The following is a 113,245-nucleotide window of genomic DNA, read 5'->3' as shown; positions in this document are numbered from 1 at the left end:
AGCAGTCGATTCATCAAATCGCTTTCGCAGAATTTTCGCCGCAAAGGCGCGCACAACCTTTGCCCCGTTTTCGTAAAAGACCTCGCCGAGTTCCGGAAGCCGCTCGGCCTCCGCAACGATGGCGCGGTAAAGCCGCAGATAATCCGGCTCGATAAGGATTTGTGCCAACGCCCATCCCAAGTCGCGCAACTCGACGTCGGGCGAGCCAGCGGATTGCTCGTGCTGAGCGCTGACAAGTGATCCACCCACCTGAGCGCACATCGAGCCCACCAGACCGACGAAGAGCGCCTCCTTCGACTTGAAGTGGCGATAGACCGTTTGTTTGCCGACACCCGCAACCGCGGCGACGTCGTCCATTGTTGCCAGGCCGAAACCCTGGCGCAGAAACACGCTTCTCGCGCCGTCGAGGATGGCGGCCCGCTTACGGCGTTGCAGCGAGTTCAATTCTGGGAGAGTGGACGAGTTCATCCCCGAAAAATAACAGGTCGCTGAGCAGTTGACAAGACTGACCAGTCTCGTTTAGATTCACCGGAACGAGACTAATGAGTCTCGTACGTATGACTTAGCTTCCCAGACACTCTTCGAGGAAAACGCTATGGAACTGTTCATGACAGGTGGCACGGGCTACATCGGGCAAGCGGTCGCGCGCAAGGCAATCAGCCTCGGCCATGAGGTGACGGCGCTGGTGCGCGACGACAGGTCGGCGGGCGCGAGCGCGCTGGCACGTCTCGGCGTGAAACTGCATGGTGGCGACTTGCGTGAGCCACAGTCTTTCGCTGCGACTGCCGGTGCCGCTGATGGGGTAATACACGCCGCGTCGACTAACGACGGCGTCGCCAGTGCGGTCGACGAGGCCGGAGTAGAGGCCGTGCTTTCACATATGCGTCCGGGCGCGGCGTTTGTGTACACATCGGGCACGTGGGTTTACGGTGATACCAATGGCGAGACCGCGACCGAAGCATCGGCGCTGAATCCGACACCCCTCGTAGCCCGGCGGCCTGCAGTGGAAAAGCGCGTGCTGACGCTCGCAATACGCCGCTCAATTGCCGCGGTGATCCTCAGGCCGGCGATGGTGCATGGCTACGGCGGCGGCGGCGTCTTCGGGATGCTTGCCGGAATGGCCCGTCAAAACGGCAGCGTGAGATGGTCGGCGATGGTCGCAACCACTGGCCTGCCGTGCACGTCGATGATCTCGCCGTTGCATATCTAAGCGCAGCGGAGCGACTAGCGAGTGGGGATGATGAAGTCGCAGGACAGATCCTCGACGTGGTCGCGGAAGATGCCGTTGCCGTTGCTGAAATGGGCGAAGCGATTCGGGCCTCAATCAGGGCCGATCGCGTTGAGTTCTGGCCGCTCGACGAGGCTCGTCAATCACTTGGTTCATTTGCTGACGCGCTCGCGCTCGACCAGACGGTAAGCGGCCGGCATGCCCGGCGAGTTCTTGCGTGGGAGCCCCACGGTCCCGACCTGATTGCGGATCTCTCAGCGCCGAAGCACTTTCAGCAAAGCAACAGAGAATGACGATGGACTTCAACACCGCATTTTTCGAATCGGTTTTTGTGACGATCGTGGCAGTTCTGTTCGCGGTTGCTGGGGTGGTCAACCTCGCGGGACGCGGCGCGGTGAAGCGCGACTTCGTCCGCTGGGGTTACCCGGCATGGTTTCATTTGCTCTGTGGCGCCCTCGAACTATTGAGTGCGGCACTTCTTGCTGGACAACAAACCCGAGTCCTAGGTCTGACGCTGGCCGGTGCGATTATGATCGGCGCGCTCTTCACGCTGCTACGAAATCGAGAGCCGTTCGGGCATCTCGCCCCGGCGCTGATCTTCTCGGCTCTCGTTGTGGTTACTGTGGCGCTGCGGGGTTGAGGCCTGCTCGCCACTAGGCGAGTGAGCCCGGGACGCCAACAGGCCGCGCGGGCAGTCCGTGCTGCAGGTGCTTGAATGCACACACGGATATCGACGTGCGAACGCCCGGATCAATCGTGCATGGAGGCCTCCTCATTGCGCTGGGAATTGGGGAGGCATTGCGTTAGCAAAGCGCCCGGTGGAGGCCACCCGAACGGCCGCTTTGCGTAGGAGCGACTGTCTCTAGTGGGTCCGTTCACGGGGCCCTTCGCCGTCCCCGGTAACGGTTGTCGGTGTTTGCTGAACACGAAGGAATAACAGTGCCCGGCTCCGTGCCGAACTTCCTCGTCAATGAGACGGAGCGCTCGGTGAGAGCGACGACGTACATTGTGTGTCGATCGAGCACAAACTTGGCATCATGGCGAGTCCGACGGCGTCGCTGCAGTTCGGCGACCACGGCGCGCCATCGTCCTCGACGAGCGGAAACGCGGCGGGCTCAGAGCGGTCTCGATGAATCTTCGTGCCCTTGATTAACGCTCGCGGACTCTTCAAAGCGTATCGCTGAGCGTTTCCGGTATTCTCACAAGATCGCACTTTGTCACGTGAGGATTGTTCAATCCTTTGACGCGCGTTTTCATGCGGTCGGCGTTGTGCCGAAGCGCCCGCTGTTGAAGTCCCGCACGGCTTGATGAATTTCGTCGTCCGAATTCATCACGAACGGCCCATAGGCGACGACCGGCTCGTCGATAGGCTTGCCGCTCAACAGGAGGACCGTAGCGTCTCCGATCGCATCGATATGAATCTCGGATCCCGCTTGTCCCAGCATGACCACCTGAGCAGTGCCGACCGATTCGTCACCGTTGACCCGCACCTGGCCGTTCAGCACCACGAGTGCTACCGTTCTGCCGACCGGCATCCTGAGCTGCGCCGAGCGACCACCAACCAGACGCAGATCCCATACGTCGAGCGACGTGAAGGTATGCGCGGGGCCCATGGCCGTCAAAATCGCCGGCAATCACCCAAACGTGCCCTGCGCCGTCCGGCAATTCGACCGAGGGAATGACGTCGTGGCTCAGCGTCTGATAGCGTGGCGGGGCCATCTTGTCACGAGCGGGCAAATTGACCCACAGTTGCACCATCTCCAGCGTGCCCCCGCGCTTCCCGAAAGCAGGCGAATGAAACTCTTCGTGCAAAATACCCGAGCCGGCAGTCATCCACTGCACGTCTCCCGGACCGATCAGGCCGCCGCCCCCTGACGAGTCACGATGTTCAAGCTCGCCCTGGTAGACGATCGTCACCGTCTCGAACCCACGATGAGGATGCGAGCCGACGCCCCTGCGACCCGAGGTGGGGGAAAAATGCTCAGGCCCGGCATAATCGAGCATCAGAAAGGGGCTCAAATGGTTGCCTACAGTGGCGTCGGAGATCAAGGTGCGAACCGGGAAGCCGTCACCGACCCAGTGAGACCGCTGATTTGCGTAAGTGCCGAGAATCTTCTTCATGATGATGTCCTTGAATGCGATCCAGGATCGCGTTTGTCTCCTTCCAAGGTAGGGCATAGGCATCATTTTCTGTAGAGGGGGCGGATGATCCTCTGTGTCTCACTTATGGAACGAGCGGATATCGGCATGCAAGATCTCAACGACCTTTATTTCTTCGCGCAGGTGGTCGACCATCAGGGTTTCGCCCCGGCTGGACGGGCGCTCGGCGTGCCCAAGTCGACGATCAGCCGTCGCATCGGGCTCCTCGAGGAGCGCCTCGGCGTGCGGCTCGTGCAACGATCGACGCGGCGATTCGGCATCACCGAAGTCGGGCAGATCTTTTACGCCCACTGCAAGGCCATGCTGATCGAAGCCGAGGCTGCGCAGCAGTCCATCGACTCCAGCCGCTCCGAGCCGCAGGGCGTGGTGCGCCTGACGTGTCCGGTGGCGCTGCTTCACGCGCGCATTGGCGTCGTGCTCGCCGAGTTCATGGCTGAAACGCCTCGCGTGACCGTCCATCTGGAAGCGACCAATCGCGTCGTCGATGTCATTGCCGAAGGGATCGATGTCGCCATCCGCGTGCGGCCGCCGCCGTTGAAGGACAGCGATCTCGTGATGCGCGTGCTGGGAGAGCGCACCTGGTGTCTCGTCGCGGCCCCGGCACTCCTGCAACAGCACCGGGAACCGGCGGCTCCGGCGGATCTGGCCGAATGGCCGACGATGGATTTCGGGCCGCCTTCCGCGGAGCACGTCTGGCGCCTCGAAAGCCCCGATGGTCTGTCGGCGGCCGTTCGTCATGCGCCACGGTTCATTACAGACGACATGATCGCGCTGCGGCAGGCTGCCATCGTTGGCGCGGGCATTGCGCAGTTGCCGGTCATGATGGTGGCTGACGAGCTTGCGAGCGGTGCCCTAATCAAACTGCTTCCCGAATGGCGGCCAAAGAGCGGCATCATGCACGCCGTTTTCCCCTCTCGCCGCGGTCTGCTGCCTTCAGTGCGGAAATTGATCGACTTTCTCGCGCAGCGGTTAGGACGGGTCGACGAGGCGTAGACGAAGAGGCGAAGCCTTGGTCTGTGCATGACTCGCTGTCCAGCGATAGTCGCTCCACGACCCTCACCGGTACTGCGATCTCTTTTGCCCTTGGTGCACCTTCGTTTCTCGCCGTTTCAAATGCAAACCATGCGTGACGCAACGGGGCAAGACGAGATTCATTGAGCGTTCCAGGTCGGCCGCCTGGATAACGAATAGGGTATTTACGAATGTTCGAACATTCGTTAAAAGCCGTATCGTCTATTCATGGATAGGCGGGGCGCTGTCGACACGGAGCAAGCCCAACAACCGATACACGGAGAAATCGATGAGAAACATGACTGAAGCGGACCTTACCGAGGTCGTGCTGGAACGCTATGCGAGCACGCCCGATCCTCGCCTGCGAACTTTGCTGCACACGCTGATCCGCCATCTCCACGCATTCGTGCGGGAGGTGCGACTCACGGAAGATGAGTGGATGACCGGCATCCAATTTCTGACCCGCACAGGGCAGATGTGCGACGACAAGCGCCAGGAGATGATCCTGCTTTCCGACAACTTGGGGATTTCCGCGCTGGTGAACATGGTCAGTGCTGGCGTGCCTGAGGGCACAACTGAATCCACGGTGATCGGTCCGTTTTATGTTCCGGATTCGCCGCAACGTGAATGGGGCGAGTCGGTTCTGCTTCGCGAGGGCGCAGACCGCGAACTCATCATCCACGGGCGGGTGCTCGGGCCGCAAGGCGAGGCAGTGCCCGGCGCGAGCATCGAAATCTGGCAAACCGACGCAAACGGCATGTACGACATACAGGATAGATCGCAGCCCGAGCACAATCTGCGTGGCTGGTATCGCGCGCGCAAGGACGGCACCTTCCTGCTCAAGACGATCCGTCCGACGTCTTATCCAATCCCGACTGACGGTCCTGTCGGCGAGTTGTTGCAGCTGAGCGCGCGGCATCCGTTTCGTCCTGCTCACATCCACGCAATGGTCTCCGCTCCGGGCTACCGCCAGCTGACGACGCATCTGTTCGATTCCGAAGACGAGTATCTGGATTCCGACGTCGTGTTTGCCGTGAAGTCATCGCTTATCCGCACGTTCGAGCGGAACGAATCCGCGGAAGCCGCCGCGCAATGGGGCGTGAAAGCACCTTTCTGGGAGCTGCGCAACGACTTCGTGCTGAGCCGCGATGAGTGAGGCCATGTACTTCCTCGTGTATGCGGCCGACCGTCCCGCTGCTGGTGCGCTTCGAGCGCAGACCAAGTCACGGCACAGCGCGCATCTCGACGCAGGTTCGGCCGACGTGAGCGTCATTCAAAGCGGCCCATGGCTCGATTCGAACGGCGCAGAGCTCGGCTCGCTGCTGATTGTCGAAGCCGCTGACTCACGTGCTGTCGACGCCTTCGTCGAGGCGGATCCCTACGTTCAGGCCGGGCTGTTCGAGCGGATCGAGATTCATCCCTGGCTCTGGCGTCGCGGCAATCCGTTTCTCGGGAGTCACGGACAGACGGGGCCGGATCACCTCACACGAGCTTGAAGGAGCGGAATGCCATGAACATCATGTGGATCGGCTATGGAAAGATGGGCGAGCCAATGGCTCAGCGCGTATCGAGCGCCGGCCACACAGTGCAGGTGGTTGACGCGAGCGGGGCGCGACGCGGCGCGGCGCGCGAGCACGGATTTGCCGTTGCGGAACCTGAGCGAGCCGATTCGGCCGCCGCAGACGTGATCATCACGTCCTTGCCGAACGATGCGGCGGCACTGCTCGGACTGACGGGTGACGCAGGCGCACTGTGCGGCGCGCGTCCGGGCACGGTGCTCATCGAGACGAGCACGATCTCGGTAGGCGCGTCATCGGCGATCGAAAACGCGTGCGTCGAACGCCAGGTCGGCTACGTGCGTGCACCCGTGTCGGGATCGATCGCAGCCGCCGCCGAAGGAACGCTCACATCGTTTCTCTCTGGGCCGGCTCAGGCAAGAACTCAGGCGCGGACGCTGGTCGAGTGCTACGCATCGACGGTGATGGAAGTCGGCGATGCTGAGCAGGCCCGAGTGATGAAGCTCGCGATCAACCTGATGGTAACCACGATCGTGGCGAGCCTCGGCGAAGCCTACGTACTGTGCGTCAACGGCGGCATTGCACCCAGGACAGCGCTCGACGCGATCGGCGCAAGTGCCGTCGGTTCGCCGCATCTGCGTTTCAAGGCAGCCGCCCTTGCGCGGCGCGACTTCTCGCCCGCATTCACGGTGGCTCAAACGCGCAAGGATCTTCAGTTGATTCTGGACGGCGCGCGAGCGTACGGATCGCCTGTGTTCCTCGGCGCTCTCGTCGAGCAGATCATGGCCGCCGCCGATGCTTCCGGCCATGGCGAGGAGGACTACCTGGCTTGCGTCAAGGTCATCGAGGACATGGCGGGCATGCCCGCTCGACGCAAGACATCGCCCGATGGCGATTTAACCTGACACGAGGAATGAAGCGATGAACGACGAACGTCACGATCGAGAAGTCATCCGACAGCTCGAAGATGAGCGTTACACGGCCATGCTGAGAAAGGATATCGCGACACTCACGCGTCTTCTCAACGAGCGGCTGATCTATATGCACTCGAGCGGCGTCACCGATACCAAGGAGAGCTACGTGGACGGGCTTCGTTCAGGCCTCTGGAACTACCGGCGAATCGAGCGCAGTGACGTGCGCATCGAGGTGCAGGGCGATATCGCGCTGGTGTTCGCGAAACTGGCCATCGAGTTGATGTCGAATGACAAGCTCAAGTCGTTCGAGGCACGCGTTTTGGCCGTCTGGTATCGCAAGCGGGACGGCTGGCAGTTGACCGCGGTGCACTCCGGGGCGCTTCCCCCTTCGCCGTAACCTGTTCCCGCCAGCGAGTCGGGCAATTCACACATCGCTATACCTTTTCGTATGTTGAGCGACCTTGGGGGCGTTTCCATGTCACATCGAACCTTGATTCGAAATTCAAGCATCATCAGTGTGGACCCGGCGATCGGCAATCTGGATCGGGGCGACGTCCTGATCGAAGGCAGCCGGATTCGGGCAGTCGGACCGAACCTCGACGCGGCCGACGCGCAGATCATCGATGGAACCGGCACGATCGTCATGCCGGGCATGATCGACACGCATCGCCATATGTGGCAGACCACGCTGCGCAATATCGCCGCAGACTGGACGCTGGACCAGTATTTCGCTGGAGTGCGTGGCCAGCTTGGAGAGCATTTCCGCGCAGAGGACATCTATCTCGCCAATCTGGCGGGTGCCTACGAGGCGCTGAACGGCGGTGTGACCACGGTGCTCGACTGGTCGCACAACATGAACACCCCGGCGCACACCGATGCGGCCGTCGAGGCCTTGAAGGCGTCGCACGGTCGCTTTGTGATGTGCTATGGCAACTCGAATGAAGAGTGGCTGCCGGTCAGCGGTCTGCCGACGTCTCGAGACGTACGTCGCGTGAAGCTGCAGCACTTCTCGTCGTCCGACGATCTCGTGCAACTTGGCATGGCGCTGCGTGGTCCGCAATACGCGACGAAGGAGGTGACGCGCGACGACTGGGCGCTCGCGCGCGATCTCGGCGCACGCATCTCCGTGCACGTCGGCGATGGTGCATGGGGCAAGAAACGGCCGGTCGAGTGGCTGATGCAGAACGGCCTGCTGGGCGATGACGTCATCTGCTCGCATTGCAATTCACTCGCCGACGACGAATTCGACATGATGGCGGATTCAGGCTGCTCGGCGTCGATGACGCCGGAGATCGAACTACAGATGGGGCACGGCTGGCCGGTCACAGGGCGTCTGCTGAAGGTCGGCATGAAACCCTCGATCGGCATCGATATCGCGACATGCAATAGCGGCCATCTCTTCCAGACCATGCGCACAGTGTTGCTCGTCGAGCGCGCGTGGGCGCACGACCGTGCGGACCGCTCGGACACAACGGTGGAACGCCTGCCCGTCGATACGCAGGATGCAATCGAGTTCGCGACCATCAATGGGGCAAAGGCACTCGGTCTCGACCACAAGATCGGCTCAATCACCCCGGGAAAAGACGCGGATATCGTGATGATCCGCGCGGACAACCTGGAGATGATGCCGCTCAACAACCCGGTGGGCGCGGTCGTGCTTGCCGGTCATCCGGGGTTGGTCGATTCGGTCTGGGTAGCCGGCCGCGCGGTAAAGCGCCATGGAAAGCTCATTGACGTGGATGAGCAACGCGTGCTTCGCGAACTCAGCCTCTCGCGCGACCATGTGCTTTCCAGGGCCGGCGTGGCGCCGGGTGAACGTTTCATCCCGGCGCCTTACCAGGCACGTTGAAGTCGAAAGGGCCGACAGGGGACACGCAACCGTGAGAGGGCAAGTGCAGACCGATTATTTGATCGTAGGCGGGGGCACCGCGGGCGCGGCGCTGGCTGCAAGGCTCTCGGAGCGGAGCGACCGGCGCGTGATGCTGCTCGAAGCGGGCCCTGACACGCCGCCGGATTCAATACCTTCCGATATCGACGATACCTTCCCGAGTTCCAGTCTCAACCCGCAATACTTCTGGCCAGCGCTGGAGGCTACGATGGCGGCGGGACAGTCGCCTCGCCCCTGGCCGCAGGCGCGTGTCGTGGGTGGCGGTTCGAGCATCATGGGGATGTTCGCATTGCGCGCGCTCCCGTCGGACTATGCGCGCTGGAGCGCGGCCGGTGCACATGGGTTTGAAGACGATGTAGTCGCGGCAAGCTACGCGCGAGCAGTCGATGACATCGATGGCGGCGCCGAAAATGGCTCACGCGATGGCCCGCGCGGCGCGAGCCCGATTTCGCGCTTGCCGCGCACACAATGGCCACGGTTCATGCACCGCATCGAAAGCGCCGCCGGGACGCTAGGCTTTCCCCTGCTCGACGATGTCAACTCGACATCCGCTGACGGTTACTTTGCAATGCCGGCCACCAGCGACGGCAACACGCGCTCTTCAGGCGCGCGCTGCTATCTGACGAGGGAAGTGCGGGCGCGGCCGAACCTGTTGATTCTCGCCGATACCTGCGTCACGACCTTGCGTTCGAGCGGACACCGCGTGACGGGCGTCGAAGCCATACGTTCGGGTGAGAAGATCACCATCGATGCGCACGAAGTGATTCTGAGCGCCGGCGCGATTCAATCGCCTGCGATCCTCATGCGCTCCGGCATCGGACCCGCGCACGCGTTGCGGCGGCTTGGCATCGAGGTGATTGCGGACCGGGAAGGCGTGGGAGGCAATCTGCAAAACCACGCCTATCAGTTCTTCGCGGCGACGTTGCCGCGCATGGAACGGCTCGCCACGGATGTACGGCGCTTCGCCATAGCAGGGCTTCGCGCATCATCGCGAGTGCCGGACTGTCCGAACGGTGACCTCATGTTGTTTCTGCTCGGGCGTGCGAGTCCGCGTCGGTACGGCGTGGACATTGCGATGTTCGGCTCGGCGTTATACGCACCGTTCTCGCGTGGCGCGGTCACGCTCGCAAGCGCCGATCCGAATGTGCATCCGAAAATTGAATTCCGCATGTTCGACGATCCGCGCGATGCACCCCGCATGGTCATGGCAGCGCGGCTTGCGGAACGGCTGTTGCGCGACCCCATCGTGATGGCAGGTTATCGCGATGCCTATCTGCTGCCCGCGGGTCTCGCCGTGAGTCAGTTCAACCGTGCGGGCCTGATGGGGGCCGTTCTCGCGGCCGGCGCCAAGGCCGTTCTCAACGGACCTGCTTCGCTGCGTCGGGGGCTTTTCGCACACGCGTTGCCGGGCGTGGTACCACTGTCTGGCCAGAACGGCAACGCCGCCCTCACCGACGAACAGTTACTCGGCTCGATCGCGCCGATGGGTCACCCGGCAGGCACCTGCGCGATGGGCGGTGAGCGCGATCGGTTTGCGGTGGTGGACGACGCTTACCGCGTGCACGGCGTCGACGGACTGCGGGTCGTTGATGCGTCGGTGATGCCTGTCATCCCAAGCGCAAATACGCATCTGCCAACGTTGATGCTGGCGGAACACGCGGCAGCGTGCATTGGCGGTGTTTCGCTCCGTTCGCGATAAAGCCAGACTGCGGACGCGTGCCCTCGCGAAACGTCATTCGCTTCAACCGGCGCTCTGGGTCAGCTGAAAAGACATCGAGTAACTGAACCGGCTCGCCGGATGAACACCCGTCGTCACCTCGATGACCTTCTCGCGCACGAAGTAGCTTCGAATGATGCCCAGTCCAGCAGAGCCGTGCGGCACCTGGAGCAACTCGGCCTGACTTCCTTCGATCAACAGCCCCTGAATCTGCTGCTCGACGCGCGTGACCTTGATCCCATGCTGCTCCTCGATCATCGTGTACACGGGCTTGTCGAGCGTCTTCGACAAGCCGGTCAGGCGGCTGTAGGCAGATTCGACATAGATGTTCACCAGCGCAATGGGTTCGTTGGCGCCTTCGCCACCGTATCGTACGCCTTCCAGATGAAGCCATTTAGTGCCCGGCACGCAGTGCAAGAGCCTCGTCATGGACGCGTCCGCTTCCAGCGTTCGGCGCCCATTTACCCGAAACTGCGTGCCTTTCGCGTAAAGCGCAAGGTCCGACAGGGAATCCATCGACTGGACATAACGTGTCTGCGGACGATCCGCCATCACCGTCGTACCCACTCCGGCCTGCCGAGTGATGAGACCAAGGGCACACAGTTTCTGAATCGCCTGACGTACGGCATAGCGGCTCAAGCCCCATTGGGCGCACAGTTCCGCTTCGGTAGGCAGCATGTCTCCGACGGCGAAGCGTCCCTCACGAATGTCCTGCATGAGTGCGCGGGCGAGGTCGAGGTGACGCGGCTGCGGCGCCTCGAGCATGAGCGATTCGTGGTCGTCCTGGACGGTCGGCATAGCGTGAGTTCCGACAAAGAACGGCCTTGCCGGCCGTGACCGAACCAGTATAGCAGCAGCCAACCGCCTAAATCCGAATGTTCGAATATTGAGTTGAACTCAGTCGGGATGTCGTGCGACGGGAGCGCTGGTGTCAGCGACCGCGGCCGGTTTTTTGGGAGAGGATCGGCGCCGACCGCGCACTAGGGCAAGCGGCCCAAATAGATAGTTCAGGCACGCTCCGAGTCCAGCTGCTCTTGGTTCCGGACAACGTCTTGTGCCTTGGTATAGCTTTCGATGAGCAAGCGATACGGAGGAAAGATTAGCCCATAGACTTCAGCCCATTGTTGCGCGTCTGGCCGATGCCACGTCTGTTGCAGCTCTGAGGCAACTGCGGCCGTGTCCATCGGAACGACGCCTGCCTGAACCACTCGCGCCAGGGTAATCTCTTGCGCCATTTTCGAATACGTTCCCGAGGCGTCGATCACGGCGAAGACCTTGAATCCTTCCTGAACGGCGGATATCGCAGGGAATGCCATGCAGACGCTGGTGATCGTGCCCGCGATGATCAACGTCTTGCGACCTGTCGCCTTGACGGCCGCAACGAATTCCGGATTGTCCCATGCGTTGATCTGGCCGTTTCGGGCGACGTACTTCGCATGGGGCGCGCTCTCTTGAATCTCCGAAATCAGCGGCCCGTTTGGACCCTGTGGCACGGATGCCGTGGTGATCACCGGGATCTTGCATAGCGTCGCGATCTTCGCGAGCGCGACCGCATGATTGCGGAGGACCGTGGGCTCCATATCCTTGACGGTCTGAAACAGGCCACTCTGATGGTCGATTAGTAGCAACGCGGCATCGTGGGGATCGATGATCGGGCGCTGTCCATTGAAGTTTGCGGGTGCGGTCATCGCAGGCTTCTCCTGAAAGAACGGTTTGAAGGCCGGGCTTCATCGGCGCGTGCGCCCTGTACGTAGCAAGGTCCGCCGCCATGACCTCGCGACGGCGTGATGCGGTCGACAACCCCGGGGAAACGATGAAAGATTAAGGAACACCAGGTGCAACAGGAAGGCATCGAAACCTGTCCTCACAGTCTCATTTTTTGAAACGAAGATACGCCGACGCAGAGGTCATGATGGCGTCGGGCCGCACTCAATCGCAGGCCCCAAGGAGTCCGTCAACAGCCGCTTTCCGACACATCCCGTAAGCGAAAGAGGTACCGGGACGCCCGGTTTGGCGAGCGGGGTTACGTGGTAGGGAAACTCCGAATGTTCGAACATTCGAATGAAATATAAATTTCGATGCAACGGACGACTTCGGCGTCCAATCCCTGACTCTGGAGAACCCCGCATGTATCCGATCGATTTCCTCTGGCGCGCTGTACAGCGCCATCCACATCGAACGGCCGTCGTGAGCCCCGCCGGCTCGCTGACGTTCACCGCGCTCGCCGCGGAAGTCCTGCGGCGCGCAGCAGCGCTCGTCACGCTCGACCCGCAGCCGCGCAGCCGCGTCTGTATCGGTGCGGCAAACTCGGTTGATCATTTGTTGACGCTGCTAGCCGTTCTGGGCGCGGACAAGATATGGGTGCCCTTGAATCCTCGCAATGGCGATCCTGAATTGCATCGCATCGTCGAGTTTGTCGAGCCGTCGCTCGTGCTCGCGGACGACGAAATGTTCGACCGTCTCGCCGGCGTGACGAGGCCCGTACGCAAGCTGGACGAGGTGACGCGCTCGGTGGGCGATGTGGCGTCGGTAGCGTTCGGGCCGTATGTTCGGGGAGGCGTCAGTCTGGAGGATGCGCAGGCGATCAAGTTCACCGGTGGATCCACGGGAATCCCGAAAGGGGTGATTCAACCCTTGCGTGCGTGGAATACGAACATTGCTACGCAAATCCACGAACTCGGATTGACGCCGGCGGACCGTTACCTGGTCGCGGCACCCATTACGCACGGCACGTCGACCTATATGCTTCCCTTGCTGGGCGCGGGCGGGGCACTCGTCTTTCCAGAATCGTCAAAGCCCGCTGGCCTGCTGGACGCTGCCTGCGAACATGGCGCGACGATATTCTTCGCGCCACCGACCTTGATTCTTGCCCTTGTCGAGGAACAACGCCGCTCGCCGCGCGAATTGCCTGCGCTTCGCTACCTGGTGTACGGCGGCGCCCCGATGCGGCCGGAGCAGATTCGGGACGCCCAGTCCGTGTTTGGCACGGTTGTCTGTACGTCGTTCGGACAGACGGAGGCGCCGCAGATCATCACCTTCCTACCGCCAGCGGAAATGACGGGCGAGTATCTGACGTCGGTCGGCAGGCCCACGCTGCTCACGCGAGTGGCGATCGTCGACAAGGAAGGTTATCCGCTACAGCCGGGCGAGGAAGGCGAGATCGCCGTTCGCGGCAGCCTCGTGATGAGCGGCTATCTAAATGCGGACGAGGAAACGAACAAGACACTGGTCGGCGGCTGGTTACGCACGGGTGACGCGGGCGTCTTCGATGAGCGCGGCTACCTCTTCTTGCGCGATCGAATCCGTGACGTGATCATCACCGGCGGTTTCAACGTCTACCCTGGAGATGTCGAAGTCGTGCTTTCGGGCCATCCCGCGGTGGCGGAGTGTTCAGTCGTCGGTGTACCCGACGCGAAGTGGGGAGAGGCCGTGCACGCCGCCGTGCAGCTGCGCCCGGGCATGAACGTACGGACCGACGAACTGGTTGCACTGGTCAAACACGAGCTCGGCTCAGTGAAGACGCCGAAGCACATTCACCTGTTTGAGGCGCTCCCGCGCAACGCGGTCGGGAAAATCACGAAGCCGGCGGTGCGAGAGGCAATCCTCAGTCAGTGGAGCCGGTCATGAATAGACGAAACGAAGGCGTCACTCCGCACACGTTGTTGTGCCGCTATACCACCGATGCTGTCTTCTATCGTGAAGACGATCTAGTGCGCGACCTCCTTGGCAAGGCGACGTTCGTCGACGTCTTCATGAAGCAGACGTTCGGCTATGCCCCGAACGCCGCGCAGCGCCGCATTGTCGACGCGGTGCTGGTGACGCTCATGGAACACGGCCTGACGCCGAGCGCGATTGCGACGCGCATGATCTATTCGAGTTCGCCTGAAAACCTGCAGTCAGCAGTCGCGGCTGGCCTGCTGGCCGTGGCGAGTCGCTTTGTCGGCACGATGGAGCCTGCTGCTCAGCTTCTCGATCGCATCGTCGCGGCGGGGGATGGCGCAGCGGATGAAGCCTCGCGAATCGCACAGGATTACCGGTCGCGCCGCGCTGCGGTTCCGGGATTCGGCCATCACATGCATCGTCCGGATGATCCGCGTGCGGTGGCATTGTTGAAGCTGGCGCGCGAAGTGGGCACGTTTGGCGAGCGTTGCGCGGCGCTCGAGCACCTAGGCGCCAGCGTCGACGCCGCAGCTGGACGGCACATCACCATCAACGCGACGGGAGCGATCGCCGCCTTGCTCGGCGACATCGGCATTCCCGTTGCACTCATGCGCGGCTTCGCCGTACTCAGCCGGGCAGCGGGGCTCATTGCGCACATCGCGGAGGAGCAGCACGACCCGTCGGGCCGCTTCATCTGGGACCTGGTGGACGGTGCGATGACGGCATAGGCTACCGAGCTTTCACAGTCTATTGGCCCGACGGGCAGACGTGCGCCCCTCTCGCACGCAATTACTCAAGGAGACAACCATGACCCATATCAATCAGTCGATCATGCGCCATCACCACATCACGCTGTGCGTGGGAACGGCGCAGCAGGATTACGATTTCCACACGAAAGTGCTTTCGTTGAAGAGCGTGAAAAAGACGCTGATCTACGATGGCATGTCGCCGTTCTATCACCTGTATTACGGTAACGATCTTGGTGAGGAAAGCACGCTCATCACCTGCTTTCCAGTGGCCCATTTCGGTCGCAAAGGTCATCGTGGCGCTGGCCAGATTGGCAGCCTTGCGCTGTCGGTGCCCGTCTCGGCCATTCCCTTCTGGGAAAAACGACTCGCAGCGCACGGTTTCGATGTACGGCGAACGGAGCGCTTCGGTGAACACGTTCTGTCATTTTCACATCCGTGCGGCATCCCGTATGAACTCATCGGCATCGAGGACGATGCTCGCAAACCCTATTCGAATGGCGAAGTGCCTGCCGAACTGGCGATCCGTGGACTGCATACGATCACGGTCAATGCGCGCGACATGGAGTCGTCTCAAGAGTTCATGCAACAAGGGTGGTCCGCGCACGATATCGCGCACGACGGAAAGTATGCGCGTTATGCCTTCGGTGACGGCGCTTCGGGCAAGTACGTCGACTACGCGCTGGAGCCGGACCTACCGCAGGCGAGTTGGACCTACGGCGAAGGCATCGTCCATCACTGCGCGTTCCAGGTGGCCGACCGCTCGGTGCAGGACAAGGTGAAAGCCAATCTTGAAGGTCTGGGCTTTACGGACACGTCCGAGCGCAAGGACCGCGGCTACTTCGAATCGATCTATGTCCGTACCCCGAGTGGGGCGATGTTCGAGGCTACCGTTTCCAAGCCCGACGCATTCCTGATCGACGAGCCGTATGAAGAGATGGGGCAGACGGTTCAAATCGCGCCTCAATTCGAAAGCCAGCGCACGGTGATTCTGGAGTCCCTTGAAGCGCTGAACTATTGAACCAGCGAAGCTGGCGAACATCACCGTCGGCCGTCGCTAGCCGTTTCTACAAACAGTCCACCAAAATGAACAATCCTCATCTCGCTCTCCCGGCGGTTGAGTATGGTGTCCCCGTCGAGGACGCAACGCTCGCCGTCATTCTCGTGCATGGGCGTGGTCAATCTCCCGACTGGATGTACGAAAACGTCGTGCGTCGGCTTGACTGGGCGAGCGTCGCGTGGCGAGCGCCCGTGGCCGCAGATGCATCGTGGTATCCGGAGCGGTTCATTGCACCCGCGGAGTTGAACGAGCCGCGGCTTTCATACGCACTCGCGTGCGTGGAAGCCGCGTCCGAGAAACTCAGAAGGCAGGGGATTCCGTACGATTCGCAGATCTTGATGGGATTCTCACAGGGCGCCTGTCTATGCAGTGAATTCGTGTGGCGAGCGAAGCGCAAGTATCGTGCGCTCGTGTCTTTTACGGGCGGACTGATCGGTCCGCCTGGCATGACGCGCGAAACGCGTGCTTTCTGCTACGACGGCATGCCCGCGCTGTTCTCGACCTGGGACGAGGATCCTTACGTGCCCGTGGACGAGGTATGCAAATCCGCTGAGCTTTTCAAAAAGGCGGGGGCCGCGGTGATTCTTCACGCGGATTCGGGCACCGAACATGGAATACGCGACGCTGAGATCAGATACGCGCATCGCCTCATCGATGCCGGTCGTTCCGACTAACTCCTTTGTGGATTCACTACCATGCGGTCGTTCGTACACGAAACCCGCCCGGCCCGTGTCGTGTTTGGCAACGGAAGCCGTCAATTCCTTCCGCGCGAACTTGACTTGCTTGGCATTCGACGCGCTGTCGTGATCACCACGCCCGAGCAAGTCGGGCTCGGCCAGCAGATTGCAGAGATTCTCCAGGGCCGGTGCGTGGGCGTGCTGAACAGGGCGGTGATGCATGTGCCGATCGATGTCGCGCGCGCGGCGATCGAGACTGCGCGTCAGCTCGGCGCGGACGGTTGCGTCGCGGCCGGCGGTGGATCAACGATTGGACTCGCGAAAGCGATCGCACTCGAATCCAGCCTTCCGATTCTCGCATTGCCGACAACGTACGCCGGTTCGGAGATGACGCCGCTGTATGGCATCACCGACAACGGCGAGAAGAAAACGGGACGTGACTGGCGCGTCATGCCGCGCAGTGTGATTTACGACCCGGAGCTGACACGCTCCCTGCCGGTGCAATTGAGCATGACGAGCGGCATGAACGCGATCGCACATGCGGCCGAGGCGCTGTACGGGACCGACGCCAACCCGATCTACGACTTGATGGCAGAAGAGGGCATCCGTGCGCTAGGGGCGGCCCTGCCGCGTCTGCATGAGCGCCCAGGCGATCATGACGCGCGCAGTGATGCACTGTATGGCGCGTGGCTGTGCGGCACGGTTCTGGGCAACGTCCAGATGGGGCTGCATCACAAACTGTGTCACACGCTCGGCGGCAGTTTCAACTTGCCGCATGCAGAGGTCCACACCGTGATCCTGCCGTATGCGCTGGCCTACAACGCCTCATCTGCGCCGCATGCGATGACGCGAATCGCCCGCGCCCTGCATGGCGAGGACGCCGTTCGCGCGTTGCGAGCCCTCGGGCGCTCACTGGGTGTACCACGTTCTCTGCGGGAGCTCGGAATGCCGCATGACGGTCTGGATCGTGTGGCGGATCTGATCGTCGAAAAGCCCTATCCCAATCCGCGTCCGATCGAGCGCGTCGCGATCCGCGCGTTGCTCGAACGCGCCTTTGCCGGCGCTGAGCCTGACTGACGCCATGTCGGCATATATAACTTCCGGAAGGGGTGAGTCATGCTAATCGAGCATCGTGCCTACACGCTGCGGCTGGGCACGACGGAAGCGTTCTGGGATGCGCAGAATAAGCGCGGTGCCGATGGACTCCGTCCGATCACTGAACGTCTCATCGGTGCCTTCGCGGCGCGCAGCGGTGCCTCCGATCAGATCGTGAGCCTGTACCGATATGACAGCTTTGATGACTGTCAGAATCGCCTGTTCGGTCTGTACGGACAGGCGGCTCTGCGGCCTTACTTCGATGCGGTCAGAGCGCTCATCGCGGTCCAGGAAACGAAGTTCCTCGTGCCAGCGCCCCTGCCTGATCTGCCGATTCAATGGGGCAGCGGACGGGACTGGTTGCCGGAGTCAGGACCGGTCTTCGCGGCACCGCGAGCACGGAGCGTCGTGGAGGAGGTCACGCTTAGCCTAAATGCCGGCGGCGTTCCGCACTGTTGGGAAGCATTTCGCGAACAAAGGTTACACGAAGATCCCATCGCGTCGTCCGGACTGTTCGGCGTGTTCAGCAGTATCGCAGGCCCGCTGAATCAGGTCCTCTTGTATCGTAGTTTTCCGGACTTCGAAGCATGGTGCGCCTACCGAAATCGTATCGATGAATCGTCGTGCTGGAACGGCATTTTGCATTCACTCGCCCCGCTGACGGTCGACGCTAAGAGAAAACTCCTCGAGCCCTCCAGAGTGGCAGATATGTCGCCGCTGTTTCAGACGGAGTGAGCGCGGGCGACCGCACTAGAGAATCGACCCGCTAACGCTCGATTCTCGATGGTGGCGCTTCGAGCCTCATGGATGACGTTTTTCACCTGGCTGGTTAATCGGCGTAAGACGTCATACTAATCAGTAATACTATGCATATAAACTGAGCGCTGTAATTATGCTATCGAGCATGTCTCGTGTTTCATATGCCGGCGAAGCGTATGGACCGTCGACAATTTATCTCCCTTTTTTATCGAGACTGACGATGGAAATTAGAACGATGACGGATGAGCAGCGCAGAACTATTGCCTTTGAATACTTCAGCCGCATGGACAGGGGCGAGAGCATTTTCGATTTGTTTGACGATGATGCCGAAGTCTATTTCCCGAAATGGGGAGTCGCTCGTGGCAGGCGTGAAATAGAGCGGCTGTTTGGCGATCTGATGGGCATTCTCGCCGGCGTATCGCATGACCTGGCCTATGCGAATGTCGTTCAGCAAGGCGACACGATAGTGATAGAGGGCTTGTCTAGCGGAAAGCTTAAGAACGGCACTGAATGGCGCGCCGGTAGTACGCACGCCGGCAGGTGGTGCGATGTTTTCGAGATTCGCGACTTCAAGATACAGCGATGCTACGTCTACCTGGATCCCGATTATGGGGGAGCCGACACGGCCCGTTATCCATGGCTCAGCGTCGAGCGTGCGACGCGCTATTAGAGCGGCTTGCGTGCAATCGCTTTGATCCGTGGACGGGTGTGGCGAATCGCCGCCGCCGCCTCACAACAGCGTCCATGATTCGGAAAAAAGGGCGCGCTAAGCCTCTGGTTTAAGGAGACGAGCATGTTATGGAAAGGGAGCAGGGCGCCACGGCTGGCGGTCTGCACGCTTGGACTATTGATTGGGAATGGTGCACAGGCGCAAAGCAGCGTAACGTTATTTGGCGTGCTTGATGCGGGACTACTCTATACGAGCAAAACGCTTGATCCGGCAAGCGGACACAATGCGGGAAAGCAGTTTTCGATGATCGACGGAGGGGAGTACTATTCCCAGTTTGGCATGGTTGGAACCGAGGACCTCGGTGGTGGGTATAAAGCGAAGTTTCGTCTGGTCAGCGGATTCAGTATCGCGAACGGAAGTCTCGCTCATTGTAATGGCAATCTCTTTGGCTGTGAGGCGTGGGTCGGAATTGCGGGGCCGCCCGGAGAGATCAAGCTGGGCCTGCAGTTTTCTCCTTTCTTTCTTGCCGTCTATGATTCGGACCCTCGCAGCCTCTCGCTATTCGGAAGCGGTGCGGTTCCACTCGTGGACACGGTGCTTGGAACAGGCATTTTCAACGCCAATTCCGTGTCCTATACCGGTCCTGTCCTGAGTGGCCTTCAGGCAAGCGTGCTTTACGCCTTTGGCGGACAGGCTGGCAACTTTCAGGCGGGGCGCCAGTACTCGGCACGGCTCAAATACCAGCTCGGTGGCTTGACTGTCAATGCGGCTTTCTTCGACGGAAATAGCGGTGGCACCGCACAGACGCCAATTCCGACCACGCTGCAGTATGAAGGTCGCATGCTGGCCGTCGGTTACCAATTCGGCTCGCTCACCGCAAAGGCCTCTTTCGTCAATTACAAGGTCGCGGGGTCATTCAACAACAACGTCTACGGTGGCGGCGTCACTTGGTACGTCATGCCCACTCTCGACGTCAACGGTGGCGTCTGGGTGACGAGCGATCGCAACCATACGGCCAATCACTCGGTACTTGCAGCGCTCGGCACGGACTATTTTCTGTCGAAGGCGACGACGCTCTACGCGCAGGTTGGAATGGTCAACAATCACGGTGCGATGAACACCGGTCTGTCGTTGACCGGTGCGATGTACGAAGTGGCGGGCACCTCCATCGGCGCGGTGCTGGGCGTCCGACATACTTTTTGACCGTAGGTGCGGATGTCGCCGCGAGCGACCGGTCGAGCATGAAAATGGCCTGACATTTGATCGATCTTTTTTTAGAGGCGGAAATCGACGTGGGATACGTTAAAGCAATCAAAACAATGCAAGGCGCTACAGGCGTTTTCCTCCTGATATGGTTGTCCGGAGGATACGCCCAGACCAGTGCAATCGTCGCAGAGCCACCCGCGGCTTCACGCTACGCATCCTCGAACGAAAAGTCGTTGAAGGCAGAAAATCGTAGGCTGCAGAAGGCAGTGGTGCGAAGACTCTCCCTGACCAGGGGACTCAGTGCGAGCAACATCCTTGTGGTCGCAAGAAACGGCGTGATCACCCTGGGTGGGTCCGTTCCTGCCGGTGATCAGTTCGATCTGGCGGTCGCCACCGCTAAGAGCGTTGAAGGTGTAAATGAAGTCAGGAACGATCTAACGGTAAGGCCTGAAGGATTCTAATGTTCAGCGCGCTCCACGTTGTGAATGTCGCACGGTTCAGAGACTGCGCATAAAAAAAGTGTACCGGTAGGCCTGCATCAAACGTTGTGCCTGCCGGCTGCGCAGGACCTTCAACTTAACAGAATTATCAATTAGTGTGCGCAGTTAGGAATACACATGACACGGTTTGAATTACCGTGAGCCAAGTTTGCGATAGACGGAACGCATCTGAACTCTTGCCCCACGCTTGGGGATGCGTGCTGTCGGCCATCAGCAGTCGTTCGTCCCAACTGGTATGCGGACGTTGGAACGTCGGCTCGGTGATGTGGCAGCGGTCATTCGCTTGGACGTTTAGTCGAGGCAGTAAATGGCGACTGACTCGCAGTCGATACGGCACCGCCGTCCCTCGTTCCAACGGGGGCGTTGCATCCCAAGGTGATCCCGTAGCGGAATCCGTGCGGCTCTCATGACTTCGCCGTCGAAGGACGTTGGGCCCGGCTTGCGAGATAGTCAACCATGCGCTGCGCGGCTGGCTGCAACGCATCGAAATTTTTAAAGCACACGATGAACCGGCGCTGCGCCCAGGCATCCGTGAGAGGGACGACCTTGATGCCGAGCACCGGCCGATACGTCGCAGCCACCTCCACCGGCACGACGCTGATTCCGAGCCCGGCCGCGACCACACGAATCGCCGCATCGAAGCTTGAAACGATCACCCGGTAGGACACGGTTTTGCCAGCGCTTGCAGCCGCGCGCCGCAGCATTGTATGGACGGCCGTTGACGGCAGCAAGCCAACATGCTCATGCTCGAGCGTCTGATCGAAGCGCAGCGACACCTCGCCCGCGAGCGGATGATCGCGGTGGACGGCGAGCGCGAGCCGGTCCTGTCGGTAAGGCCGGTGCTGAAGTCCTTGTAGGTCGACGTTATCCCAGCACACGCCGACCGTCGCCGCGCCTTCGCGCAACTGCCGCACGAGATCGAACGACAGTGTTTCCTCGACATCCACTCTGATGTTTTGATACTCAGGCTCGCGCATGAATGCAGCGATGTCGTCGAGCAGCGCCTCCATATTCCGTTCGCGGGCGTCTCGGATTACGTCGCCAGCAAGGCGGCCGTCGCCGCGTACACGCGCGGCTGGTCGCGCGATCTCGGTCCGCGCAACATCACCCTCAACGTCATTCAGCCCGGCGCCATCAACACGGAGATGAATCCCGACGACGGCCCGTTCGCGGAGACGCTCAAGGGCATGGCATCGCTTGGACGCTATGGCCAGCCGGACGATATCGCCGCCGCCGTCGCGTTTCTGGTCAGCCCGGACGCGTCCTACATCACCGGCGCGACACTGAACGTCGATGGCGGTCAATCCGCCTGAGGAGACGGCCTAGCACAGGTCATCCGCATGCATGACATCGGCGCGCCGGACGTGTTGCGCGTCGAACATGAAGACATCGGGCTGCCCGGTCCGGGTCAGGTTCGATTGGCGCAGGACGCGATCGGCGTGAACTTCGTCGATACGATGGTGCGTACCGGTCGATTTCCGGTCACGCTGCCCGCTATTCCCGGCTTTGAGGGCGCGGGCACGGTGACGCATATCGGCGCGGAGGTGAACGGTTTCGCGCCCGGCGACCGCGTCGCCTATTTCTTCGCGGCGGGCGGCTACGCGAGCGAGCGTCTCATTTCCGCCGATGCGCTCGTCAAGCTGCCGCCCGACATCTGCACCTTCCACGCGGCGACGTTTCTCGCCAAAGGACTGACGGCGTGGATGGCCTTGCGTGCGCTGCATCGGCTGCGCGCGGGCGAGATGGCGCTGGTGGTCGGCGCGTCGGGCGGCGTGGGCAGCATCTTGTCGCGATGGGCGAAGTCGCTCGGCTCGACGGTGCTGGGCGTGTCCGGTTCGCGCGACAAGATGGCCAAGGTGCGCGCCGGCGCGCATCACGCGTTCCATGCGGGCGATCCGGCCATCGCGCAGAAGATTGACGCCCTTGCTCCCGATGGCGTCGACGTGGTTTTCGATCTCGTGGGCGCAGCCACGCCGACGCTCGCCTTGGAACTCGTGCGCAATGGTGGCGACATCGTTGCGATTGGCGCGGCCTCGGGCAATGCGCTCGATGAGTCCGCCGACGCTGCGCGGCGCAATGTCCGCATCATGCGCGGCGGCACGCCTCAGTTCGTCAACGCGCGGACAATCGATGCCGCCTCGGCGGAACTGTTCTCACTGATGCGCGCCGGCACGTTCAGCGATCTCGATGTCGTGCATTTCGAACTGGCGGATGCGGTCTCGGCGCATCGTGCCGTCGAAGCACGATCGCTGTCCGGCGTTGCGCTTCTCGTGCCTGGTGTCGTCTCTTGCTGACGCGAACCGGTGCAACTCCACACTTCTTTCCAATCAAGAATGTCTCGATCATGTCATCTGATCCAATTCGCATTGCGCTCGAGTTCTTCGATCACTGGAGCGCCAACCGCATCGATGAGGCACTCGCCCATGGTTGCCGGGAAGGTCCTCGGCGAGGACGTGCCGTATCCCGACAACGTTGGACGCGAGCAAGTCAAAGCGTTCCGCGCCGACTTCGGGATCGGCCGTATTTTCACGGTCGATTGGCAGGTCATGCAGATCGCGGCATCGGGCGATGTAATTCGGAACGAGCGCGGGGATATCTTCCGTCACGAAGACGGCGGCGAGATATCGCTGCCGGTGATAGATCGGTCACCGTCAAGGATGGAATAATCACCATGTGGCTCGATCACTTCGATCGGGGCGACTTCAGTCGAAGTCGCTGGGCGCTTTGACCTTGAAAGGTCCTGCAGCGCCTCCACGCGACGACCGTCTTATGTCGGAGGCCGGCGCTCGCGGGCAACGAGAACCGTCACATCGTCGTCTCCACGCGCGTGATCGCGATAAAGGACCGCGGCGATCAGGGACGGATGGCGCATGGACAGACCGGGATAACGGCTAAGCTCCCAGCGCGTGTTCAAGCCGTCCGAATGCATTACGAGTAGCGCATCGCGATTCCATGCGGCGTGGAATTCCTGTGTCTTGCGGATGGAGCGCCCAACGACGCCTGCATGCGAGACGAGGTGATGATGGCGCCTTGGCTCCCACACGCTTGCTGCGACATTGCCAATGCCGCAGAACCGGGCGATCCTGTCGTGTGAGGAAGCGGCTCCGCGAGGGTCGAAGCCGCCGAGGCGACCCGGCGCAGACAAACCGTCAGGCGGCGGCAGACGGGCGACCCCCAGCGCCGCTCCAACGGTGGGCCGCAACGCATTATGTGCATCGCTGACAAGGTGGGGTAGGGCCGCACCATTGTTTGGGGCAAGTGATCCGGTAGCGGCGACGCAGCGGAATGCGCCAGCAGGCCGTGGCCCAGTCCATCGGCGAGCATCACCGTGAAGCCGTCGATGCCCTGCACGCATGTCCATGCGTCGCCGCAGACGGGCTGGTCGCGCAGAGCGACACTGATCGCGCCGTACTCCACCACACCGACATTCGGTCCGGACGACGCCTTGGCAAGGTCGTGGTCCGAATTACCGCTCCACATAACGACGCGCAGCACCGTATCAGCTGCCGATAGGCCCCAGCTGTCGAACTCGTCCGCATACTGCCGGGTTGCGGTCATGCCGCTTTCGGAAGTGAAAGCCAATCGGCCCCCGAACAGCAAATGGGGTGTCTGTCCAGACGGGTGAAAGCGATTTCCGATCGACAGGATTTCGATGCCGGCGCCGCCCCCGTTCCCCGGGTGCGAACCGGCGCTGTCCGTCAACGGGCAGACCAGTAGCTCGCCACCGTTCGCATTCCGGAGCAGATCCGCGCCGCATTCGGCGACGACGATAGAAAGGTGGCTGATCCGCGCGGGGCTAAAACCCTGGACCACTGCGATCGCCCGGATAGACCTGCTCGCATGCGTGATGCCGCCCGCGTCGCGGACCTCGAAACGCTGGTGGGCAGGCATCGCCCGGATCGGTACGTCTTGCATCGCGAGTCCAGATAGGTGGGCCGCATGGATTATGCCGGAAGCCGGCCGTCAGCCGCCGCTGTGACCAACAGATACTGGCTCGCCACGAATTTCTTACTGGTGTGCGCGCCCGCGGACCGCAGCTTGGCATCGCCCGACATCGGTTGCGCGTTACTGTCTGATCTTCTCGAGCAGGCGCAAAAGCGGATCCGGCGCGCCGCCTTTCTGACAGTACGCATCAAACCCCGACGCGACGCCAGCCGGCCGGGCGACGGATTCATCAAGGGCGGTGAACGCAATGAGGACGGTGTGTCCGGTCGCAGTGTTCTGGCGAAGATGTCGGGCGAGCGTGTAGCCGTCCATTTGCGGCATGTTGATGTCCAGAACGGCGATATCGGGCACCCATGTCGCTATCATGTTTAATGCTGAAGCTCCGTCCAGCATGTACACCGCCTCGTATCCTGCGATCATCAGCGATGCAGTGATAGCTTCCCCACCGGGACGGTAATCATCGACGACAAGAAGTCGACGGCCTTGCGGCCCCCCGGGCGACAGCCTGCGCGTCGTCCATCGGCTGGTGTGTGGAGAATTTGCCATATAGAAAACGAGATATGGTTCGATAGGTTACGGCGACCGCCTGCCAGGCTGGTTGCGCCCGACAGAGAGCGTTCGTATATGAGCAACGCCCGTACCGGAGGAATGCATGAACCTCGCCGACTTCATTGAAGCTGACTTACCCGGTCTGATTGACGACTGGACCCGCTATGCGCTTGTGCTCAGCCAGGAGGAGAGCCAGCTGACCGAAATGCAGTTGCGTGATTCGGCGGCTGACATCCTGGGTGCGATCGCGACGGACATGCGCGAGACGCAGAGCGCCGGGCAGCAGGAAAGCAAATCGCGCGGCGACAAGGAGGAGCCGAATTCCGCCTTCAACCGGGTCGCGCGACTGCATGCGGAGGATCGCCTGTCGCACGGCTTCAGCATCGACGATGTGGTTGCTGAGTTCCGGTCCCTGCGCGCCACCGTGCTGCGGCGCTGGCAGAAAACGTCGCCGTCCGGTGCCGCGGCGTTCGAAGAGATGATCCGGTTCAACGAGGCGATCGACCAGGTGCTTGCCGAATCGGTGCGGCACTACGCACACCGCACTGAGCGTATCCGCGACCTCTTCGCTGGCGTCCTCGCCCATGACCTGCGCTCGCCACTGGGCGCAATACTGAATGCCGGCGAAGTACTCTTACATGACGAGGGTCTTTCTGCTGGCGGCGCCAGGGCGGTGGCCTTTGTTCAGCGTGGCGCGATGCGGATGAAACAGATGATCGACGATCTGCTCATCTTCACGCGCACCCGGCTGGGCGACGCGCTTCCGGTCAGTTTCACACCGCAGGATATGGGGCGGATCTGTCGCGATGCGGCGGACGAAGTGCGCGCGTCCTATCCCAATGCCCATATCGAGCTGCGTCTGGCCGGTGAACTCCGGGGCAGGTGGGACGGTAGCCGACTCAGTCAACTGCTGGTCAACCTGCTGACGAACGCTGTGCGCTACGGAACAGGTCCCATCGTTGTCGAAGCCGCCGGTCATGATGGCCAGGTGACACTGGTCGTATCCAACGAGGGCAACCCGATCCCGGAACACGCGCTGCCCACGCTGTTCGATCCGCTGACCCGGGCGGGCCCGGCCGACCGGCGAGGTACGGCGGCAGGCATGGGACTGGGCCTGTATATCTGCCGCTGCATTGCTAGCGCGCATCAGGGAACAATAGGGGTCGCCTCTTCAGAAAACGGCACGTTCTTTACTGTCTGCCTGCCGTGCTCGCCAGCATAATGCGACCGGCAACAGATTCAATCGGCGCGCTGGTTCGTCCAATGGCGCAGCCGCCTTGTACCTGGGTCCGTTACACCCCGCCTGGGTTATGTCGTGGTATCCGATATCGCTAATCTCCATGGGGCCCTGTCTGCTGCGGCCGCTTTCGAGCGCCGGGGCGACATCTGACCAAACTGACGGAAGGGCGGAAACGGGTCGTGAGTATGAGTTCGCTGATGCAGGCAGTTGCAGTCCTATCGCGCGACGCCGGCAACGTCCGCGATCCGCTTGGCTGCCGACGTTGAATGCGATCAGCGTCAAAGTCCGAAGGCCGAAGCGCGCACGTCGCCCTTCCGGCAGAGCCCGGCCAATTTCGGTCATTCGCTGGCCGTCTAGAAAAGCGCCAGCCAAGATGTTGACGCGCGGGAGCAAATGCGCACCGCAGTCGGACAGCGCGTTTGCTAGCCGCGTAGCGGCGCAGCCCCCGGTTTGGCATCGCGATTCTCATCGCCTTGCCGCTCGTCATCATTGCCATCGTGGTTGTCGACGAATGGCGAACCGGTGTCGCTGCCGCCCGCGCGCAGCGCGGTCCGCGCTTCTTCCGCCAATTTTTCATAGTGTTTTCGGAAACGACTCAGATCTTTTTCCCCGAGTTCTTCTAGATCGAGCAGCGCGTTATGCGCACCTTCCATTGCGCGGATCAGCTCGTCGAGTTTGATCTGCATCGCGGCCGTGTCACGGTTCTGCGTGTTCTGGATCAGGAAGACCATCAGGAACGTGACGATCGTGGTCGACGTGTTGATCACGAGCTGCCATGTGTCGCTGTAGTGAAAGAACGGGCCGGTGATCGCCCACACGAGCACAAGGGCAACGGCCATCACAAAGGTGGCGGGCCTACCGGTCATCGTGGAAAGGTAGCTCGCGAATTTCGAAAACCACTTGCTGCTCATCATGATCTCCGGTAGTCGGGTCACTGTACCGGATGATGGCATAGACGGTGGATTCGCTTCTTTCTACGATGTGACTTGCAGGCACTAAATGACCATTTCAAAGTGGGACGACCGTCTCTTGTAGGTCGTTCACGGTCCTACGCTGCCACTAGGCGGCCAGATGGACACAATGAGCAACGCGAAGCGTTTGACCATGCAGGGCGGAACAACCTTAGACGGCTTTGCCTTACTTGTTCTTTTTCAGGTATGCCTCAAAGTCGACAGCCATTGCGCCCACTTTCTGCGCTTTTTCTCTCGTCGGCGCTTGGGAACTGGTTTTCATTTGCACAAGTAAGAGGAGTGCATAATGCAGAAGAAAGCCATCCCGAAAAACTGAGCACCGCCCATGATCGTTCGCATCGCACAATACCCACTTAAGAAGCGCCTGCTGTACGGCATTGCATCGACAGCTGGCGTCCTTCTAGCGCAGCAGGTGCTGGCATCGATTGCCCATGGTCGGCTGACGTTCCTGCTCATCAGTGCTTCCCTTCCACTAATCACGGTGTTGTTTGGTGCGTGGTCGGGAGCCTTGCTTCTGACGACCGGCGTGGCTTACGGCGCACTATGGCTGCAGCCGATTGGCAGTTTCGCTGTTGATGAACAGCCTGACCGGATCGTGCTACTGGCCTTTACAGTCGTCGGTGGATTGCTGATAGCTGCAGGACAGCAACTGGCCAAGGTGGCCCGCCGGGCTGGACGAGCTGAAGCGGCTACACGGGACGCAGCAGATCGCCTTCTGCAAGTTGAGCGCGACGCCCGTCACCGGTTTGACGTAGCGTTGGACAGTGCCGGCGTGCCGTTTTTCATCGTCACCCCGGTCGTGCGCGAGCGCCACATCGCCGAGCTCCGATGGGACTTTCTGAACGAGGCAGCCATGCAGTTATTCAATCCAGCCGCAGGGGTCGTGATCGGCAGCTCGACCGCGTATGTACGTCCCACAGGATGGGACACCGATCTGCTGCTTGACCGCTTGGCGCCACTTGCCGAACGCGACGGGCGTGACGCATTCGATGTGCGCGTTCAAGGAGATGACGGCGAGCAGTGGTTTCACGTCGTCGCCGCATCGCTGGAGGGGTCGGTCGTAGCGTGGTTCGGTAATATAACGCCCCGTGTGCGAGCGGAACAGGCGCTCTCGGAAGCCGACCGTCGCAAGGACGAGTTCCTGGCCACGCTCGCGCACGAGCTGCGCAACCCCCTTGCGCCGATCAGGCAGGTCGCGGAAATCTTGGAGCAACCCGGACTGACGGATCAGCGCACGAAGTGGTGCATCACGGTACTGCGCCGGCAGTCGGCCGCCATGGCGCTCTTACTGGACGACCTGCTCGACGTGTCGCGCATCACGCGTGGGGCGCTCACTCTGCGGAAAGAAACCGTGGCCCTTAGAGAGGTACTCGACGACGCGGTGGAGATTGCGAGACCTTTGCTCGAAGCAAAGGCTCACGAAATCGTCGTCGAGCTTCCTCCGCGGCCCCTTCATATCCAGGCCGACCGCCTGCGGGTCGCGCAGGTACTCGGCAACCTGCTGACGAACGCCGCGAAGTACACGCCGCCGGGCGGGTACATCGAACTGACGGCGACCGCGGACGATGCCGAGATCGTCCTGTCAGTCGCCGACAATGGAATCGGAATCGAATCTGACAAGCTGTCGGCGATTTTCTTAATGTTTTCGCAGGTGAACCCGGACCATCACCGCGAGGGCGGACTCGGTATCGGACTCGCGCTGTCGAAATCGCTGATGGAATTGCACGGCGGCCGACTGACGGCGTCAAGCGCTGGAAAAGATCGCGGAAGCTGCTTTTCCATTCATCTCCCGGCGCAATGCAGGGTGGTGCCCGCGCCGGTGCCGACGCGTGATGCGCCGGCCATTGCAGCATCGGTTGGAAAGCGTCGCATCCTGGTCGTTGACGACAATGTTGATGCGGCAGATGCACTGACCGCGCTCCTAGAACTGGAGGGTCATGAGGTACGCACAGTCTATTCGGGCGAGGAGGCGATCGGCATCCTTACTCACTTCAGCCCCGAAGTCATCCTGCTCGATCTCGGTTTGCCCGGCATGAGCGGAATTGACGTCGCACAGTGCATTCGAGCGACGCCGGCAACGAAGGATGTCACGATGATTGCCATCACCGGGTGGGGGCAACCTCAGGACCGGGAGAGGACCGCAAAGGCCGGATTTGACTTCCACTTCACGAAGCCCGTTGATGTGGCCCAACTCAGTCAGGCAATCGAGAGCGCGGTCGCGGCGACATAGCGGAAGGCCACGTGTCCGCAAGCATTCGGTGCGGGATGCGGAGATGCACTTGCGCCGAAGCGAATGGGCCGAGGCCGTCGCGGTTAGCGGGATCGAGTGCGTGGGCGTCGTCAAATCGTGCCCGGGAGGCGAGTTCCCGGTCGGGGCGAAGGTGGTGGCCTTAATGGGCGGTTTTGGCCGGTCGCCGGAGCGAAGCATCGCGGGAAGAGAAGGAACCTGAATCGGCTGCAACGAAGTGCTCCTGCGACTGATTAATGGCAAGGACCGCTTCTTTCTGCGCGTACAGTGGGCGGCAAAACGCGCCGTGAAGGGCGTCGTGGCAGCGGACAACCTACATCGGCACTGTCGAGATCCGCTCGCCGCATCGCTTCGTCCTCGCGGATCGCGTATCAGCGCCACAAGTAGGCATGGGAATGGAATACTAACGAAAATGCGTTAATCTTCATGATCGATCATTGATTCGGATATCTAAATAACTGGTCTTAGCGAATCCGCCATCTGGTGGTGCCCTTGATCCCTAGCTCGTTCTGCAGAAGAGTGAGAGGCTGGAGAAGAATCACTTCAGAGTCTACCGCTGCCAGCTTGACTGATCCTTCGGAAGTTGCGCGCCAGGATCGTTCACCTCGATCGCATTGCCGTCGCCAAGCCGGTCGTTGAAAACCATCACGTTGGTGCCGCCGGCATGCGCCTGGCTCGGAAAAACAATCCCGGTGTAGCCGAGATCTCGGACCAAGTCGCTCAACACCCAGGTCGGCGGTTCGATGTGTTGCTCGAACTTCCAATACCGCCAGTCCTCGCGCCAGTCATGCCAAAGCTCATCCCAATTCCCTTGGTCGAGTTGCCGCAGATCCACCAAGTCCCGGAGTTCAGCAGCGTAAGAGCAAATGGTGCAGGGCGGAAGAAAAGGGGAGGTTTGCTGATATTCGCGCAGCGCCGTCAGTTCCTCCAGAGACAGGTATAGCGCCTCGATCCCTTCGCGGTTGAAACGTCCTCCCTTCAGCGCGGCGCCCGCGCCGCTCATGGGGCGGTCGGCCCAGCGCGGTGTGTGAGCGCGATACAGCGTGGTTCCCGTCGGCAAATCGGTGAGGATCATCCAACGAAACCTGCACTGATAGACTCCAGGTAGTCGATCGCATCCTCGGTCCGGCCCTCCTGGACCAACTGGAGGATCGTCTTATGCCGAAAGGCCGGGATCGGATGGTTTTTGATGAGAAACAGCGCTCGTTCGAGGTCCGGTTGAACCGCGACGGCTGCCGACACCACGCGCATCAGGTCACGCAAGGCGGCCTGCAGTCTTGGCGACTCGGGGTGCGTGCGGAGCGTGTTTCGATGCACGCCAGCGATCGTGGCCAAATCCTGCTGCTGCAGGCCGAGCACGTTGGCGAGATTGGCCGCCGAAAGCCGGGAGGTTCCCGCTTCTCGGGCAGACTCCAAGACGTCGGTTAAGGGGTCAGCGTTCATCTCGTGGGCTCCAGCGACGATCGATGATAATGCACATTATACGCACAGTCTGAACATAGTGCACACCGTCGCGACGGAAGCAATCGAAGTGTCCCGTTGTCGTTAGTTAGCTGATTCACGAAAAAACGATAATACTATATATGTAAAGTCGACAACAGACAGTTGGATGTAGATGGAGACATTTAGCATACGTAAGATGATGTTAGCTGCTAATTGTTATTAGCAGTGAATGGTTTAATCGGTAAAATGACGGGTCGTCTGCTTTACGCCTCGTTCCGGACGCGAAGCGGCGTGCAAAAGGGCGCGGAAATACGTAAAATACGTATTGATACGAACCTAGGACGAAACATGCAGATCATTACCGCCACCGATCTGGCGCGGCAAACCCGCCAGATCCTCGACGCTGTCGCGCGTAACGGCGAGACGGTGATCATCGAGCGCAACAATTTGCCGGTCGCGCGCCTCATGCCGCCCGCACCGGTGATGACGGCGGCCCAGGCGCTCGCGGGACTGCCGGCGGTTCTGACGCCGCAGCAAGGGCAGGCTTGGCTCGAAGAGAGCCGCGTCGATTTCGATGAGGGGGTGCGGGATCCATGGGCGTCGCCCCGGCCATGACCGCAGCCGTGAACGAGGGCGCGAACGAGGGCGTGATCCTCGACAGTTGCATCTGGGTGGCGCTCGCCGCCAAAACCCTGGCGCGTCAGACGGTAATCGATCTGGCCGGGGAGGCGCCCGTCTTTATCTCGGTGATCTCGCTCGGCGAACTCGGCTTCGGTGTGCAGGCGTGTGCGGATCCAATAGAGCGGGCCGGGCGCGCGGCATTCCTCCAACAGCTCGAGCGGCGGCCGATTCTCGAGGTATCCCGGCACACGGCCGCAGCGTTCGGTGTCCTCGCCGCGGCGGTCAAACAGTCGGGTCGTTCGCCACGGCCCCGTTACAACGACTTGTGGATTGCTGCGCAAGCCATCGAACACGGCTACGCGCTGATGACCCTGAATGGTGGCGACTTTGCTGATTTGCCGGGGCTGCGCCTGGTTATTCCCGAGTAACGCCATGGAGCCGAGCAGGCCCAACCTCACCCCGTCGCGGAAAGTCGAATGGTCACCGCAACCGGCGAAGCGCAATGCGCGGCACGGGCGGCGGTGCGTTCGGCGTCGCCGCGGTGGAGGGTCGTCGTGCGTCGCGCGGAATGCCATGCCGTGGTCAATCCGGCGCATCCGGATGCGGCGCCTCTGGCGGTCTCGGCGCCGCAGCTAGTCGTGTGGGACCAAGTTGTTCACCGCGGGCGGGACGCGCCTCCATAGCCTTACCGTCCTTCCCTGAGAAGCCGCACCGGTTCGGACACGTGTTGGAAGCCATTTGCTTCCTTCGAATTGCAGACAAGAGCGCCTCGCGATGGCCAATCAACCGCAACAGCTGACCCTGCCGCCGCCGCGCACCTATACCCGCACCGACTTCACAGCGCTGCGCGCGTTCGTGCAGCGCCTGCCGGCGGCGACCATCGCGCGCCTCTACTACGATCCGGAGCGCTCGCCCCACGCGGCCAGTGCCGACGCGATGGAACGGTTTTTGGGCACGATGCGCGATGACCTGGTTCTTCTCGCGGTGCTGCATGGCTCGTCGGTCCTAGCCGATCATCTGCGAGCATCGATCAAGCAGCACGGCAGCGCGAAGCTCACGGCCATGACCTTGCGCATGGTCGAGCAGGCCTCGACCTTGGCGGCGGCCGTCCCGCTCGTGACACACCCGGTACACCTGTGGTTCCGGCCGCTGATCGCGCGGCGTCTGAACGGGGAGGGCATCGGCACGCTCGGCGCACTGATCGAGTACTGCAATGCCCGCGGCGGCAGCTGGTGGCGCTCGGTGCCGCGCATCGGTGCCTCGCGCGCGCGGACGCTCGTCGCGTGGCTGCGGCGGCACGAAACGACGCTTGGTATGAAGGTCGCCGCCGACGTCGACACCACGTCGTTGGTGCCGGCCAGTGCGAGCGAAGGGAAGGGGGACGAGCGTGTCATTGTCATCGGCGGCGATCCGAGCGAACCGCGGCTCGCGCCCTTCGAGCACCTGGTCGTGCCTGCAGCGTTGTCCGGCGCGACGTGCGTCAATCGAGCGGCCAACTTCGCTTTCGTCCGCGCCGAACACGACCTGGCAGCGGTGCACGCATATCTACACCGCTATCGCGATCGGCCGACGACCTTGCGGGCCTACACGCGTGAGCTCGAGCGACTGATTCTCTGGAGCGTGGTGGTTCGCCGAAAAGCGCTGTCGTCGCTCACGGTCGAGGACTGCGAGGCGTACAAAGACTTCTTGAAGGCGCCGTTGCCATCTTTCGTGGGGCCCAAGCGACCGCGCACCAGCGGCCGCTGGCGCCCGTTCGTCCCCGAAGGTTTATCGGCCGACAGTCAGGCGTACGCGGTGCGCGTGCTGCGCGCGGCCTTTGCGTGGCTGGTCGAGGTCCGGTATCTCGCAGGCAACCCGTGGAGTGCAGTGCATGAACCGGCGACCGTGACGCGGGAGCTGTCGGTGCAAGTGCACCGGGCGCTGCCGGCCAGACTATGGGCTCAGGTGCGCAAGGCGCTCGATGGGCGTTGCGACGCTTTCGGTGGGGTGGATCCGCAAGACGATGACGAGCTCAGGCAGTGGCGCGCCGCGCGCGCGGCGATTTTGCTGATGGGCGATTCCGGGTTGCGGCGTGCGGAAGTTGCGCTCGCGCGTCGAGAAGACCTGCGGATCGCTGAGGTGCCCGAGGAGGGGCGAACGTCGCGCCGCACCGCGTCGGGTTCGCCCACGCACACGACGCCGGGAGGGACAACGCAGGCCAAGCCCATGGGCTTGGCGGAACCCGGCCGTGGAGCTTCATCAGTGTGGACGCTCAGCATCATTGGCAAGCGTCGCAAGCAGCGCACGGTGCCGGTCAGCGGGGCGACGATCGGCGCCCTGCGGGCACACTGGAACGACCGGGGGCACGACTTCGACGCCCCACGCGCTGACGGACCACTGATCGCGCCGCAGTGGATTCCGGGCACGCGCGCCGCGCTTGATCGGCACGACGTGAACGCGCAAGACGTGCCGTACACCGTCGATGCCCTGGGACGGCTCGTGCGCATGGCGGTGCAACGCTTGAGCGCGCAGACCGCTGCGCTGGCCGACTTCGGCGCGGACGACCTGGTGCAACTGGCGAACACCTCGGCGCATGCTTTTCGGCATACATTTGGGACACGGGCCGTTGCACGCGAGATGCCGACCGATGTGGTGCAGGCGATCCTCGGACACGCGTCGTTGCAGACCACGTCGATTTATGTGCGGGCGGAGCGACGGCGCATGCTCGAGGCCGCCGCGCGCTACTATGACGAGGACGAGCAATAGAGGCTGCGTCGTTCGGCGGGCAACGAAACAGGGAGCCGTTGGCGAGATAAACGACTGGGATTGCCATCATGCCCACCGATGCGAACGACATCCAAGCTGATTTCCTGAATGCCCTCGTGCGCGAACGGAAAGTCGTTTGGGTATTTCTGGTGAACGGGATCAAACTGACCGGCCAGCTGATGTCCTTCGACAAATACGTTCTTGCATTGCAGTCGCCGACAGGCATACAGCTGGTCTTCAAAAGCGCCGTGTCGACCGTCTGCGAATCACACTTTGTAGAGAAGCCACGAACGAGAGATCGTCCGGCGACGCCGCATGAGCGTCAACCCGCCAGGGGACACGAGCGGTAGTCGAGGTTCCTCGCAGTGGATCTCAACATACAGGGGCGGCGTGCAGGAAATAGGGGGAACCCCTGCACGCCGAACCGGCAATTCGGCTCGTTCAAGCAGCCGACGACGGTTGTCAGTATCGCGGGGCGGCTCGCAATGACAGGAGCGGCACCGCACACTACCGATCCACCTGTCGAACATCACAGGCGCGGGCTTTAAGACTATCCGCCCGCGGAGCCCGTGCACGATTTTCCGCAGTGGATTCGTACGAGACGCGCGAGTGTCCTTCTGACGACAGTGCCCAGGCGCTCGTTCAGATGTAGGTGAATCAGACCGTACCGGCGATGAAGAGTTCTTCGGGGCGTAGGCGCGATGGCGACGCTTCCTCTTGGATTAGGCTGCGGTAGCCTCGAGAGAACCGCGAGGGGTTCTTCCTGCCTGCCGCACCGCTCGCTCGCTCGTCGGGCGGGCGCTACGGCCAGCCCCGCGGATTTTTCTGCCTGACAGGCGCTCATGGCGCGTTAAAATCTGGCGGTAGGCCGCCATCGAAGTCCGACGGCTTCATGAAGCTATGAGGCACGTACTTCAACCCTGTCTGGGCACATACCGGTTTCGCGAATCGCCTGCTCCACCTCCGTAGGCGAGGCACACCCCGAAAGCCAACCAAGATCCTCGTTGCCGATCATTAGTCGCCCCGCCCATTGTCCGTTCGGCGTTTGATAGATTCGAAGGATAAGGGGTTCAAACGAATCTTTCATGGGCCTCTCTCCATGCGCCGTAGCGGCTCTGGCTTATGTATGAAGAAAGTAGCTGAACCTGAATCATATGTCCAGGGTCCTGTCGAGCCTCACGAATTCGTGGAAGGCCGTCAACGATCCGGTGATGATCAAGCGGGAGCGCCGATCAAGATCGAGCGCCTTACCGGCTGAGCTGCGGCGCAAGCTGCGTGGTGAACTCGATGCGCGGCCGGCCGAAGCAGGGGCGCGCCGGGCTGCGAATCAGCGTCTGGCGTGCAGTGGCCCGATGGCCAGAAAGTCAAAAACTCCGACCGACGCCGTCGTCGGACGGTGATGGATTGGTGGGCAATCGCGCGGGCGAACCAACTTAACTACCACCCGAACTTCGATGATGTCGCGCAGACATTCGTGAAGCGCCAACCGAGCGATCGGGGCAGTTGAGCTGGACCAGGGAAATCGCTACGCGCGAGCCAGCCGCAAGAGAACCGGATCTTGTAAGCGATCGCCGAGCGGGGCTATAAGCCCAAATGTCTTCCCCCAAAACCGTCCGGGCAGAAATCAGGGCATGCCTGGTTGGATGCCTCACAAGCAACGCCGTTGGAAAGGCACGGGGTCAATTGCGCAACGGCAAACAGATTGCGTATGAGATCGACGAGCCCCCAAAATAGCTGACGACGGTTAGCACATCGAAGGCATTCCGCGGGGCAAGCCGTCGCTCAACGGCCGGCGCGGGCTCGAACTTCCGGGAGGCCCGCTGCTCAACATATTTAGAACCGAAATATGGTCAGGTATTGCCAGGGCGCCGCGTTTCTGCCATCTATCACACGCGAAGACACGGCGCTGCTGTCCGGATCCTCGTTCTCAATGAGGATGGTCGATTCCTCTCGTTAGGTGCCTGCGCGTTTTTGCCAACGAAGACGGCGCAGTGGATTTGCGGGTCGCGTCGCGACCGCGTTCATTGACGGCGACGAACTGCTGGCGCTTCTCGCGATAACGATAAGCACCCAAACCGCGACGTCGTGGGAGTAGGAACGGCGTTTCCGAAAAGAGCTGGGCAAAGGGTCCGCTGTAACCCAGATCAGCGTCTTGCCCTGCGCGAGGAAGTAGCGGCGGCGCCCGTTTCACGGCTGTGATCTGATGGTTTCTGCCCGACACTTCCGCTCAATCGGCTGAAGGAAGGCGCTTGGCTCCGAGGCACGTTGGATGCTTGCATAAAGCTACGAAGCGCAATTTACGAGGCAGCCATGAATTCCATCCGAACTCTGTTAAGCGTCGTGCTTTTTGCCACGAGCGCGGGCGCAATTGCACAAAACACGTCCAACGCTCCGTCACCAGCGACTCAGCACGGCACGCCGACAGGCCAAGCAACTCAGGCTGCCTCAACCAGCGGCAGCAGCGCCCCCACGCTGATGCAGCAACGGGAGAAGGGCATGTCGCCGGACGGCGCGTCGGGGCCGGACGCGAACGCGAAGGCGAAGGCGACAGGCAAGATAAAGCAATAAACCGCTCCACCGTGCGCGCTAGGATGAACCGCTAGGCAGACAGCCGCAGCGAGGCGGCGCCTAAGAACTGCCGCAGCGCAATCCGCGCAAAGCGGCGAAGGGGTAGGGATGGCTTCCGTGTTGCTCGTCGATGACGACATGGATGGCTGGGTTCGCTTGGCGTCGAGATCGCGGCGGAAGGTTATGTCGTCCGAACCGCGAGTGACGGCGAGCACGCGCTAGCGCTTGCGAAAGCTGCACCGCCGGACGTTGTCGTGACCGACTGTGCGATGCCCGGCCTTAATGGCGTCGGATTAATCCGGGTGATGCTCGCTGAGCCGAAACTTGCACACATCCCGGTAATTCTCATCTCCGATTCTCGAAGACGCCCGAGCGTCCGGTGTGCCTGCTTCATGAGCAAGCCGTTCCCCGTGCTTGCGCTGCTTCGTCAGTTGAAAGTGGTCGAGAGACGGCAACGTGGGAGCCAGCATTCAATGCTGAGGGCCGCTGTCAGCCGTTTCACACGCATACGATAGGACAGGACGTCTACTCCGTCAGGCCCGCGACCGGCCATGGCTAGGACACCGCCGCGGCACCTTGCGCGTGCGCGCTACGGGCGTTGATCGCGCCGCAGTGGATCCCGTGCACGCGCGTCGTTCTTCGGCGGCACGACGTCCACCCATAGCCGTTCATTGCTCCTAGGGGTGCGCAAGCGATCGAGGTACGCCTTTTGCATCGCTCGTCTGCTTGCAACCGGACGACCAACATGAAGGCCACCATAATCGCCCACGAATCTCCTCCTGCGGACGCATCAGTGGAGATTCACCGATTCAAATTTCTGCTGGACGACGGTACAGCGTCTCCACTCGCCGAGACCATCTCTCTGCGCACAGCACGGGTGATTGTGGAGAACCTGGAGGACGGCAACGCTTTCATCAAGATGCTTCAAGCGATTGTGATGGCACAGCCGGCCGAGTACGACGACTTGGTCGGTCGGATCTTTCCCGATCATTACAAACATTCTTCCGATGGCGGACATCCGACGCGGGGATGTGACGGCACGTCCCCGATCTCATAGCTTCGTAGACCGGTAATGCGTGAGGGTCGACGTCTTTTTGTTTTCACCGTGGTGCCCTCGGTTTCCTAGTCGGGATCACCATCTCGCTAGTAGAGCGACCGAGGCGTCTCGCGTCTATCGGACGCAGACTTAATGGAGGCCCATGATGAATGAAAAAGCCCCGTTTCCGGACGCCGCGCCCATGGACACCGTCCCTTCGACGTCCAGTCCCAGCTATGCGAAAGCGCATCCTGTCACGCGAGCGTTCGATGCCTTCGCGAGCGCTGTCACGCGCTGGGCGGGGTCGCCCGTCGCATTCGGGCTGGCCGTAATTGTCATCGTGGTATGGCTCGCGTCCGGTCCCGTCTTCAAGTTTTCCGATGGGTGGCAACTGGTCATCAACACGGGCACGACGATCGTCACCTTTCTGATGGTGTTTCTCATCCAGCAGAGCGCGAACAAGGACAGCGTGGCGCTTCACTTGAAGCTAAACGAACTGCTCGCCTCGAACAAGCGGGCAAGCAATCAGCTGATCGGCATCGAGGACGCAACTGAAGACGAGTTGCGCAAGCTCGCCGCCGCCTATTTGCACCTGGCGGAGGAGCGAAATGGCGATGGCACCCAGGCGTTGCGCGTCGACGGCGGTGCGGCCGCGGAAATTGCGCGCCGTCTAGCGAATGCTCAGGCGAGGACCACGGACAAGCACGTAGGGGGCGAATGCGTCGACGCGAAATAGGGCGGAAATTGGCCGGACTCACCCCGTCGACTTCGCTTCTTGATGTTTGCGACAGTTGAAACTTGAAGCGGGTTGCCATGCGTCGGGGGGCACTGTCCGACGCACGAGAAACCGCCAGATTCGCGAGAGCAATTCATCGCGGTCCTCGTGCGTGCTTTCTGAGCAGCCTGCTCAGGGTGATATTGTGTCAAATATGCCGGACCGATCTCCGCCACGTAAGTCGTCGCGCGCCCGCCACCTTCTGCCTTCCTCACAAAATGAACGTCATCAAGCGCAATAACGTGCACGTCGTCGGTGATGGCCAGATGACAATGGTTTTCTCTCACGGCTTCGGTTGCGACCAGTCGATGTGGCGGTATGTTGCGCCGACATTCGAGAGTCGATACCGGACCGTGTTGTTCGATCTCGTTGGAAGCGGCGGGTCGGATCTTGCAAGCTATGATTTCGCGAAGTACAGCTCGCTGAATGGCTATGTGGACGACATACTTGAGATCCTCGCTGACGTCGAGGCACCGCCGGTCGTCTTCGTAGGCCACTCGGTCAGCGCGATGATCGGCATGCTTGCGGCGATCAAAGCACCCGAGCGTTTTGCGGCGAACGTGATGGTCGGGCCGTCACCATCGTTTATCAATGATGGCGCGTACCCAGGCGGTTTTGCGCGCGCGGACATCGAGGAACTGCTCGAAACGCTAGAGAACAATTTTCTCGGCTGGTCCAGCACGATGGCACCCGCCATCATGGGCGCGCCCGAACAGCCGCAACTCAGTGAAGAACTCGTCAACAGCTTCTGCCGGACCGATCCCGATATTGCGCGACATTTTGCGCGCGTGACCTTCCTGGCGGATCATCGCGCGGAGATGTCACGTGTCACGACGCCGACGCTGATTGTGCAGTCCAATGACGATTTCCTGGCGCCGGTTTCCGTCGGAGAGTACATGCACCAACATATCCCTGGCAGCCGCCTCGCCATCGTCAAGAATATTGGACATTGCCCGCACTTGAGCGCCCCGAGCGCCAGCGTCGACGCCATCGAGTCTTTCCTGCATGAGACAGGACTCTGATCATGCATGAGCTGCAGCGAAGCGTATCCGACTTCAGAGCAGCGTATGACCGCGCGCCCTGCGGGCTTTTTACGGCGACGGCAGGCGGGAAAATCCTCCAAGCGAACCGAACGTTTTGTGAATGGCTCGGATTCTCAGCAACAGAGCTGGTTGGGCACCGCACCTTTCTCGACCTGCTGACGATGGGCGGAAAGATTTTTCTCCAAACCCATCTCTCGCCGCTGCTGCAGGTGCAACGCTCCGTGGCGGAAGTCAAACTCGATATGCGTCGCCAGGATGGGGCGGTCGTCCCGATGATGGTGAACGTGTGCCGGGTGAACGAAGGTGGTGTTGAACTCGACGAGTTCGCCGTCATGGTCATGGGCGACCGGCATAAATACGAGCGCGAGCTGGTCGCCGCACGGAGCCGCTCAGACGAAGCCCTGAAAGCCAAGGAGACGGCGGAACTTGCGCTGAGACTCGCCGACCGTCGTAAGGACGAATTTCTCGCGACGCTCGCTCACGAGCTTCGCACGCCCTTGAGTGCGATGCGTTCAGCCATCGACCTGCTTTCGCGTCAGCAGGGCTTATCGGCTGACACGGTTTGGCCGTTGGAGATGCTCGATCGGCAACTCGATCAAGCCACGCGCCTCGCTGATGATCTGTTCGACGTGTCTCGCATCGCAGAAGGGAAGATCGAGATCAAGAAAACGCGCGTCGAGATTGGCGCGATCATTCACGAGGTCATTGAAAGCACCCGCGCTCGCCAGGCTGGGTCTGAGTCCTCGCACGAGTTCGACGTACGCCTCCCAGATGATCCCCTTTTCCTGTCAGCGGATCCGGTTCGGCTCGCCCAGATCGTTCAAAACCTGCTCAACAACGCCTTCCGTTATACGCCATCGGGCGGAAAGATCGGGCTCTTGGTGACCCGGCAGGGCGACGCCGTCGTGATCACCGTAGGCGACAGCGGCATCGGCATCTCGCATGAGGACCTGACGACGATTTTTACTATGTTTGCGCAGGTCCCGTCGGGCCACGGACGTTCGAAGGGCGGTCTTGGCATCGGCCTGGCGCTCGTACGGGCGCTCGTCCAACTTCACGACGGGCAGTTGACAGCAGCAAGCGAAGGACCGGGAAAAGGAAGCACATTTGAAGTTCGGCTTCCGGCCCTCCGTGCTGACCACGCTTCGTCGGTGGAAGAGACCCGTCTCTCCGCGGCCAATCAATCGCTTTCAGCGCCATCGAAACAGCGCCGGGTGCTGGTAGTGGACGACAGCGAAGATGCCGCAGCCAGTCTCGCGCTCTTGCTTCAAGCGGAAGGCCATACAGTGGAAACAGCGAGTTGTGGCCTGGATTCTCTACGCGTGGAGGATGCGTTCCATCCCGATGCGGTTATTCTGGACCTTGGCTTACCCGATATCGATGGGACGGAGGTGGCGCGAAGGATCCGCTCCAGGCGCGGATCGGACGTGATGCTTATCGCGCTCACAGGGTGGCAGGCAGAGGTCGAGCCGAACCCGGACGAAAATCCATTCGACGCCTACTTCGTCAAGCCGGCGAACATCAGCGAGCTTCTCGACAAGCTAGCGAACAAAACACAGTAACCCTCGCGTCCTCCGGTGGTGCACGACTTGCTGATTCCGCGCGCGCAATCCGGATTGCTTGAGCAAAAGCGGCTCAGCGCAGTCGCCGCCGGTGTTCTTGCACCGTCAACCGTAAGCCTTCTCCGAGCCGCTGGTCTGGAAACGGCCGCGCTACCGTAAGCACACCACATGACGGTCTGGGGCCAGACGCCTTTGGGGGACATGAGCTCCAACGTAGCTATAGCGCCGCTGGAGATAGCGAATACACATGGCTATCGTTCGTAATACAGATCAAATTCCATGAGGTCTAGTCGTCGTGTCTCGTCGTCATGTCGCCACTACGCAAATACGTTCAAGAGGAGGTCATCGCACGACGCAGGAAGAAGACAGGAACAAAGGGGACCGTGCCGACGTTGTGCGCGCGTCTCCAACTGCCCCGGTTTCAAAGAGGCGGCTTATTAACGGGCGGGGCAGCCGGGCCGTCATTGGGGACCGCCGTCCTTTCGACATTCACCTCGGTGCCTCGTACCGTATCGGCGATGGTCTCCGTTCTGGTGGATGCTTCCTTGCCGACCGCTACCTCTTCAACGACCCGCGACGTTTGGGAACCGCGGGCTCCTCAGCCGTCTCGCGGATCTCTACAGAGCCTTCCGTCGGCAAGCGCGAAGTGCAGACGGGCGGCGTTCGCGTCTATTCACGCGTAACGGAAACGCCGGTCAGCGAATCAGTCAGTCTGCGTGAAGAACACGCGACCATTGAGCGCAAAACCGTGGACCGCCCGGCGACCGCGGCCGACCTGAAGGGGGTGCGTTTCTTCATGAACGACCTTGCGCACCCGCACGGCGCCCGTTTCCGTCGTCGTGGCGCCGACCGCGATCTCTTCCTTGACCGCCGACACCCACTGTGTCCGACGGTCCAGGCGTTGGCATCGCACCGGACGTCTCTTCCTCACGCATGGGTTCCTCCTCATCCGCACTTCGGCCGGATCTGCACCGGCTGTCGGAAAGCGGCGGCTCGCTCAGAGACGACCGCCTCCTAGCACTGCACGGCTGCGCACCGTCGGCGTATCGGCGCCGGAAGCTGCACCACCGCTTTCTTCAAAGGGCGGCTGATGGCGAAAGCCGGCGCCGCCGGAGACGATGGCGATGATGGCTCCCACGATGAGCGCGGCAAAGGAGAACCAGCTCGCCCGCGCGACGCCCCGTGCCGCGGCATCTGCCGTTTCACGCGCCGTCTGTTCGGCCTGCGGACCTGAAGCTGCCGATGCCGCCGAGGCGGCGGCCGCCTGTATTTGCTGTTTGGCGTTATCGACTATCGACGGGGTCGTACCGGATTGATTGGCGGCGGTCGCCGCTACCTGCGCGGTCGTCGCGGCGACGCTACCCGCGGTACTGACCGCGTCGGTGATCAGCGAGGTCATGCCGTACACGATAAGCAGCGTCATCGCCGCCCAAGACAATAGACCGTGAAGCCATCCGAGCACGGGGGCGCAGCGGCCTGCAAAGTACGAGCCGATGAAGACCGCCAGCACCGTGGTAACGATGACCCAGACCCCGGACCCGAAGCCAAACCCATGCAACGGATCCGGCTTGGACATGGGCGCCAGCAGCGATGCGCCGATGGCCGTGCCGAGCACGCTCATAATCAGGTAAACGATCATCGAAAGAATGACGCCGGCGATTATCGAACCCCATGACAGCCGGGGCAGACCATCCCGAGTGGTTAGAAGCCTCATGGCTCATCCCTGTAGATAAGTGAACGTGTAAGGCAGGCGCCTGCAGCGGCTCTTAAGTAGCGCAAGCGTTGTGCCTATTGCGGATGCTCGCTCGCCCGATGGAGGGGCGTTGCCGGAGGGCAAGAAATTCCACGCGATGCGCAGCGGACGCGGCATGTGGTGCCGACGTCATGGTGCGGCGTGCGTGCTGGAGCACAGCGCGGCGCGTCTCTCTGTCTCGTGCGGGGTCGCGCGCAAGATACCGACCGCTTCGTACGGTTTTCAGGCATGCCTCGATGCAGAGCACTCCGATCCATGTGCGGGCGCGGCGGCGAGGATGCTTGAGGCAGTAGCGCCGTGCTAGGCCGACGAAGACGAATTGACATTGCACCTAAGGCGGGCAATCAAACCCACGAAAGTGCGCTCGGTCCTTCGAGCTGTACTCCCGCCGTCCGGGGTCGGGATAGTGGTCAGCGTCTGTTCGTCGTGATTGCCCGCATAGTTTTTTCTAGAGAATGCGATTCCGGGAAGAGCGCCTGCTCAAGACGCTGCGGTTAGCGGCAAGTACTACGCGATGAACTCCGCAATTCGTGTCTCTTCTCGGAATGAGTGGACTCGTTATTGCTTGAGTCGACGAACGCTACTCGAGGTAGGACTTATGACGCCCACGGAAATGTTTGTCGTCGCGCGAAGAGAGGACCCGTGCTCGCCAGACGCTGCGGCTCTTCTAGACGAGTTGGATGCGACCATGGCGCTCTTTTATGGAGCGAGGGGCCGCGGTCGACTATTTCACGAAGACATCCATTCTGCGAGGAGTACGTTTCTCATCGTCAGAACAATGAACGGATTCCCTTTAGCGTGTGGTGCGTTGCGCCGATCAGACTATCGCGTGGCGGAGGTCGCACACCTCTATAGCCGTGCCGCGAAATCGGGCATTGGCGCTGTGCTCCTTTCGCGGCTCGAGGCGGACGCAGCCGCGATGGGATACAACCAATTGCTGCTGCGAACTCACAAAGCGAACCGTCGCCGAGTTCTGCGCGCGCAATGGTTTCCGTCCGGACAGTCACCTATCCAGCGTCTCTTGTAAGGTTGACCGAAGCTCATTCAAAAAGGCACTCACGACTCCGATCGCGCAGTTCACGTAGTGGGCAGCGGTGCATCCGGAGGGACCCGTTCGCGACAGAGGCTCCGATCACGCGGCTCGCCGACTGTGCCTGCGATTCGGATCGGCAGATCAGTGTGCAAGTGCCGCGGGTCGTGTGGCGGCGGCGGGCGTACTAACGACCGCCCAAGCGACCGTAAATCACTTCATGCAGCTTGAACATCGCGATCTTCAGCTCGCCTGCTTCGATGAGCGAACGAGCGGTACGGATAAGATCGGCGTCGAAGGGATCAGGAGCGACGACCTGTTCGGCTTCGCTCGCGAGCCGGAGTACGTCCGCCTCGAGCAAGTCGGGGTAACAGCCCGTGCCGTACCGATTGGGCTCCTTGATCAGCACGGTCCAGCGATCAACCAGGTGATTCACCGTTTGCTGGGAAAGGCGTTCCATCAATGCTCCCCGTTGGGCGACAGCTGGTTTAGCGACCGCAACGGGCGGTCCAAGCCGGAAACGATGCCGTTAGGGGGCGCACTGGTTGCCTTGCATTTGGCTGCGCTGCTTAGTCAAGTGCAGTATAGGCGTTCTGGCAAAGCCGCTCGCGAGGTGTCTCGTGGACGGCCACGCGAATATGCTTTGGCTAAGGAGGCGGCCGCTCACTGCGGTGAAGCGCTCAAGCCGGTCCGCGGCGGCAGACGGATCGCGCAGGCTGACGAGGCGAGCTACCGAGCGTGCAGTTGAACAGTCCGTTCGCGCAGCGAGGCCCTCTGCGCGCTGATGTGCCAGCGACTCTCAGGCTTCCGATGCCTCGTGACGCCAGCCAAAAATCGTCCCTGACCGGCAATCGTCGCCCGGCGAGCCGCGCGATGTTGCAGGGCGACAAAGCTCACTTATTTCAAGTGCTTAGGGAGTTACGGCCCGGGTTGTTCACAGGCTTTTCAACCGAATCTGTGGATAAGTTCAGTCGTGAGTCCCGGCCTCAGATGCTTTTGGCCAGCGTTAAAGCGGTTACCGCGGGTCCCGCTCGCAGATCGTTCCCCTTGAAGCTTTTCCGCTCGAAAAGAAAGACATCGCTGTCAACGACATGCAACGCGTGCGGTAAGACTATCGTGGACGCTCCTGACCTCATTGACACATAATGTTAGTTATCCAAATAATTGCGACTATTGCGAGGGAGTTTCGGCTACGACCCCGCCGCGTCTACACTTCAGGCGTCACGACGGTGCTCGCATAGAACGGCTTCAACGTCGGCGCCCATTGCCTTCCTTTGCCGTCTCCCGCGCATCATGCCGACATGACCAGCGTAGACCGATTTCTTTAGGTGCCGAAATGATCGTGATGACAGTGGTCCCGTTGCTCCTCGGTGGAGCGCTCGTCGTTTATCTCAATGAACGGAGCGGCGAGGACAGTGGTCGACGGGGAAAAGGGGCGCGCGCTGAGGAAGCAGACAGACTCCTGAAAAGACGCGTGAACGACACGTGAGCTTCCAGGACTGGCCTAAAGCGCCCTGCCTCGCCCCGGCACCGTCGATGGCGCGACGTGCTCGATCAGGGCGAGGAGCGACCGGACCGAATGGCCTTTCCGGCAAAACGCGTCGATCTGCGCTTCTCTGCCCCGCTCGATTACCTCCGCCTCGTTCAGGGAGGTGTACGCGATGATCGGTACGTTTGCGAAGCGGTTTGAGCTGCGCATCGCCGAGGCCACAGCAAAACCGTCGCGGTCTGGCATTTCGATGTCGAGAGTGACGACGTGCGGCGTCCACGCAGGTTCCGTTCGAAAGGCGGCATTTCCCCCCACCGCGACAATCGTGCGGAAGCCTTCAGTCGCGAGGGCAGCGGCCAAGGCTTCGGCCCCCGCGCTGTCATCATCGACGATGAGCACGGCAATCGGCGGCGTAACACCCTCAAACGGACGAGCGTTCCATAACCCTGGAGGCGGCGCGACGGAGGGCGACATGACGGTGGGCGACACGCGTTTGAATGGGGAATTCATGCTTTCCCTGTCAGCAACGGGTATGCCCTCGCGAGGTTTGATCGCCGGTGTGAGCCGCAGGCCAAGTTAGCGGTAGGCGCCTGGGTCGAAGGAAACGTTTCAGCTCCCGCGAATCAGCTGCCGTCAACGCAGGGTGCGATGCCGGATGCGCCACCAAAAAGAAGTGGACTACTGAGTTGGTGGCAGGTGCTGGACCGGCTGTTGGACGTTGGCGTTTCTCGGTAAAACGACTTCAAACACCGTCCTTCGATTGTCTGACTCGACCGTGATGGCTCCGTTGTGAGAGGCGATGATCTGTTTGACGATAAAAAAAGGCCAAGCCGCAAGCCTGCGCACGTGTTGGAACCTGCTGCCCTCTGCTTGAAGGGCCGGGGCCGGAAATCGTGGCAGCCGCTACGCTGGATGGCAACTAGGTTCGCTCATCGGACGGCGAACATCGGCAAAATTTCGGACATCATGCTCGACGTGCGGGGCGGAGGGATCGCCTACCCTGTGCTGTCCGAAGGCGGTTTTCTCGGTATGGGCACCAAGCTCCACGCCATTCAATGGAGCGCCTTGACGCTCGATACCGCAGAAAAGTGTTTCCGCGTCCGTCTCGCGATGCTTTGACGGTGCTGCAGTCCGTAGTCTCGCGTTAATATCGGTCATCGCCCCGGTACCATTTTGGGTAAGAACGTGGGGGCGCTGAATTCGCGGTTGCCCAAATCGCACCCAGCAGGAAACCTAATCCAGCGGCCACTGCAAGCGCGGTCAGCGGACTATCAACGGTCTTGTCTCGTACGATTTCCGTCGTATCGGCGTAAAGCTGCTGCGCCTTGCCGCCGAGTTCGCGCGCCTTGCCGACCGCCTGCGTGCCCGTCTTCGCCAGCAACTCACCGGCCGCGTCCTGCACCTTACCGGCAGCGTCCTGCACCGTGCCGGCAATTTCCTTGACGTTTCCTTCTGTTGTATTTGAGTCCATTTTCGCTCCCTGATGACGTTAGAGATGGGAGGACGTTCTGCTGCGCGCTAATGGCCGGTCGCCGGTCCGCCGCCCGTTAATCCTGCAAATCGTGTTCCTGGTCAGAGCTGAGGCTTCCTGAAGGCACGAGCTGGCCTCGACACGGGGTCGGCATCCGTGCAACCTCAACGATGTAGCTGCGATCTCCGGGGGCTGCGCGTGCGCTCGAGCATTCCCTCCAAGCGTTCAATCGAGTTGGCCAGAAAGTTTGCGCATGCTTGGCCTGCTGAGACATGGGCTCGGCTCAGGCAAGCTGATTGCTAGGTCGAGTTCGATGAGGCGGGTAAGCCGGCCGGACTCATTCGGTGCGCGTTCGCGATCGGTCGAACTTGCGCCCGCGGCCCTGCAGCAGCTGTTAATAAATAACGAAAAGGAAGACTATGCTCGGCGTCGTGATCCCTGCGCACAATGAAGCTGCCCTTATCGCACGATGCCTTAATTCCATTCGAATCGCCGCTTCGCATCCGCGCCTCGGTGGCGAGCGCGTGCTGATGGTGGTGGTCGCCGACGGCTGCAGCGATTTCACCGAAGCGATCGCGGTATCAAGCGGGGCGCTCGTCCTTAGCACGTCCGAGCGCAACGTTGGCAGTGCACGCGACCTCGGGGCGCGCACCGTCATCGCCCACGAAGCGCGATGGCTTGCTTTCACGGACGCCGACACGACCGTACACGCGGACTGGCTCGTGCAGCAACTCGAGTGTGCGACGGACGCGGTGTGTGGGGTGATCACGGTCTCCGATTGGACGGGCCACCAAGCCGAGACAAGAGCCGACTTTCTCGCGACGTACCGCGATGTGGAGGGACATCGCCATGTGCATGGTGCCAATCTCGGACTGTCCGCGGCCGCTTACGAAGCCACTGGCGGATTTCAGCCACTCGCCTTCAACGAGGACGTTGCACTTGTCCATGCGCTCAGGGAGAACGGCTTCGCCATCGCCCGGACCAACAAGGTGCGTGTCGACACCAGCGCGCGAACGCTATCCCGCACACCGCAGGGCTTCGGTGCCACCTTGCGCGCGGTATCGGAAAGGCTCAAGGTGAGCCGGCGGGAATCGTCAAGCGACGCGCGCGGGAGCGAGCCGATGCTCGGCGCGCCACGAAGCACCGCCACACCGCTTAAAGGTAACTGAATAGGAGCGTCACATGTCCAAATCCGCGATCTTTGACGTTGATGGAACCTTGATCGATTCCGTCGATCTGCATGCGCTCGCTTGGCACGAGGCATTCGTCCAATTTGGCCACAACGTGACTTTCGAGCAGGCTCGCAGCCAGATCGGCAAAGGCGGTGACAATCTCCTTCCAGAGTTCCTCACTCCGCGGCAGATCGATGAATGTGGCCCCGCGCTCGAAGAGTGGCGCGGCAAGCACTTCAAAAGCGTCTATCTGCCACTCGTTCGTCCCTTCTCCGCGGTGCCGGCCTTGCTGCAGCGAATGCGAGCCAATGGCATCAAGCTCGCGGTCGCTTCCTCAGCAAAAAAGGACGAGCTCGATGCCTATCTGCAGATTGCAGAGGTCGCAGACATTTTTGACGCGATCGTTTCTTCAGAGGATGTTCAGAGTTCCAAGCCGGCACCCGATGTCTTTGAGATGGCAATACACAAGCTTGGCGTCTCGCCGTCCGATGCGATCGCTATCGGCGACTCGCCGTACGACGCGCAAGCTGCAACATGCGCTGGCTTACGGGCGTTGGGCTTGTTGTCTGGCGGATTCGCCGAAGAGGCGCTGCGGGAGGCGGGTTGCACGGCGATTTATACTGGGCCTGGCGGTCTTTTGGCGTGCCTTGACACTTCGGTGTTTGGACTGTCACGAAGCTGTTGAGCACGTATCACCGCCGCGAAAGTGGTTGACAGCGGCCGCTCAGACGAGCTTTGGAGCCTGGCGCAGCCCCAACTTGCGAGCGTGCCCGAAGTAGGCATCGATGAAACGAGCATCGTCGATGGTGACGCCACCATTCCGAGGTGACGACGAAAAGTCAGTTGCGCAGCGCATCGAGCACCCCGTCGACCACCCGATGGGTCGACGCGCTCAATCCCGCTCCGACTGCCGTCTGCACCGTGCGACGCAGCCCGAGGATGGCGACGCCGACGAGCGCAAGCGCGACCAATTCCGCGTTGGGTGTGCGCAGGAACCACGGTGCGGCACGCGTGGTGGCCGGCAATGTGCGCGGCACGCGCGAGACGCTGACGGGTTCGCTTGCGATACGTGCGGCGATGAGCTCCGCGCGTGATTCCGCCATGCGCGCGAGCACGGCTTCCTGGGCTCGCGCGTGCTTCATTGCGCCGCCTCCCTGATGGCGTCGACGTCTCGACGCAACTCTTCGCGCAGCAAACGGAACGGTTCAGCGGGCTTGCGCGACAGCATGACGATCAAAGCGATCACCGCAATCGCAAACCACGCACCCGCCACGCACCACGCCGTCAGCACGAGATGCGGCGTGCCGGTCGCTGTTACGATCACCGCGATCGACACGAAAGACAGTGTGAACAGCAAGCCAATCGTGAGCCCGATGAGCGCGACCACTTCATGCAGCACGCGTTTCTTCGTCTCAGCGAGTTCGATTGGAATCAGTTCGCCGTAATCAACGAGCCGTCCCGTGCAGAAATGGCTGATCTTGCGCCATTTGGCGATTTTTCTCTGGATTGTCATCCTTGCCCTCCAGCGCGTTGCCGTCCAGACGTGGGTCTGGCCGGTCACTAAAGAGCAGCGAGCGTGCCAGCACTTAAGGAGGGCTCTGCAGAACGCGGTTTCAAATGCCTGCGCACTCTGCGGGCGTTCGGCGGAGCTTTCTCGCTCAGCATGGTCTGCCAATGACAGAGGTGATGGGCCCACACTTTGTGACCTCTCATTGAGAGGGCGGGAGCGAGTTCAACCTGCGGCGCGGCTTACGCTTTGCGCAGCGCCTTGAATTTCGCCATGCAAATAATGTGGTGATCTGAGCGCTATTCTTCGCTAGCGCCCGTTATCGCGTCCATCCGTTTCGAATTCTCAAGCGACAGTTTGTTTCTTGAAGCTGTAAGGCCGAAGCTAATCGTTCCCAGTTTCGCCGGCCTTCGAGACAAGCTCGGTACCGGCCTGGGCGCCGCTTCGCGAGTCTTCGGTCAACGCCTTGCTTTCTTTCGCGGCGTTAGCAAGTCGTGTCCGCCCCGCCGTTCTCCGTTCACATTCAACAGTTCATCGATCGCAGGATGCCAAAGACGCTTATGGGACGCTCCCCCACTTATTCCGCCGCTATTACTCCCGCCGCCCCAATCGTCCCGTACAAATTTTTGCACACAGGAGGTCGGGGAATGCAACGTGCTTTTAATACCGGCCATCCATCACGAGCCGAGGTCCGCGATGCACGACGACGAGTTCATGTTCGCGCGTCTGCTGATCCTGCCGATCGGCGCCGCGCTGGTGCTCTCGGATAAAGTATCTAAACTCGATGCCAAGCAGGCCATCAAGACGGCGATGAGGCGCGCCCCCAATCTCCGCTTCGCGATCGGGGAACACGTCGCCCATCCGCGCGACGGAGAAGAAATTCGCTACGTGCGCATCGAACGCCTGACCGACGCAGACGGCACGGACGAGTGTGAGGGCGGTCCGCATCCCCAAACGTGACGAATGCGGACTGAAATCACTGACTCGGAGACGCCTGAGGAGTCGGATTACCGGCTTGTTAAGATTCGTACCGAATGCGAGACCTGGTGCGGCATCTGCGAAGTGTTTTATCGGAACGGCGAGCCATATGCTCGCACCGAAGACTTCGTACCGCTCGCATGGGAGATTGACGACGATAGGCAAGGCGCGAAGCTACTTGAGCTTATGCGTACAGCGTTAGAGAAGCCGGTGTTAGACGGCAACATCCTACCGTCCAGCGAAACTCGACCGAAAAAATGATTCAAGGCTGATCAAAGTTCGAGCCACTTCTCAGCAACGTCGGCAAGCCAGAGTTCTTCATTTTGCGTGCAATCCTCCGCGGACCGGCCCCGCGGCGATAATTCCGTGGGCATTAGCTCGGCGACTCAGCGATTCGATCAACAGCGAGCGGAAGGCAAAGCTTCCAGCAACTCGTGAGCACTGACATCCCTGGCTCCATCGAAGCCCATGCTGCGGAGCTTTCGCACCGAATCGACGTTGACCCCAACGCAAGCGGCAACGTCGCACTCATAGTCGAGGTCTATTAAAGTTCAAGTCTGATAGTGTCTATTATCGGGATAGCGTTTCAGGGGTAGAATTCCCGACTTCCAATTTACAACATAGGGGAGAGGGCCGTGGCGCAAGCCTTGCCGCCGGATCACGAAAAAAACGACGAGCCGAACGATTTTGAGCGGTGGCCGGCCGAGGCGCCGACCGCCGCGATCGCGCGCGTCGTGCTTGAACTTGATGAAGCGATCACCCTGAAACGCCGGGCGGCCGCCGCGTGGCTGACCGCGCACGGCGATGCGGTGCCGCTGCTGCCGGTGAGGCCGTCCCGGCTCGAGCTCGCGGTGGTGATTGGGCTCGCCGAAACCTATGGCGCCGCGCTCCGTTCGGCGCGGCGCTTCCTACCGGTGCTCGACTTCACCGCCGACCATGGTGCGGTGAAGCTGGTGCAGCGGGTCATGTATGGCGCGCGCCCGACCACTCACTTCGATGTCACCGCGTACGCCGCGGAAAGCGCGCGGCTGGCCGAACTGCTGCGCGAGGCCCGCCCGGCGTTCGAGTTTCTCTGTGCGACGTGGCCCGAGGCATTCATGGGGCAAGCGAGCGAGGCGCTCGCCCAGCTCGGGCTGCCCACACTGCGCGCACCGACGCCGCCGCCCACGAACGGTGAAAGACGCGGCCGCGACAAGCCGATCGATGAGTCGCACGACGAACCTGGCCACGCCCCCGGCGACGCGGGTAGTGATCAGTCAGATGAGGAGGGGGGCGATGCCTGAGCGCGCGCGTGTGGCGACAGCGTCGTCCCCGGAAAAGCTCACCGCTAAGACGGAACGGCCCCCGGAGAAGCTCACCGAGGATTCACGAACAAGGTTGTGCTGGTTAACCCCTCAGAAACACTATTGAGACAAGGCTATTGCGATATAATAGGAGTCACCGAACGCAAGAGGCGGAGGGTGCGATGGCGGAAGCGTTGAAAACGGTGACAGCTCAATTGCCCGTGAATCTCGTGGACAGGATGGACGACATGGCAGCGCGCCTGGACCGTTCGAAGCAGTGGATTGTGCGCAAGGCGGTAGTGGCGTATATGGCTCGCGCCGAGCGCGAACGCCAGATGATCCAGGAAGGCTTGGACGACGTTGACTCAGGACGTCTCGTGTCGATGGAAGCCATCGAACGCTGGGCGGATTCGCTGGGCACGGACGACGAACTGCCTTTGCCGAAGGTTGGCGACTAATGGCGATCCCCGTCCTGTTCACGAGCAAATCGGCGTCTGACCTGCTAAGTATTTTCGAGTTTGAGAAGAAGATAAACGGCGCAAAGAAGGCGCGCGAGATCGTGAAAGCGCTGAACGCCGAAGCCCGATCACTGGGCGCGAATCTGCGGCATCGGATAGGTGAAGAACTGGACGGCTGGGAAGGTCCGCCGGCGCGGGAGGTCCACAAGGACATTTGTTTGCAGGGAGATTACGAGATTCACTACGAAATCATGCCTGCATACGAACCGGTCCCAACCAGCATCGTCATCCTCAGAGTATGGGACACCCGGCAGGAGCGATGAACCAAGGGCCGCAAGGGCCCTTTCCTTTTCTGGAGCAGGCGTGGCGTCCCGCGAAAACGTGGCGGAGCAGCAGCGCACGTCGTTCGAAAAGGCGAAAAAGTGGAGGCAACTTTCCAAGCTTTGCTGCTGCGCGCTGGCTGACAACCAGTTACCATGAATAAGACGATTCCTATGCAACGGCATATACGGGCCCGTGAGTCCGGAGGCGGTTGACTCACTTCATGTTTCTTCTCTGGTTTCGAGGCTCGCGTCTCGTGGCCGCAGGGTGTTGACATAACGCCGTCGTAAAATCTGTTTCATGTAGATAGCAATCCTAACACAAAGACAAACCCGAGCGCGGACGCATCTTCCTATGGCTTTTGGGGCTCGTCACCGTACATGGGCTTTCGCAGTGCAGGGAACTACACGTCGCATTGCTAGTTGTGCGCCGCGTCCTCGCGATGCGGGCAGTTCTCTAGCTCCGCGCCAAGACTGTCGTTTCGTCATGCCTTCGCCCGTCGTCCGTCGTTCCGATAACAACCAAGAGGTTCGATATTCTCTCTTCGGCCGCGCGACGTTTAGATCTTATTCGGGCGCACTCAGTGCTAAGCGGACCACGCGTGAAAGCTCGTCGAGTTGGAATGGCTTGCGCAGCGCCGTGAAGCGCTTATCAGTGATTTTCGAAACATCGACATCTGCGTAGCCTGTGGCAAGAATTACTGGCAAATTCCCGCGCAATTCGTGGGCCTTTTCTATGACCTGCAAACCGTTCATTCCGGGCATGGCATAGTCGACCATCAGCAGGTCAGGGTCGTCGAGGCGAAGGCGCTCAAGACCGCTGACGCCATCGCGGGCGTGCGAAACGGTGTAACCGAGAACCTGCAGGCATTCGACCAGCATGCTTCGGACGTCCTCGTCGTCCTCGATTACGAGGACGCGGCGCCCCTCCACGGCGCGGTTATCCGGGTGTGAACCAGCGACGATTTCGTGCGTTTCCTTTGCTACGAGCGGCAACCACATCTCTACGGTGGTGCCTTTTCCCATCTCGCTCTCAATGCGCGCAATACCGCCTGCCTGCCGTGCGATTCCGTACACTTGACTCAGCCCCAACCCGGTGCCCTTTCCGACCGGCTTCGTCGTAAAGAACGGGTCGAACACGCGAGCGAGGATGCCTGGCTCGATGCCCGTGCCAGCATCGCTCACGCTGACGACAACATAGCGTCCGGCGGCAAGGGTTTCATCCGGCGCAGGCCGTTCGCTCGCGTGGATGGAAAGGCGTCCGCCGCCCGGCATTGCGTCGCGCGCGTTAATGGCGAGGTTGAGCACGGCGAGTTCTAGCTGGTTGGCGTCCGCCCGGGTCCAGAGATCTTTCGCATCCGCATGGGTCGAGAACGCGACCGCCGGTCCCAGCGAGATCGAGATGATGTCACGCATGCCTTGCAGCAGCGAAGTGACGTTCACGGCCTTCAGGTCGAGATTGCTCGTGCGTGAGAACGTGAGCAGTTGGGCGGTGAGCTTGCCACCACGCTCGGTGGCGCGTTTGATCGTTGCAGCCATCTTGCGCACCCGCTCATCATCACTTACGCGCGCAAGCAGCTCGGCGTTGGCCATGATGACATTCAGCAGATTGTTGAAATCGTGCGCAATGCCGCCGGTCAGTTGGCCCAGCGCTTCCATCTTTTGCGACTGGACGAGCACGGCCTGCACTTTGGCGCGCTCGTGGATTTCTTTCATGAGCCGGTCGTTGGCCGATGCAAGCTCACGCGTGCGTTCGCTGATACGGCTTTCGAGCGATTCATTGAGGTGCTCGAGCGCTTCTTGCGCTTTCACGCGCTCGACCAGATGCTGCTCAGACTCCGCCAGATGCTTGCGCGACTCATACTGTCGGGCACGGGCGCGCAGGGACGATGTCACCGCACGACGCAATGTCTCGGAGTTCAACGGCCGCTCGAGAACCAGTACGTTCCCCAGCCGTTCGAGCAGGTGGAGGCTCGCGGCGGAACGGCGCTCAGCCATACGCCCCGAGAGCAGAATGATGGGGAGATCGGACCAGGCTGCTTGCTGGTCGAGCCACTCCCCGAGCGCCCGGGCGCTATCACTCTGAATGGATTCTTCCGTGATGATCGCAACGCCCGCTCCGCGCTCCAGTTCCCTCAATAGACATTCCGAATCAGAACACGCGAAGCAGCTTCGGCGGTCGGTCGCGAGGACGTCGGCAATAACATCGGCGTCGCGACCGAAGGGCGCCATGATAAGAACGCGAAATTCCATTGCGCTAGTCGGAGAAGGGTTTCTTCGTGCCGCTCGAAGGAGGCAGCATCGCCGTCTCCCCCTGGTATCTGGGTAGACCACCCAGAATGCCTTCAAAGTCGCGCAACGCTTCGCCGACGATTAGACCGCCGCTGCCAAGCTGGAACTGGCGGATCGAGCGCTCGTGTCCACTCGTGCGACTCTTGACCGCGGTGACCGCGGTGAGCACCTCGCCGCGACGCTCGAAGTAACGAAACAATACGACCACGTCGCTGAGATAACTGATATCAATGTCGCTCTGAATCTCGCCAATGACACCGTGCTGTCCCAGAACAAGCATGGTAACCACGCCGCGCTGATTCAGGTAGGTGAGCAACTCATGCATCTGCAACAGCAGATAGCGTTCCCCGGGCATCGCTTGCAAGAACGCGTTGAGACTATCGATCGCGACATAGCGCGCGTTGTCCTGCTCTACGCTTTTCCTAACATCGCTAGCGAATTCGCCCGGTGACATTTCGGCCGGATCGACCTGGCGCAACGTCAGCAGCCCACTATCAAGGTGTCGCCCCAGATCGATGCCAAGGCTGGTTGAACGCCTCAGCAGCGTGGATCGCGTCTCGTCAAAAAGATAGTAGACGCACGTTTGTCCACGCTCTAGTGCAGCCAACAGACACGACGCGACCGTGGTCGTCTTACCGACTCCCGATGGGCCGACGAATACCGTGTTCGTCCCGGGGAAAAGGCCACCGCCTAGAAGTGCATCCAGTGCTTTGGTGCCCGTGGTTAATGCATTCGCTGAATAGTCAATGTGATGCTCTGCCGCGACGAGGCGGGGGTAGACCTTGATGCCGCCGGTTTCGAGGGTCATGTCGTGGTAACCCTCGCGAAACTTAATGCCGCGCATCTTGGCAATGCGCAGCCGCCTGCGTTCGCCGCCATAGTCGTGTACCAGATTGTCGAGGCTGATCACGCCATGCGCGATGCTATGCAGCTGGAGATCACCGGGTTCCGAGGTGTTGTCATCAAGCAGCATCACCGTACAGGCGCGGGTCGCGAAGTAGCGCTTCAAGGCGAGGATCTGACGCCGGTATCGCAGCGGGTTCTGCGACAACATGCGGAGTTCGGACAGGCTGTCGAAGACGAGGCGGACTGGCTTCAGTTCGTCGACCTGCGCGATGACGTCACGCACGGTTTCTCCCAGTTCCACTTCGGCGGGATGCAAGACCGTTTGTTCGTAACGGGGATCCAGGCCCTCATCCGTGAGCAGTTCGATGATCGTGATGCGGGCTGTGTCCCAGCCATGGCTTTTCGCGACGGCGACGAGTTCAGCCTTCGTCTCCGACAAGGTCACGTACAAGCCTGGCTCCGCGATCTCGGCACCCTTGAGTAAAAACTGCATGGCCAAGGTCGTTTTGCCTGCGCCCGGTGCGCCTTCGATAAGATACATGCGGTGCGGTGTCAACCCGCCGCCCAGGATATCGTCGAGGCCCTCAACGCCCGATGCAATACGGCCGGAATCTGGCTGATGGATGATCGCTGACATAGTTCTCAGTTTGGGGTCTGTACCGTCGGGCGCTAGGGCATGCAAAAAGTGGGCCATATTCGCGTCAGCGTTCGCGTCCCAGAGATTGCGCCACTGGCAGGGGCACGGGTAGGGGCAGGGGCACAGGCGCGGGCAGCACAAGTAATGGCATTGGCACCGGCACGGCCGGTCGATGATGTCCTTGATACCGTCGGGCAAGTAAAGTGGAGTTTCTACTTTGGACGTCATGGCCCTGGACCCGGCGGCGCCCATGCAACTAGCCTTCCAGCGTCGTCATACGAGCGAAAATTTTAGCCCTGCGCGCCGACGTGCCGCCGCCGCGCGCCTTTATAGTTGTACCCGATCTCGAAAATGGGATGCGGCGCAAAGCACAGACGCTCGCACTGCGCGCGACTGCACGCCGTGTTGCTGCGCCGCGGACAAGCGATGTTCGATGGCAAGCGGACAAGCGCGAGACGAGGCGTGCTCCAGGTGCTCGATCGCTACAGCTGTGGCAAGCAAGTTGGCTAGACGCGAGGTCACCGCCGGTCTCGCCCTTGTGCTGCGGCTAACCTAGCCTGACATCACTGTATCGGTGGCACGGCACCGACCTTTTCCGCGAGCATGCGCTCATACACCCCGAAGTGCAGGTCGACCTCTTCCTGGGCCACGATCCGGACAAGGATATTGACTTGGTCCGGCAGAAGGCCCATCACCGTTGCGATCGCGGCCTCCAGTTGCGGCGCGCAGATCCGATCCTCCACTAGAGTGGAGCCGACTGTTATATCGTAGGTCTTCTCTTGTTGGAAGACGATGTCGACGATGCGCGCCCGCGCACTCATGTTGTTATCGACCGCGGTTCGCGTCACTTCTGCGAGCTGGTACATGACTTCGGTCGGGAAGCCCTTGGCCGAGCGCAGCCGGATGCGGTGCTTGCCAAGCGTACGCCAATCAGTATCGAATTCCATGGTGTCCTCCAGATCGATCTATTTGCGCCGGACGATATGGGCAAAGCGACGATTTTCAAGCCGTACGTTGGACCGGAAGAGCTAGCACGAGCGGTCAGGCGATGTCATGCACGACGACATCGATTCCCGCAACGGGACCATCGCGCTGTGAGCCTGTCACGACGGTGTCGACGCCTGTCGCCGGGGAGCGTAGCAGCCGTGGGTTCACACCTCCATTGGCGGTGCCTGAAACGCAGTGGGATGAGGGCCGCAGAAGCAATGCGTTTGTGGCGGCGTACCGTGCTCGACCCCAGCTCGCCGTCTCTCGTCTTCGCGGCCTTGCGACGGAAGTCGCGCTGTCACTCGCGGCGGCGCTCGTCAGTTCACCGCGGCGACTTGAAATTTTTGGCGAGATTTAGTACGTTATTTTTAGCTCAGGCAGTGTGTCCGCCGCCCGACCGGTCGCACGCTGCGTGTTTCTATTTGTTTGCTGGCAGCATCGCAGGCGAACCGGAGCGCGCAAGCCCGTTCTCTTCCTTGCTGCGTCGAAGGAGAAGACGATGAGCAAGCTTTTTTGCGCTCGGCTTCGTTTGGTCTGGTCGAGCGCGTCCTCTGCTCGTGCAGCGCGTCGGTCGCATGCGCTACTGGCGGTGCCACGCGTCGAGACTCCGCCAGTTTTCCCCCCCCGTAGAAACGTAGTCGCGCAGCGCCGTTGTGCGTGCAAGCAATTGTGCGATGCGCGTCCCACCGCGTTGTTTGTACGCATGCGTGACTTTCAGGTGCCGCGATAACGCCAGCCACCAACACGCTTTGAATTGAAGAGAGCGATGGACAAGGGATTTGCCCCAATGGGCCTGCAAGAGTATGAGGCGTGGGCTATGAACGCACGAAAGGTATTACTCGCGGCTGCGGCTGCGATAACCATATTCTGGACCGGCGACGCATCTTCAACAAGCTCGCCGCTGCGGACCTTGCCCCTGGAGGGCGATATTTGGATTACGGGGACGATCCAGCGAGGCAGCGACCAGTACGCCCCGGGCGACTATACAACGATCCTCCTGGATCGCCCGGCGACCTCACCCTGCAGCGACAAGGTGGTCAACGATATTCTGCTAGGCGTAAGCGGCACCCAAGGTCCGACGCTATTGCTTCCTTACCTCGACCAGCGGGTGGTCGTCAGGGGGCGCGTGACGTGTCCTAGCTCAGGCATTCGGTTTTCACCACAGCCGGACGTTGTGTTTCCGGTGTGGTAAAAATCGTCCGGTGCTGAATAGGGCAGTCCGTTACTCGGTCTACTCGGTCCGCTTCCAGCACAAAGCGATGTGGTGGAAGGCTACGCGTTACTGGATTGGATTGGCGGTAACGCCGAGCTTGTCTGCCGGCATCCTCTCGTCGCCACGAAGTGCAGATCGACACCTCTTCTGTGTGGCAAAAAATTATCCGCGCGGACGCCACGCTCAGGACGCTCGAAACTGCTGCGTCCCGGGTGTTCAGATTGCTGCCGACCGGCAAACGGATGACTTCGACCGCCGTGCGCATCGCCTCGGGCGGGAAACCTTATTGGAGCGCAAGAGAATTCGGTGCCCCCTCGGCTCATCCATTCCTATTTGAATCGATGGTGTCGTCGCATGTCAGTCAGGAGCGCCGTAAAGATTGGGGAGGCGGCCGTCGATGCGGCCGGCCCTTTCCATCAACAAAACATCGCAGCTCGCCCTTGAAATTCCTGTCTCGCAACCTATCTTAGATTGCGCTCAGGCAGTCGCGCCGCAGTCCGGCGCGCTGCGTGTTTCGATTTGTTTGCCCGCGGCACGGCAGACGGACTGGAACGCGTAAGCCGGTTCGTCTTCCTGCTCGTTCGAAGGAGGAAATGACCATGAGCGAACTCAACTTCGGGACCGACCTCTTTAGCGAGTTCGACCGTCTGCAACGGCAGATGGCAGGCCTTTTCGGCGGTTTCCCGTCCAGTATCCGTTCCGGGCCCTTCGGCGCCTTCCCGCAGATCAACATCGGCTCGACCGACGACTCGATCGAGATCGTCGCGTTCGCGCCCGGTGTCGACCCGCAGAAACTCGATGTGTCCATCGACAAGGGGCTGCTGACCATCAGCGGCGCGCGCGAGCCTTCGCCGCCAGAAGCGACTGGCGACGACATGCGCACCTACGCGCAGGAGCGGTTCATCGGGACTTTCCGGCGCGTCATTGAGTTGCCGCAGCACGCGGACCCCAACAAGGTGACGGCGCAGTACATCAATGGTTGCCTGAGCGTGAGCATCGGCAAGCGGGAAACGTCTAAGCCGCGGGCCATCACGGTTCAATGAGACCCTTCGCGGATTGAGGAGAACATCATGAACGACACGACAGAGCTTTCCAGGAAAGATGAAACTGAAGTGGCCCGGCGCGAAGGTGACCAGTCGCAACGCCGGATCACGCTAACGCCGCCCGTGGACATCTTCGAGGATAGTCAGGGCGTAATCCTGTGGGCGGATTTGCCCGGCGTGACAAAAGACCGCCTCGAGGTAAAGGTACACGATGGCAGCCTGTACATCGAGGCCGAGGCGGTGGTACCTACGCCGGCAGGGCTGCGCCTGCAGCACGCGGAGATTCGTCGGCCCCACTTCGCCCGGGCGTTCTCGCTTGGGGCTGACCTGGACGCATCGAAAATCGATGCGAACCTGAAAGATGGCGTGTTGAAGTTGACAATACCGCGCCGCGACGAAGCCCGGCCGCGCCGGATCGAAGTAAGGACGGACTGAGCCAGCGGGCCGGCAGCAACGGTAGGAAGAGAACAGGGTGGTGGCCGTCTGGCTGCCACCTGTCGACTGCTTGGTCCCCGACTCAGCCTGCGAACAGGCGGAACCGTGCGCAAGCAGTCTCCTCCTAGCGACGTTGTTGCGCTGGTCGGAATGGTGGTCTGCCACGCCAAAGAGGAGAGTACGAATGAACACCGATCCGAAGAAATGGAATCCCTTCAAGTTCCTTCGCGGGTCAGCCCGCAAGTCCGATGCAGACGAGAACTCGGAACCTCCGTCGGCAAACGAACAGTGGCGGGCGTCGTGGCCTGACATTCAGCGACTGTTTTCACGCGAACCGTGGCGTGCAATGGAGGAGTTCCTTCATGACCCATTTGCGGGTCGCGGTGCGCTCGAACGATGGTTCGGCGACTTCAGTTCATCGCGCTTCCAGCCGCGCATCGACGTGGTCGATGAGGGGAAGGTGCTGCGGGTCACCGCCGAACTACCCGGCATGGCGCGCGAAGATCTGAATGTCAGCGTGGAGGACGGGGCGATCGTGCTGCGTGGCGATAAAAAGGCGGATGTGCGCAGCGAAGAGAACGGCTGCTACCGGCTGGAGCGCGCCCATGGAACCTTCGTGCGCACGATCCCGATGCCGGATTACGCTGACCCCGAGCGCGCCCTCGCGAAGTTCGACAATGGCGTGCTCACATTGACGGTGCCGAAATTAGAGCCGACGCGCGCGGCGAGCCGCACAATCGATATCGGCTAGCGCATCGAGGGAACCGGGTCGTTAGCTCAGCTGGTAGAGCAGCGGACTTTTAATCCGTTGGTCACTGGTTCGAATCCAGTACGGCCCATCGAACAATAACGCCAACTCCAAAGGAGGTCTGGCCATCGCCCTGATGCCCGAATCGCTGCGTGTGGCACGCTGGGATCTCTACATAGACAGAGCAAGTGCTCCCTGTCGGAAGGCTGCACTTGCTCTGAGGCGGAGATGCCTGAGCCGACGATCCGAGGTGCGACGAGACGATAGCGACTCATTCAAGTCGAAACCAGCTGGACCAAAAACAAAATATCAGATCAGTTCGGCCCGGACAGGACAAGCTTCCAGGTGTTGGAGTCATCCGATGCTTGACGTACTTCAGGAAACATGGGGCGACTATACAGTCGGCATTCTGACGTTCCCGGTTCTCGAGCTTCAAACGCGGACGTCCTCGCCCGGCGGTTACGTCGCAATCGAGCGCATGGACAGGGGCGGCGAGGTACTCGCCGACGGGCACCTGCCGCGTTCCTCCCGACCGTCCGAGAGTGCGCCCGAAGCTCAACGCAATGCCTTGGAATACGCGATCATCCTTATCGGCCATCGCGTTTTCGACGAAACGTCGTGAAAGGCATGACGCCCTCTCGCTGCGCGACGACGTTGCGCTGTGCACCGCTCGCTCACGCATTCGCCCGCCTCCTGTCGCAGGGGCGCGCAACTGCGCGGGCATGTAATTGGCACGACTTACAACGCGTGCGTCTGCGCATCCCGTCGGCTAACACTAACGAAGCCAGTTTGCATTGCTGCAATGACATGCCGCCCGAGCCCGTTGACACCCGTTTGACTCGACTGCGCAAGTAAGGGGGCGCCGAGAACCCGTCCCCGCCGAGACGCCTCGGACTGAGAGAAGGTCCGCGAAGAACACGTTCGCGAACTCCGCCGAGCTGGATAGACCCGACAGAATGTAGGACCGCAGGCACTTGTTCCGCTCACTGCCGGCCATTTGCGGTCACTGATTTCGAAACTTCTCATGGCAGGCGGGCGCTCACTGTCTCGCCAGCAAACTCGGGGCAGCGCGGGTCTAAGGGCACTAGGATCCAGAGCCCGGTTTCTTGTCTGAGTCGCGGAACCTGTTGTGATCGCCTCTGCCTGCTTTCCGCTTTGCCTGCCGGTTACTAGCCGACTGCAGCGTATCCTGCAACTGCGCAAGCGAATACGGTTTGCGCAGCGCCGACCATTCGAATTGCCGGGTTTCTTGCTCCGGCAGCGTGTTTCCGGAAGCGAAAATAACCTCAAGGCTCGGTTGCATGGCCGTGGCACGGCGCGCCAGCTCCAGCCCCGATATGTCGGACATGACGACGTCTGTCAGAAGAACGTCAATGTCGCCCACTGCAAGCATGTCGAGCGCGCCCGCGGCGCTTTCCGCGCGCCGTGCGTCGATTCCTAGCAGCAGGAGCAGTTCACAGAGCGCGTCGAGCGACGCGGGGTCATCGTCGACCGCGAGGACCCGCAATTCTTCGGGGCGTCGGACCGGAACATCAGGGTCATCGCCGGATTCGGCCATCGGTTGTTCGACGACCTTGCTATCGCTGTCGCCGAGCACCTGCCGTATCTTCATCGCGAGCTGCTGACGGCTGTACGGTTTGCTGAGCAGTTCCACGCCGGGGTCCAGCCGGCCGCCGTGTACGATAGCATTCTGCGTGTACCCTGAAGTGAAGAGCACTTTGAGCCCAGGGAGCATCTGGGTGGCTTGCTTTGCCATGTCGGGGCTACGCAACGACCCGGGCATGACCACGTCCGTAAATAACAGATCGATGTGCACGCCGCTCGCGACGACAGCCAGTGCCTGCTCGGCGTCATTGGCTTTTAACACAGCGTAGCCCAAACCGGTAAGAAGCTCGACAACCGTCGATTGGACCTGCGGATCATCCTCCACCACGAGAATGGTCTCTTCGCCATGCTTCACGCTGCCCCCCGTGCGCGGCGGGAATTCGACTGCCGTACCGGTTGAGCGAGGTAAATAGATCCTGACAGTTGTTCCTTCGCCGATCTCGCTGTAGAGCTTGATATGTCCGCCGCTCTGCCTGACAAACCCATACGCCATGCTGAGTCCAAGGCCAGTACCTTCGCCTTCCGGTTTGGTGCTGAAGAACGGATCAAAAGCGCGCTCCATCACTTCTCGGCTCATGCCGGTCCCGGTGTCCGTGACAGCCAGCATGACATACTGTCCGGCCCTGACGTCAGGGACCGTCGATACGTATTCGTCGTCCAACGTTGCGTTGGCGAGTTCGAGTGTAAGCTTCCCGCCATCCGGCATTGCGTCGCGTGCATTGATGGCCAGATTTAGAATCACGTTTTCCAACTGATGCGGATCGACGAGGATGTTCCAGAGACCGCCCACGACAACAGACTCAATTTCGATCGTCTCGCCCAGCGCCCGGCGCAACAGGTCGTCTAGCACGCGAAGCTGGCGCGCGGGATTAATGACCAGGGGCGCAAGCGGTTGCTGACGTCCGAAGGCGAGCAGCTGAGAGGCCAGTTTCGCGCCGCGATCCACGGCGTCGATCGCCTTGCCCAAGCGCTCGGCGCTCCAGTTGTCCCGTCCGTACCTGCTTTCGAGCAGTTCCAAGTTTCCCCGTAGCACCTGCAGGACATTGTTGAAATCGTGTGCCACCCCGCCGGTCAGTTTTCCCAACGCCTCCATTTTCTGCGCCTGGAACAAAGCGCGCTGCGTTTGCTCAAGTAGTTCCGAAGCACGGCGACGCTCGGTTATGTCCCGGGTGACCTTCGCAAAACCGACGAGCTCACCGTTCTCGCGGATCGCGTCAATGATGACGTGTGCGAAGAAGCGGCTGCCATCCCGCCGCACGCGCCAACCTTCTGCCTCGAAACGGCCTTCGCGTCTTGCCGTTTCCAGCCCGCGAAACGGTACCCCGGCGGCGACGTCCTCGGGCGTGTAAAACCTTGAAAAATGCGAGCCCACAATCTCGCTTTCGCTGTATCCCTTGATCCGCCGGGCGCCGGAGTTCCAGCTTGTGACCCGGCCGTCGGGCGACAGCATGAAGATGGCATAGTCGATGACACCCTGAACCAGCAGGCGAAAGCTCCGCTCGCTTTGCAGCACCGCGTCGTAAGCCGCCTTTTTGTCACTGACATCCTGAACGACCTTTCCAAAGCCCAAAAGCTGACCGGCGCTGTCACGAAGTGCTGTCATGACGACATGGGCCCAAAAACTCGTGCCGTCCTTTCTCAGACGCCACCCTTCGCTAACGTAGCGCCCTGAACTGGCCGCAGCTTTAAGTGCGGCCTCGGGCGCGCCCGAGGCCTGTTCGGTCTCCATGTAAAAGACGGAGAAGGGCTGCCCTATGATTTCGTCAGCCCTGTACCCTTGAATACGTTCGCCCCCCGGGTTCCACGTCATCACGACGCCGTTAGGCGAAAGGGCGAAAATGGAATAGTCGTCAGTAGACCCGGCCCACAGCTGAAGCCACGCAGTGCTGAAGCTGGCGGCGGGTGAGGTGTCGTGGTTCATGGCGAACGGTGTGCGAATACCTGCTGGACAAAAGTTTGTCCTTGCCGCATTTTTCATGCCAGATAGGGTGCAGACGTTTCAATTAGCCGCGTTCTTGAGTTTTCATGGCGCGCTCGCCGCTACAGCGCCAAAGGTCGAGCCTGTTCGGCGGGTCACGCGTCGTTGCAGACGACGTCGATTTATGTGCGGGCGGAGCGTCGGCACATGCTCGAGGCCGCGGCGCGCTACTCACCGGGGACGAGCATAGAGGCTGCGTCGTTCGGCGGCGCAACGAACCACGGCGCCGTTGGCGAGATAAACGACTGGGGTGTGCCATCATGCTCACCGATGCGAACGACATCCAAGCTGATTTTCTAAATGCCGTCATGCGCGAACGGGAAGTCGTTTGGGTTTTCTGGTGAACGGGATCAAACTGACCGGCCAGTTGATGTCGTTTGAGAAATACGTTCTTGCATTGCAGTCGCCGACGAGTATCCAGACGATCTTCAAAAGCGCCGTGTCGACAGTCTGCGAATCACACTTTATAGAGAAGCCACGAACGAGAGATCGTCCGGCGATGCCGCGTGAGCGTCAACCTGCCAGGGGACATGAGCGGTAGTTGAGGTTCCTCGAAGTTAATCTCAAAATGCGAGCCGACAGTCATGCTGTGAGCGGCTTTTTCGTCGATTCAGCGAAGCGTAGGGAAGCCGCATCGGCGCTGCTATGTGCAACGACTGCTCCCTTGAGTATGACCGGCGCCCGACCTATGGGCCGGATACATTCCGAGAACAATGCTGACAAAAGAAGGTTCAAATGCGATGGTCGTCATCGTGCATCCGCTTCGGATGCAGAGTGGGAAATCGAGCTTCGGCAACCCGGAGCTACCTTCAGTATGGTGGCCATTGACTAGGTAGGCGCAGGCGCCTTGACTAGCAAACAGTAGCGGCTCTGTTTATGTATGAAGAAAGTGGCTGAGCCTGATTTGTTGGGTGGGCGTGGCACACCGTCGCAATTGTGTTCGCCGCAACATGAGCGGAGCAGCGAACCACTGAGCATCGCTGCTTTAGGCAGCCAGGACTTGTCCTTTGATCTTTGCTGTCTTTCGCAGTTCGAGCGCGCCGTGCAGGATCGCAAAGTCGACGTTCCTCCAAAGGTGCGAGGCTTGCTCTCTATTCGATGCAGAGTGCGGCGCCGCACCGCGCCTTGAGCGTTGTCCGACCCGAACCCGTGGGTACGCGGGATGTCGACCATCGACGCGGCCGCGCCAGCCGATGGCGCGTGAGGAACGCGCAATGCTTTAGCGCATTATTGCCTCTCCGACAGCGAGTCCACCATGCGAATCAGGCTCAAACCTCTCGACGAACAGGTCATCGTCATCACGGGCGCGACGAGCCGAATAGGGCTCGTCACTGGACGCACCGCGGCCAGACGCGGCGCCAGGCTGATGCTTGTGTATTGCACGCCGTGGCTCATCCGCCGCGCGACGTCTATGCGGGTAGCGCGTCGCGCGGCATGGCCTGGTCCGGGCGCTCGGCGCCGCGAGCGTACGACGCCATGATGAGCCGGCGCGGCGTGAAGTCGCAGCTTACGAGCGAGCCCCGGCGCGACGGCGATGCGCTCTATGAGAGCGTGACAGGCCTGAGCGAACGGTCTGGACGACACGGTCGGGTCCGCGAACGCCGCTTCTACGCCGATGCGCATACCCATCCTGCTAGTGCGCGCGCGGCGCTCATAGGGGTCGCGGGCGTGCCGCTGGTCGCTGCGGCGCGGCGCTATGTGCGCGAGACACAGGGACATCGGCTGACCCGCTTCCTGCGCAGAAGCGTGCATAGTTCATACAGGGAGGGAACAAACTCTTGGAGAGAGCTAATCATGAGCGATTGCTTCCATATCCGCGACGGCTGCCCAGTCCGCACGAATGCGCAGCTACCGCATGAAAGTGCGTACGAGCCCGGGTCATGACAGGCCGCGTGCGAATCGGCATCTCGGGCTGGCGGTACGCGGGCTGGCGCGGTGTCTTCTATCCGCAGAAACTCCCGCAGGCGCGCGAACTCGAATTTGCGTCGCGCCGGGTGCAGAGCATTGAAATCAACGGCTCGCATTACTCCCTGCAACGCGCATCGAGTTGGCGTGCATGGCATGACGCGACGCCCGACGATTTCGTTTTCAGCGTAAAGGGTCCTCGCTATCTCACCCACATGCTGCGCTTTCGCGACGAAACGGCCATCCCTGCGATGGCAAATTTCTTCGCCTCTGGCGTACTGGGCCTTGGCGAAAAGCTCGGCCCGTTTCTCTGGCAGTTTCCGCCGAGCTTCGCATTTCATGTGGCCGACTTCGAGCGCTTCCTAGCACTCTTGCCGAAGGATGCGGCCAGCGCTGCGGCCTTCGCTCAGCAGCACGACACGCGAGTAAAGGAACCGTGGTTCGATGCGCCGAGGAAAAAGCGAGTGTTGAGGCACGCCGTAGAAATTCGACATCCGAGCTTTCTTGACGAGACCTTCGTACGATTACTGCGCAAACACGGCGCGGCGCTGGTCGTATCAGACTCCACGGCTGGCTGGCCGTACGCGGAAGATTTGACCGTCGATTTCGTTTATATGCGCTTGCACGGTACGGAAACCCTTTACAGCGGCGCATACACTGACGAGGCGCTTAACGCATGGACGCACCGCATCATGTGCTGGGCAAAGGGAACGCAGGCCGAGGATGCCCGCCTTATCGCGGCGCACAAGCCGCGCAGTCGTGCATCGCGCGATGTATTCTGTTATTTCGACAACGATCAAAAAGTACAGGCGCCGTTCGATGCTGAACGGCTACGAGAACGTCTCGAAAAAGAGTCCTTTGGCGGTCCATCGCGCTAATGCAATCGTCGATGACCATCAATGCGCCAACGCCTCGCGTTCGAGTTTGTCCAGCGGAAGGTGACGCACGTCCCGGCCGTTGACGAGACACCCAAGGAATCTAGCGGTGTTTTGGCGTGATCTCCGATCCCCCGAGCGAGCCCGTGGATGGTGCCGCGAAACGGACGAGATCGAAGACGCGATGCGCAGGATTCTATAGTGGACCAAGGAAGGCAGCGCCTGAGTGTGCTCGCGATACGCGGCATCGCGACGTGGTCGGATGGCGAGGCGGCCTCAGTCCTCCGCGCGATATCGACGCCCTCCGTGCCGAGCCGATGAAGCGTCGCGCGTCAATCGGTCGGTCAACGCAAAGACAAGCAGAATTGTGAACGATCTGGCACCACGATTGCTGAGATCGCGCATTGTCACCATCGGAGCCGATCATGGCGCCAATCTCCACACCGCTGGGCCGAATCCTCTTGCTCACGCTGAGCCTCGCCGCCTTCGCTCAAGCAGGCATTGCCCAGGAGAGCCCGGACAAGCACGACAATCATGCCCGAGGTGGCGGTCCGCAGCTTCAGCTCGTCGCCACGTTTGAACATCAGGTCACTGGCGTGACGGTCACGCCGGACGGCCGCAAGTTCGTCAACTTTCCGCGCTGGACGGAGGATGCGCCCGTTTCCGTCGCGGAGCTCGGAGCGTCGGGCGATCTGCGTCCTTATCCCGATTCCGAATGGAATAGCTGGCGCAACGCGCGCCGCGACGAAGTCGCGCCACAGGATCATTGGGTATGCGTGCAGTCCGTCGTAGCGGACAAGCATGGCAACCTTTGGGTGATCGATCCCGGTGCACCGGCACAGTCGCTCGTCGTGCCGGGCGCGCCGAAGCTCGTGCGGATCGATCTCGCGTCGAACCACGTCGCACAGGTCTACGCGTTCGATGAAACCGTCGCGCCTCAAGGGAGCTATCTCAACGACGTGCGCATCAGTCCGGACGGGCGATTCGTCTATATCACCGATTCCGGCGTGCGCGGCGCGATCGTCGTGGTCGATACGGCGTCGGGCGGCGCACGACGCCTGCTCGACGGTGATCCAAGCACGCAGGCGGACAAGACCGTCACCGTGAAGGTCGACGGCAAGCCGCTGCAACAGACGGACGGCAGGCGCGTGAGCTTCTCGGCGGACGGCATCGCGCTGACCCCCGACGGACGCTATCTCTATTGGCAGGCGGTGAAGGGCAAGACGCTTTATCGCATCGCAACCGACGCGCTGCAGAACGCGCAACTGAGCCCGCAACAGGTCGCGGCGCGCGTGGAAGTCGTCGGGATCGATGGACCTGCGGACGGGCTATGGTTTGACGAGCGCGGACGTCTCTATGTTTCGTCGGTCGAACATCACGCGATTCGCGTGCGTGAGGGCGACCGGTTCGACACGCTGCTACGGGACCGCGCACTCGTCTGGCCCGACACGTTCTCGGAAGGCGCCGACGGCACGATCTACGTCACCGATTCACGCATTCCCGAAATGAGCTGGTTCGATCCGCAGAGTCCCATCGCGCTGCCAACGCGGCTGTATGCGATTCGAGGACGCTAGCGGCGCGAGGGCGCCGTGGATAATTACGCAGAAAGAGGAAAGCAACGTATGAAACAGCAATTTCATAATCGGATCGTCCGCTCTCTCTGCTCAGGTTCGACAGCGGGACTTGCATCGGCGTCGGTGGCAACGACCGGTGCGCTTCGCGCGGGTCATGCGCCCTACGCCGCGCTGAACGCCGTGGCGCACTGCCTATGGCCGGACGCAACGTCGCAGGAAACGCCGAGCATCAGATACACGGCGCTCGGGGCGACGATCCACATGGGCAGCGCGGTGTTCTGGGGCGTGCTGTTCGAAGCGCTGTGCGATCGGCGGAGCCGTCCCGCGCGAATCGTAAGCGCTGCCGTGGCGACCGCGCTCATCGCCTATGTGGTCGACTACCACGTCGTGCCGAAACGCTTCACGCCGGGTTTCGAGAAGCATTTGTCTAAGCGCTCGCTGGTGATGACCTATGTCGCGCTAGCCGCTGGGTTTGCGATTGCCGCGTTGGCGCGACGCGCGTCTCGCTGACGCATCTCATCGTGAAACACAGCGCTCCTCGCGACCCGCTTCGTGCTTCACTCCGAGAGCGGGACATCGAGCACGTGATGCGCGGCGATGACTGAGCGTTCGTTGATGGCGGGCGGCATGGTCGAATGGTGAAGTGTTCTCGACCATCGACGCGATATCGGCCCCATCCGTGCCAATCGATGAGGGCAATCGCGGCGTCGGTTGTGCTGCTGAAGGCCGCCCGAAAGGGAACGTCAGTTGCTGCTGCGTGGTGCAAACACATCGAACACGTGCGAGGCAAAGGACATGGCCGAATCAGACAACGGCGTTCGCAAGAGCGCCGTATACCCGTATTCGTCGGGCGGATGGGGATCGCTGAAGGCGGTCGCAGGCGCGCTCATCCAGGAAAAGGTGCCGTTGAAGGAAACCACGGTCCTGCTGAAGCAGAACAAGCCCGATGGCTTCGCCTGCGTCAGTTGCTCATGGGCGAAACCAGCCGATCCGCACACGTTCGAGTTCTGCGAAAGCGGCGCGAAGGCGACCGCCTGGGATCTCACCGCGAAACGCATGACGCCGCAGTTTTTCGAGCTTCACACGGTGACGGAACTATGCGCATGGCACGACCACGATCTCGAGGACGCCGGGCGTCTCACCGCGCCCTTGCGATACGACGCCGCGAGCGACAAGTACGTCAGCGTCACGTGGCAGGAAGCGTTCGAGGACATCGGCCGTGAGTTGCGCGCGCTCGATCCGAAGCGCGTTGTCTTCTATGCGTCGGGGCGCGCGTCGCTCGAAACGTCGTACATGTACCAGCTTTTCGCGCGCATGTACGGCACCAACAATTTGCCCGACAGCTCGAACATGTGTCACGAAAGCACGAGCGTCGGATTGAAGGCGGCGATCGGCGTAGGCGTGGGCACCATCAAGCTCGAGGACTTCGAGAAGACCGATCTCATGTTCTTCTTCGGGCAGAACGTCGGCACCAACAGTCCGCGCATGCTGCATCAGCTACAGGACGCGAGAAAGCGCGGGGTGCCGATCATCACGTTCAATCCCTTGCGCGAGCCGGGGCTTATCAAGTTCGCCAATCCGCAATCTCCCCTCGAGATGATGACACCGGCGCATACGGTGATCAGCACGCAATATCATCAGGTGAAGACGGGCGGCGACACGGCCGCGATGCTCGGCATCTGCAAGGCCGTCATTCACGCCGACGACCGCGCGATGGAACTCGGCGAACCGCGCGTGCTCGATGTCGCGTTCATCGAGACGCATACGATCGGCTTCGAAGCCTTCGCGGATCATGTGCGCGCCGCGTCCTGGGACGATATCGAGCGCGTGGCGGGACTTCCGCGCGCCGATCTTGAAGCGGCAGCCGCGGAATACATGCGCGCAAAGGCGGTGATGGCGCACTACGGCATGGGCATCACGCAACATCGGCAAGGCGTGCAGAACGTCCGCATGCTGTGCAATCTGCTCTTTCTGCGCGGAAATATCGGCAAGCCCGGCGCGGGGCCGTCGCCGGTGCGCGGGCATTCGAACGTGCAAGGGCAGCGAACGGTCGGCATCACGGAGAAGCCGGAACTCGCGCCGCTCGACAAGCTCGCGAGCCAGTTCAACTTCGAGCCGCCGCGCGAGAAGGGCATGAATATCGTCGAAGCCTTCGAAGCGATGCTCGACGGCCGAGTCAGCGCGGTCATCAATCTAGGCGGCAATCTCGTGCGTTCGGTGCCGGACCGCTTGCGCATCGAACCGGCATGGCGCGAACTGGAACTCGTGGTCAATGTCGCGACGAAGCTCAATCGCAGTCATCTCGTTCACGGCAAGAAGTCGTACATCCTGCCGTGCCTGAGCCGCATCGAAATCGATACGCAGGCGAGCGGCGCCCAGGCCGTATCGATGGAAGACAGCACCGGCTGCATTCACGGCTCGCGCGGCGTGGCCGAGCCCGCATCGGCCGATGCGCGTTCCGAGCCGTATATCGTCGCAGAGCTGGCGAAGCATACGCTCGGCGAGCGCTCGACCATCGACTGGGATCGCTGGCGCGACGACTATGCGCTGGTGCGCGACGAGATCGCGAAGACCTATCCCGAGACCTTTCACGACTTCAACGAAAGAATGTGGAGTCCCGGCGGATTTCCGCGCAATTTGCCGGCGCGCGAACGCAAATGGAAAACGAAGAGCGGCAAGGCGGAATTCGCCGTGCCTGAAACGCTCGGCGAAGATCCCGACATGCCCGAGCGCGAGCCGCGATCGCTGCGGCTCATGACCATGCGCAGCGACAGTCAGTTCAACACGACGATCTACAGCCTCGACGATCGCTTTCGCGGCGTGAGCGGCGATCGCATGGTGATCTTCATGTGCGAGGCCGACATGACGCGTCACGGCCTGCGAAAGGACGACCGCATAACGTTGCAGACCATCGTCGACGATGGCTTCGAGCGGCGCGTCGCGGGTCTGCGCATCCAGCCGTACGACATACCGCAGGGATGCATCGCCGGTTATTTTCCCGAGTGCAATCCGCTGTTGCCACTATGGCACTGCGCGAAGGAAAGCAAGGTGCCCGGCGCGAAGTCGATTCCGGTTCATATCGTCGAGGTGAACGGCACGGCGCGCGAACCGTGAGGGGCGACGCGATATCTGCGGCGCGCGGAAGCGGGCCGCAGACAGTGCGCGAAGGCGCGCGCGCCGATCGACGTCAACGCGAACGATGCGAGCGGAAACGCGGTATTCGCCGCGATCGCGCCGGGCCGGCATGGCTGAACAGCTTAGCGGCGGCGTCCTTGTACCCGTTCGAACGTTTAGACCGAGAAGTCGCATTGCTTGCACTGGTCGCATTCGCCACAGATGATCGTGAACGGCACGACCACGCGATCGTCGATTTTTAGCGCCGTGTTGTCTTGGCCAACTTCAACTACTTCCCGATGAATTCGTGCCGCATGACGCCGCCGGGTTTCATGCCGGGCATGAAGCCGTCGACCAAAATGAAATCCGAGCCGCAGATCGATACCTCGATAATCGCATCGCGGCCCTGCTCGATGCGCGGAGACCCGTGTCGTATTGAATGTCCTTCTAGCAGTGCCAGATGAGTGCTTTCACGGACGCCTCGGGCGGTTTTCCTGTAACGGCGGCCGCGCTGTCGTGAGCCTAGGCATCCGTGTTGGCCTTTCCCGGTCTGCCGCTGCGGCTCGCGGGTTTGAGGTCGGGATCGACATGATCGTGCTCGGGGACGTACGAGCCTTCCTCGGGATGGTCCTTTCCCTTTGGCACGAGACTCGGGTCGATGTTGCCGTGCTCACGCTGTTCGATGGTGCCGTCGCGCTTTTCCTTCACATCACCTTCACCAAGCGCCTTTCGGCGCTCGTCCGCACGTTCGACGGGATCAGATGGTTCGTTTTGCATGGCCTGCTCCTTCAGCACTGTCCTGCTGTCCCATTCGAGCAATCGACATACCTCGATTGCCGTGCGCGTACGCCTTGTCGCGGACCGGCGGGGGCGCTTACGCCATGGCCTGACGGCACTGAGCGCTGCGCGCTTGCATGGCCTCGGTTACCGCGCGAAAATGCCGCACTGTCCGCGTGAGCCCTTCATCGAGCGCGGTCGTAGGTATCCAACCCAACACCTCGCGCGCCATCGAAATATCCGGTTGACGATGCCACGGATCATCCATCGGCAGAGGCTTGAACACGATCTCCGACGACGACCCTGTCAGCTCAACGATGCGCCGCGCGATATCGAGCATCGACAGTTCATGCGGGTTCCCCAGATTCACCGGCCCGGTAAATTCCTCGGGCGTGTTCATGAGGCGAATGAACGCATCGATCATGTCGTCGACATAGCAGAACGAGCGCGTCTGCGTGCCTTCGCCATACACGGTGATCGGCTCGCCGGAAAGCGCCTGCATCACGAAGTTGGACACCACGCGCCCATCCGATGGATGCATGCGCGGCCCGTACGTGTTGAAGATGCGCGCGATCTTGATCGAAAGGCCATGCTGCCGCCGATAATCCATGAAGAGCGTTTCCGCGCAGCGCTTGCCTTCGTCATAACACGATCGCGGGCCGATCGGATTCACGTTGCCCCAATACGCTTCCCGCTGCGGATGCACGTGCGCATCGCCATACACTTCGCTCGTCGATGCCTGGAAGATTCGCGCGTGAACCCGCTTCGCAAGCCCGAGCATGTTGATCGCGCCGTGCACGCTCGTCTTCGTCGTCTGCACGGGATCGTGCTGGTAATGAATCGGCGAAGCCGGGCACGCAAGGTTATAGATTTCGTCGACTTCCACATAGAGCGGAAACGTCACGTCGTGACGCATCAATTCGAAGTTCGGGCTATCAAGCAGATGCGCGATGTTGTCCTTCGTGCCGGTGTAGAAGTTATCGACGCACAGCACGTCATGACCCAGCGCCAGCAGCCGCTCGCACAGATGCGAGCCGAGAAAGCCCGCGCCGCCCGTCACCAGAATCCGCTTTCTATACGCTTCTCTCATGTCGTCATGTCCTGTCTGATTGATCTGCTAGCTGCATACGTAGCGCAAAGCCTCGTCCCACTCGCGGGCGAAACGGTCGATATGAAAGCGTTCGAGCGCGGTTCGCCGCGCGCCTTCGCCGAGACGCCGCGCTTCGGCGGGATCGCGCAGCAGGTGCTGCATCGCACCGATGAGCGCCTCCGTATCGGTATGGATGAAGCCGCTTTCGCCGTTGCGGATCACGGTGGATAGCTCGGTCGTCGCGAGTCCGACGATCGGCATGCCTATGGTCATGGCCTCGACGATGGCCAGCCCGAGGCTCGTCCAGCGAATCGGATTGAAGAAGAAGCGATAACGTGCAGCGAAAGCCGCCAACTCCAGATTGCCGATTTCGCCGATGCCGCCCGCCGACTGCGCATCCATGCCGACGAGGTCGAGCGGTACACGCGCGGCGGCTTGTGCATAGACATCGTTGCCGAGGCGCCTGCCGCGCTGGCGCAGATGATTGATCACTGCGATGCCGCGCTCCAGTTCGCCGCTATAACGCACGTCGTCCGGCACGATCACGCCATGCTCGATGACGCGCGTCGGCGTCTCGCCGCTATCCCACATCAATCGGTTGAAGTGCGTGACATGCACGAGCAGCGTGTCGCGTTCCTGCACCCAATGCTTCTGCTCGAACGCGTTTTCCTGCGGCGGATCATGCTCGATATAGACGCGCGGCAAGCGCCGTTGCGCATCGGTGAGCAGGTTGAGCCGATCGTCGTCCCATTGACGCCTGTGCTGAAAGAGCACGACATCGAACGATTGCGACGGCACTTCGCTTGCCGGAATCTCATGCACGTTCGCGCCGAACGGCAACGCGCCGGCCGTGCCCGCATATCCCGGCGGATAAGCGGGACGCGTGACCAGATAGAAGTCGTGCGGCGCCTGGCTCAGGTAATACAGATAATTGCCGTGGATATGCCACGTGAGCACACGCAAGCGCCGGGAACTAGTCGTGGGCATGAAGAAGCGTCTCCTCTCGAAGGGTGTGTGCGAGTTGTGCGAAGGCGGCATCGATCACGACGGGCGCGCTCACGTTGAGCGCGCATTCGTGGCCGTAGGGACACTCGCGAAACGCGCAGGGCCGGCACGCGGGCCAGTCCGCGAGCACGCGATGACGCGCATGATCGAGCGGCGCCCAGCGGCGCGTATCGCTTCCGGATGCGATGACGACACTCGGCGTGCGCATCGCCGCGGCGACATGCGAAAGCCCCGTGTCGTTGCAAATGATGAGCCGCGCCCTCGCGACGAGCGCGGCCAGCGCGCCCAGCGACGTGCGTCCGGCGAGATCTATCGCCTGCGCGCCGGCATCGTGCGCGGCGCGAGCGGTCAGCGACGCTTCGCCCGCGCCGCCCGTGACCGCGATCTGCCATCCCGCTTGAGACAACGTACGCGCCACTTCGCCGAAGCGTTCGACGGGCCATCGGCGTGAAGGCAACTGTGCGCCGGGATGAACGAGCACGAGCCTGTCGCAATCGATCGCACAGGTGTCGATGAGCGCATCGCATTCGCGTATGTCGTCATCGGTCAGGGGAATCTCGAGATCGAGTACATCCGCGTCGATGCCGAGACGTTGCATCAACACGGTATAGCGCGCGGGCTCGGGCAAATCGTCGGGCCACGGCATGAACGCGCCTTCGCGCATGCGTTCATCGGGCTTGAGAAAGCCTGCGTTCAACCGCGCCCCCATTCCGTCGACGATATCGTTCGCCACGCCGCCGCTGCCGTGCAACTGGATCGCGAGATCGAAGCGGCGTTCGCTCAGAGCCCCTAGAAATGCGGGCAGATGCGCGTCGGTCTCTTCCTGTTCGGGAAAGCCGATCGCGCCCGGAAACACGATCAGTTCATCGAGCAGATGCGCGTATCGTTCGATGAAGCTTTTCGCCCACGGCAAGCCGACGAGCGCGATATGCGCTTGCGGATAAGCACGCCGCAATGCGCGCAACGCGGGCACGGCGCACAGCATGTCGCCGAGTTGCAGCGCGCGAAAGATCACGATGCGTTCGATCATGGAAAGAACACCTTGAACTTGAACGCGCCGCGAATGCGCCAGTAGATCGACAAATACGGAATGATCGCCGACGTCCACAACATTTCGGCGATATGCGCGGGCGTGCGCGATGTCGTCTTCAATCGCTGCACGGCGAACCATAACGTCATCGCGATCCATGCAATCGCAGTCATCGCGGCGATGCGCGGCGCATCCGCGATCAGCGACACGATCACGACGACCAGCGCCGCGAGCATCGCATAGTAGAGAAGCGGCGGAGCGCGCCGGATGCGCTCACGATAGAGCGCGGGATGCTTCTTGTAGAGCAGCGCGTCGAACTGACTCTTCTTCTGCTGCGAAATGCACACGCCCCAGCGCGCGGGGCGTACGGGATGCAGCACCATCGCGTCTTCCGCGCGAGCGATCTTGAGTCCCGCGCGCATCAACGCGAATTGCAGGTCGGAGTCCTCGCGCCATGCCGATGTAAAGCGCGCATCGAAACCGCCCGTGCGTTCGAGCGCCGCGCGTGTCGCGAATGCATTCGCGGTGGCGAACTCCGCGTTCGCGAGTCCGGCGGCGTCGAGTTCGTAATCGGTCGGACGATCGGGCAGCGGCACGACGATGCGGCCCGATACCGCGTCCGCGCCATCATCGAGCGCGCGCACGCCGTTGACGAGCCATTGCGGATCGGGAATGGTGTCGTCGTCGGTGAAGGCGATGCGTCGTGCGAGCGATGCGCGCCAGCCCGCATTGCGCGCGCCTGCCGGACCTTGGCTCCCCGTCACCGGCAGGTAGCGGATCTTCGGGCCGTGCTGCGCATACGATGCAGCGAGACGCAGTACGCATGCTTTCGTGGCTTCGTCGGGGCCGTCGTCGCACACGACGATCTCGTAACGCGCCGCATCGTACGCCTGCTCAGCGAGCGCGCGCACGCAGCGTTCGAGCATCGCGGGACGGCGATACGTCGGGACGACCACGGACACATCCGGAATGAAATCGTCGCGTGGCAGAGCGGGCGCATCCATCGCGCTCATCTCGTCGTTCTCGAAGAGACCCGCGTACGTGCTCATGCTCGGGCGCCCGGTTTTTCGATAAGGAACGAGCCGATGACGAGCGCATCGAGCGGCGACGTCCAGAACGATTCGAGCGCATCGCGCGGCGTATTCACCATTGGCTCGCCACGCGTGTTGAACGACGTGTTGACGAGCACCGGCACGCCCGTGCGTAGCTTGAACGCCGCGAGCAGATCGTAGTAGAGCGGATGCTGCTCGCGATTGACGGTCTGCACCCGCGCGGTGCCATCGATATGCGTGACCGCCGGAATACGCGCTTTCATCTCTTCGCGCACATCGAAGACGAACAGCATGAACGGCGCGACGCGCGCATCGACGAACCAGTCGGCCGCGTGCTCTTCCATCACGACTGGCGCGACGGGGCGGAAGTCTTCGCGATCCTTGATCTCGTTCAGACGCGCCTGCATGTCCGCGTGAATCGGCGATGCGAGAATTGAACGCGCGCCGAGCGCACGCGGGCCGAACTCCGTGCGGCCCTGATACCAGCCGATCACGCGATTCTGCGCGAGAATCTCCGCCGTTTCTTCGGCGATATTCGTGAGCTTGCGATACGGCGCGCGCGCCCATTTCAGGAACGCTTCGATTTCGTCATCGCCGAATTCGGGACCGAGATACGCGTGATCCATGCGCCACTTGCGGCCACGGGCGCCCGCCTTCGCGCGTTCCTGATAATCCGTCCACAGCGCGGCGCCCAGTGCAGTGCCGGCGTCGCCTGCCGCGGGCTGGACCCACACTTCATCGAACGGACCGCGATCGCGAACGCGCGCGTTCATCACGCAATTGAGCGCGACGCCGCCCGCCATCGCGAGATTCGGCAGCACCGTCTTTTCATGCAGCCACTTCGCGAGTTCCAGCGCGGTTTCTTCGAGCACGGCTTGCAGCGAATGCGCGATATCGAAGTGATGCTGCGTAAGCGGCCCGCCGCGTTCGCGCGCGGGACCGAAACGTTCAACGAGACGCGGCGCATCGACGGTATAACTTCCGTCATGCCGATACTTCACGATTTCACCGAATTGATCGACATACGCGGGCTTGCCGAACGACGCCAGCGCCATCACCTTGTACTCATCCGATGAATGCAGGAAGCCGAGATAGCCCGTCACGGCTTCATACAGCAAGCCGAGCGAATGCGGCAATTCCACTTGCTTGAGACGCTTGTATTCGCCGTTGACGAATTGGCCGAGGCTCGTCGTCACGCCTTCGCCGCGTCCGTCCATCGTAAGCACGGCGGTGTCGTCGAAAGGCGCTGCTAAGAAGGCGCTCGCTTCATGACACAGATGATGATCGACGTTATGCCAGGCGAAGCGCGGCGCGCGTCCGCCGCTTGTGAAACGACGCTTGAGATGATGCGGCGCGCCGTCGAGCAACTGGTCTTTCGCGTTGACGATATAGCTTAGAAACAGCGGGTCCCACGGCGATTCGGACGGGTTGCTCAGCGTTTGCGCCGACGGCATCATCGGCAAGGCGATGCTCGCTTTCGCGTCCTTCCGCATGCCCGAGAAGAGATGCGGATCGTACGAATACGCAATGTGATCGATATCGGCGAGTTCGATGCCCGCTTCCTTGAGGCAATAGTCGATGGCGTCGAAAGGAAGCTGCCATGTCGAGAATGGCACGGGGCGCTTCGCATGCTTCACATGCGTGAAACGCTCGTCTTCGGCGGCCGCGATAACGACGCCATCCTTGACGAGCGCCGCGGCGCTGTCGTGATAGACCGCATTGATTCCCAATGTGTACATGACTAGCTGGCCTGTATGGTCGGGTTGATGAGCGATGCGTTTTCGGAGAGTTCAAGCACGGCGGACACGACCTCGTCCACGCCGACCTGAACGAGGCACGCGTGATGACCTTCGGGACACACGCTGCGATAACACCAGCGGCAGGGCACATCGTGATAAAGCACGCGATGCGGCGTTTGCCACGGCATGTGCTGCGGATTCGTGAGCGCGTAGAGATCGACGACAGGCGTGCTGAGCGCCGATGCGAGATGCACCGGCCCACTGTTGTTCGACAGCAGCACGCGCGCATGCTCGATGAGCGCCGCGAGTTCGCCGAGTTCCAACGCGCCCGAGAGATCGATTGCATGTGCGCTATCTCCGCATGCTTCGCGGCATAGCGCGCTTTCGCTCGGCGAGCCCGTCACGAGCATCGGCCATTGCAATTGCGTGCCGAGACGTTCGATGACTTGCGCAAAGCGTCCGGTCGGATATCGACGCGATGCAGCGGTCGCGCCCGGATGCACGACGATGAATGGCGCATGCAGATCGACGCCGCGCGTGCCGAGCTTTTGTGCGAGCGACGCGGCATCGTCGGGACGCACGTCGAAACGCATTCGCGTATCGGTTGTGCGTGCGCCGACTCGCGCGACGAGTGCGAGTTGACGTTCCACTTCATGCCGCGTGCCGTGCTGCGGCTCGGTTTCCTGCACCCAATCGGTTAGAAGGCCATACGGATTCTCGCGGCAATGCGCAAGCCGCAGCGGAATGCCGGCGAGATGACACAGCATCGCGGCGGGCAACGGGTTCTGGCTATAGACGCTGAAGATCACGGCCGCATCGAACTGCGATGCGGCGAGGCGCGCACGCATCGCGAGATCGGCGAGTGCATCGATCGGCGCATCCTGCTTGACCCAGGGCGCGTCGTATTCGATCACGTCATCGATCGCATCGATGAAAGGCGCGGCCGCCTTGCCGGAACGCGACGCGAGCAGTGTAAGATGCCGTCCCGGCTGCGCACTGCGCAACGCGTGCAATGCGGGCGTGGTCATCAGCACGTCGCCGAGATTGTCGAGACGAATGCACAGGATGCGCTTCACGTCCGCGCCCCAGTTGCGCGCTTCGCTTGCCGCGCTCTTGCGCGCATGCGCCTCGACGACCGGCGGAAGCGTCGACGGATTCACCGGATCACGTTTCATGCAGGACACTCCGCGTCGACGATCGCCATCGCGGCCTCACGCATGTTCTTCACGACGATGTCCGGTTCGCGACCTTCGCCGCGCAGCCATTCGGTCTCGTTGCCGTTATCGATGAGCACGCTGCGGCATCCCGCACGATGGCCCGCCTCGACATCGTCGAGTATGTCGCCGATGAACCAGCTTCGCGAGAGATCGATGCCATGTTCGCGCGCCGCGCGCAGCAGCATGCCGGGCTCGGGCTTGCGGCAATCGCATGATTGCGTGTACTCGGGCACGACGCCTCGTGGATGATGCGGGCACCAATAGATTTGCGTAAAAGCCGCGCCCGCTTGCGCGGCAAACGCTTGCAGGCGCGCTTCGACCTCATCGAGTGCATGCCGCTCGAACTTGCCAAGCGCCACGCCGCTTTGATTGCTGATGACGAACAGCGGCACGCCATGCGATGCGAACACGCGCAACGCGTCGAGCGCACCGGGCGCAAGGCGCATGTGATGCGGATCGACATTCCAGGGCACATCGTCGAGCAGGGTGCCGTCCTTGTCGATGAAAACGGCGGCGCGCGGCGACAGTGGCGCTTGCGTCATCGCGATCCTCCGCCCATTGCGACGCGAGCCGCGTCCTGCGATTCGGCGCCGCTCACGCGCGCATAGACCTGCGCGAGCGCCTGTGCGACGCTCGACCACGTGAACATCGCGTTCGCGCGCGCGAGGCCCGCTTCGCCCATGCGTCGCGCAAGTGCCGCGTCGCGTTTGAGTGTGACGATTGCCTGCGCGAGCGCGGCCGGATGCTTGGGCGGCACGAGCAGACCCGTCTCGCCGTGCGCGACCGAATAGCGGATGCCGCCCACATCGGCGCCGATCACGGGCGTGCCGCACGCCATCGCTTCGAGCGGCGTGATGCCGAAGGGTTCGTACCAGGGCGTCGTCACGAACACGTCGGCGGCGTTGTAGAAGTGCTTCAGATCGCTTCGTCCATGACGTCCGGCGAAATGCACGTGCGCTTCCACGCCGCATTCCCGCGCGGTGTCGCGCAGTCTGCCAATTTCCGGTGTCGCGATCTCGTTGGCTTCGTCGGAATTGCCGCCGACCACGTAAAGCTCGACGCTTTCGTCATGCTCCGCTCGGCACACGCCGAGCGCGCGCACGACGTTGTCGATGCCCTTGCGCGGCACCATGCGCCCCAGTTGCAGCACAATGAAGCGGTCCTGGGGCCAGCCGAGCCGCTCGCGCGCCTGGCGCTTGTCGAGCGGTTGGAATTCCGCGCGATCGAAACCACATGGCACGAGATCGATGCGCGCGGGATCGGCGTCGTAGAGATGGAGCAGATCGTTCTCGTCCTGCGGGCACTCGGCGATCACCGAGTCGGAGCGCTTCACGAGCTCGTCCTCGATATCGAAGCGCGCGTCGGGAAAGCCGTCCGATTCGCCCTGATGCAATCGCCGCACGCGTCCGAGCGCATGAAACGTGGTGACGAGCGGCACGCCGAGCGCGTCCTTGATGCGCAAGCCGACGAGACCCGACATGAAGAAGTTCGCGTGCACGATGTCATACGAATGCGCTTCCTGCTGCATGAAGTCGATCATGAAGCTTGCGAACGCATCCATGTGCGGCAGAAGCTGTTCCTTCGGCAACTGCACGGGCGGCCCGGCCGGCACGTTGATCACGCGAATGTTTTCGAAGCGCGAGATGAGCGGCAGCAGCGAACGATCGCAGCGCGTGAAGACATCGACATCGTGGCCGATACGCACGAGCTGACGCGCGACATTGGCCACGTAAATATTCTGGCCGCCGCTGTCGACGCCGCCCGCGATCGCCAGCGGCGATGCATGTTCACTGATCAAAGCGATCTTCACGAGAGCCTCTCCGTTATGCGATCCCCTTCGGCGTGTCGCGCGACGCGCAATCGCGTGGATCAGTCATCCGGATTCAGCATTTGGCGTGCCACTCGTTGTGAGTGTCGACAGAAGTACGAAACGATTTTCGGTTCGTCGCGCAACGAACCAAATATCGTTTGGTTCGTTGCGCGACGCGCGCGCTTTTACGTGGCGCGTGTAGAACCGACAGCGCGTTCGCCGCGCGTCTGGGCTTCGCGGCGTGCGTCGTCGTCGTGGACGAGACGCCGCATGAGTTGCACGCGCTCGTCGATCACGCGTCGTCTGCGAAGCGCCCATGCGATGCCCGCGATCAACTCCTTCAGATCAGGCAGCGGCGATGGTTCCGTGAGCAAGAGAGCGATCGCGTCGCGGGTGGCACGCAGCGCTTCGGCCAGCGGCAGACGCATCCACGCGACCCACGAGGCATTGCGTGCGAGCAGCCTGCGTCGTTGCGCGCTGTCGCGCAGCGGAGAAGGATGATGATGAAGCACAAGCTCATCCATATAGACGATCTCGTGGCCTGCGCCAAGCACATCGAGCGAGACGAGCGCCTCTTCTCCGCCGATAAAAAGCCTCGGCTCGTAGCCGCCCGTTTGCCGGAAGACGTCCGTGCGAAACACACACGCGCCCGCCATGAAGCCGATGAGCGCGGATCCAGGCAGCCCGTCGCGCGCGAGCGGACTATCGCGCATGCGCTCGCACGTTTCATCGATTGCGCCGTGTTCGCCGACGACCACCCGTGCATTCAGCACGCCAACGCGCGGCGCGGCATCGAGCACGTCGACGGCACGGGACAGTGAGCCGGGGCTCCACCATGTGTCGTCGTCGCAGAACGCGACGTATTCCGTTTCGGCGCGCGCGACGCCGAGATTGCGGCCGGCCGCGCCCAAATTGCGCGGCGCGAGGACGAGCTTCACGAACGGAAAGTTCGTCGCGATGCGCTCGGCGGTGCCGTCGGTCGAGGCATTATCTACCGCGATGATCTCGATGCGATCGGGCAGCGCGGCAAGTCTTGCAAGCGTGTCAAGAACCTGATCGTCACGGTTGTAAGTCAGCACGACGACGGAGAGTCGTGCGCGGTCCGCGTCGGGAAGAACGACTCGTTCATCGGTCATGGCGTGCGGTCTGCAAGCTCCAGAAGCGCTCTGTCGCGAAGACATCGTCGTAACCGTTCGGGCCAAACGCCTTCAGTTGGCTAATATAGCGGCTCACGGCGCGCTGCTTCGCTCCTTGATGTCGGACGAGCGCGGCCGTATCGATGCGCTCGGATACGGGCGTCGCGATGATGCCGCAAGCGGCCAGATCGGCAAGGCGCGTCTGCACGAGCCCGTCCATGCGCCGATATAAAGCGTCCTCATACGCGAGGCAGGCGAGCGTTGGATCGGCGAGCCATGCCTTGCGGCACGCGCGATGCACAAGGTCGTGATCCGAATGAAAGAGACCCAGCGGAATCACGAGCGCACGGCAGGCCGTCGCCCGGATCACATCGAGCAGGGCCGCAACTATTTCATCGTGCGAGGCGGGGCTATCGCCTGCATATTGCGAATCGAGAAAGCCGAGATGGATGGGGCGCGCACCGAGCACGTCGAGCGCGGCGGCGTCTTCGGCGCGGCGCGCGTGCATGGCCTGATGCGCGTCCGTTAAGCCGCACTGCGCGTCCCAGTCGGTGACGAGCGCATTGTGCGGCACGCCCGCGAGAACCGTGCAGACGATCGAATCGGGCGCACCGGCGATGGCGACGCCGCAACTGAAGACGGCATCGTCGAGATGGGGCGAGATGACGAGCAAGGGGTCATTGGCGTGCGGCATGGGCGTAGCTTTCGGTGTCGGCATGCGCGGCACCGTGCAATGCCCGTGCCGCGCGCCTTCACCGTGCGTCGATGAGGCGGGGTGCTGCGTGGCGGTGATGGGCGAGTCCGGCCGAAACGTCAGTCCCCGTCTGCAATCGGGTTCCTGGTGAATCGTGTGGACACGCGCTGAAGCGCGGCATGAGGGCGAGGCAGACGCAAAGGGCTGGGCGAGAGCGAGGCGCTGACCTGACGTGAGACAGTACCGCCGTCAACGTGACCCGAAACCTATGTGACGTTCAACCTCGCTTGGACCTGCTGGACGCCGCTTGCGCGCCCGCGTGATCAGCAGGCACGCCCCCCCTGACGTGGACAAGCCGCCCACCCGGTGACTGACAGGCGCGCGGTGCTTCCTCGAGTTGGCGCGTTAGCTGGACTGGTTCGTCGAACTCGGGCTAGAGATCGACGGGCGCGCCGCGTCCCGCGTAAGTTCGCATATGGCTAACGCGACACGAGCATGCCAACAATTAAGCCCCCTAATCCAGCCATGACGATTGCCTTCCAGGGATTGTCATGCACGAAATCATCTGTCGTGTCGCTCGCAGCCCTGTAGTTTTTTACTACGACGCTCTTCATATCAGCGAGCTTTTCTTTCGCGGTTGCCCGTGCCTCACCACCGGATGATTTAGCGTCCCACGACTGGGATGCTTCCCGGAAATCGCCATCGCCGACGGTTGCGGACGATGCAGTATCTGCCTCAGAGGCGCCGTGATTCGCGCTCGTCGGAAATTCATAGGTCTTGTCGGCCTTTTCCGTGACGAGCGAATTGACCGGTTCAAGACCGTCGGTGTTTGCCATGACTTCCTCCAAAAGGGTGTTCGGGCATTGAGCCAACCAGTCGTGTTGTGGCATCAATCCGTGAAGTAAACTCTATTGCCGCAATCGCGATCGGGCAGCGTGCGCATTGGGCAGATGAAGTCCGAAAACAAAGGGGACTGCGCAAATGTTCCGCGGGCCGTCCCCGACCTTCAATGAGTTCAAAGAGGCGGCTTATCAACGGGTCGAACAGCAGGACTGTCATCTGTTCCCGCCGTTTTTTCGACGTCCACTTCGGTGCCACGTACCGTATCGTTGACGGTTTCGGTTCGAGTAAATGATTCCTTGCCGACCACCACCTCTTCGACGACGCGCGCGGTCTTGGCGATCACCGGCTCTTCAGCCGTCTCGCGGATCTCGACAGAGCCTCCCTTGAGATCGGCCGCTGTCGCCGGGCGGTCCACGGCTCGGCGCTCAATGGTCGCGCGTTCTTCGCGCAGATTGACGGATTCGCTGACCGGCGTTTCCGTCACGCGCGAATAAACGCGAACCCCGCCCGTCTGCACCTCGCGCTTGCCGACCTCCAGCTTTTCCTGGACGACGGGGAAAGCTTCGCGTTCCGCCGCTACCTCATCGGCAGTGTAGGCCGGTGCGTTACGGTCATAGGCCGTATAGCCAGTATTGCGCCACTGTGCGACACGCGAATCGATGTCAACGGCGCCTTCGGCATACAGTGCGTCCCGGACGCGTTCCACGGACGTCTCATCGGCGACGTCGACCGAAAGTAACGCACCCCCGCGTCGAACCGCTTCATGATAGTGCCCAATCTCTTCAGGCTCATCGCTGCCGCCGAACAACCTTTTGAAGAAGTGTTCAATGCCGCTGACGGGTCCGTCGTGAAGGCGGTCTTCACCCGTGTCACTGGTTACGGACCGCGCGGTCGGATCACCACTCATTGCGTTGGCGTCGCCAGTGGTCGCGCTGTGGACCTCCATGTCCGTACGAGCGATGCCTTGTGATTCCAAGCGGCTTTGGGCGCGCTCCGCATCTGCAAACGAGTCGAACATACCGATAATTGTCTGTACCATTTCAGCTTCTCCAGAATTTAAGTTGGATGGTTCAAAGGACTTTATGCAACCACCGAGGAACGGTTTGATTTTTGGATCGTTGCATCAGTTGGCGCCCGGGTCTTTCTTCCATGGACCGTCAGGACCGTCGCGACGCTCGACGACAAGCTCCTCCGAATGGGTCAGCACGCGATGGATCACGTCTTCTTGTATCTCGGTCGTCTTGACGTGCACTTCTTCCTTCAATGTGAGTTGCATGCGTACCACCGGGACGTACTCGTAGATCGGGATGATGAGCGTGTCGCCTTCGCGCCGCGGCTCGTCGCGCTCCTCCACAGGCCGGTTCACTGGGATGCGCTGAACGTCGACCTGCTGGCTTCGCAGGCGCAGCGCGATAGGGTGCGTTTCTTCATGAACGACTTTGCGTACCCGAACGGCGCCCGTTTCGACCGTTGCGACATCGACGGCGATCTGTTCCTTGACCGCCGACACGCGCACTGTGTCAAACGAATCGGTCGTCGTTGGTGTCGCACCGGACGTCTCGTCCTCACGCATGGGTTCCTCCTCCTCAGCACGTCGGCCAGATCTGCGCCGGCTGTCGAAAAGCCGCTTACTCAGAGACGGCCGCCTCCTGGCACTGCACGGCTGCGCACCGGCGGCGTATCGGCGCCGGAAGCCACACCACCGCTTTCTTCGAATGGCGGCTGATGGCGAAAGCCGGCGCCGCCCGAGACGATGGCGATGATGGCCCCCACAATGAGTGCGGCAAATGAGAACCAGCTCGCCCGCGCGACGCCGCGTGCCGCGGCATCCGCCGTTTCACGCGCCGTCTGTTCGGCCTGCGGACTTGACGCGGCCGATGCCGCCGATGCGACTGCTGCTTGTACTTGCTGCTTGGCGGTATCCACGATCGACGGGGTCGTACCGGATTGATTTGCGGCGGTCGCGCTTACCTGGGCGGTCGTCGCTGCGACGCTACCCGCCGTGCTCACCGCACTGGTGACGAGGGAGGTCATGCCGTACACGACAAATAGCGTCATCACCGCCCAAGACAATAGACCATGAAGCCATCCGAGCACCGGTGCACAGCGGCCTGCGTAGTACGAGCCGACAAAGACCGCCAGTACGGTGGTGACGATGACCCAAACCCCAGACCCGAAGCCGAACCCGTGCAACGGATCGGGTTTCGACATGGGCGACAGCAGCGAGGCGCCAATGGCCGTACCGAGCACGCTCATGATCAGGTAGACGATCATCGAAAGAATGACGCCGGCGATAATTGATCCCCATGACAGGCGCGGCAGACCATCTCGAGTGGTTAGAAGTTTCATGGCAGTCATCCAGGTAGTGAACGAACGTAAGAAGCCAGCACCAGCAGCGGCCTTTCATCAAGCGCAAGCGTTGTGCCTATCAAGGAAGTCTGCTTCAATGGCTTCCGCTGCGATCGGAGGAGCGCCAGCTACGGGCATGCAACGCATATGCATGGCGCTTGGCTCTTAAATGCGAATCGTGTCGAATCGACGCGCGGAATAACTATGCGCGGCGTATGCGCCATCATCGCGGCAGCGCTGTGGGTCCGACATGACTATGCTGAAGTGCGAAGAGAGGAAGAATCCATCGGCGACGGTAGGGCAATGGAGCGTATTGAGGCTGGAAGGTCCTGCGCCCGCTGTTATTTGACAAACGCATAGGCCGCTCTGCGTCGCTGGCGTTTGTCGCGTTCCTCGCCGCCGTCTGGCTGATCTCTGGCTGATCCTCTGGCTGATGGTGAAAAAGACGCTGTGAATCTCGCTGTGGTGGACGTCTCAAGGGGACCGGCCAGTAGATGTCGTTCGAGACGTATGTCCTTACGCTGGGTCGCATCGGGCACGCGCGGGCTATGCGACCACGGCTCTGAGTACCGGAGCGTGGAATCGTAGGTCTGCCGGAAAGCTAAGAATGACCGGGACCAGAAGGTTATCTGACAAGACCGCGTGCCTCAGTTTCAAGTTAGATAGGTCCCTCCCAGGAGCCGGAGAGCTCACCGGCGAGAGAATGCGAAGCATCCACGTCCGCCTGCATCGAACGGTCGAGCCTCACTGGAACCGCCGTCCTCCGGCGAGTCTTGCGCAGAGGCGGTCTTGCATCACGTCGCGGTACGCGGCGAACGGCCGCTAGCCAAGGCAAGTCACGGGCGAGCGCCGGCCGCGCTTGAATGGGACAGCGCATCGGCACGGGCAGGATCATTCTAATTGCCGCCATTTCGGACAAAACCGTTCCATCCGCACAAAGAGAGCCAAGAATGCCTTCTTCTTAATCGCGTTTTCTTGTGATAAGCATTCGCGAAGGCGGATGGAAATCCACCCTGCCAATTTTCGGCACGGCGGGTGCTGGGATAAAGGCACCCGTCATGACGACGGCACCCGACATGGCTGGCTTCTCGCTGTAAAGCGGGGCCATGATGATCGCACTTAGCTTGCTTGACCGATGCGATAAGCGGCGGGGGCCCCTTTCTACGGCCGGCACCGGCTACCTGCACGGCAGTCGACAGTCAGCAGTTACTGCGAAGAGTAGCGAACGGCATCATCGCAATGGAACGCGCGCTTGGATTCTTCGAGTTCGTAGCATACGGGCCGCTGGCGACCGCAAGGTGGCGTAGTACTCGAACGGACGCTTGATGGGCTATTGCGGAGGTTCTTATTTCAAGCGCACCTCAAGAAGTGCGCTTGAAGGGTAACGCGCTTCCCTCGCGGGCTGCCATGACGCTGATTAACAACGAAGAGACAGAATCATGATTCTCTACCACAACGGGGCCGCAATTCTTGCTTCGGCTTTGCGAGAGGGCGTCGCCTATGTAGCGCGCGCCAGCATACTCGAAGAAGACGGCGAATCGACGTCTCTCGGGACGCTTGGCATGTTCGCAAGCGAACGGGCGGCGATGGATTTCGCGGTGCGCACCGCGACCGCGTTTGTCGATGGCGAGCCTTTGCCAAAACCGCCGTTCGAAACACAGTGATTCGATGACGCGGGACGGCGTCGCCGCGACGCCCTTAAAGGCCAGCGTCGTACGAGCGATCGACACGCATAACTGCGTCCACCGGAAAGAATATCGCGAGTTTCAAACGCTTAGCGCGAGTGACTTGGTTGCATCTCGCGATGGGGCTGCGCCGAGGCGCGAACGGCGAGGTTTGAATTGAGGGAAGGTGTTTTGGGTATTCATCATACGAAAGTGAGTCGCGGGGAATCTCATTCGCGGAAAGAGCCCAGCTTCTCTGCTGACTCACCTGTGGACTCTTGCTCAATCGCTATAAATCTGGGGAGTGGCCGAGCTTGGCCTATCGTATCCAGGCCGTGCACCGGTGGCTCGATGCGCATGATCGGTGGGCCGACTGGAAAGAAAGGGCAAAGCTGGCGCTCTGTGCCACGGAACTCGCTGAGCGAAGCGTCTCTCTGCTGCAAACAGGCGCCGGCCGATGGGAAATGGACGTCATTGTTGCGTGTGGTGCCATCGACTACAACCGGCCGGGTTTGCGCAATTTATACATTCAATGCGAAGCGGCAGTCGTCCCCAAGGCGTGGCCCGCAGCGGGCTGAACCGGTCTAGACTCCATTGCCCGGAATGAAAGTGCCGCCCCCTCGACGCCTTCTGGAAACTGGACTGGTGTTGGGGAGGCTGATGCCGCTCCATAAGAAGGGGCTCGGATCGCGGCATGCGGTGTCGTGTTGTCGTGTTTCTTGGAGTAGATCTCGACTGGCGTATATTTGACTTTGCGTCGGTCGCACGGCGTGCCGAGATCCGTAGAGTATTTGCGCGCCGATAGTTTGGCGGGCTGTTCCGCGTGTCTTCGACGAGCTCTGGGCTGATTTCATTTCGCCCGCCTGGCTGCGGGGAGGCGAAATGCAGGCCATGATTCACGAAGCAAGAAGCCTCCCGCGGGCAAGACTAGTCGCGGCGGCGGACCTGGCGAGGGATGCACACCGTGAACGTCGTTATGGCCTCCGCTGATTCGACCGCTATCATGCCGTCGTGGGCGTGCGCGATGCACCGGCATATATACAGGCCCAAGCCCATGCCGGCCGCTGTTCCGCGGGGCGAGGGCGACGGATTGACCCGCGTCAGCGGGTCAAACAGCGTCGGTAGGGCATGTCGGGGTATCCCATTGCCTTCGTTCGAAACCGCAACGGTCACCTGTTCACCCTCCCCGCGCGCCTCGACCCGTATCGATCCAGCGCCGTGTTGCACGGCGTTTATCAACAGGTTGACGACCATCTCGGCGATACGGATACCGTCCCACTGGCCGGCAAGATCGCCCGCAAGGCCTACGTCAATGCGAGCGTCCGGGTATGCAGCGCGGACTTCTTCGGCCGCGTCGCGGCAAATTCGCCCCATGTCTTGAGGCGCGAGCTCGATCGGCAGCGCGTTGCCGAGCCGGGTCCGGGTGAAGACGAGAAGGTCATCGATCATGCGCTTCATACGTGCGGCGCTGCCTCGCAGATTCGCCACCGACCTCGCTCCACGCGAGGATAGAGAATTGTCGCGAAGGAGGACCTCCGACGAATTGATGATCGCGCTGAGAGGCGAGCGCAGGTCATGCGCTAGCACGCCGGCAAACAGATCCCTGGTGCGTTCCGTCTGTTGCGCGTACTGCCGGACTGATCCCGCAAGTGCCTGATCAATGGCTTCGTTGAAACGGATCATCTCCTGAAACGACGCGGCACCGCGCGGCGCGGTGCGCTCCCAGCGACGTAGGACACTGGCCCGCAGCGCCCGGAATTCCGCGACGACATCATTGATGTCAAAGCCATTGGCGAGCCGATCGTCGGCGTGCTGACGGGCAATCTGATCGAACCCGCATTCCCGCGCGCCTTCGTTGTGCGACTTGGCTTCCTGCTGCCCGGAACTTTGTACCTCACGCATATCAACCGCAATAGCGCACAGGAGGTCGCGGGCCGAATTCCGCAGTTCGCTTTCGGTAAGGCCGGTTCCGTGCCCGCTAATCTGGGCGGCATAGGCAGTCCAATCGGCAATCAGTTCCTCGAGATTATGCTCAATGAAATCAGACAGGCCCATTGATCCTCACCTCGCTCTTGGGGTGGACGGCCGCCGCATTTGATTCATCCGACAAGCGCGCCACAAGGAATAGCCGTTGCTGACGGTTCGGAACCCGGTCACTTACGTTGACACTCTATGTCGCTCTTGTCCACGACCGCCCGCTGGACCTCGCGCGCCCTGATCGAGCCAGAAGCGGGTCGCAGGCGGCGGCTGCTCGTCGTCGACGATTTCCAGCCCGGGGCCGAGGCGACGACCGCGTTGCTTTCGACGTCCGGTTATGACGCGCGATTCGTCGTTGACGGGGCGGCAGCGTTTCCGCTCGTTATCGCGTGGGTGCCCGACTCCGTTGTGCTCGACATTAATATGCCGGGGATGGACGGGTATGCGGTCGCACGCCAGCTGAGGCAGGACGCGCGTTTGCAGCATGTCGTCATCATCGCTTTCACCTCACAAGAGGAGTCCGCCACCCGCCTTCCCGGGATCGAGGCTGGCTTTGATGCATATTGCCGCAAAGACGCTAGGCCTGACCAGCTGTTGCGGCTGCTCGCGCTAATCGCGGGGGAGACAGGAACCTGAGAATAGTCCACTTTCCGATCTGATGGACCCAACCGGTCGGTCATGTTGCTTACGATGGTGGGGAACGCTCATTGTCAGCTAGAACCATGCATAAACCCCATCAAGGCGCTCGCGGTCGCACGCCAACGAAAATGTATGGTCAGCCTGGTCCTTACAACCTCGATCTGTGAGATAAAAGGGATTGCGCAAATGTATCCAGGCTCGAAATGGGCACGGGTCAGAGCGCCCGGCTCTCCACGAGACGCCGCACCCAACTGTCCTCAAAAAGGCCTCAGTCTGCAGGACTGGATTTTATCTCAGGTTTTCAGTTGGGCCTTGAACCGTTTATCTTCATCACAGGTCAGTGGTCGCAAAAGCAGGCTGGAAAGTTGTCAAGCGATAGCCGGTTGCGCCCGGTACTCCCCACCCTCGGCCAGAATCGCCCAAACGATTCTGGCCATTTTGTTGGCGAGTGCGCAGGCGACGACATTGCTGTGACGCGTCGCAGCAGCGCTTGTAGCCAGCGCCCGAGCGCATCTGTTCTCTGCTGGCGCGAGATCGTTCAGAAGCTGCAGGTCGCGCGCCAAGTGAGTGTGCAATACCTTCGGCGCTCGCGAAGCTGATTCGTCTGCATGATGCCCCCGCTTCCCTACATCGCATTAGCGCGGCTGCGCGTCGCTGACCGACCTCGGATGCGAGGATTGAGGCGCGGCGCACTCACCAGTGTCCAGATCAAGCGACAAAAAGCCCGCCGGTTGCGCGGGCTCTAATTCCTAGCGGGTCATTCGCCCATCGCTCGCGAGGCGCCGCCGATGTTCGACGGTGGCGGATTTAGGTTCTTCTCGTTTCGTCGAACCACGGCCCTCGGTGTGGTTTAGCCTCGATCTTCGCGCGTTCTCCTGTACACGAACCGCCGACTGCGGCGCGTGGAAGCAGGGCGCAGGCAGTGCGCCAGAACAAAGGCACCCAGCGACACGATTGCGAACGAGGCGGCTGGAAAGGTCGCGACCGTGTTCACCGCGATCGCGGCTGGGCGCCTCTGTGCGACGAGCTGCAGCCTGCGCGTGCTCATGCGCTGACCCAGCTGCGAGAGCTGGGACGCAAGCGCGCGTTCAGCGCTCGGCAGCAGCAGTGTCTCTTCGTCGGCAACATGGTGAATCACTTCGCGCATGAGGTGCATGAAACGTGCGTCGTAAGCAGCGTCGTTAGGGCGCATCGCTCGTAGTCGAGCGATGTCCTCGCGCATCTTGTCGTGGTCGGATTTGCTCGTGGCAAGGGTGTCGTCGGTCGGCAGCGCGGCGCTGAGCGCCGGGTAGAAGATCTCTTCTTCAAGTTGCGCATGAATTTCAAGCGCCGTACAGATAAGTTCGACGATAGCGTGCTTTCTCCACCACGGCGTTCTGCGGCGGTAACGATGAAAAGCCGCCATCACGTGCCTGTGATCCATTCGAATCATCGTGGTGACGGAAAGCGGGAACAATTCCAGATCCACGGCGGCTCCTTTGCGGTTGGCGCTTCATCAATGGCTGCCCCTGGTAAGCGGGCGGGCTGCCTTTTTCGTCGCGCTTGTTGCAGAAATCTGTTCAAGTGCGGCAGCAGGATGCATACCCATGACCGCACAAGCGGCCCCCCTTAGCGAACGTCGGCTCTGCTTGACGGTACACGAGTTGCTCATCACGACTGCCTGCTCGTCGACCCGCGACGCAGCGATCGCAAGCACCGCGGTGCGCTACGGGAGCAAAGATAATGGATGAGTATCAGGCGCAGGAACGGGTTCGTCGGCGCGCCTACGAAATCTGGGAACGACAGGCTCGTCCAGGAGGCCTCGCCGAGGAGTTGTCGGAGCAGGCAAAGGCCTCGCTCGACTTTAGAAGCGTCCCCAAGAGCGCCCGCCCAGGCGTTGGCAAACGGCACCCCGCGTTGGGGTCCCTTGCCGTGCGAAGTGAGCGGTCGATGCGGGCCCGCTGCAGGCGGCCGCGCCACGCCGCTTGTGCGGCGTGTTGGTGGCGAGCCAACGTCGTGCGCGTCAGGCGGCGGCGATGGGTTGCAGGCGCTCTGGGGCGGCTCACTTAACTTCGTGCGCTGTGACGGATCGTGAAATTTCTCGAACCCTGCGCATCGAGTAGCAGGCATGCGCACTTAATCGCGACGCCCCATTCGACCCAGCAGGAAGATGAATTTGCTCAGCGTCGCATCGCGGACAACAACGGCGAGGTAAAGTCCTCGCGTCACCCAGGCGCGGCCGTGCAGCTTGCCGAGGCATCTAGTGGGCACTCCTTGGCAGGCTGCCGCGCGTGCCGATCGGCCGGCGCACCGGCTTGAGGCTCGACGACGCGCCACCCGCCGCGTTCGCCGCGCCCCGGAACGCCAATTGGCTCCGGTCCGGCGCATCCGTGCGCGTGTTCACCCAAGCGCCGAGGTTCGAACGGACGCGCCGGGGTACGCCTTTTGCATCACTTGTGTGCCCGCAACTCGGACGATGACCAAAATGAAGGCCACAATAATCGCCCACGAATCCCCTCCGGCAGACGCGTCGGTGGAGATTCATCGATTCAAATTTCTGCTCGACGATGGACTGCTTCTCCACTCGCCGAGACGATATCGCTGCGCACAGCACGAGTCATTGTCGAAAACTTGGAGGACGGCAATCCCTTCATCAAGATGCTCCAAGCGATTGTGAAGGCACAGTCGGCCGAGTACGACGATTTGGTCGGTCGGATCTTCCCCGATCATTACATTCATTCTCCCGACGGCGGATAGCCGACTCAGCGAAGCGACGGCGCGTCTGCACTTTAGCGGGGGTCTGCTGTCGGTTCGGGGCGTCCGCTGGGTCTGACTGGCATTCCGCCGAAATTTGCTTGCATAAAAACTTTCCTCATCGGCGAGAGGGCCAACGTGTATGTCTTTCCGCACTGGTGCCCGGGTCTTCAGCCCGGATCGCCGTATTGCCGCCAGAGGCGACGCTCACGCCCTGAGGCATTGAGCGACGAGAAGAGCGGCCCCTCGCAAAGCGCGAAAACGCGGACCGCGTTGACCTTCGCCAGTCGGTACTGACCGCTGCGGAACAGCAATTGCGGGAGTGCGATTGGCAAAATGCGTTTATACGCCTCCGTAATGCCAACTATCCCGCTGGAGGGAAAAATGCGTGCACTTCGCTGGCATGGAAAACACGACATCCGTTGCGACACGGTTCCCGATCCCGAAATCGAAGAAGGGCGCGATGCCATCGTCAAGGTTTCGTCTTGTGCGATCTGCGGCTCGGATCTGCACCTGTTTGACGGCTTCATGCCGACCATGAAAAGTGGTGACATCTTGGGCCACGAGTTTATGGGCGAAGTTGTGGAAGTGGGCCGTGAGAATAAGGCGCTTAAAGTCGGCGACCGGGTGGTCGTGCCATTCACTATTTTCTGCGGCGACTGCGATCAGTGCAAACGAGGCAATTATTCTGTTTGTGAGCGCAGCAACCGTAATAAAGAGCAGGCCGACAAGATGTTTGGCCACGCGACCGCGGGTCTGTTCGGCTATTCGCATTTGACGGGCGGCTATGCAGGTGGGCAAGCTGAGTTTGTCCGCGTACCATTTGCCGATACCACGCATGTGAAGGTGCCAGCGGGTCTTACCGACGAGCAGGTGCTTTTCCTCGGGGACATCTTGCCGACCGGTTGGCAAGCCGCGGTGAACTGTGAAATCGTCCCGACGGATACGGTTGCCATCTGGGGCGCTGGCCCGGTCGGCCAGATGGCAATTCGCAGCGCCGTCCTGCTGGGAGCCAAGCAGGTCGTCGTGATCGACCGCGTGCCTGAGCGCTTGGCGATGGCCCGGCAGGGCGGCGCTATCACGATCAATTTTGACGAAGAGAGTGTGCTTGACCGGCTTGCAGAGCTGACGGACGGAAAGGGCCCGGAGAAATGCATTGACGCGGTGGGAATGGAGTCGCATGCGACGCGGTCCTTTGACGCAATGTACGACCGTGTGAAGCAGGCCGTCATGCTCGAGTCCGACCGACCGCACGTGTTGCGGGAAATGATTTATGTCTGTCGTCCAGCAGGCATCTTATCGGTCCCGGGTGTGTACGGTGGATTGATCGACAAGCTACCCTTTGGGGCATCGATGAATAAAGGTTTGACGTGGAAGATGGGACAAACACACGTCAACCGGTGGACCGATGACCTACTGCAACGCATTCAAGAAGGTCAGATCGACCCGTCTTTCGTAGTCACGCATACCGTTGCGCTCGAACAGGGCCCCGGGATGTACAAGACGTTCCGTGACAAGGAAGATGGCTGTATCAAAGTCGTGCTGAAACCATGACGCCCCGGCCGAGTCACCCCGAGCAAAGTCGGGATGGCCGCTCGAACGAGTGGTCGTCCTGCAAAGCGTCATTTATCTCGGCGAACTGATGCGGTTTCAAGGACGCGAACCCGGACGACCGCCCTCGTTCGGGAATTGCAATACTCAATCGAGGCAGGCCGTGTGGCGGTACAGGCGGAGTTTATGGGCGGAAGAAAGTGACGGAATAGAAGTGAGTGCCCTGCTGCTCACGCGTCGAAAACGGCGGAGTTAGTCAAGGTCCATTGTCTTAGCTTGACGAGCCGGTCAATACACCAAAGCGCCCCTCGTTCGCCTACACGATGCCGCGGCTCAGTGGAACCGCTGCGGAACACCCGATGCGTTCATGACCAGGGCAGCTATTGAGGTACAAACCGTCGTACACCGCGGGTCCGTATGTCCATCGCGCGCAAAGTGCTTTTTCGGGAAACAGCATGTCCGATCAAACTGCAGGTGCTGGGTCCCCACACCTTGACAGCAACGAGCGCGAGCAGGCGGCCGACCATGCCACTCCGCATCCGCTTGTCATCCATGAAATCGTTCGCGAAGAGGGCGAGGCTGCAATGGAGCGCAGCGGCGCTGCGCTCATTTGGTCGGCGCTTGCGGCGGGGTTGTCGATGGGATTTTCTTTTCTCGTCCAGGCGATCCTCGAGGGGGCGTTGCCTGATACCAGTTGGCGGCACCTGGTTACGAGCCTCGGCTATACCATCGGGTTCGTATTTGTGATTCTTGGCCGTCAGCAACTCTTCACCGAAAGCACGTTGACCGCCGTGCTTCCTGTCCTGACGCGTCGCAATCTGAACACGCTTGGCAAGACGCTTCGGTTGTGGGTCATCGTGCTTGTCTTCAACCTTGTGGGCACGACGATTTTCGCCGCGCTGTTGCAGTTCAAGCACGTGTTTGGCCCCGAGGTGACAACGGCGCTCGCGGAGGTTGCACGTGCGCCGTTCAGCGCGCCGTTCGGCGTCACCCTGGTGCGGGCTGTGTTTGCAGGCTGGTTGATTGCGCTCATGGTCTGGCTGTTGCCGACTGCCCGTTCGGCTCGTCTCGCGACGATTCTGCTCGTTACCTACACGGTTGGCGTCAGCAAGCTCACGCACGTGATTGCGAGTTCGGCCGAGGCCGCCTATGCGGTGATGATCGGCGCGGTCGGCGTGGGCGATTACTTCAGTGTCTTTTTGTTGCCGACCCTCATCGGCAATATGCTGGGCGGAATCTCGATGGTGGCAATCATCAACCATGCAGCGATTGCGCCAGAGATCGACGACACGCGGCGCGAGGAGTGAGCTGAGGCTGCGCGCGCTTACATAACGGTCTCGCTGCCTCCGTCATCGATCCGAGTCACTTATGTATGGAGCTGCGCAGCGAACCCACGTCGTTCGCGGTCACAGGGCGTGCATCGTTGCCCCAGGACGCACGGATATAGGTGAGCACCTGCGCGATTTGCACATCGGTAAGCCGGTCGGCGAACGGCGGCATCGACTGGCGCGGGGGGCCGTGAATGGTTGCCGGGCTGTTCCCGCCCTCCACAACCAGCCTAATTAGCGAAGTCGTATCTTCGCTGGTCACTGACGGATTGCCTGCCAGCGCAGGAAACGCATTCGCCACGCCGTGTCCGTCGTCACGATGACATTGCGCGCAAAAGCCCGCATAAACCGCCGCGCCTTGCGCGGGCGGCACATCGGGCGCGCGTGTCTTGAGGCGCCCGGGCTGCGCGAGTGCTGGATCAAAGGTGCCGTCCGCGGCACCCGTCGCGGGCAGGCTCTTGAGGTAGACGGCGATCGCCCGTGCGTCGTCATCGCTTAGATACTGCAGGCTGTCTTCTACCGTTTGCACCATGCTGCCGTAGGCGACCAGGCCCGCGCCATGACCCGTCTTGAGGAATGCGGCGATGTCGTTGGGCGCGACGCGCCCGAGCCCCGAGCCCGCATCCGCGCGCAGATTCGGTGCGAACCAGTTGTCATTGATGCCGCCGGCCAGGAATTTCGTCGACGCTTCGTCGTATCCCTGTTCCTGATAGCCCATCCCGCGCGGCGTGTGACACGAGCCGCAATGTCCGAGCGACTGCACGAGATACGCACCGCGATTCCGCGCGGCATCGCGGCTCGGTTGCGGTGCGAACTGCGCCTTCGGCGCGAAGGTCATGCGCCACAGCCGCAACGCCCAGCGTTGGTTGAACGGAAACGGCACCTTGGTGGGGGCAGGGCGGTACTTAACGGGCGGTACGCCGTGCATCATGTAGGCGTAAAGCGCGTGCATGTCCTCGTCATTCATCTTCATGAACGACGGATAGGGCATCGCGGGATACAAGCCTTTGCCGCCCGGCGCCACGCCCTCGCGCAGCGCCCGTGCGAAATCCGCATAGCTGTAATTGCCGATGCCGGTCTCCTTGTCCGGCGTAATGTTGCTGCTGACGATCGTGCCGAACGGCGAAGCCAGACCCAGGCCGCCGGCATAAGGCGCGCCGTTAAGCGGAGCGGTGTGGCAGCCCGCGCAGTCCGCCGCCTTGGAGACGTATTCGCCACGTGCGAGCAACCCCGGAGAAGGCGCATCCTCCGCCATGACGAAGCGGCAGGGTGACAAGGCGGTGAGCAGCAGAAGAGCGGGGAGGGCGGCACGCATTGCATTCACTGGTGGTAGAGATAGGCGGCGATGTCGCGCGCATCGGTTTCACTGACATCGAGATCGGGCATTGCGTTGCCGGGCACCACGCGTTGCGGAAAGCGAATCCATCTTTGCAGGTTGTCGGGCGAGTTCGGCAGCGTGCCGGCCACGTAGGCGCGCTCGCCGATGTTTTCCAGCGTTGGCCCGACCGTTCCATAGGCGCCCGGCACGCCATTGATCCGGTGACACGCGCCGCAGCCGTAGCGCTGGATCGCCGCGAGGCCGCGTTGCGGATTGCCGCCGGTGATCGCGTCGGACGTGGGCGGCTGCCCTTTGCAGGCGGCGAGCGCGAGACATACCAGAAGCGCGGTCGTGAGGCTGCGCATGTGATTAGCCTTCATGCGACACGCCCGCGATATGAGGCTGCACGCGCCGCACGAGCAGACGGGCGCCCACCCACAGCCCGCCAATCAGGTAGGCGAGGCCCCCCGGCACCCACATCACGAGTCCGCCGAGTTGCTGGTCCTGTAGCGGATCGAAGCCGAGGGCAAGCGTCGTCTCGATGCATGACGGATACCAGACGTCCGGCGCCAGCGTCAGCAATGCACCGAGCGCGCCGGTGTGGACCATCGTCGTGAATAGCGACAGCATGGCGTGTGCGCTGCCACTCGCTTGCGCACCGGATGGACGACCGAACACCGTCCACCAGAAGAGCAGTGCACTGCCGAGAAAGCTCGCGTGCTGAAGCGCATGAAGGCCGGGGCGAGCGAGCGCCGCCTCAAAAAAACGCGGCGCGTGCCAGCACCAGAGCGCTGCCGCGTGCAACATCCAGGCGACGGCGGGCGCCGTCAGCCATTGCCAGGGCGCCTTGATCCAGCGCGAGCGCACCGCCGCGCCAATGGCTGCCCTTGCGTCGGCCGGAAACGCCCATATCCACACCGCAAGGGGCCGGCCGATCACGAGCAGGGGCGCTGCGACCAGCATCAGCAGCTCGTGCTGGAGCATATGAGCGGAGAACAGCCGCTCGCTTAACGCATGCAGGGGCGACACCAATGCGAGCACCAGCGTGAGCCACCCGGCGCTGAATGAGACGAGTCGCATCGAGCGCGGCGCGCGACCCCGCGCGCCGCGCGGGCGCAAGCGCATGTACCCGGCGATATACAGCGCGAGGCTCACCAGCAATGCGATCACGACCCACCACTCGAAGGTCCACGCGAGCGGCGAGGCATCGGTACGTGATCCGGCGCTCGAGAGGGTATGCGAGCGCGCAGCGTCGCTCCATAAGGCAGCGCAGACGAGGGCGGGCGCAACGGCCCTTCTCAGCAAACCGGAAGTATCCATTGCGGTATCGAAATGGCGATGACGGCCAATACGGACAACGCGCCCACGCCTGTCGCCACGGCGGCGACGAAGGCTGGCCGCGCAGGCAAGTCGGACGCATCATTGGTCAAGACGGGATGAGCGCGCCGCGCGTCGCGCCAGCGTTGCCACGCGAGCAGCGTCGCCAGCACGCACACGACGAGGCTTGCGCCGCTCACGCCGTCGAGGAGCGTGTGATTTGACAGGCGGCAGGCCGGCGCGAGCAGCGCGTAATTGACGCTCAGACAGGTCAGCAGGATCGAGGGAGCGCCCAGCAGCGCGAGCCACGTTTTCATGATCTGTCTCAGAGACGGGCCGCCCAGTAAATGACCGCATAGATCGGCAGCCAGCTCAGCACGACGAAGTACCAATACACCGCGTTCTCGCTGACATCGACGAAGCGCTTGCCTTCGAACGGTCCCGTGACGAGCAGCACGGCGAGCACGGCGGTGTCGACCGTATCGGTGATCAGGTGAGTCGTATGCAAGCCGAGCAGCAGCCAGACGACCGAGCCATACGCGTTCGTGTACCAACTGACGTTCAGGGAGGCGAACTCGAAGCCGCGTATCACGAGAAACGCGGCAGAGGCGAGCAGGCACGCCGACAGCCACAGACAGGCCCGGCGCCGGTCGCCGCGCTCGGCCGCCTGCTTGGCAAGCTGATTGGGCCACAGGCTCACCACCAGCACGGCGGTGTTGAGGGTGCCCCAGAGGAGGCTCGGCGCGGCGGCCGCCATGGGCCAACTCGGCGCGCGGCTGCGCAGGTAAAAGTACATCATCACGGCAATGGCGAACACCGTCCCTTCGATCAGCATGAGCCCCATCGTGCTCCACCACATGAGGCTCCGATGGCTGAAGCCGAAGGTCGGCAGCGCGCTGACGTCCAGCACGATGCGGGTGCGCTCGAGATCGTCGGGGCGCGCCTGCGCCATGCGCGGATTCGTATTCGTGGATGGCGTATTCATGGGTGACGCTCCCGCGCAACGGCCATCCGATTATCGGTGCGCCTGGGCCAGAACCACACAATCATTGCTATCGCCACCGGCACCGATCCCCACACGATCGCCCACGGCGTGTAGATCGAGCCGATGAACAGGATGGTCGTGGCCCCGGCGCTCACGAACGGCCAGATCGACGGCTTCGGGAACAGCGGTCGAAGATCTGGCTTCGCATCAAGCACCGTGGTGACGAGCACTTCGCGCGCATCGGCGGCGATGCCGCTGACGAAGGCCGGTTGCGCGGACGGTTCCCATAGCGGGTCACGGCCATGGACCACAGGAATCGCATCGAAGTTGTGCGGCGGCGGCGGCGACGGCACACTCCATTCGAGCGTGCCCGCGCCCCACGGGTCGGCTGCCGCGTGATCGTTGCTACGCAGCGTCCTGGCGACATTGACCATGAACAGCAGCACGCTCGCCGCGATCATATAGGCGCCGATAGTCGCCGTCAGATTCATGCCGTCCCAGCCCATGCCGTGCGGATACGTCCACACGCGCCGGGGCATGCCTTCGAGACCGAGCATGTGCATCGGAAAGAACGTCACGTTAAAGCCGATGAAAAACAGCCAGAACTGCCACTTGCCGAGCCGCTCGTCCAGCATGCGGCCCGCGAACTTCGGAAACCAGTAGAAGAACGCGCCGAACAGCGGAAACACGGCGCCGCCGAGCAGCACGTAATGCAGATGGGCGACTACGAAGTAAGTGTCGTGGACCTGCAGGTCGATTGGCACCGAGGCAACCATGATGCCCGTCATTCCACCGATCACCATGATGAAGAAGAACGCGAGCACATACAGAAGCGGTGTGCGCAGATTGAGTCGCCCCGTCCAAAGCGTGGCGATCCAGCAAAAAATCTGGATGGCCGACGGGATCGCGATCATCAGGCTCGCGGCCGTGAAGAAGCTCTTGCCGAGCTCCGGCACGTTGGTCGCGAACATGTGATGCACCCATAACCCAAAGGCGAGAAACGCCGTCGCGATCAGCGAGAGCACCATTGCCGGATAGCCGAACACGGGCCGACGCGCAAAGGTCGGGATGATTGATGAGATGAAGCCCAGCGGCGGAATGAAGACGAGATAGACTTCAGGGTGGCCGAAGAACCAGAACAGGTGTTGCCACAACAGCACGTCACCGCCTTTGGCCGGGTTGTAAAAATGGGTGCCAACGAGTCGGTCAAGAATGAGCGCGGTGCTGCACAGCATGACGGAGGGCATGGCGAAAACCACCATGAACTGCGTGACGAGCGTGGCCCAGACGAACAGCGGCATGCGATTGAGCGACATGCCGGGTGCGCGCATTTTGAAGATCGTCGTGATGAGCACCACGGCTTCGATAAGGCCGGCAAGCTCGGTGAAGGTGATCATCTGCGCCCAGATATCAACTCCCTTATTGGGCGAGTAATTGGGGCCCGCGAGCGGTACATAGCTGAACCAGCCCGCGTTCGGTGCTGTATTGACGACCAGCGACGCGAACAGCAACAAGCCGCCGAAAAGAAACACCCAATACGCATACGCATTCATGCGCGGGAATGCAACGCTGCGCGCGCCGATCATCAGCGGCACGAGGAAGGCAGCCACTGCCTGCATGACCGGCACGGCGAACAGAAACATCATCGTCGTGCCGTGCATCGTGAAGAGCTCGTTGTAAAGGTTCGGCCCAATGAGCCGCTGGTCCGGCCGCGCAAGCTGTGTGCGCATCGCAAGTGCGAGCAGTCCCGCGAGCAGGAAAAACACAAAGGTCGTCACAATAAAGCGCCGTGCCACGGTCTTGTGATTGATCGCGCTCAGCGCACCGATGAAACCGGGTGGATCGCTCCACGTCCTCGCTAGTGCGTCGAGCGCTTCCGGCGAAGCGTGCGGGCCATCAATAAGTCGGGCGGCCTGTTGCTGATCGCTCATTTGAGGGTCTCCAGCCAGACGAGCAGCGCCTGCAGATCGGCGGGCGGCAAGCGCGTGCCCGGCATGACGGTGCCGGGTTTAAGCGTGCGCGGATCGACGATCCAGCCCGCGAGATTGCCGCGGTTGTTGGCGAGCGTGCCGGCCGCGATGAACTGGCGGCTCGCCAGATGCGTAAGGTCGGGACCGATGGTGCCAGTCGCATCGGTGCCGCGCACAGTATGGCAGCGCGCGCAATCCTGGCTAATAAAGACGTCGCGCCCGCGCAGCGCGAGGGCGTCGACGGGCGTGGCGGCCGGCTGACGCTGCTGCGCAGCCCACGCCGCATATCGCGCAGGTGGGTCCGCGGTGATGGAGAACGCCATGAGCGCATGCTCGTAACCGCAGAATTCCGCGCACTGCCCGCGGTACACGCCTGCCTTATCCGCACGGAACTCGATGGTTGCATCACGCCCGGGAATCATGTCTTTCTTGCCATGCAAATTCGGCACCCAAAACGTGTGGATGACATCAGCCGCCTTCAACGCGATGATCACAGGCCGACCCACCGGTACGTGCAGTTCGTTGGCCAGCGTAAATTCGGGAGTGTTTGCATCGCTCAGATATTTCGCTTCCCACCACCACTGATAACCCGTCATCTCGATGCGCAACGCGTCGTCGACCGGCAGGCGCGACAGCGCGCGGTCGGTCATGACGTCCGCGAGCAAGAGTCCGAGCAGAAGCACCGTCGAGACGCCCGTCGCGGCGGCGATCCACAAGCGCGTGCGCGGTTGCGGGCGGTCAATGCTCGAGAGGTCCACAGGCGTCGCGCGATTGGCACGTGGCGCACGCACGATCGCGACAAGGCACGCCAGCAAAATCGCGGCAAAGACCGCACCGCACACCGCGAGCGTGAGGTGCCACAATTCAAGAATGCGGCTGGCCTGAATGCCTGCCGGGACCAACGCGGTTTGCATGATGTGCATGTGATTCTGGTTACCCGAAGCCCCGCGCGTGGTGACGAAAGTTCGACACCGGGCTCGCAACTCGGGCATAGCAAACCGCGTTCCGCCAATATTGCCGGTCTGTTCGCAGCCTTTTCCAAGAGTCGCGTGGCGACGGTGGTCGCGTACCGACCCGTGCGCAGGCACCGCGCCAGTTCGCAGTGGCGTTACACGGCGGCATGCTTCGTAGGTGTGGATGGGGTGCTTGGCAACGGACCAGACAAGGCGACTGCCCGGCGGTTCAACTGCCGTTTTCGATCACGATAACCTGTCAGACCAAGGCCTGCCATAAAAGCGCGGTGTTTAAACCGACAATGAGGCCCGCGCATCCCCACGCAGCGACCAATGGCGTACGAGCCACTCGCCAGCGGCCCATGAGGCCAACGTCCGAAGCAAAGCGCACCAGCGGAATGATTGCAAGTGGCAATTGCAAACTCAGCACAACCTGCGTTGAAACGAGCAGCGCGTTCGACCCGTGTTGCCCATAAAACCCTACGGCGAGCAGCGCAGGACCGATCGCAAGCGACCTCGTCAGGAGGGCACGTGCCCATTGTGCGATTCGCAGATTCAGGAAGCCTTCCATCACCACTTGTCCGGCGAGCGTGCCCGTGACCGTCGCATTCAGGCCGCAGGCGAGCAGGGCGGAGGCGAACGCAACGCCGGCCCAGTGACTTCCCACGAGCGGCGCAATCAGCCGATGTGCATCGGCGAGATCGTCGACCTCACGATGGCCGCTTGCGTGGAAGACTGCTGCCGCGACGATAAGTAGTGAGGCGTTGACCACGAACGCTAGACCGAGTGAAGCAAAGGTATCAATGTTCACCCCCTTGAGCGCGCGGCCGATGGCGGCATCATCGTGATTGGGCGCGTGATTCTTAACGAGCGCCGAATGCAGATACAGGTTGTGCGGCATCACGGTCGCCCCCAGAATGCCCGCGGCAAGCCACAGCATGCCGGCGTCTCGCAGCAACGCGGGGGGCGGGGTAAAGCCGCGCAGCGCGTCCGCCCAATCGGGATGCGCAAGCGCCAGTTCCACAACGAAGCAAAGACCGACAAAGAGGATCAGCGCCGTAATCGCGCATTGCAAGGGCCGCTTGCCACGGCTTTGCAGCGCGAGCATGACAAACGTACCCGCTGCCGAGCACAGAACGCCGGCGGTGAGTGAGATGCCGAGCAACATCTGCAGGGCGACCGCGCTGCCTACGACCTCCGCCACGTCGCATGCAATGATCGCAATCTCGCACGCCACCCAGAGCCCGAGCGTCGTCCCCCGACTGAACCGCTCACGGCATAGTTGCGCTAGATCGCGTCCGGTGACCAAGCCCACGCGTGATGCCACCCATTGCAACAGCATGCCCATGAGACTGGCGATCAGAACGACGAAAAGCAACCGATAACCATAGCGGGCGCCGCCCGCCAGCGCGGTCGCCCAGTTTCCCGGGTCCATATAGCCGACTGCGATAAGCGAACCCGCGCCGACGAACGACCACCAGCGTCTGCGCGGCGCGCGGGTCGACTTATCGAGCTCGCGAGGGTGCAACGGAACGTCAGACGCGCGGCCAGAAAGCTGGGCAAGCGCGGACGGGTCGGTATTCATGTGATCAATTACCTTTTTTCAGTCACTGTAACGTCAATCGAATCGCCCTCAATCGGGCCGGGCATTGAACCGCCGATGGGATCTTTAGGAGCCCGCTAGTTGGAGCAACTCGCGTTCCGTGCCGGCAGCGACAGAGACCCTCCGCCCAATCACGCCTGCAAATCCGAACAGGAGTCAGTTGAATCGAATCTCCGCTGGCTCCAATGGCGCGCGTGTCCTGGGTTGATGAACAACCGACGAGCAGGTCGTGCCTGCCTCCCGCAGGAGGCCCTAATGTTGCGCGAGGCGGAGAAACCGTCGGCGACGGCGCACTCGCTGACGCGCTGCGCGCTACGCTTATGGGGCATCAGAACGAGGTACTCGAACCGATCAGAACCGCGCGTTTCTCGGCGTCTCAACCAAGCGAAAAGTCGGCGTCGATGGGGCATCCGTTGCGTAAAAGAGGGACCCGGTGCACAGCGACGCGGGCGAGCGCTTCCTAATAATAAGAGGCCCATCGCGCCAGGACTGCAGTTCCGAGCCGCCAAAGCCGACTCGGTTCGACTGCTTGACTTGTTCCTGCTGGAAGAGCCGATGCGTGGACTCATCGGCCCTCGCAGCGATCCCTGCATGCGGCGAATGCTAGCGGAGCTACCGAGCGAGAGCCCGATGCCATTAAGAAAGGAGGCGCAAAGGGTAGGACCGACGTCGCTGACCGTGACTGTCGAAAGATGCGGCTGAAGGCAGGCGAGTTATCTCTGCGGCTCGTCCACGGACGACAGAACGGCCTTTCTTGGAAGCTGTAAGTCGGGATTAGGGATTGCTTATCGTAATCACTAGCCGGTTTAAGACAAGAGACGAATATGGACATTCCGACGCAAGTGGTGTCGTTCCTGAGTTCCAGAGCATTGAAGCTCGCTACGGCCGAGTCGTGCACGGCTGGTTTCATCGCATCGTTGATCTCGTCAGTTCCAGGCAGCGGCGCGTGCTTGGACGTGGGCTTCATCACGTATTCGCCTTCCGGAAAAGCCGGCTTTCTAGACGTTCAGGAAGAAACAATGAACCGATATGGGCTGACAAGCGAAGAGGTCGCACGCGAGATGTCCGAAGGCGCGCTGAGACTCGAAGCGTGTTGCGCAGACGTATCGGTTTCCAACACCGGCGTTGCGGACGGCAACGCTGGGAGCGTTCCCATGCCCGGAACTCAATGTTTTGGATGGTCGTTCAAATTGCGAAGTGGCGAGATCGTCAGCGTCACTGAGACCAAAGTGTTTGAGGGCGATCGCAATGAAGTGAGGCACGCAGCTGCGCTTTACGCGCTTTCGCGTATCGAGCACCATTTTTGTCATCTCGTACACGTGTCCGAGCAGCACGCAGACCGAACCGAACAGAACGAGCGATGACTCGCGAACGTGGCAACGCGACGCATGCCGCTTCCGGGCTCAAGTAAGCGCAGCGGCGGTGCGCTTGCAGGGTCGCCGAGTGCAGAGGACCGGTTGGACACGAAAGTGCCCAATGCAGACCGAGAGTCGCTCATCGCCTCGGCCGCGACGAAAGCTACGTGAACAAACGCGATGCGCCGGGGCCGCTTTGCTCGGGACAATCGGTTCGCTGCAAGGTGACGGAAATGACGCCCGACAGCATCAATGCGCTTGACGCGAACCTGTGAAACGCAGCGGCTTGACCATAGCAGACGAATTCGAGACGCCGCGGGCCGGTGTCTTGCCTGCAGACAAGGCCCTCGGCAGCCATAAGTGCGAGAACATCGGATGGTTCTATCGGCGGGACGCCGCAACCACGGATTGTTAGGGTCGCGCGCACGCCGCCTCCGGTCTGTAGGTAATGCAATTTGTTGCCGAACACGCGAATCCGCGCGCCGTACATCGTTCAATCGTACGCACGGTTCAATATCAGGCTTCGTGGCCGCTTCTTCAACAAGCTCTTCATGGCTTCTCGCCCGATGCCAGGCCCGTCGTCGCTTTGGAGCAAGCGGGCGAACGCTGGAGCGTCCTACTGGCAAGTTCGACATCTGCGGGATAGCTCGTTTCGTCGGCGACAGGGTTGAAACCGGCGCATCGGTAGGCCTGGCTGTCCTGCTCCACCGCTCGACGTCCGGGGTCACCGGACGGCGCACACCCGGCAAGGCTCGCGACAATGGACAAGACCATCGGCGCGCGGAGCGCGTCCACGAAGCTAGGACCCGGTCGCCGGCGCGGGACTTTGTAGAAATGGCAAACGCGTGAAATCACGATTCTCTCCGCACAATGGAGATAAGATGCTCGACGCGTCCGCCATTGCGTGTCGGTGTCTCGATGCATCCGTGGTAGTCCATGGTCCAGCCCGCTCGCAGTTGGATCGATGGGCGATTGCCTTCCCTTCGGCTGTCAATGCCGCCCAGCCCCATTGCAGGCGCCGATACGTGGTTGACGAGCGTTGCGTTGGTGCCGACCACGTTATCGTGCTGTATTGGCAGATCTCGTTTCGCCTCTAGCCCTTTGCCGTCCGTGTCCACGGTGTCATCGGACGCGTCCATATTGGCATTGTCTACCGAGACGATACGAGACTTGGTCCGTTGGAGTGGATCCGCCGAGGCTGAAGGCGAAGCATTCAGATCGATCGGCGGCAGCGGATCTCCGTCTCTTGCTCCGGTCTGATATGAGGTCGGTGGTGGATTCGCTCCAACGTGATCTCGTGCCATAACGTCGGGATCGGCGCGGGCGGTCTCCGTTGCCGGTGTCGCCGAAGGCGTCTTGGCCTGGATCTCCCTCTGTTGCGCCTGAGTGGGATTGGACTCGGCGTTGTTCATGAGCTTGCCTGTTTGGTTGCGTCGGTGTGGAGGGAAACGAACCTGTCCGGCATTCGCACAACGTTGCGCAGCATCGGCCGTGCCGGCGGATTGGCCGAGCGGGAAACGCGGCAGGCATCTGACAGGGGCAGCCCCGGCACAACGGTTGCTCAGACAACATGCCCACATAAAAATTGAAGGAGCGTGCCGTGAAGCGAAATCTGACTGTCCGTGTAACGTTGAGCGTTGCGTTACTTGGCGCTTTTTCCTCCGGGTTTGCTCAAACCCAGGCTGCGAGCACGACGCAAGCCAACGAACTCCCTCCGGTCGACAAGGCATTCGTGCAGGCCGCATCCGAATCCAGTTCGACCGAAATTGATACCGCGAAACTCGCCACGAAGCAGTCGCAAGATAAGGACGTCAAAGACTTTGCCCATCACATGATGGTCGATCACACTAAGCTGACTGTCGAGCTCAAGATGGCGGCCCCGCACGGTGTCGCGGTCCCCAAAGACAATTCGGATCCCGCAGTGCTCGATGCGCTGAAACCATTAAAGGGGAAGGCGTTCGATACGGCCTATATCAAGTCCGTTGGTATCGAAGGGCATCAAAAGGCGATTGCAGCCTTCCAGAAGGAAGCTCAAGAGGGACAGAATGCCGATCTGAAAAAAGCGGCCGCCAAGGCGCTGCCGACGATCCAGCATCATCTGGAAATGGCGCAGGCGCTGGCGGCTAAGAAGGGTGTGGAATAGCCACCAGCCTGATTGCGCAATACTCGACGATGCGGTGACGGCTCGCCGGGTGAGAGATCGGGCAAGCAGACTCGCAAACCCGACGCTTGCACCGTCGAAGCATGCTTTGGGAGGGTAACCAGCCATGTCGAGCGAGGCAAGCGCACCGGCGGCGAGCGCCAATGACGGGAGGACGCGCCCAACGGTGGGGTTCTGGCGGGACGGACGATTCATAGAGCCTCGTAAATGCCGATTTAGGAAAAGTCTTTCAAATGAGCGTCGAGTCGGCCCGGTAAGACCAGACACATCGGGCCTTGCGACGAGAAACTCGTGTCGCGGTCGTCGCGACGTAAGAGCAACGCCGTGCGTTGTCATCAGTCAGAGCCACGCTACAGTTCGTTGCGTACCGCGCCTTCGTGCTTCGTAGTCGGCGGCAAACCGTGCCAGTGAACGATGGTCTCGCACAAAGGCTATCGCCGGGCGGGCTCAGCAAAGCAGTGCTCCGCCTCAGTTCCAAGAGCGTTGATCTTCTCGTGTGAGGCAGCCCGCTTCACATAGCGGGCGATGAACGTCCGCGTCTCGTCGTCCGAACAGCGCACGGCGACGCGATCGCCGCTGACCATTTCTACCGTCCCTTCGCCATAACGGCGCACGCGGACGACGTCGCCTACCGCGAAGGTGCGCGTGAGCTCATGCGCGCGCGCCGGCACTTGGATTTCACGCGGACTTTCCTGCACGGTGGGCGGGTGGATACAGTTGTCGCACACGCCACAGCTTTCGCCGCCGAGTTCATCGATCGGTTTTCGATCGCCTGATGACGCTTGAGATCGCGCATCTGCAACATCTGCGACATCGGTGGCGAAGTAGTCGAGCAACATCCGCCATCTACAGCGGGCGCTTTGCCCGTAGGTAATCATGCGGCCAAGCACCGCTTGGTCGCGCTCGGCGCGCGCTGCGAATTTTTCGGCGGTCGCGTCGACTTTCGCCATTGCGCCGCCGTCGTCGATGAGCTTCAGGCCACCGTTGCGCGTGCGGCGGGTCATTTTTATATCGTTGAGCAGCGTTGTCGCTACGCGTAGCTTGTTGATGCCTACGTTCGGCAACGCTTGTCGTAACCGCTCAAGCGGTTTTTCGAGAACTTTGCTTTCGCTGTCCCGCGCGAGCATCTGCACCGTTTCGGCCACCTTGCGGATGGTTTCCGTAGTTGGATAGCGTCCGCCCAGGAAAAACTGTTGGACCTGTCTGTCCTTCAACTCGAACAGAAGGATGCAGCGCGCGGCTTCGCCGTCGCGCCCGCCGCGGCCTGCTTCTTGATAGTACGCATCGAGGCTGCCCGGCATCTGCGCATGGATAATGAAGCGAATATCCTGTTTGTCGATGCCCATGCCGAACGCGTTCGTTGCTACCATCACACGTGCGCGGTTTTCCATGAAGGCGTCCTGTGCCTCCGAGCGGGCCTTGGCCGACAGCTTGCCGTGATAGTGCTCGGCTTGGACGTCTGCATCAAGGAGCAGTGCATGCAGCGTCTCGCACTCGGCCACGGTCGCGCAATAGATGATGCCGCTGCCTTCCTCCGCTCTCGCCAGTTCGACAGCGCGCTTTCGCCGGTCATCGAGATTTGTCATCTGTTCGACGGCGAAGTGCAAGTTGTCGCGATAGACGCCGGTATGAATAATGTTTGCATCGCGCATTTGCAATTCGCGCACGATGTCCGCGCCGACGGCAGGTGTCGCGGTCGCGGTTAGCGCAAGCACAGGCGGGTGCCCGATGTTTTTCACTGCATGTATCAGCTCGACGTACGCGGGACGAAAGTCGTGTCCCCATTGCGAGATGCAGTGTGCCTCGTCGATGACGACGAGCGGCACATCAGGCATGCCGTCGGCCGTGAGCATCGTGACGAACTCATTGCTAACGAGGCGCTCGGGTGTGACAAACAGGATGCGAATCGCACCGTCCGCGAGAGCCTGCAGCGCATCGCGCTCCTCGATTGCTGACAGCGTGCTGTTGATGACCGTTGCCGCGATGCCAGCTTCTACGAGCTTACTGGCCTGATCGCGCATCAGCGATATCAGCGGCGATACAACCAATGTCATGCCATCGAGATGTAGCGCGGGCAACTGATAGCAGAGAGATTTGCCCGCGCCCGTTGGCATGATGGCCAGTGTATCGCGTCCTTCGAGGACACTGCGGATAACCTCTTCCTGTCCGGGCCGCAGATCAGGGAAGCCGAACACACTCCTCAGGGCGCTTTCCAGTTGCGGATCTAGCGGCCTGCGCGTTCGTGTGGACGTCTCGTCATCGTTGTGCATAGAGCCGCGTGCCGAAGTAAGGATGATCAGGGAGCTCTGTACGCGTTGGGCTCTGCCCGCTCATTGTCGAAAGGTTATGGATCACTGAATTCAAAATCACTGATTCGTTGGCTCGCCCGGGTCTTCAATACCCTTGCCAACGTTGTCCTTCTGGTCGCCGTAGTCTTTTCTGTTGGCGCCATTCGTGATCTCAACGTCACCCTTTAGCTTGCGATCTTCATTTCCCGTTACGGAACCAATGGCAGTGTCCGTCCAGCCTTTGATCTGTTCCTTGATGCCTTCTTTCTGGTCGCTGTTCATATCTACCTCCTGCAGTTCGGTTAGTTTTGCGCGAGCCCATGATCACGCGGCGTGTGAACGCGCGTACGACGATATTGTCGCGCGCGAGCCCCACTGGCACGCAGCCCCATGCGTGCCAGTGGGGCGGCTTTGCCGGATAGGGCTGTCCTACGGTCGACGCAGTCCGACCAGCCCCATTTCAGGGATGATAATCAGTGCGTTTGCACTTCAGTCAAGCGGGTTGCGATGAGCTAAAACGGTTCCGTTCGATAACAGTGGGCATTCGCAACGTCCTCCTGGCTAGATGGGCGTGACCGCGCCCGGAGCGCGGTTGCTCATCAGACGCTTGTCGGACGGTCAGACGGCCTTGCCCGATCCAAGGTCCGCGCCGGTAGTGGGATCGGCAGTCGGATCGGATGCGGTGCGCGACGCCATCGACTGCAGTGTCTGCACGTCCTCCTCAGACACCGTAACGGTAGCGGTTCCGTCGCCTCCGTCGACGGCGGGCTGCGGGTCCGCCACGAATTCCCAGTCGCCGCCTTCGTTCCATGGACCGCGGGCGTCGTCGCCCTTGGACATGTTGAAGTACACGTTTGTGAATTCCGGATTGCCCGGCAACTTGCCCTGCGGAAAGTTCGGTTGAATGGAATGCAGCGCTTTTTCGAAGGACTTCTGGTGCGCAATCTCACGCGTCATCAGAAAGCCGAGTGCGTCCTTGATGCCCGGATCGTCAGTGACGTTGATAAGCCGTTCGTAGACGATCTTCGCTCTGGCCTCAGCAGCGATATTGGAACGCAAATCGGCGGTGGGTTCACCGATCGTATCGATGTAAGCCGCAGTCCAAGGCACGCCTGCCGAGTTCGTCAGCGGGGGGCCGCCGCCGTACAGAATCGAGGTGATGTGCGAGTCATTGCCGGCCCCGGTGAGCGAACGGTAAAGCTCCGCCTCTTGCTCGACGCCTTCGGCCAACTGACCTTTCGCACCCTTGTTGAGCATCGCCACAATCGAACCGATGATTTCGAGGTGGCTCAATTCTTCAGTGGCGATGTCGAACAACAGGTCCTTACGGCCAGGGTCATCTTCGCCAACCGCCTGAGTGAAGTAGCGGCACGCGGCGGCGAGTTCACCTTGTGGCCCACCGAACTGCTCGAGCAGTAAATTGGCAAGGCCGGGGTTCGGCGCCGCAACGCGGACGGTGTATTGCAGGCGTTTGTTATGAATGAACATCAACGGCTCCTTTTTTCGTGGCGATGCGCGCAGACCATCGCGGCACCGTGTACGCAATAAGTGATGGAAGGTCAGCTCGAAGCGGCCGGGAGGAGCGCCTCGGCGTCACTTACGGTCCTCGTGCTTCGAGTCTCAGCGCAACGAACCTACGCTGGCGTATGCGGCACAGCCGCTGGATATCAAGACCGCTTCGCGTTCAGACATCAAGCGCGCGGTCCTGTTCGTCGAGCAATGCGTGTGCCACCGGCATCGCCCCCGCTTATTTGCTCCCCTCGAACGTTGCAGCAGAACGCACGCGGTAGGGGATAGGGCCCCTCAGAATGCTCGAGCAGCGAACCGCGAACGCTTGTTCATCACGCTAACTGCGCTCGCACACAGTGTTCTTTGCACGGCATCCTATCGATCGGCGCCGCGCGTTCGTACTAGGCATCATCGATGCTATAGGTGGGGGAATCCTAAGCGGAGACCTGCAATGACCTCGCCGTCTTTTATAAGCCGAGCAAGCGCTTGGCCGGTCCGGATGTTTAAACGCTTCTCCGCGGATCGATGTGCGCCGATGGCGGCCAGCATTGCTTTTTACTCGGCGTTTTCGCTCGCGCCGACGCTCGTCATGGTGATCGCCGTAGCCGGCCTTGTCTTTGGAGCGGAAGCAGCACGCGGCCAGCTATTTGGGCAGATCAGTGGCATGCTGGGAAAAGATGCAGCGGCGAGCGTTCAGGCGATCGTGGAACATGCCCATCAGAGCGGCGGCGGCGGCTTGGCGGCCCTGATTTCATTTGCGTTGTTAGCCGTTGGCGCCTCCGCGACGTTCTCGTCGTTAAACACCGCTCTCTCGATCATCTGGCCGTCTGAAGACAAGTCGAAGTCCGGCGTGACGACGCTCGTCAAAGTCCGCCTTATCTCCTT

106 protein-coding genes, 1 tRNA gene and 6 pseudogenes (2 of these 113 cut by a window edge) are annotated in these 113,245 nt (G+C 61.3%); 62 read left to right on the top strand and 51 right to left on the bottom strand.

The features are described from left to right. Window positions 1-468 carry the 5' portion of a TetR/AcrR family transcriptional regulator gene (locus tag AWB76_RS11750; protein ID WP_061160313.1) on the bottom strand. It extends 138 nt beyond the left edge of the window, so 468 of the gene's 606 nt are visible here — the first part of the coding sequence; it begins with the start codon at window positions 466-468; its stop codon lies off the left edge, out of view. 127 nt (window positions 469-595) lie between these two features. Between AWB76_RS11750 and AWB76_RS11745 the strand changes: the two genes are divergently transcribed. From AWB76_RS11745 to AWB76_RS11740, 3 genes are read left to right on the top strand one after another with little or no spacing between them, the layout of a single operon-like run. After that, window positions 596-1,210, top strand: coding sequence for an NAD-dependent epimerase/dehydratase family protein (locus AWB76_RS11745; protein ID WP_244173320.1), 615 nt, complete (start codon window positions 596-598; stop codon window positions 1,208-1,210). Continuing rightward, entirely contained in the window at window positions 1,144-1,521 is a 378-nt protein-coding gene (locus tag AWB76_RS42125; protein WP_244173334.1) for a Rossmann-fold NAD(P)-binding domain-containing protein, read from the top strand. The genes AWB76_RS11745 and AWB76_RS42125 overlap by 67 nt, the downstream gene beginning before the upstream one ends. Window positions 1,522-1,523: 2 nt before the next feature. Further along, on the top strand, window positions 1,524-1,868 hold the full coding sequence (locus AWB76_RS11740) for a DoxX family protein (protein WP_061160396.1): 345 nt from the start codon (window positions 1,524-1,526) through the stop codon (window positions 1,866-1,868). A 613-nt stretch (window positions 1,869-2,481) separates the two neighbouring features. Here the strand turns inward: AWB76_RS11740 and AWB76_RS11735 are convergent. Continuing rightward, window positions 2,482-3,349: pseudogene (locus AWB76_RS11735) on the bottom strand (pirin family protein). Between the two features lie 126 nt (window positions 3,350-3,475). Between AWB76_RS11735 and AWB76_RS11730 the strand changes: the two are divergent. The 7 genes from AWB76_RS11730 to AWB76_RS11700 all read left to right on the top strand — a co-directional run bounded on the left by AWB76_RS11730 (window position 3,476) and on the right by AWB76_RS11700 (window position 10,417). Then, the gene (locus AWB76_RS11730; protein WP_061160395.1) at window positions 3,476-4,381 is read left to right on the top strand and encodes a LysR family transcriptional regulator; all 906 of its coding nucleotides are present in this window, start codon (window positions 3,476-3,478) and stop codon (window positions 4,379-4,381) included. A 307-nt stretch (window positions 4,382-4,688) separates the two neighbouring features. Then, complete coding sequence (locus AWB76_RS11725) at window positions 4,689-5,555, top strand: intradiol ring-cleavage dioxygenase (RefSeq protein ID WP_096031289.1); 867 nt, start codon at window positions 4,689-4,691, stop codon at window positions 5,553-5,555. Between the two features lie 4 nt (window positions 5,556-5,559). Beyond that, a complete protein-coding gene (locus AWB76_RS11720) occupies window positions 5,560-5,895 on the top strand; it encodes a YciI family protein (RefSeq protein ID WP_061160311.1) in 336 nt (111 codons plus the stop codon). A 14-nt stretch (window positions 5,896-5,909) separates the two neighbouring features. Next, on the top strand, window positions 5,910-6,821 hold the full coding sequence (locus tag AWB76_RS11715) for an NAD(P)-dependent oxidoreductase (protein WP_061160310.1): 912 nt from the start codon (window positions 5,910-5,912) through the stop codon (window positions 6,819-6,821). 16 nt (window positions 6,822-6,837) lie between these two features. After that, window positions 6,838-7,227: a nuclear transport factor 2 family protein gene (locus AWB76_RS11710; protein ID WP_061160309.1), complete on the top strand. Its 390-nt coding sequence runs from the start codon at window positions 6,838-6,840 to the stop codon at window positions 7,225-7,227. Window positions 7,228-7,305: 78 nt separating this feature from the next. Then, window positions 7,306-8,679: an amidohydrolase family protein gene (locus AWB76_RS11705; protein ID WP_063936329.1), complete on the top strand. Its 1,374-nt coding sequence runs from the start codon at window positions 7,306-7,308 to the stop codon at window positions 8,677-8,679. Between the two features lie 43 nt (window positions 8,680-8,722). Beyond that, window positions 8,723-10,417, top strand: coding sequence for a GMC family oxidoreductase (locus AWB76_RS11700; RefSeq protein ID WP_061160394.1), 1,695 nt, complete (start codon window positions 8,723-8,725; stop codon window positions 10,415-10,417). A gap of 42 nt (window positions 10,418-10,459) precedes the next feature. Here AWB76_RS11700 and AWB76_RS11695 read toward each other — a convergent pair whose 3' ends face one another. Together AWB76_RS11695 and AWB76_RS11690 are read right to left on the bottom strand one after the other, a co-directional pair. Further along, entirely contained in the window at window positions 10,460-11,233 is a 774-nt protein-coding gene (locus tag AWB76_RS11695) for a GntR family transcriptional regulator (protein WP_061160307.1), read from the bottom strand. Window positions 11,234-11,442: 209 nt separating this feature from the next. Next, window positions 11,443-12,123, bottom strand: coding sequence for a hydrolase (locus AWB76_RS11690; RefSeq protein WP_061160306.1), 681 nt, complete (start codon window positions 12,121-12,123; stop codon window positions 11,443-11,445). A gap of 439 nt (window positions 12,124-12,562) precedes the next feature. On the opposite strand from AWB76_RS11690, the gene AWB76_RS11685 reads away from it, so the two are divergent. The 9 genes from AWB76_RS11685 to AWB76_RS11645 all read left to right on the top strand — a co-directional run bounded on the left by AWB76_RS11685 (window position 12,563) and on the right by AWB76_RS11645 (window position 20,769). Continuing rightward, entirely contained in the window at window positions 12,563-14,062 is a 1,500-nt protein-coding gene (locus tag AWB76_RS11685; RefSeq protein ID WP_061160305.1) for a class I adenylate-forming enzyme family protein, read from the top strand. After that, window positions 14,059-14,823: a citryl-CoA lyase gene (locus tag AWB76_RS11680; protein WP_061160393.1), complete on the top strand. Its 765-nt coding sequence runs from the start codon at window positions 14,059-14,061 to the stop codon at window positions 14,821-14,823. The genes AWB76_RS11685 and AWB76_RS11680 overlap by 4 nt, the downstream gene beginning before the upstream one ends. Before the next feature lie 79 nt (window positions 14,824-14,902). Beyond that, a complete protein-coding gene (locus tag AWB76_RS11675) occupies window positions 14,903-15,862 on the top strand; it encodes a VOC family protein (RefSeq protein ID WP_061160304.1) in 960 nt (319 codons plus the stop codon). Continuing rightward, a complete protein-coding gene (locus tag AWB76_RS11670) occupies window positions 15,859-16,575 on the top strand; it encodes an alpha/beta hydrolase (protein ID WP_244173319.1) in 717 nt (238 codons plus the stop codon). Before AWB76_RS11675 ends, AWB76_RS11670 begins: the two co-directional genes overlap by 4 nt. A gap of 21 nt (window positions 16,576-16,596) precedes the next feature. Next, window positions 16,597-17,655 (top strand): maleylacetate reductase, encoded by a 1,059-nt coding sequence (locus tag AWB76_RS11665; protein WP_061160302.1) that lies wholly within the window; start codon window positions 16,597-16,599, stop codon window positions 17,653-17,655. 39 nt (window positions 17,656-17,694) lie between these two features. Beyond that, window positions 17,695-18,408, top strand: a complete 714-nt coding sequence (locus tag AWB76_RS11660) for an NIPSNAP family protein (RefSeq protein WP_061160301.1) — start codon at window positions 17,695-17,697, stop codon at window positions 18,406-18,408. 244 nt (window positions 18,409-18,652) lie between these two features. Continuing rightward, window positions 18,653-19,102: a nuclear transport factor 2 family protein gene (locus tag AWB76_RS11655; RefSeq protein WP_061160300.1), complete on the top strand. Its 450-nt coding sequence runs from the start codon at window positions 18,653-18,655 to the stop codon at window positions 19,100-19,102. 123 nt (window positions 19,103-19,225) lie between these two features. Further along, on the top strand, window positions 19,226-20,305 hold the full coding sequence (locus AWB76_RS11650) for a porin (RefSeq protein WP_061160299.1): 1,080 nt from the start codon (window positions 19,226-19,228) through the stop codon (window positions 20,303-20,305). Window positions 20,306-20,361: 56 nt separating this feature from the next. After that, the gene (locus AWB76_RS11645) at window positions 20,362-20,769 is read left to right on the top strand and encodes a BON domain-containing protein (protein ID WP_244173318.1); all 408 of its coding nucleotides are present in this window, start codon (window positions 20,362-20,364) and stop codon (window positions 20,767-20,769) included. Window positions 20,770-21,212: 443 nt separating this feature from the next. Here AWB76_RS11645 and AWB76_RS11640 read toward each other — a convergent pair. After that, a pseudogene (locus AWB76_RS11640) lies at window positions 21,213-21,815 on the bottom strand (LysR substrate-binding domain-containing protein); the annotation flags it as partial. On the opposite strand from AWB76_RS11640, the gene AWB76_RS11635 reads away from it, so the two are divergent. The 3 genes from AWB76_RS11635 to AWB76_RS42120 all read left to right on the top strand — a co-directional run bounded on the left by AWB76_RS11635 (window position 21,765) and on the right by AWB76_RS42120 (window position 23,474). Continuing rightward, window positions 21,765-22,121 (top strand): SDR family NAD(P)-dependent oxidoreductase, encoded by a 357-nt coding sequence (locus AWB76_RS11635; protein WP_244173317.1) that lies wholly within the window; start codon window positions 21,765-21,767, stop codon window positions 22,119-22,121. The pseudogene AWB76_RS11640 and the gene AWB76_RS11635 overlap by 51 nt on opposite strands. 27 nt (window positions 22,122-22,148) lie before the next feature. Further along, on the top strand, window positions 22,149-23,102 hold the full coding sequence (locus AWB76_RS11630; RefSeq protein ID WP_061160297.1) for a zinc-binding dehydrogenase: 954 nt from the start codon (window positions 22,149-22,151) through the stop codon (window positions 23,100-23,102). Between the two features lie 129 nt (window positions 23,103-23,231). Further along, window positions 23,232-23,474: a hypothetical protein gene (locus AWB76_RS42120; RefSeq protein ID WP_244173316.1), complete on the top strand. Its 243-nt coding sequence runs from the start codon at window positions 23,232-23,234 to the stop codon at window positions 23,472-23,474. Between the two features lie 262 nt (window positions 23,475-23,736). On the opposite strand, the gene AWB76_RS11620 is transcribed toward AWB76_RS42120, so the two are convergent. Together AWB76_RS11620 and AWB76_RS11615 are read right to left on the bottom strand one after the other, a co-directional pair. After that, window positions 23,737-24,723, bottom strand: coding sequence for an ATP-binding protein (locus AWB76_RS11620; RefSeq protein ID WP_061160296.1), 987 nt, complete (start codon window positions 24,721-24,723; stop codon window positions 23,737-23,739). A 150-nt stretch (window positions 24,724-24,873) separates the two neighbouring features. Next, window positions 24,874-25,299 carry a response regulator gene (locus tag AWB76_RS11615; RefSeq protein WP_074171329.1) on the bottom strand — a complete coding sequence of 142 codons (426 nt, stop codon included), beginning with the start codon at window positions 25,297-25,299 and terminating at the stop codon, window positions 24,874-24,876. A 106-nt stretch (window positions 25,300-25,405) separates the two neighbouring features. Here AWB76_RS11615 and AWB76_RS11610 point away from each other — a divergent pair, with 106 nt between their 5' ends. Further along, on the top strand, window positions 25,406-26,524 hold the full coding sequence (locus AWB76_RS11610) for a sensor histidine kinase (protein ID WP_061160294.1): 1,119 nt from the start codon (window positions 25,406-25,408) through the stop codon (window positions 26,522-26,524). Window positions 26,525-26,964: 440 nt separating this feature from the next. Here AWB76_RS11610 and AWB76_RS11605 read toward each other — a convergent pair whose 3' ends face one another. Next, entirely contained in the window at window positions 26,965-27,456 is a 492-nt protein-coding gene (locus AWB76_RS11605; RefSeq protein WP_061160293.1) for a low affinity iron permease family protein, read from the bottom strand. A gap of 382 nt (window positions 27,457-27,838) precedes the next feature. Here AWB76_RS11605 and AWB76_RS11600 point away from each other — a divergent pair, with 382 nt between their 5' ends. After that, window positions 27,839-29,743 carry a hybrid sensor histidine kinase/response regulator gene (locus AWB76_RS11600; protein ID WP_061160292.1) on the top strand — a complete coding sequence of 635 codons (1,905 nt, stop codon included), beginning with the start codon at window positions 27,839-27,841 and terminating at the stop codon, window positions 29,741-29,743. 568 nt (window positions 29,744-30,311) lie between these two features. Here the strand turns inward: AWB76_RS11600 and AWB76_RS11595 are convergent. Continuing rightward, a complete protein-coding gene (locus AWB76_RS11595) occupies window positions 30,312-30,836 on the bottom strand; it encodes an RES family NAD+ phosphorylase (protein ID WP_061160291.1) in 525 nt (174 codons plus the stop codon). Beyond that, complete coding sequence (locus tag AWB76_RS11590; protein ID WP_061160290.1) at window positions 30,833-31,204, bottom strand: antitoxin Xre-like helix-turn-helix domain-containing protein; 372 nt, start codon at window positions 31,202-31,204, stop codon at window positions 30,833-30,835. The genes AWB76_RS11595 and AWB76_RS11590 overlap by 4 nt, the downstream gene beginning before the upstream one ends. Window positions 31,205-31,552: 348 nt before the next feature. Between AWB76_RS11590 and AWB76_RS11585 the strand changes: the two genes are divergently transcribed. The 11 genes from AWB76_RS11585 to AWB76_RS42870 all read left to right on the top strand — a co-directional run bounded on the left by AWB76_RS11585 (window position 31,553) and on the right by AWB76_RS42870 (window position 42,572). After that, complete coding sequence (locus AWB76_RS11585) at window positions 31,553-31,819, top strand: type II toxin-antitoxin system Phd/YefM family antitoxin (RefSeq protein ID WP_061160289.1); 267 nt, start codon at window positions 31,553-31,555, stop codon at window positions 31,817-31,819. Continuing rightward, window positions 31,798-32,253 (top strand): type II toxin-antitoxin system VapC family toxin, encoded by a 456-nt coding sequence (locus tag AWB76_RS11580; RefSeq protein WP_244173315.1) that lies wholly within the window; start codon window positions 31,798-31,800, stop codon window positions 32,251-32,253. The genes AWB76_RS11585 and AWB76_RS11580 overlap by 22 nt, the downstream gene beginning before the upstream one ends. 346 nt (window positions 32,254-32,599) lie before the next feature. Beyond that, on the top strand, window positions 32,600-34,570 hold the full coding sequence (locus AWB76_RS11575; RefSeq protein WP_061160288.1) for a site-specific integrase: 1,971 nt from the start codon (window positions 32,600-32,602) through the stop codon (window positions 34,568-34,570). 68 nt (window positions 34,571-34,638) lie between these two features. Beyond that, entirely contained in the window at window positions 34,639-34,920 is a 282-nt protein-coding gene (gene hfq, locus AWB76_RS11570; RefSeq protein WP_061160287.1) for an RNA chaperone Hfq, read from the top strand. 1,960 nt (window positions 34,921-36,880) lie between these two features. Continuing rightward, on the top strand, window positions 36,881-37,138 hold the full coding sequence (locus AWB76_RS40840; protein ID WP_157696104.1) for a hypothetical protein: 258 nt from the start codon (window positions 36,881-36,883) through the stop codon (window positions 37,136-37,138). A 146-nt stretch (window positions 37,139-37,284) separates the two neighbouring features. Continuing rightward, window positions 37,285-37,653: a response regulator gene (locus AWB76_RS43035; RefSeq protein ID WP_082864419.1), complete on the top strand. Its 369-nt coding sequence runs from the start codon at window positions 37,285-37,287 to the stop codon at window positions 37,651-37,653. A gap of 230 nt (window positions 37,654-37,883) precedes the next feature. Beyond that, a complete protein-coding gene (locus AWB76_RS11565) occupies window positions 37,884-38,195 on the top strand; it encodes a hypothetical protein (RefSeq protein WP_061160286.1) in 312 nt (103 codons plus the stop codon). 181 nt (window positions 38,196-38,376) lie between these two features. Beyond that, complete coding sequence (locus AWB76_RS11560; RefSeq protein ID WP_374729923.1) at window positions 38,377-38,910, top strand: low affinity iron permease family protein; 534 nt, start codon at window positions 38,377-38,379, stop codon at window positions 38,908-38,910. Window positions 38,911-39,167: 257 nt separating this feature from the next. Continuing rightward, window positions 39,168-39,971 carry an alpha/beta fold hydrolase gene (locus AWB76_RS11555; RefSeq protein WP_061160285.1) on the top strand — a complete coding sequence of 268 codons (804 nt, stop codon included), beginning with the start codon at window positions 39,168-39,170 and terminating at the stop codon, window positions 39,969-39,971. Window positions 39,972-39,973: 2 nt separating this feature from the next. Continuing rightward, entirely contained in the window at window positions 39,974-41,554 is a 1,581-nt protein-coding gene (locus AWB76_RS11550) for a hybrid sensor histidine kinase/response regulator (protein WP_061160284.1), read from the top strand. 295 nt (window positions 41,555-41,849) lie between these two features. Continuing rightward, window positions 41,850-42,572, top strand: a complete 723-nt coding sequence (locus tag AWB76_RS42870) for a YsnF/AvaK domain-containing protein (RefSeq protein WP_341845292.1) — start codon at window positions 41,850-41,852, stop codon at window positions 42,570-42,572. Here the strand turns inward: AWB76_RS42870 and AWB76_RS11545 are convergent. The 3 genes from AWB76_RS11545 to AWB76_RS11525 form a co-directional block, all read right to left on the bottom strand. Beyond that, window positions 42,552-43,268, bottom strand: coding sequence for a YrzE family protein (locus tag AWB76_RS11545; protein ID WP_061160283.1), 717 nt, complete (start codon window positions 43,266-43,268; stop codon window positions 42,552-42,554). The genes AWB76_RS42870 and AWB76_RS11545 overlap by 21 nt on opposite strands. A 1,256-nt stretch (window positions 43,269-44,524) precedes the next feature. Further along, the gene (locus AWB76_RS11535) at window positions 44,525-44,797 is read right to left on the bottom strand and encodes a hypothetical protein (protein ID WP_061160281.1); all 273 of its coding nucleotides are present in this window, start codon (window positions 44,795-44,797) and stop codon (window positions 44,525-44,527) included. Window positions 44,798-45,841: 1,044 nt separating this feature from the next. After that, window positions 45,842-46,336 carry a response regulator gene (locus tag AWB76_RS11525; protein WP_082864418.1) on the bottom strand — a complete coding sequence of 165 codons (495 nt, stop codon included), beginning with the start codon at window positions 46,334-46,336 and terminating at the stop codon, window positions 45,842-45,844. 356 nt (window positions 46,337-46,692) lie between these two features. Here AWB76_RS11525 and AWB76_RS11520 point away from each other — a divergent pair. Next, window positions 46,693-46,927: pseudogene (locus AWB76_RS11520) on the top strand (PRC-barrel domain-containing protein); the annotation flags it as partial. Between the two features lie 43 nt (window positions 46,928-46,970). Here AWB76_RS11520 and AWB76_RS11515 read toward each other — a convergent pair. After that, window positions 46,971-47,297, bottom strand: coding sequence for a CsbD family protein (locus tag AWB76_RS11515; protein ID WP_061160278.1), 327 nt, complete (start codon window positions 47,295-47,297; stop codon window positions 46,971-46,973). Between the two features lie 419 nt (window positions 47,298-47,716). Between AWB76_RS11515 and AWB76_RS11510 the strand changes: the two genes are divergently transcribed. Then, entirely contained in the window at window positions 47,717-48,466 is a 750-nt protein-coding gene (locus AWB76_RS11510; RefSeq protein ID WP_063936328.1) for a glycosyltransferase family 2 protein, read from the top strand. A 13-nt stretch (window positions 48,467-48,479) separates the two neighbouring features. Beyond that, on the top strand, window positions 48,480-49,154 hold the full coding sequence (locus tag AWB76_RS11505; RefSeq protein WP_061160277.1) for an HAD family hydrolase: 675 nt from the start codon (window positions 48,480-48,482) through the stop codon (window positions 49,152-49,154). A 154-nt stretch (window positions 49,155-49,308) separates the two neighbouring features. Here the strand turns inward: AWB76_RS11505 and AWB76_RS11500 are convergent, their stop codons facing one another. Both AWB76_RS11500 and AWB76_RS11495 read right to left on the bottom strand, forming a co-directional pair. After that, complete coding sequence (locus AWB76_RS11500; protein WP_061160276.1) at window positions 49,309-49,611, bottom strand: hypothetical protein; 303 nt, start codon at window positions 49,609-49,611, stop codon at window positions 49,309-49,311. Continuing rightward, a complete protein-coding gene (locus tag AWB76_RS11495; protein WP_061160275.1) occupies window positions 49,608-49,982 on the bottom strand; it encodes a phage holin family protein in 375 nt (124 codons plus the stop codon). The genes AWB76_RS11500 and AWB76_RS11495 overlap by 4 nt, the downstream gene beginning before the upstream one ends. A 690-nt stretch (window positions 49,983-50,672) precedes the next feature. On the opposite strand from AWB76_RS11495, the gene AWB76_RS11490 reads away from it, so the two are divergent. From AWB76_RS11490 to AWB76_RS11470, 4 genes are all read left to right on the top strand, one after another. Continuing rightward, window positions 50,673-50,936, top strand: coding sequence for a hypothetical protein (locus tag AWB76_RS11490; protein ID WP_061160274.1), 264 nt, complete (start codon window positions 50,673-50,675; stop codon window positions 50,934-50,936). 653 nt (window positions 50,937-51,589) lie between these two features. Further along, on the top strand, window positions 51,590-52,237 hold the full coding sequence (locus tag AWB76_RS11480; protein ID WP_244173314.1) for a hypothetical protein: 648 nt from the start codon (window positions 51,590-51,592) through the stop codon (window positions 52,235-52,237). Window positions 52,238-52,419: 182 nt separating this feature from the next. Further along, window positions 52,420-52,695 (top strand): CopG family ribbon-helix-helix protein, encoded by a 276-nt coding sequence (locus AWB76_RS11475; RefSeq protein WP_053570377.1) that lies wholly within the window; start codon window positions 52,420-52,422, stop codon window positions 52,693-52,695. Then, window positions 52,695-53,018: a type II toxin-antitoxin system RelE/ParE family toxin gene (locus AWB76_RS11470; RefSeq protein ID WP_061160272.1), complete on the top strand. Its 324-nt coding sequence runs from the start codon at window positions 52,695-52,697 to the stop codon at window positions 53,016-53,018. Before AWB76_RS11475 ends, AWB76_RS11470 begins: the two co-directional genes overlap by 1 nt. Before the next feature lie 564 nt (window positions 53,019-53,582). On the opposite strand, the gene AWB76_RS11465 is transcribed toward AWB76_RS11470, so the two are convergent. The 3 genes from AWB76_RS11465 to AWB76_RS11455 all read right to left on the bottom strand — a co-directional run bounded on the left by AWB76_RS11465 (window position 53,583) and on the right by AWB76_RS11455 (window position 57,737). Further along, on the bottom strand, window positions 53,583-55,268 hold the full coding sequence (locus AWB76_RS11465; protein WP_061160271.1) for a response regulator: 1,686 nt from the start codon (window positions 55,266-55,268) through the stop codon (window positions 53,583-53,585). Window positions 55,269-55,272: 4 nt separating this feature from the next. Next, window positions 55,273-56,790 (bottom strand): ATPase domain-containing protein, encoded by a 1,518-nt coding sequence (locus tag AWB76_RS11460; RefSeq protein WP_061160389.1) that lies wholly within the window; start codon window positions 56,788-56,790, stop codon window positions 55,273-55,275. 563 nt (window positions 56,791-57,353) lie between these two features. After that, window positions 57,354-57,737: a hypothetical protein gene (locus AWB76_RS11455; protein WP_061160270.1), complete on the bottom strand. Its 384-nt coding sequence runs from the start codon at window positions 57,735-57,737 to the stop codon at window positions 57,354-57,356. Between the two features lie 1,852 nt (window positions 57,738-59,589). Between AWB76_RS11455 and AWB76_RS11445 the strand changes: the two genes are divergently transcribed. The 5 genes from AWB76_RS11445 (at window position 59,590) to AWB76_RS11425 (ending at window position 61,838) form a co-directional block, all read left to right on the top strand. Next, window positions 59,590-60,033 (top strand): Hsp20/alpha crystallin family protein, encoded by a 444-nt coding sequence (locus tag AWB76_RS11445; RefSeq protein WP_061160387.1) that lies wholly within the window; start codon window positions 59,590-59,592, stop codon window positions 60,031-60,033. Between the two features lie 27 nt (window positions 60,034-60,060). Further along, window positions 60,061-60,468, top strand: a complete 408-nt coding sequence (locus AWB76_RS11440; protein ID WP_061160269.1) for an Hsp20/alpha crystallin family protein — start codon at window positions 60,061-60,063, stop codon at window positions 60,466-60,468. Window positions 60,469-60,652: 184 nt separating this feature from the next. Further along, window positions 60,653-61,219, top strand: a complete 567-nt coding sequence (locus AWB76_RS11435; protein WP_061160268.1) for an Hsp20/alpha crystallin family protein — start codon at window positions 60,653-60,655, stop codon at window positions 61,217-61,219. Between the two features lie 15 nt (window positions 61,220-61,234). After that, window positions 61,235-61,307 (top strand) — tRNA-Lys (locus tag AWB76_RS11430). A 270-nt stretch (window positions 61,308-61,577) separates the two neighbouring features. Then, window positions 61,578-61,838 carry a hypothetical protein gene (locus AWB76_RS11425; RefSeq protein WP_061160267.1) on the top strand — a complete coding sequence of 87 codons (261 nt, stop codon included), beginning with the start codon at window positions 61,578-61,580 and terminating at the stop codon, window positions 61,836-61,838. A gap of 462 nt (window positions 61,839-62,300) precedes the next feature. On the opposite strand, the gene AWB76_RS11420 is transcribed toward AWB76_RS11425, so the two are convergent. Beyond that, window positions 62,301-64,742 carry a hybrid sensor histidine kinase/response regulator gene (locus AWB76_RS11420; RefSeq protein ID WP_082864417.1) on the bottom strand — a complete coding sequence of 814 codons (2,442 nt, stop codon included), beginning with the start codon at window positions 64,740-64,742 and terminating at the stop codon, window positions 62,301-62,303. 427 nt (window positions 64,743-65,169) lie between these two features. Between AWB76_RS11420 and AWB76_RS43030 the strand changes: the two genes are divergently transcribed. The 6 genes and pseudogenes from AWB76_RS43030 to AWB76_RS11395 all read left to right on the top strand — a co-directional run bounded on the left by AWB76_RS43030 (window position 65,170) and on the right by AWB76_RS11395 (window position 72,267). Then, window positions 65,170-65,340 carry a hypothetical protein gene (locus tag AWB76_RS43030; RefSeq protein WP_374729925.1) on the top strand — a complete coding sequence of 57 codons (171 nt, stop codon included), beginning with the start codon at window positions 65,170-65,172 and terminating at the stop codon, window positions 65,338-65,340. A 714-nt stretch (window positions 65,341-66,054) separates the two neighbouring features. Further along, a pseudogene (locus AWB76_RS42865) lies at window positions 66,055-66,174 on the top strand (SDR family oxidoreductase); the annotation flags it as partial. A 505-nt stretch (window positions 66,175-66,679) separates the two neighbouring features. Then, window positions 66,680-67,582: a DUF72 domain-containing protein gene (locus AWB76_RS11410; protein WP_061160265.1), complete on the top strand. Its 903-nt coding sequence runs from the start codon at window positions 66,680-66,682 to the stop codon at window positions 67,580-67,582. A 422-nt stretch (window positions 67,583-68,004) separates the two neighbouring features. Continuing rightward, window positions 68,005-69,153 carry an SMP-30/gluconolactonase/LRE family protein gene (locus AWB76_RS11405; RefSeq protein ID WP_061160264.1) on the top strand — a complete coding sequence of 383 codons (1,149 nt, stop codon included), beginning with the start codon at window positions 68,005-68,007 and terminating at the stop codon, window positions 69,151-69,153. A gap of 123 nt (window positions 69,154-69,276) precedes the next feature. Beyond that, window positions 69,277-69,663, top strand: a complete 387-nt coding sequence (locus tag AWB76_RS11400) for a hypothetical protein (protein ID WP_341844987.1) — start codon at window positions 69,277-69,279, stop codon at window positions 69,661-69,663. Between the two features lie 285 nt (window positions 69,664-69,948). After that, window positions 69,949-72,267: an FdhF/YdeP family oxidoreductase gene (locus tag AWB76_RS11395; RefSeq protein WP_061160262.1), complete on the top strand. Its 2,319-nt coding sequence runs from the start codon at window positions 69,949-69,951 to the stop codon at window positions 72,265-72,267. Between the two features lie 130 nt (window positions 72,268-72,397). Here the strand turns inward: AWB76_RS11395 and AWB76_RS40110 are convergent. The 16 genes and pseudogenes from AWB76_RS40110 to AWB76_RS11315 form a co-directional block, all read right to left on the bottom strand. Continuing rightward, window positions 72,398-72,727 (bottom strand): annotated as a pseudogene (locus AWB76_RS40110) (alcohol dehydrogenase catalytic domain-containing protein); the annotation flags it as partial. A 62-nt stretch (window positions 72,728-72,789) separates the two neighbouring features. After that, a complete protein-coding gene (locus AWB76_RS11385) occupies window positions 72,790-73,044 on the bottom strand; it encodes a hypothetical protein (RefSeq protein ID WP_061160386.1) in 255 nt (84 codons plus the stop codon). Window positions 73,045-73,141: 97 nt separating this feature from the next. Continuing rightward, entirely contained in the window at window positions 73,142-74,134 is a 993-nt protein-coding gene (locus tag AWB76_RS11380) for a UDP-glucuronic acid decarboxylase family protein (protein ID WP_061160260.1), read from the bottom strand. Between the two features lie 27 nt (window positions 74,135-74,161). Beyond that, window positions 74,162-75,121 (bottom strand): glycosyltransferase family 4 protein, encoded by a 960-nt coding sequence (locus AWB76_RS11375; protein WP_061160259.1) that lies wholly within the window; start codon window positions 75,119-75,121, stop codon window positions 74,162-74,164. Continuing rightward, a complete protein-coding gene (locus AWB76_RS11370; RefSeq protein WP_061160258.1) occupies window positions 75,108-76,169 on the bottom strand; it encodes a glycosyltransferase family 9 protein in 1,062 nt (353 codons plus the stop codon). The genes AWB76_RS11375 and AWB76_RS11370 overlap by 14 nt, the downstream gene beginning before the upstream one ends. Beyond that, the gene (locus AWB76_RS11365; protein ID WP_244173329.1) at window positions 76,166-77,182 is read right to left on the bottom strand and encodes a glycosyltransferase family 2 protein; all 1,017 of its coding nucleotides are present in this window, start codon (window positions 77,180-77,182) and stop codon (window positions 76,166-76,168) included. The genes AWB76_RS11370 and AWB76_RS11365 overlap by 4 nt, the downstream gene beginning before the upstream one ends. Before the next feature lie 32 nt (window positions 77,183-77,214). Next, window positions 77,215-78,960: a carbamoyltransferase family protein gene (locus tag AWB76_RS11360; RefSeq protein WP_061160256.1), complete on the bottom strand. Its 1,746-nt coding sequence runs from the start codon at window positions 78,958-78,960 to the stop codon at window positions 77,215-77,217. Between the two features lie 2 nt (window positions 78,961-78,962). Continuing rightward, complete coding sequence (locus AWB76_RS11355; RefSeq protein ID WP_096031288.1) at window positions 78,963-80,135, bottom strand: glycosyltransferase family 9 protein; 1,173 nt, start codon at window positions 80,133-80,135, stop codon at window positions 78,963-78,965. Next, window positions 80,132-80,719, bottom strand: coding sequence for a D-glycero-alpha-D-manno-heptose-1,7-bisphosphate 7-phosphatase (locus AWB76_RS11350; RefSeq protein WP_061160255.1), 588 nt, complete (start codon window positions 80,717-80,719; stop codon window positions 80,132-80,134). The genes AWB76_RS11355 and AWB76_RS11350 overlap by 4 nt, the downstream gene beginning before the upstream one ends. Then, entirely contained in the window at window positions 80,716-81,987 is a 1,272-nt protein-coding gene (locus AWB76_RS11345; RefSeq protein ID WP_061160254.1) for a glycosyltransferase family 4 protein, read from the bottom strand. The genes AWB76_RS11350 and AWB76_RS11345 overlap by 4 nt, the downstream gene beginning before the upstream one ends. Window positions 81,988-82,172: 185 nt before the next feature. Further along, complete coding sequence (locus AWB76_RS11340) at window positions 82,173-83,123, bottom strand: glycosyltransferase family 2 protein (protein WP_061160253.1); 951 nt, start codon at window positions 83,121-83,123, stop codon at window positions 82,173-82,175. Further along, a complete protein-coding gene (locus tag AWB76_RS11335) occupies window positions 83,113-83,841 on the bottom strand; it encodes a PIG-L deacetylase family protein (protein WP_244173313.1) in 729 nt (242 codons plus the stop codon). The genes AWB76_RS11340 and AWB76_RS11335 overlap by 11 nt, the downstream gene beginning before the upstream one ends. 455 nt (window positions 83,842-84,296) lie before the next feature. After that, complete coding sequence (locus AWB76_RS11330; protein WP_082852718.1) at window positions 84,297-84,653, bottom strand: ElaB/YgaM/YqjD family protein; 357 nt, start codon at window positions 84,651-84,653, stop codon at window positions 84,297-84,299. A gap of 179 nt (window positions 84,654-84,832) precedes the next feature. Next, window positions 84,833-85,699 (bottom strand): YsnF/AvaK domain-containing protein, encoded by an 867-nt coding sequence (locus AWB76_RS11325; protein ID WP_061160251.1) that lies wholly within the window; start codon window positions 85,697-85,699, stop codon window positions 84,833-84,835. 84 nt (window positions 85,700-85,783) lie between these two features. Continuing rightward, window positions 85,784-86,233: a YsnF/AvaK domain-containing protein gene (locus AWB76_RS11320; protein WP_061160250.1), complete on the bottom strand. Its 450-nt coding sequence runs from the start codon at window positions 86,231-86,233 to the stop codon at window positions 85,784-85,786. 59 nt (window positions 86,234-86,292) lie between these two features. Continuing rightward, complete coding sequence (locus tag AWB76_RS11315; RefSeq protein ID WP_061160383.1) at window positions 86,293-87,009, bottom strand: YrzE family protein; 717 nt, start codon at window positions 87,007-87,009, stop codon at window positions 86,293-86,295. A 1,439-nt stretch (window positions 87,010-88,448) separates the two neighbouring features. Between AWB76_RS11315 and AWB76_RS11310 the strand changes: the two genes are divergently transcribed. Together AWB76_RS11310 and AWB76_RS11305 are read left to right on the top strand one after the other, a co-directional pair. Continuing rightward, the gene (locus AWB76_RS11310; protein WP_061160249.1) at window positions 88,449-88,673 is read left to right on the top strand and encodes a hypothetical protein; all 225 of its coding nucleotides are present in this window, start codon (window positions 88,449-88,451) and stop codon (window positions 88,671-88,673) included. Between the two features lie 314 nt (window positions 88,674-88,987). Continuing rightward, the gene (locus AWB76_RS11305; RefSeq protein ID WP_061160248.1) at window positions 88,988-89,251 is read left to right on the top strand and encodes a hypothetical protein; all 264 of its coding nucleotides are present in this window, start codon (window positions 88,988-88,990) and stop codon (window positions 89,249-89,251) included. A 349-nt stretch (window positions 89,252-89,600) separates the two neighbouring features. Here AWB76_RS11305 and AWB76_RS11300 read toward each other — a convergent pair whose 3' ends face one another. Further along, a complete protein-coding gene (locus AWB76_RS11300; protein ID WP_061160247.1) occupies window positions 89,601-90,728 on the bottom strand; it encodes a sensor histidine kinase in 1,128 nt (375 codons plus the stop codon). A 117-nt stretch (window positions 90,729-90,845) separates the two neighbouring features. Between AWB76_RS11300 and AWB76_RS11295 the strand changes: the two genes are divergently transcribed. Further along, window positions 90,846-91,286 carry a response regulator gene (locus AWB76_RS11295; protein ID WP_061160246.1) on the top strand — a complete coding sequence of 147 codons (441 nt, stop codon included), beginning with the start codon at window positions 90,846-90,848 and terminating at the stop codon, window positions 91,284-91,286. A gap of 371 nt (window positions 91,287-91,657) precedes the next feature. Here the strand turns inward: AWB76_RS11295 and AWB76_RS11290 are convergent. Both AWB76_RS11290 and AWB76_RS11285 read right to left on the bottom strand, forming a co-directional pair. Then, window positions 91,658-91,812, bottom strand: a pseudogene (locus tag AWB76_RS11290) (IS110 family transposase); the annotation flags it as partial. Between the two features lie 327 nt (window positions 91,813-92,139). Then, window positions 92,140-92,721, bottom strand: coding sequence for a hemerythrin domain-containing protein (locus AWB76_RS11285; protein ID WP_279616403.1), 582 nt, complete (start codon window positions 92,719-92,721; stop codon window positions 92,140-92,142). A gap of 290 nt (window positions 92,722-93,011) precedes the next feature. On the opposite strand from AWB76_RS11285, the gene AWB76_RS43025 reads away from it, so the two are divergent. The 3 genes from AWB76_RS43025 to AWB76_RS11275 all read left to right on the top strand — a co-directional run bounded on the left by AWB76_RS43025 (window position 93,012) and on the right by AWB76_RS11275 (window position 96,880). Then, window positions 93,012-93,338 (top strand): DUF2934 domain-containing protein, encoded by a 327-nt coding sequence (locus AWB76_RS43025; protein ID WP_074171323.1) that lies wholly within the window; start codon window positions 93,012-93,014, stop codon window positions 93,336-93,338. 1,068 nt (window positions 93,339-94,406) lie between these two features. Then, window positions 94,407-95,576: a zinc-dependent alcohol dehydrogenase gene (locus AWB76_RS11280; RefSeq protein ID WP_061160381.1), complete on the top strand. Its 1,170-nt coding sequence runs from the start codon at window positions 94,407-94,409 to the stop codon at window positions 95,574-95,576. 452 nt (window positions 95,577-96,028) lie between these two features. Further along, window positions 96,029-96,880 (top strand): formate/nitrite transporter family protein, encoded by an 852-nt coding sequence (locus tag AWB76_RS11275; RefSeq protein WP_061160244.1) that lies wholly within the window; start codon window positions 96,029-96,031, stop codon window positions 96,878-96,880. Between the two features lie 55 nt (window positions 96,881-96,935). Here the strand turns inward: AWB76_RS11275 and AWB76_RS11270 are convergent, their stop codons facing one another. The 8 genes from AWB76_RS11270 to AWB76_RS11235 form a co-directional block, all read right to left on the bottom strand. Next, a complete protein-coding gene (locus AWB76_RS11270) occupies window positions 96,936-98,156 on the bottom strand; it encodes a cytochrome c (protein WP_244173328.1) in 1,221 nt (406 codons plus the stop codon). 65 nt (window positions 98,157-98,221) lie between these two features. After that, window positions 98,222-98,599 (bottom strand): c-type cytochrome, encoded by a 378-nt coding sequence (locus AWB76_RS11265; protein WP_244173312.1) that lies wholly within the window; start codon window positions 98,597-98,599, stop codon window positions 98,222-98,224. Next, on the bottom strand, window positions 98,589-99,539 hold the full coding sequence (locus AWB76_RS11260) for a cytochrome c oxidase assembly protein (RefSeq protein WP_061160241.1): 951 nt from the start codon (window positions 99,537-99,539) through the stop codon (window positions 98,589-98,591). The genes AWB76_RS11265 and AWB76_RS11260 overlap by 11 nt, the downstream gene beginning before the upstream one ends. Then, window positions 99,518-99,853: a hypothetical protein gene (locus AWB76_RS11255; protein WP_061160240.1), complete on the bottom strand. Its 336-nt coding sequence runs from the start codon at window positions 99,851-99,853 to the stop codon at window positions 99,518-99,520. The genes AWB76_RS11260 and AWB76_RS11255 overlap by 22 nt, the downstream gene beginning before the upstream one ends. Before the next feature lie 8 nt (window positions 99,854-99,861). Beyond that, a complete protein-coding gene (locus tag AWB76_RS11250) occupies window positions 99,862-100,488 on the bottom strand; it encodes a cytochrome c oxidase subunit 3 (RefSeq protein ID WP_061160379.1) in 627 nt (208 codons plus the stop codon). A 29-nt stretch (window positions 100,489-100,517) separates the two neighbouring features. Then, window positions 100,518-102,452 (bottom strand): cytochrome c oxidase subunit I, encoded by a 1,935-nt coding sequence (ctaD, locus tag AWB76_RS11245; protein WP_061160239.1) that lies wholly within the window; start codon window positions 102,450-102,452, stop codon window positions 100,518-100,520. Continuing rightward, window positions 102,449-103,405, bottom strand: a complete 957-nt coding sequence (locus AWB76_RS11240; RefSeq protein ID WP_061160380.1) for a cytochrome c oxidase subunit II — start codon at window positions 103,403-103,405, stop codon at window positions 102,449-102,451. The genes ctaD and AWB76_RS11240 overlap by 4 nt, the downstream gene beginning before the upstream one ends. A gap of 298 nt (window positions 103,406-103,703) precedes the next feature. Then, entirely contained in the window at window positions 103,704-105,029 is a 1,326-nt protein-coding gene (locus AWB76_RS11235; protein ID WP_082864416.1) for an Nramp family divalent metal transporter, read from the bottom strand. An 842-nt stretch (window positions 105,030-105,871) separates the two neighbouring features. Here AWB76_RS11235 and AWB76_RS11230 point away from each other — a divergent pair. Beyond that, window positions 105,872-106,411, top strand: a complete 540-nt coding sequence (locus AWB76_RS11230) for a CinA family protein (RefSeq protein WP_061160238.1) — start codon at window positions 105,872-105,874, stop codon at window positions 106,409-106,411. 842 nt (window positions 106,412-107,253) lie between these two features. Here the strand turns inward: AWB76_RS11230 and AWB76_RS11225 are convergent. Then, window positions 107,254-107,814, bottom strand: coding sequence for a DUF3005 domain-containing protein (locus AWB76_RS11225; protein WP_061160237.1), 561 nt, complete (start codon window positions 107,812-107,814; stop codon window positions 107,254-107,256). Between the two features lie 200 nt (window positions 107,815-108,014). Here AWB76_RS11225 and AWB76_RS11220 point away from each other — a divergent pair, with 200 nt between their 5' ends. Further along, the gene (locus AWB76_RS11220; RefSeq protein WP_061160377.1) at window positions 108,015-108,545 is read left to right on the top strand and encodes a DUF4142 domain-containing protein; all 531 of its coding nucleotides are present in this window, start codon (window positions 108,015-108,017) and stop codon (window positions 108,543-108,545) included. Between the two features lie 449 nt (window positions 108,546-108,994). Here the strand turns inward: AWB76_RS11220 and AWB76_RS11215 are convergent, their stop codons facing one another. The 3 genes from AWB76_RS11215 to AWB76_RS11205 form a co-directional block, all read right to left on the bottom strand. Next, window positions 108,995-110,833, bottom strand: a complete 1,839-nt coding sequence (locus AWB76_RS11215) for a RecQ family ATP-dependent DNA helicase (protein ID WP_082864414.1) — start codon at window positions 110,831-110,833, stop codon at window positions 108,995-108,997. 96 nt (window positions 110,834-110,929) lie between these two features. Then, window positions 110,930-111,133 (bottom strand): CsbD family protein, encoded by a 204-nt coding sequence (locus AWB76_RS11210; protein WP_061160236.1) that lies wholly within the window; start codon window positions 111,131-111,133, stop codon window positions 110,930-110,932. A gap of 336 nt (window positions 111,134-111,469) precedes the next feature. Further along, window positions 111,470-112,339 (bottom strand): manganese catalase family protein, encoded by an 870-nt coding sequence (locus AWB76_RS11205; RefSeq protein WP_061160235.1) that lies wholly within the window; start codon window positions 112,337-112,339, stop codon window positions 111,470-111,472. A gap of 472 nt (window positions 112,340-112,811) precedes the next feature. Here AWB76_RS11205 and AWB76_RS11200 point away from each other — a divergent pair, with 472 nt between their 5' ends. Next, a protein-coding gene (locus AWB76_RS11200) for a YihY/virulence factor BrkB family protein (protein ID WP_061160234.1) crosses the window boundary here: on the top strand, window positions 112,812-113,245 show its start. It continues 718 nt past the right edge of the window; 434 of the gene's 1,152 nt are visible here — the first part of the coding sequence; its start codon is at window positions 112,812-112,814; its stop codon lies off the right edge, out of view.

It is taken from the genome of Caballeronia temeraria (assembly GCF_001544795.2).
Lineage (GTDB): Bacteria > Pseudomonadota > Gammaproteobacteria > Burkholderiales > Burkholderiaceae > Caballeronia > Caballeronia temeraria.
This window is presented reverse-complemented; position numbering and strand designations above follow the sequence as displayed.

What these genes read in the sequence shown, in the direction of transcription:
- AWB76_RS11690 (WP_061160306.1), bottom strand. Translation starts at nt 12,123, where the DNA reads ATGACCGCACCCGCAAACTTCAATGGACAGCGCCCGATCATCGATCCC.
- AWB76_RS11475 (WP_053570377.1), top strand. Translation starts at nt 52,420, where the DNA reads ATGGCGGAAGCGTTGAAAACGGTGACAGCTCAATTGCCCGTGAATCTC.
- AWB76_RS11205 (WP_061160235.1), bottom strand. Translation starts at nt 112,339, where the DNA reads ATGTTCATTCATAACAAACGCCTGCAATACACCGTCCGCGTTGCGGCG.
- AWB76_RS11385 (WP_061160386.1), bottom strand. Translation starts at nt 73,044, where the DNA reads ATGCAAAACGAACCATCTGATCCCGTCGAACGTGCGGACGAGCGCCGA.
- AWB76_RS11440 (WP_061160269.1), top strand. Translation starts at nt 60,061, where the DNA reads ATGAACGACACGACAGAGCTTTCCAGGAAAGATGAAACTGAAGTGGCC.
- AWB76_RS11340 (WP_061160253.1), bottom strand. Translation starts at nt 83,123, where the DNA reads ATGACCGATGAACGAGTCGTTCTTCCCGACGCGGACCGCGCACGACTC.
- AWB76_RS11720 (WP_061160311.1), top strand. Translation starts at nt 5,560, where the DNA reads ATGTACTTCCTCGTGTATGCGGCCGACCGTCCCGCTGCTGGTGCGCTT.
- AWB76_RS11650 (WP_061160299.1), top strand. Translation starts at nt 19,226, where the DNA reads ATGTTATGGAAAGGGAGCAGGGCGCCACGGCTGGCGGTCTGCACGCTT.
- AWB76_RS11675 (WP_061160304.1), top strand. Translation starts at nt 14,903, where the DNA reads ATGACCCATATCAATCAGTCGATCATGCGCCATCACCACATCACGCTG.
- AWB76_RS11355 (WP_096031288.1), bottom strand. Translation starts at nt 80,135, where the DNA reads ATGAAACGTGATCCGGTGAATCCGTCGACGCTTCCGCCGGTCGTCGAG.
- AWB76_RS11285 (WP_279616403.1), bottom strand. Translation starts at nt 92,721, where the DNA reads ATGATTCGAATGGATCACAGGCACGTGATGGCGGCTTTTCATCGTTAC.
- AWB76_RS11495 (WP_061160275.1), bottom strand. Translation starts at nt 49,982, where the DNA reads ATGACAATCCAGAGAAAAATCGCCAAATGGCGCAAGATCAGCCATTTC.
- AWB76_RS11620 (WP_061160296.1), bottom strand. Translation starts at nt 24,723, where the DNA reads ATGCAAGACGTACCGATCCGGGCGATGCCTGCCCACCAGCGTTTCGAG.
- AWB76_RS11230 (WP_061160238.1), top strand. Translation starts at nt 105,872, where the DNA reads ATGGACATTCCGACGCAAGTGGTGTCGTTCCTGAGTTCCAGAGCATTG.
- AWB76_RS11610 (WP_061160294.1), top strand. Translation starts at nt 25,406, where the DNA reads ATGAACCTCGCCGACTTCATTGAAGCTGACTTACCCGGTCTGATTGAC.
- AWB76_RS11575 (WP_061160288.1), top strand. Translation starts at nt 32,600, where the DNA reads ATGGCCAATCAACCGCAACAGCTGACCCTGCCGCCGCCGCGCACCTAT.
- AWB76_RS11280 (WP_061160381.1), top strand. Translation starts at nt 94,407, where the DNA reads ATGCGTGCACTTCGCTGGCATGGAAAACACGACATCCGTTGCGACACG.
- AWB76_RS11435 (WP_061160268.1), top strand. Translation starts at nt 60,653, where the DNA reads ATGAACACCGATCCGAAGAAATGGAATCCCTTCAAGTTCCTTCGCGGG.
- AWB76_RS11695 (WP_061160307.1), bottom strand. Translation starts at nt 11,233, where the DNA reads ATGCCGACCGTCCAGGACGACCACGAATCGCTCATGCTCGAGGCGCCG.
- AWB76_RS11265 (WP_244173312.1), bottom strand. Translation starts at nt 98,599, where the DNA reads ATGAAGGCTAATCACATGCGCAGCCTCACGACCGCGCTTCTGGTATGT.
- AWB76_RS11425 (WP_061160267.1), top strand. Translation starts at nt 61,578, where the DNA reads ATGCTTGACGTACTTCAGGAAACATGGGGCGACTATACAGTCGGCATT.
- AWB76_RS11315 (WP_061160383.1), bottom strand. Translation starts at nt 87,009, where the DNA reads ATGAAACTTCTAACCACTCGAGATGGTCTGCCGCGCCTGTCATGGGGA.
- AWB76_RS11665 (WP_061160302.1), top strand. Translation starts at nt 16,597, where the DNA reads ATGCGGTCGTTCGTACACGAAACCCGCCCGGCCCGTGTCGTGTTTGGC.
- AWB76_RS11490 (WP_061160274.1), top strand. Translation starts at nt 50,673, where the DNA reads ATGCACGACGACGAGTTCATGTTCGCGCGTCTGCTGATCCTGCCGATC.
- AWB76_RS11680 (WP_061160393.1), top strand. Translation starts at nt 14,059, where the DNA reads ATGAATAGACGAAACGAAGGCGTCACTCCGCACACGTTGTTGTGCCGC.
- AWB76_RS11455 (WP_061160270.1), bottom strand. Translation starts at nt 57,737, where the DNA reads ATGGAATTCGATACTGATTGGCGTACGCTTGGCAAGCACCGCATCCGG.
- AWB76_RS11535 (WP_061160281.1), bottom strand. Translation starts at nt 44,797, where the DNA reads ATGGAACGCCTTTCCCAGCAAACGGTGAATCACCTGGTTGATCGCTGG.
- AWB76_RS11365 (WP_244173329.1), bottom strand. Translation starts at nt 77,182, where the DNA reads ATGAGCGCGATGGATGCGCCCGCTCTGCCACGCGACGATTTCATTCCG.
- AWB76_RS40840 (WP_157696104.1), top strand. Translation starts at nt 36,881, where the DNA reads ATGAATTCCATCCGAACTCTGTTAAGCGTCGTGCTTTTTGCCACGAGC.
- AWB76_RS11300 (WP_061160247.1), bottom strand. Translation starts at nt 90,728, where the DNA reads ATGGGCCTGTCTGATTTCATTGAGCATAATCTCGAGGAACTGATTGCC.
- AWB76_RS11405 (WP_061160264.1), top strand. Translation starts at nt 68,005, where the DNA reads ATGGCGCCAATCTCCACACCGCTGGGCCGAATCCTCTTGCTCACGCTG.
- AWB76_RS11330 (WP_082852718.1), bottom strand. Translation starts at nt 84,653, where the DNA reads ATGGCAAACACCGACGGTCTTGAACCGGTCAATTCGCTCGTCACGGAA.
- AWB76_RS11565 (WP_061160286.1), top strand. Translation starts at nt 37,884, where the DNA reads ATGAAGGCCACCATAATCGCCCACGAATCTCCTCCTGCGGACGCATCA.
- AWB76_RS11500 (WP_061160276.1), bottom strand. Translation starts at nt 49,611, where the DNA reads ATGAAGCACGCGCGAGCCCAGGAAGCCGTGCTCGCGCGCATGGCGGAA.
- AWB76_RS11460 (WP_061160389.1), bottom strand. Translation starts at nt 56,790, where the DNA reads ATGTCAGCGATCATCCATCAGCCAGATTCCGGCCGTATTGCATCGGGC.
- AWB76_RS11560 (WP_374729923.1), top strand. Translation starts at nt 38,377, where the DNA reads ATGGACACCGTCCCTTCGACGTCCAGTCCCAGCTATGCGAAAGCGCAT.
- AWB76_RS43025 (WP_074171323.1), top strand. Translation starts at nt 93,012, where the DNA reads ATGGATGAGTATCAGGCGCAGGAACGGGTTCGTCGGCGCGCCTACGAA.
- AWB76_RS11600 (WP_061160292.1), top strand. Translation starts at nt 27,839, where the DNA reads ATGATCGTTCGCATCGCACAATACCCACTTAAGAAGCGCCTGCTGTAC.
- AWB76_RS11350 (WP_061160255.1), bottom strand. Translation starts at nt 80,719, where the DNA reads ATGACGCAAGCGCCACTGTCGCCGCGCGCCGCCGTTTTCATCGACAAG.
- AWB76_RS11685 (WP_061160305.1), top strand. Translation starts at nt 12,563, where the DNA reads ATGTATCCGATCGATTTCCTCTGGCGCGCTGTACAGCGCCATCCACAT.
- AWB76_RS11420 (WP_082864417.1), bottom strand. Translation starts at nt 64,742, where the DNA reads ATGAACCACGACACCTCACCCGCCGCCAGCTTCAGCACTGCGTGGCTT.
- AWB76_RS11370 (WP_061160258.1), bottom strand. Translation starts at nt 76,169, where the DNA reads ATGATCGAACGCATCGTGATCTTTCGCGCGCTGCAACTCGGCGACATG.
- AWB76_RS11555 (WP_061160285.1), top strand. Translation starts at nt 39,168, where the DNA reads ATGAACGTCATCAAGCGCAATAACGTGCACGTCGTCGGTGATGGCCAG.
- AWB76_RS11235 (WP_082864416.1), bottom strand. Translation starts at nt 105,029, where the DNA reads ATGAATACCGACCCGTCCGCGCTTGCCCAGCTTTCTGGCCGCGCGTCT.
- AWB76_RS11470 (WP_061160272.1), top strand. Translation starts at nt 52,695, where the DNA reads ATGGCGATCCCCGTCCTGTTCACGAGCAAATCGGCGTCTGACCTGCTA.
- AWB76_RS11660 (WP_061160301.1), top strand. Translation starts at nt 17,695, where the DNA reads ATGCTAATCGAGCATCGTGCCTACACGCTGCGGCTGGGCACGACGGAA.
- AWB76_RS11515 (WP_061160278.1), bottom strand. Translation starts at nt 47,297, where the DNA reads ATGGACTCAAATACAACAGAAGGAAACGTCAAGGAAATTGCCGGCACG.
- AWB76_RS11550 (WP_061160284.1), top strand. Translation starts at nt 39,974, where the DNA reads ATGCATGAGCTGCAGCGAAGCGTATCCGACTTCAGAGCAGCGTATGAC.
- AWB76_RS11395 (WP_061160262.1), top strand. Translation starts at nt 69,949, where the DNA reads ATGGCCGAATCAGACAACGGCGTTCGCAAGAGCGCCGTATACCCGTAT.
- AWB76_RS11445 (WP_061160387.1), top strand. Translation starts at nt 59,590, where the DNA reads ATGAGCGAACTCAACTTCGGGACCGACCTCTTTAGCGAGTTCGACCGT.
- AWB76_RS11725 (WP_096031289.1), top strand. Translation starts at nt 4,689, where the DNA reads ATGAGAAACATGACTGAAGCGGACCTTACCGAGGTCGTGCTGGAACGC.
- AWB76_RS11505 (WP_061160277.1), top strand. Translation starts at nt 48,480, where the DNA reads ATGTCCAAATCCGCGATCTTTGACGTTGATGGAACCTTGATCGATTCC.
- AWB76_RS43030 (WP_374729925.1), top strand. Translation starts at nt 65,170, where the DNA reads ATGTCGTTTGAGAAATACGTTCTTGCATTGCAGTCGCCGACGAGTATC.
- AWB76_RS11250 (WP_061160379.1), bottom strand. Translation starts at nt 100,488, where the DNA reads ATGGCGCAGGCGCGCCCCGACGATCTCGAGCGCACCCGCATCGTGCTG.
- AWB76_RS11325 (WP_061160251.1), bottom strand. Translation starts at nt 85,699, where the DNA reads ATGGTACAGACAATTATCGGTATGTTCGACTCGTTTGCAGATGCGGAG.
- AWB76_RS11360 (WP_061160256.1), bottom strand. Translation starts at nt 78,960, where the DNA reads ATGTACACATTGGGAATCAATGCGGTCTATCACGACAGCGCCGCGGCG.
- AWB76_RS11615 (WP_074171329.1), bottom strand. Translation starts at nt 25,299, where the DNA reads ATGGCAAATTCTCCACACACCAGCCGATGGACGACGCGCAGGCTGTCG.
- AWB76_RS11545 (WP_061160283.1), bottom strand. Translation starts at nt 43,268, where the DNA reads ATGAGGCTTCTAACCACTCGGGATGGTCTGCCCCGGCTGTCATGGGGT.
- AWB76_RS11740 (WP_061160396.1), top strand. Translation starts at nt 1,524, where the DNA reads ATGGACTTCAACACCGCATTTTTCGAATCGGTTTTTGTGACGATCGTG.
- AWB76_RS11705 (WP_063936329.1), top strand. Translation starts at nt 7,306, where the DNA reads ATGTCACATCGAACCTTGATTCGAAATTCAAGCATCATCAGTGTGGAC.
- AWB76_RS11260 (WP_061160241.1), bottom strand. Translation starts at nt 99,539, where the DNA reads ATGGATACTTCCGGTTTGCTGAGAAGGGCCGTTGCGCCCGCCCTCGTC.
- AWB76_RS11225 (WP_061160237.1), bottom strand. Translation starts at nt 107,814, where the DNA reads ATGAACAACGCCGAGTCCAATCCCACTCAGGCGCAACAGAGGGAGATC.
- ctaD (WP_061160239.1), bottom strand. Translation starts at nt 102,452, where the DNA reads ATGAGCGATCAGCAACAGGCCGCCCGACTTATTGATGGCCCGCACGCT.
- AWB76_RS11465 (WP_061160271.1), bottom strand. Translation starts at nt 55,268, where the DNA reads ATGGAATTTCGCGTTCTTATCATGGCGCCCTTCGGTCGCGACGCCGAT.
- AWB76_RS11595 (WP_061160291.1), bottom strand. Translation starts at nt 30,836, where the DNA reads ATGATCCTCACCGATTTGCCGACGGGAACCACGCTGTATCGCGCTCAC.
- AWB76_RS11320 (WP_061160250.1), bottom strand. Translation starts at nt 86,233, where the DNA reads ATGCGTGAGGACGAGACGTCCGGTGCGACACCAACGACGACCGATTCG.
- AWB76_RS42120 (WP_244173316.1), top strand. Translation starts at nt 23,232, where the DNA reads ATGGTTGCCGGGAAGGTCCTCGGCGAGGACGTGCCGTATCCCGACAAC.
- AWB76_RS11590 (WP_061160290.1), bottom strand. Translation starts at nt 31,204, where the DNA reads ATGAACGCTGACCCCTTAACCGACGTCTTGGAGTCTGCCCGAGAAGCG.
- AWB76_RS11270 (WP_244173328.1), bottom strand. Translation starts at nt 98,156, where the DNA reads ATGGCGGAGGATGCGCCTTCTCCGGGGTTGCTCGCACGTGGCGAATAC.
- AWB76_RS11605 (WP_061160293.1), bottom strand. Translation starts at nt 27,456, where the DNA reads ATGATGAGCAGCAAGTGGTTTTCGAAATTCGCGAGCTACCTTTCCACG.
- AWB76_RS11310 (WP_061160249.1), top strand. Translation starts at nt 88,449, where the DNA reads ATGATTCTCTACCACAACGGGGCCGCAATTCTTGCTTCGGCTTTGCGA.
- AWB76_RS11275 (WP_061160244.1), top strand. Translation starts at nt 96,029, where the DNA reads ATGTCCGATCAAACTGCAGGTGCTGGGTCCCCACACCTTGACAGCAAC.
- AWB76_RS11240 (WP_061160380.1), bottom strand. Translation starts at nt 103,405, where the DNA reads ATGCAAACCGCGTTGGTCCCGGCAGGCATTCAGGCCAGCCGCATTCTT.
- AWB76_RS11375 (WP_061160259.1), bottom strand. Translation starts at nt 75,121, where the DNA reads ATGCCCACGACTAGTTCCCGGCGCTTGCGTGTGCTCACGTGGCATATC.
- AWB76_RS11410 (WP_061160265.1), top strand. Translation starts at nt 66,680, where the DNA reads ATGACAGGCCGCGTGCGAATCGGCATCTCGGGCTGGCGGTACGCGGGC.
- AWB76_RS11380 (WP_061160260.1), bottom strand. Translation starts at nt 74,134, where the DNA reads ATGAGAGAAGCGTATAGAAAGCGGATTCTGGTGACGGGCGGCGCGGGC.
- AWB76_RS11525 (WP_082864418.1), bottom strand. Translation starts at nt 46,336, where the DNA reads ATGAATTCCCCATTCAAACGCGTGTCGCCCACCGTCATGTCGCCCTCC.
- AWB76_RS11710 (WP_061160309.1), top strand. Translation starts at nt 6,838, where the DNA reads ATGAACGACGAACGTCACGATCGAGAAGTCATCCGACAGCTCGAAGAT.
- AWB76_RS42125 (WP_244173334.1), top strand. Translation starts at nt 1,144, where the DNA reads ATGGTCGGCGATGGTCGCAACCACTGGCCTGCCGTGCACGTCGATGAT.
- AWB76_RS11715 (WP_061160310.1), top strand. Translation starts at nt 5,910, where the DNA reads ATGAACATCATGTGGATCGGCTATGGAAAGATGGGCGAGCCAATGGCT.
- AWB76_RS11215 (WP_082864414.1), bottom strand. Translation starts at nt 110,833, where the DNA reads ATGCACAACGATGACGAGACGTCCACACGAACGCGCAGGCCGCTAGAT.
- AWB76_RS11210 (WP_061160236.1), bottom strand. Translation starts at nt 111,133, where the DNA reads ATGAACAGCGACCAGAAAGAAGGCATCAAGGAACAGATCAAAGGCTGG.
- AWB76_RS11730 (WP_061160395.1), top strand. Translation starts at nt 3,476, where the DNA reads ATGCAAGATCTCAACGACCTTTATTTCTTCGCGCAGGTGGTCGACCAT.
- AWB76_RS11745 (WP_244173320.1), top strand. Translation starts at nt 596, where the DNA reads ATGGAACTGTTCATGACAGGTGGCACGGGCTACATCGGGCAAGCGGTC.
- AWB76_RS11580 (WP_244173315.1), top strand. Translation starts at nt 31,798, where the DNA reads ATGGGCGTCGCCCCGGCCATGACCGCAGCCGTGAACGAGGGCGCGAAC.
- AWB76_RS11655 (WP_061160300.1), top strand. Translation starts at nt 18,653, where the DNA reads ATGGAAATTAGAACGATGACGGATGAGCAGCGCAGAACTATTGCCTTT.
- hfq (WP_061160287.1), top strand. Translation starts at nt 34,639, where the DNA reads ATGCCCACCGATGCGAACGACATCCAAGCTGATTTCCTGAATGCCCTC.
- AWB76_RS11255 (WP_061160240.1), bottom strand. Translation starts at nt 99,853, where the DNA reads ATGAAAACGTGGCTCGCGCTGCTGGGCGCTCCCTCGATCCTGCTGACC.
- AWB76_RS11295 (WP_061160246.1), top strand. Translation starts at nt 90,846, where the DNA reads ATGTCGCTCTTGTCCACGACCGCCCGCTGGACCTCGCGCGCCCTGATC.
- AWB76_RS11630 (WP_061160297.1), top strand. Translation starts at nt 22,149, where the DNA reads ATGCATGACATCGGCGCGCCGGACGTGTTGCGCGTCGAACATGAAGAC.
- AWB76_RS11510 (WP_063936328.1), top strand. Translation starts at nt 47,717, where the DNA reads ATGCTCGGCGTCGTGATCCCTGCGCACAATGAAGCTGCCCTTATCGCA.
- AWB76_RS11585 (WP_061160289.1), top strand. Translation starts at nt 31,553, where the DNA reads ATGCAGATCATTACCGCCACCGATCTGGCGCGGCAAACCCGCCAGATC.
- AWB76_RS11335 (WP_244173313.1), bottom strand. Translation starts at nt 83,841, where the DNA reads ATGCCGACACCGAAAGCTACGCCCATGCCGCACGCCAATGACCCCTTG.